This is a genomic window from Pedobacter sp. MC2016-24, from assembly GCF_015223055.1.
In the GTDB taxonomy this organism is placed as follows: Bacteria; Bacteroidota; Bacteroidia; order Sphingobacteriales; family Sphingobacteriaceae; genus Pedobacter.
Genome location: NZ_JADFBX010000003.1, coordinates 173,014 through 288,356, shown reverse-complemented (window position 1 = coordinate 288,356; position 115,343 = coordinate 173,014). Strand labels below are relative to the sequence as shown.

The 115,343-nt window shown below is 38.9% G+C and carries 113 protein-coding genes and 4 pseudogenes (2 of these 117 only partly in view); 35 read left to right on the top strand and 82 right to left on the bottom strand.

Annotated features, from left to right (window positions below):
* Positions 1-682, bottom strand: partial view of a HAMP domain-containing sensor histidine kinase gene (locus IM797_RS09665; protein WP_194126908.1) — the beginning only. 1,241 nt of this gene lie to the left of the window's left edge; the window shows 682 of its 1,923 coding nt (coding positions 1-682); its start codon is at positions 680-682; its stop codon lies off the left edge, out of view.
* 446 nt (positions 683-1,128) lie between these two features.
* On the opposite strand from IM797_RS09665, the gene IM797_RS09660 reads away from it, so the two are divergent.
* The gene (locus tag IM797_RS09660) at positions 1,129-2,670 is read left to right on the top strand and encodes a L,D-transpeptidase family protein (protein ID WP_194126907.1); all 1,542 of its coding nucleotides are present in this window, start codon (positions 1,129-1,131) and stop codon (positions 2,668-2,670) included.
* Here the strand turns inward: IM797_RS09660 and IM797_RS09655 are convergent.
* On the bottom strand, positions 2,667-3,473 hold the full coding sequence (locus tag IM797_RS09655) for a murein L,D-transpeptidase catalytic domain family protein (RefSeq protein ID WP_194126906.1): 807 nt from the start codon (positions 3,471-3,473) through the stop codon (positions 2,667-2,669). The two genes, IM797_RS09660 and IM797_RS09655, sit on opposite strands and share 4 nt — an antisense overlap.
* A 219-nt stretch (positions 3,474-3,692) precedes the next feature.
* Between IM797_RS09655 and IM797_RS09650 the strand changes: the two genes are divergently transcribed.
* From IM797_RS09650 to IM797_RS09640, 3 genes are read left to right on the top strand one after another with little or no spacing between them, the layout of a single operon-like run.
* Complete coding sequence (locus IM797_RS09650) at positions 3,693-5,060, top strand: hypothetical protein (protein WP_194126905.1); 1,368 nt, start codon at positions 3,693-3,695, stop codon at positions 5,058-5,060.
* A gap of 9 nt (positions 5,061-5,069) precedes the next feature.
* Positions 5,070-5,741, top strand: a complete 672-nt coding sequence (locus tag IM797_RS09645) for a hypothetical protein (protein WP_194126904.1) — start codon at positions 5,070-5,072, stop codon at positions 5,739-5,741.
* Positions 5,742-5,788: 47 nt separating this feature from the next.
* Positions 5,789-6,172 carry a hypothetical protein gene (locus IM797_RS09640; RefSeq protein WP_194126903.1) on the top strand — a complete coding sequence of 128 codons (384 nt, stop codon included), beginning with the start codon at positions 5,789-5,791 and terminating at the stop codon, positions 6,170-6,172.
* Positions 6,173-6,241: 69 nt separating this feature from the next.
* Here the strand turns inward: IM797_RS09640 and IM797_RS28595 are convergent, their stop codons facing one another.
* The 12 genes from IM797_RS28595 to IM797_RS09580 all read right to left on the bottom strand — a co-directional run bounded on the left by IM797_RS28595 (position 6,242) and on the right by IM797_RS09580 (position 24,905).
* Positions 6,242-7,417: a thioredoxin family protein gene (locus IM797_RS28595; protein ID WP_194126902.1), complete on the bottom strand. Its 1,176-nt coding sequence runs from the start codon at positions 7,415-7,417 to the stop codon at positions 6,242-6,244.
* Positions 7,418-7,422: 5 nt separating this feature from the next.
* Positions 7,423-8,841: a PKD-like family lipoprotein gene (locus IM797_RS09630; protein ID WP_194126901.1), complete on the bottom strand. Its 1,419-nt coding sequence runs from the start codon at positions 8,839-8,841 to the stop codon at positions 7,423-7,425.
* A 10-nt stretch (positions 8,842-8,851) separates the two neighbouring features.
* Entirely contained in the window at positions 8,852-9,586 is a 735-nt protein-coding gene (locus tag IM797_RS09625) for a DUF4843 domain-containing protein (protein ID WP_194126900.1), read from the bottom strand.
* Positions 9,587-9,599: 13 nt separating this feature from the next.
* Positions 9,600-11,033 carry a RagB/SusD family nutrient uptake outer membrane protein gene (locus IM797_RS09620; RefSeq protein ID WP_194126899.1) on the bottom strand — a complete coding sequence of 478 codons (1,434 nt, stop codon included), beginning with the start codon at positions 11,031-11,033 and terminating at the stop codon, positions 9,600-9,602.
* Positions 11,034-11,053: 20 nt separating this feature from the next.
* Positions 11,054-14,311, bottom strand: a complete 3,258-nt coding sequence (locus IM797_RS09615) for a SusC/RagA family TonB-linked outer membrane protein (protein ID WP_194126898.1) — start codon at positions 14,309-14,311, stop codon at positions 11,054-11,056.
* Between the two features lie 274 nt (positions 14,312-14,585).
* Positions 14,586-15,779 (bottom strand): FecR family protein, encoded by a 1,194-nt coding sequence (locus IM797_RS09610; RefSeq protein WP_194126897.1) that lies wholly within the window; start codon positions 15,777-15,779, stop codon positions 14,586-14,588.
* A gap of 179 nt (positions 15,780-15,958) precedes the next feature.
* On the bottom strand, positions 15,959-17,101 hold the full coding sequence (locus IM797_RS09605) for a TlpA disulfide reductase family protein (protein WP_194126896.1): 1,143 nt from the start codon (positions 17,099-17,101) through the stop codon (positions 15,959-15,961).
* Positions 17,102-17,103: 2 nt separating this feature from the next.
* Positions 17,104-18,564 carry a RagB/SusD family nutrient uptake outer membrane protein gene (locus IM797_RS09600; RefSeq protein WP_194126895.1) on the bottom strand — a complete coding sequence of 487 codons (1,461 nt, stop codon included), beginning with the start codon at positions 18,562-18,564 and terminating at the stop codon, positions 17,104-17,106.
* Between the two features lie 19 nt (positions 18,565-18,583).
* On the bottom strand, positions 18,584-22,219 hold the full coding sequence (locus IM797_RS09595) for a SusC/RagA family TonB-linked outer membrane protein (protein ID WP_194126894.1): 3,636 nt from the start codon (positions 22,217-22,219) through the stop codon (positions 18,584-18,586).
* A gap of 203 nt (positions 22,220-22,422) precedes the next feature.
* Positions 22,423-23,607: a FecR family protein gene (locus IM797_RS09590; RefSeq protein WP_194126893.1), complete on the bottom strand. Its 1,185-nt coding sequence runs from the start codon at positions 23,605-23,607 to the stop codon at positions 22,423-22,425.
* Between the two features lie 105 nt (positions 23,608-23,712).
* Positions 23,713-24,312 (bottom strand): RNA polymerase sigma factor, encoded by a 600-nt coding sequence (locus IM797_RS09585; RefSeq protein ID WP_194126892.1) that lies wholly within the window; start codon positions 24,310-24,312, stop codon positions 23,713-23,715.
* Complete coding sequence (locus IM797_RS09580; RefSeq protein ID WP_194126891.1) at positions 24,312-24,905, bottom strand: RNA polymerase sigma factor; 594 nt, start codon at positions 24,903-24,905, stop codon at positions 24,312-24,314. The genes IM797_RS09585 and IM797_RS09580 overlap by 1 nt, the downstream gene beginning before the upstream one ends.
* A 234-nt stretch (positions 24,906-25,139) precedes the next feature.
* Here IM797_RS09580 and IM797_RS09575 point away from each other — a divergent pair, with 234 nt between their 5' ends.
* Positions 25,140-25,385: a hypothetical protein gene (locus IM797_RS09575; protein WP_194126890.1), complete on the top strand. Its 246-nt coding sequence runs from the start codon at positions 25,140-25,142 to the stop codon at positions 25,383-25,385.
* An 11-nt stretch (positions 25,386-25,396) separates the two neighbouring features.
* Here the strand turns inward: IM797_RS09575 and IM797_RS09570 are convergent, their stop codons facing one another.
* A complete protein-coding gene (locus IM797_RS09570; RefSeq protein ID WP_194126889.1) occupies positions 25,397-26,905 on the bottom strand; it encodes an ATP-binding protein in 1,509 nt (502 codons plus the stop codon).
* 231 nt (positions 26,906-27,136) lie between these two features.
* On the opposite strand from IM797_RS09570, the gene IM797_RS09565 reads away from it, so the two are divergent.
* From IM797_RS09565 to IM797_RS09555, 3 genes are all read left to right on the top strand, one after another.
* Positions 27,137-28,693: a PAS domain-containing sensor histidine kinase gene (locus IM797_RS09565; RefSeq protein WP_194126888.1), complete on the top strand. Its 1,557-nt coding sequence runs from the start codon at positions 27,137-27,139 to the stop codon at positions 28,691-28,693.
* Positions 28,694-28,699: 6 nt separating this feature from the next.
* On the top strand, positions 28,700-29,056 hold the full coding sequence (locus IM797_RS09560; protein ID WP_194126887.1) for a PleD family two-component system response regulator: 357 nt from the start codon (positions 28,700-28,702) through the stop codon (positions 29,054-29,056).
* 80 nt (positions 29,057-29,136) lie between these two features.
* Positions 29,137-29,586, top strand: coding sequence for a heme-binding domain-containing protein (locus IM797_RS09555; RefSeq protein WP_194126886.1), 450 nt, complete (start codon positions 29,137-29,139; stop codon positions 29,584-29,586).
* 94 nt (positions 29,587-29,680) lie between these two features.
* Here the strand turns inward: IM797_RS09555 and IM797_RS09550 are convergent, their stop codons facing one another.
* Positions 29,681-30,673 (bottom strand): AraC family transcriptional regulator, encoded by a 993-nt coding sequence (locus tag IM797_RS09550; protein ID WP_194126885.1) that lies wholly within the window; start codon positions 30,671-30,673, stop codon positions 29,681-29,683.
* 171 nt (positions 30,674-30,844) lie between these two features.
* On the opposite strand from IM797_RS09550, the gene IM797_RS09545 reads away from it, so the two are divergent.
* The gene (locus tag IM797_RS09545) at positions 30,845-31,381 is read left to right on the top strand and encodes a methyltransferase domain-containing protein (protein ID WP_194126884.1); all 537 of its coding nucleotides are present in this window, start codon (positions 30,845-30,847) and stop codon (positions 31,379-31,381) included.
* A gap of 22 nt (positions 31,382-31,403) precedes the next feature.
* Here IM797_RS09545 and IM797_RS09540 read toward each other — a convergent pair whose 3' ends face one another.
* The 6 genes from IM797_RS09540 to IM797_RS09515 form a co-directional block, all read right to left on the bottom strand.
* The gene (locus tag IM797_RS09540; RefSeq protein WP_194126883.1) at positions 31,404-32,294 is read right to left on the bottom strand and encodes an AraC family transcriptional regulator; all 891 of its coding nucleotides are present in this window, start codon (positions 32,292-32,294) and stop codon (positions 31,404-31,406) included.
* Positions 32,295-32,302: 8 nt separating this feature from the next.
* Complete coding sequence (locus IM797_RS09535) at positions 32,303-33,307, bottom strand: aldo/keto reductase (RefSeq protein ID WP_194126882.1); 1,005 nt, start codon at positions 33,305-33,307, stop codon at positions 32,303-32,305.
* 185 nt (positions 33,308-33,492) lie between these two features.
* Complete coding sequence (locus IM797_RS09530; protein ID WP_194126881.1) at positions 33,493-33,936, bottom strand: hypothetical protein; 444 nt, start codon at positions 33,934-33,936, stop codon at positions 33,493-33,495.
* Positions 33,937-33,950: 14 nt separating this feature from the next.
* The gene (locus IM797_RS09525) at positions 33,951-35,432 is read right to left on the bottom strand and encodes a hypothetical protein (RefSeq protein ID WP_194126880.1); all 1,482 of its coding nucleotides are present in this window, start codon (positions 35,430-35,432) and stop codon (positions 33,951-33,953) included.
* Between the two features lie 78 nt (positions 35,433-35,510).
* A complete protein-coding gene (locus IM797_RS09520; RefSeq protein WP_228098782.1) occupies positions 35,511-36,737 on the bottom strand; it encodes an O-antigen ligase family protein in 1,227 nt (408 codons plus the stop codon).
* Entirely contained in the window at positions 36,738-36,971 is a 234-nt protein-coding gene (locus IM797_RS09515; protein ID WP_194126878.1) for a hypothetical protein, read from the bottom strand.
* A gap of 134 nt (positions 36,972-37,105) precedes the next feature.
* On the opposite strand from IM797_RS09515, the gene IM797_RS09510 reads away from it, so the two are divergent.
* Entirely contained in the window at positions 37,106-38,617 is a 1,512-nt protein-coding gene (locus tag IM797_RS09510) for a hypothetical protein (protein ID WP_194126877.1), read from the top strand.
* A complete protein-coding gene (locus IM797_RS09505) occupies positions 38,608-39,705 on the top strand; it encodes a sugar-binding protein (RefSeq protein ID WP_194126876.1) in 1,098 nt (365 codons plus the stop codon). Before IM797_RS09510 ends, IM797_RS09505 begins: the two co-directional genes overlap by 10 nt.
* Positions 39,706-39,804: 99 nt before the next feature.
* Here IM797_RS09505 and IM797_RS09500 read toward each other — a convergent pair whose 3' ends face one another.
* Genes IM797_RS09500 through IM797_RS09490 form a run of 3 tightly spaced genes read right to left on the bottom strand, consistent with a single transcriptional unit; the run spans position 39,805 to position 43,004 of the window.
* On the bottom strand, positions 39,805-40,716 hold the full coding sequence (locus tag IM797_RS09500; protein ID WP_194126875.1) for a sugar phosphate nucleotidyltransferase: 912 nt from the start codon (positions 40,714-40,716) through the stop codon (positions 39,805-39,807).
* 6 nt (positions 40,717-40,722) lie between these two features.
* Positions 40,723-41,580: a dTDP-4-dehydrorhamnose reductase gene (gene rfbD / locus IM797_RS09495; RefSeq protein WP_194126874.1), complete on the bottom strand. Its 858-nt coding sequence runs from the start codon at positions 41,578-41,580 to the stop codon at positions 40,723-40,725.
* Between the two features lie 26 nt (positions 41,581-41,606).
* On the bottom strand, positions 41,607-43,004 hold the full coding sequence (locus IM797_RS09490) for a UDP-glucose 6-dehydrogenase (RefSeq protein WP_194126873.1): 1,398 nt from the start codon (positions 43,002-43,004) through the stop codon (positions 41,607-41,609).
* Between the two features lie 352 nt (positions 43,005-43,356).
* On the opposite strand from IM797_RS09490, the gene gmd reads away from it, so the two are divergent.
* The 4 genes from gmd to IM797_RS09470 are packed head-to-tail and all read left to right on the top strand — an operon-like array spanning position 43,357 to position 47,239.
* Positions 43,357-44,472 (top strand): GDP-mannose 4,6-dehydratase, encoded by a 1,116-nt coding sequence (gmd, locus tag IM797_RS09485; RefSeq protein WP_194126872.1) that lies wholly within the window; start codon positions 43,357-43,359, stop codon positions 44,470-44,472.
* Positions 44,473-44,480: 8 nt separating this feature from the next.
* On the top strand, positions 44,481-45,227 hold the full coding sequence (locus tag IM797_RS09480; RefSeq protein WP_194126871.1) for a WecB/TagA/CpsF family glycosyltransferase: 747 nt from the start codon (positions 44,481-44,483) through the stop codon (positions 45,225-45,227).
* Positions 45,228-46,160 (top strand): GDP-L-fucose synthase, encoded by a 933-nt coding sequence (locus IM797_RS09475; RefSeq protein ID WP_194126870.1) that lies wholly within the window; start codon positions 45,228-45,230, stop codon positions 46,158-46,160.
* Entirely contained in the window at positions 46,160-47,239 is a 1,080-nt protein-coding gene (locus IM797_RS09470) for a mannose-1-phosphate guanylyltransferase (RefSeq protein WP_194126869.1), read from the top strand. The genes IM797_RS09475 and IM797_RS09470 overlap by 1 nt, the downstream gene beginning before the upstream one ends.
* Before the next feature lie 36 nt (positions 47,240-47,275).
* Here IM797_RS09470 and IM797_RS09465 read toward each other — a convergent pair whose 3' ends face one another.
* Positions 47,276-48,370, bottom strand: coding sequence for an acyltransferase (locus IM797_RS09465; protein WP_194126868.1), 1,095 nt, complete (start codon positions 48,368-48,370; stop codon positions 47,276-47,278).
* A gap of 527 nt (positions 48,371-48,897) precedes the next feature.
* Here IM797_RS09465 and IM797_RS09460 point away from each other — a divergent pair.
* Positions 48,898-50,460, top strand: a complete 1,563-nt coding sequence (locus IM797_RS09460) for a capsule assembly Wzi family protein (protein WP_194126867.1) — start codon at positions 48,898-48,900, stop codon at positions 50,458-50,460.
* A 7-nt stretch (positions 50,461-50,467) separates the two neighbouring features.
* On the opposite strand, the gene IM797_RS09455 is transcribed toward IM797_RS09460, so the two are convergent.
* From IM797_RS09455 to IM797_RS09385, 15 genes are all read right to left on the bottom strand, one after another.
* Entirely contained in the window at positions 50,468-51,379 is a 912-nt protein-coding gene (locus tag IM797_RS09455; protein WP_194126866.1) for a sugar transferase, read from the bottom strand.
* A 171-nt stretch (positions 51,380-51,550) separates the two neighbouring features.
* Positions 51,551-52,102, bottom strand: coding sequence for a DapH/DapD/GlmU-related protein (locus IM797_RS09450; RefSeq protein ID WP_194126865.1), 552 nt, complete (start codon positions 52,100-52,102; stop codon positions 51,551-51,553).
* Positions 52,103-52,104: 2 nt separating this feature from the next.
* Complete coding sequence (locus IM797_RS09445) at positions 52,105-53,232, bottom strand: glycosyltransferase (protein ID WP_194126864.1); 1,128 nt, start codon at positions 53,230-53,232, stop codon at positions 52,105-52,107.
* A gap of 2 nt (positions 53,233-53,234) precedes the next feature.
* On the bottom strand, positions 53,235-54,077 hold the full coding sequence (locus IM797_RS09440; protein WP_194126863.1) for a glycosyltransferase family 2 protein: 843 nt from the start codon (positions 54,075-54,077) through the stop codon (positions 53,235-53,237).
* Between the two features lie 139 nt (positions 54,078-54,216).
* Positions 54,217-54,837: an acyltransferase gene (locus IM797_RS28590; RefSeq protein WP_304622288.1), complete on the bottom strand. Its 621-nt coding sequence runs from the start codon at positions 54,835-54,837 to the stop codon at positions 54,217-54,219.
* A 65-nt stretch (positions 54,838-54,902) separates the two neighbouring features.
* A complete protein-coding gene (locus tag IM797_RS09430) occupies positions 54,903-56,135 on the bottom strand; it encodes a hypothetical protein (protein ID WP_194126862.1) in 1,233 nt (410 codons plus the stop codon).
* Positions 56,136-56,170: 35 nt separating this feature from the next.
* Positions 56,171-56,839, bottom strand: a complete 669-nt coding sequence (locus IM797_RS09425) for a CatB-related O-acetyltransferase (protein ID WP_194126861.1) — start codon at positions 56,837-56,839, stop codon at positions 56,171-56,173.
* Positions 56,840-56,853: 14 nt separating this feature from the next.
* Complete coding sequence (locus IM797_RS09420; RefSeq protein WP_194126860.1) at positions 56,854-57,807, bottom strand: hypothetical protein; 954 nt, start codon at positions 57,805-57,807, stop codon at positions 56,854-56,856.
* Positions 57,800-58,807, bottom strand: coding sequence for a hypothetical protein (locus IM797_RS09415; RefSeq protein ID WP_194126859.1), 1,008 nt, complete (start codon positions 58,805-58,807; stop codon positions 57,800-57,802). The genes IM797_RS09420 and IM797_RS09415 overlap by 8 nt, the downstream gene beginning before the upstream one ends.
* Positions 58,808-58,847: 40 nt before the next feature.
* Positions 58,848-59,825 carry a glycosyltransferase family 2 protein gene (locus tag IM797_RS09410; protein ID WP_194126858.1) on the bottom strand — a complete coding sequence of 326 codons (978 nt, stop codon included), beginning with the start codon at positions 59,823-59,825 and terminating at the stop codon, positions 58,848-58,850.
* A gap of 10 nt (positions 59,826-59,835) precedes the next feature.
* A complete protein-coding gene (locus IM797_RS09405; protein WP_194126857.1) occupies positions 59,836-61,389 on the bottom strand; it encodes a hypothetical protein in 1,554 nt (517 codons plus the stop codon).
* A 50-nt stretch (positions 61,390-61,439) separates the two neighbouring features.
* Complete coding sequence (locus tag IM797_RS09400) at positions 61,440-63,842, bottom strand: polysaccharide biosynthesis tyrosine autokinase (protein WP_194126856.1); 2,403 nt, start codon at positions 63,840-63,842, stop codon at positions 61,440-61,442.
* 2 nt (positions 63,843-63,844) lie between these two features.
* Positions 63,845-64,669, bottom strand: a complete 825-nt coding sequence (locus IM797_RS09395) for a polysaccharide biosynthesis/export family protein (RefSeq protein WP_194126855.1) — start codon at positions 64,667-64,669, stop codon at positions 63,845-63,847.
* A 7-nt stretch (positions 64,670-64,676) separates the two neighbouring features.
* Positions 64,677-64,955, bottom strand: a complete 279-nt coding sequence (locus IM797_RS09390; protein WP_194126854.1) for a hypothetical protein — start codon at positions 64,953-64,955, stop codon at positions 64,677-64,679.
* Positions 64,956-65,193: 238 nt separating this feature from the next.
* A complete protein-coding gene (locus IM797_RS09385; RefSeq protein WP_194126853.1) occupies positions 65,194-65,922 on the bottom strand; it encodes a tyrosine-protein phosphatase in 729 nt (242 codons plus the stop codon).
* A 410-nt stretch (positions 65,923-66,332) separates the two neighbouring features.
* On the opposite strand from IM797_RS09385, the gene IM797_RS09380 reads away from it, so the two are divergent.
* The 4 genes from IM797_RS09380 (at position 66,333) to IM797_RS09365 (ending at position 68,972) form a co-directional block, all read left to right on the top strand.
* Complete coding sequence (locus IM797_RS09380; RefSeq protein ID WP_194126852.1) at positions 66,333-66,566, top strand: response regulator transcription factor; 234 nt, start codon at positions 66,333-66,335, stop codon at positions 66,564-66,566.
* Between the two features lie 255 nt (positions 66,567-66,821).
* On the top strand, positions 66,822-67,427 hold the full coding sequence (locus IM797_RS09375; protein ID WP_194126851.1) for a Crp/Fnr family transcriptional regulator: 606 nt from the start codon (positions 66,822-66,824) through the stop codon (positions 67,425-67,427).
* A gap of 634 nt (positions 67,428-68,061) precedes the next feature.
* On the top strand, positions 68,062-68,682 hold the full coding sequence (locus tag IM797_RS09370) for an RNA polymerase sigma factor (protein WP_194126850.1): 621 nt from the start codon (positions 68,062-68,064) through the stop codon (positions 68,680-68,682).
* On the top strand, positions 68,658-68,972 hold the full coding sequence (locus IM797_RS09365) for a hypothetical protein (protein WP_194126849.1): 315 nt from the start codon (positions 68,658-68,660) through the stop codon (positions 68,970-68,972). Before IM797_RS09370 ends, IM797_RS09365 begins: the two co-directional genes overlap by 25 nt.
* A 317-nt stretch (positions 68,973-69,289) precedes the next feature.
* On the opposite strand, the gene IM797_RS09360 is transcribed toward IM797_RS09365, so the two are convergent.
* Complete coding sequence (locus IM797_RS09360) at positions 69,290-69,568, bottom strand: hypothetical protein (RefSeq protein ID WP_194126848.1); 279 nt, start codon at positions 69,566-69,568, stop codon at positions 69,290-69,292.
* On the bottom strand, positions 69,569-69,739 hold the full coding sequence (locus tag IM797_RS09355; protein WP_194126847.1) for an HNH endonuclease signature motif containing protein: 171 nt from the start codon (positions 69,737-69,739) through the stop codon (positions 69,569-69,571). It abuts the gene before it with no gap.
* A 120-nt stretch (positions 69,740-69,859) separates the two neighbouring features.
* On the opposite strand from IM797_RS09355, the gene IM797_RS09350 reads away from it, so the two are divergent.
* Entirely contained in the window at positions 69,860-70,033 is a 174-nt protein-coding gene (locus tag IM797_RS09350) for a hypothetical protein (RefSeq protein ID WP_194126846.1), read from the top strand.
* Between the two features lie 104 nt (positions 70,034-70,137).
* Here the strand turns inward: IM797_RS09350 and IM797_RS09345 are convergent, their stop codons facing one another.
* The 3 genes from IM797_RS09345 to IM797_RS09335 form a co-directional block, all read right to left on the bottom strand.
* Positions 70,138-70,701 carry a hypothetical protein gene (locus tag IM797_RS09345; RefSeq protein ID WP_194126845.1) on the bottom strand — a complete coding sequence of 188 codons (564 nt, stop codon included), beginning with the start codon at positions 70,699-70,701 and terminating at the stop codon, positions 70,138-70,140.
* 78 nt (positions 70,702-70,779) lie between these two features.
* Positions 70,780-71,103 carry a ribonuclease E inhibitor RraB gene (locus IM797_RS09340; RefSeq protein ID WP_194126844.1) on the bottom strand — a complete coding sequence of 108 codons (324 nt, stop codon included), beginning with the start codon at positions 71,101-71,103 and terminating at the stop codon, positions 70,780-70,782.
* A 53-nt stretch (positions 71,104-71,156) separates the two neighbouring features.
* Positions 71,157-71,675, bottom strand: a complete 519-nt coding sequence (locus IM797_RS09335) for a hypothetical protein (protein ID WP_194126843.1) — start codon at positions 71,673-71,675, stop codon at positions 71,157-71,159.
* A gap of 558 nt (positions 71,676-72,233) precedes the next feature.
* On the opposite strand from IM797_RS09335, the gene IM797_RS09330 reads away from it, so the two are divergent.
* Entirely contained in the window at positions 72,234-72,767 is a 534-nt protein-coding gene (locus tag IM797_RS09330) for a Panacea domain-containing protein (protein WP_194126842.1), read from the top strand.
* A gap of 279 nt (positions 72,768-73,046) precedes the next feature.
* On the opposite strand, the gene IM797_RS09325 is transcribed toward IM797_RS09330, so the two are convergent.
* Positions 73,047-73,439 carry a lipocalin family protein gene (locus tag IM797_RS09325; RefSeq protein ID WP_194126841.1) on the bottom strand — a complete coding sequence of 131 codons (393 nt, stop codon included), beginning with the start codon at positions 73,437-73,439 and terminating at the stop codon, positions 73,047-73,049.
* A gap of 318 nt (positions 73,440-73,757) precedes the next feature.
* Between IM797_RS09325 and IM797_RS09320 the strand changes: the two genes are divergently transcribed.
* Together IM797_RS09320 and IM797_RS09315 are read left to right on the top strand one after the other, a co-directional pair.
* Entirely contained in the window at positions 73,758-74,339 is a 582-nt protein-coding gene (locus IM797_RS09320) for a Crp/Fnr family transcriptional regulator (protein WP_194126840.1), read from the top strand.
* A gap of 63 nt (positions 74,340-74,402) precedes the next feature.
* Positions 74,403-74,927: a DinB family protein gene (locus IM797_RS09315; RefSeq protein ID WP_194126839.1), complete on the top strand. Its 525-nt coding sequence runs from the start codon at positions 74,403-74,405 to the stop codon at positions 74,925-74,927.
* 124 nt (positions 74,928-75,051) lie between these two features.
* Here the strand turns inward: IM797_RS09315 and IM797_RS09310 are convergent, their stop codons facing one another.
* The 3 genes from IM797_RS09310 to IM797_RS09300 are packed head-to-tail and all read right to left on the bottom strand — an operon-like array spanning position 75,052 to position 76,272.
* A complete protein-coding gene (locus tag IM797_RS09310) occupies positions 75,052-75,540 on the bottom strand; it encodes a hypothetical protein (protein WP_194126838.1) in 489 nt (162 codons plus the stop codon).
* Positions 75,537-76,046: a hypothetical protein gene (locus IM797_RS09305; RefSeq protein ID WP_194126837.1), complete on the bottom strand. Its 510-nt coding sequence runs from the start codon at positions 76,044-76,046 to the stop codon at positions 75,537-75,539. Before IM797_RS09305 ends, IM797_RS09310 begins: the two co-directional genes overlap by 4 nt.
* Positions 75,997-76,272, bottom strand: coding sequence for an RHS repeat-associated core domain-containing protein (locus tag IM797_RS09300; RefSeq protein ID WP_194127138.1), 276 nt, complete (start codon positions 76,270-76,272; stop codon positions 75,997-75,999). Before IM797_RS09300 ends, IM797_RS09305 begins: the two co-directional genes overlap by 50 nt.
* Before the next feature lie 270 nt (positions 76,273-76,542).
* Here IM797_RS09300 and IM797_RS09295 point away from each other — a divergent pair, with 270 nt between their 5' ends.
* Positions 76,543-76,731, top strand: a complete 189-nt coding sequence (locus IM797_RS09295) for a hypothetical protein (protein WP_194126836.1) — start codon at positions 76,543-76,545, stop codon at positions 76,729-76,731.
* 48 nt (positions 76,732-76,779) lie between these two features.
* On the opposite strand, the gene IM797_RS09290 is transcribed toward IM797_RS09295, so the two are convergent.
* The 17 genes and pseudogenes from IM797_RS09290 to IM797_RS09210 form a co-directional block, all read right to left on the bottom strand.
* Positions 76,780-77,166, bottom strand: a complete 387-nt coding sequence (locus IM797_RS09290) for a hypothetical protein (RefSeq protein WP_194126835.1) — start codon at positions 77,164-77,166, stop codon at positions 76,780-76,782.
* A gap of 22 nt (positions 77,167-77,188) precedes the next feature.
* Positions 77,189-77,464, bottom strand: a complete 276-nt coding sequence (locus IM797_RS28670) for a polymorphic toxin type 24 domain-containing protein (protein ID WP_194126834.1) — start codon at positions 77,462-77,464, stop codon at positions 77,189-77,191.
* Positions 77,465-77,532: 68 nt separating this feature from the next.
* Entirely contained in the window at positions 77,533-77,736 is a 204-nt protein-coding gene (locus IM797_RS09280; protein WP_194126833.1) for a hypothetical protein, read from the bottom strand.
* Between the two features lie 59 nt (positions 77,737-77,795).
* A pseudogene (locus tag IM797_RS28665) lies at positions 77,796-77,939 on the bottom strand (RHS repeat-associated core domain-containing protein); the annotation flags it as partial.
* A gap of 11 nt (positions 77,940-77,950) precedes the next feature.
* Positions 77,951-78,589 (bottom strand): hypothetical protein, encoded by a 639-nt coding sequence (locus tag IM797_RS09270; RefSeq protein WP_194126832.1) that lies wholly within the window; start codon positions 78,587-78,589, stop codon positions 77,951-77,953.
* Entirely contained in the window at positions 78,574-79,680 is a 1,107-nt protein-coding gene (locus IM797_RS09265) for an RHS repeat-associated core domain-containing protein (RefSeq protein WP_228098781.1), read from the bottom strand. The genes IM797_RS09270 and IM797_RS09265 overlap by 16 nt, the downstream gene beginning before the upstream one ends.
* A gap of 374 nt (positions 79,681-80,054) precedes the next feature.
* A complete protein-coding gene (locus tag IM797_RS09260) occupies positions 80,055-80,390 on the bottom strand; it encodes a DUF1493 family protein (protein WP_194126831.1) in 336 nt (111 codons plus the stop codon).
* A 6-nt stretch (positions 80,391-80,396) separates the two neighbouring features.
* The gene (locus tag IM797_RS09255; RefSeq protein ID WP_194126830.1) at positions 80,397-81,068 is read right to left on the bottom strand and encodes a hypothetical protein; all 672 of its coding nucleotides are present in this window, start codon (positions 81,066-81,068) and stop codon (positions 80,397-80,399) included.
* Between the two features lie 81 nt (positions 81,069-81,149).
* Complete coding sequence (locus IM797_RS09250; RefSeq protein ID WP_194126829.1) at positions 81,150-81,509, bottom strand: hypothetical protein; 360 nt, start codon at positions 81,507-81,509, stop codon at positions 81,150-81,152.
* A complete protein-coding gene (locus IM797_RS09245) occupies positions 81,496-82,131 on the bottom strand; it encodes a polymorphic toxin type 44 domain-containing protein (protein WP_194127160.1) in 636 nt (211 codons plus the stop codon). The genes IM797_RS09250 and IM797_RS09245 overlap by 14 nt, the downstream gene beginning before the upstream one ends.
* A pseudogene (locus tag IM797_RS09240) lies at positions 82,123-82,266 on the bottom strand (RHS repeat-associated core domain-containing protein); the annotation flags it as partial. The gene IM797_RS09245 and the pseudogene IM797_RS09240, both read right to left, overlap by 9 nt.
* A gap of 13 nt (positions 82,267-82,279) precedes the next feature.
* The gene (locus IM797_RS09235) at positions 82,280-82,828 is read right to left on the bottom strand and encodes a hypothetical protein (protein ID WP_194126828.1); all 549 of its coding nucleotides are present in this window, start codon (positions 82,826-82,828) and stop codon (positions 82,280-82,282) included.
* A 91-nt stretch (positions 82,829-82,919) separates the two neighbouring features.
* Entirely contained in the window at positions 82,920-83,168 is a 249-nt protein-coding gene (locus IM797_RS09230; protein WP_194126827.1) for a hypothetical protein, read from the bottom strand.
* Positions 83,169-83,319: 151 nt separating this feature from the next.
* Positions 83,320-83,682 carry a hypothetical protein gene (locus tag IM797_RS09225; RefSeq protein WP_194126826.1) on the bottom strand — a complete coding sequence of 121 codons (363 nt, stop codon included), beginning with the start codon at positions 83,680-83,682 and terminating at the stop codon, positions 83,320-83,322.
* A gap of 10 nt (positions 83,683-83,692) precedes the next feature.
* The gene (locus tag IM797_RS09220) at positions 83,693-84,025 is read right to left on the bottom strand and encodes a hypothetical protein (protein WP_194126825.1); all 333 of its coding nucleotides are present in this window, start codon (positions 84,023-84,025) and stop codon (positions 83,693-83,695) included.
* Positions 84,026-84,230: 205 nt separating this feature from the next.
* A complete protein-coding gene (locus IM797_RS09215) occupies positions 84,231-84,698 on the bottom strand; it encodes a hypothetical protein (RefSeq protein WP_194126824.1) in 468 nt (155 codons plus the stop codon).
* Between the two features lie 215 nt (positions 84,699-84,913).
* Positions 84,914-85,039: pseudogene (locus tag IM797_RS09210) on the bottom strand (RHS repeat domain-containing protein); the annotation flags it as partial.
* A 328-nt stretch (positions 85,040-85,367) separates the two neighbouring features.
* On the opposite strand from IM797_RS09210, the gene IM797_RS09205 reads away from it, so the two are divergent.
* Complete coding sequence (locus tag IM797_RS09205) at positions 85,368-85,844, top strand: hypothetical protein (RefSeq protein ID WP_194126823.1); 477 nt, start codon at positions 85,368-85,370, stop codon at positions 85,842-85,844.
* Between the two features lie 453 nt (positions 85,845-86,297).
* Here the strand turns inward: IM797_RS09205 and IM797_RS09200 are convergent, their stop codons facing one another.
* The 5 genes and pseudogenes from IM797_RS09200 to IM797_RS28345 form a co-directional block, all read right to left on the bottom strand.
* The gene (locus IM797_RS09200; RefSeq protein ID WP_194126822.1) at positions 86,298-86,744 is read right to left on the bottom strand and encodes a hypothetical protein; all 447 of its coding nucleotides are present in this window, start codon (positions 86,742-86,744) and stop codon (positions 86,298-86,300) included.
* A complete protein-coding gene (locus IM797_RS09195) occupies positions 86,741-87,364 on the bottom strand; it encodes a hypothetical protein (RefSeq protein WP_194126821.1) in 624 nt (207 codons plus the stop codon). Before IM797_RS09195 ends, IM797_RS09200 begins: the two co-directional genes overlap by 4 nt.
* Positions 87,357-87,904, bottom strand: a pseudogene (locus tag IM797_RS28350) (transposase). Before IM797_RS28350 ends, IM797_RS09195 begins: the two are co-directional and overlap by 8 nt.
* Positions 87,905-88,145: 241 nt before the next feature.
* Positions 88,146-88,511 carry a hypothetical protein gene (locus tag IM797_RS09175; protein WP_194126817.1) on the bottom strand — a complete coding sequence of 122 codons (366 nt, stop codon included), beginning with the start codon at positions 88,509-88,511 and terminating at the stop codon, positions 88,146-88,148.
* An 11-nt stretch (positions 88,512-88,522) separates the two neighbouring features.
* Positions 88,523-89,326 carry an RHS repeat domain-containing protein gene (locus IM797_RS28345; RefSeq protein ID WP_370583077.1) on the bottom strand — a complete coding sequence of 268 codons (804 nt, stop codon included), beginning with the start codon at positions 89,324-89,326 and terminating at the stop codon, positions 88,523-88,525.
* 384 nt (positions 89,327-89,710) lie between these two features.
* Between IM797_RS28345 and IM797_RS09165 the strand changes: the two genes are divergently transcribed.
* A complete protein-coding gene (locus IM797_RS09165; RefSeq protein ID WP_194126816.1) occupies positions 89,711-90,046 on the top strand; it encodes a helix-turn-helix domain-containing protein in 336 nt (111 codons plus the stop codon).
* Positions 90,047-90,097: 51 nt separating this feature from the next.
* On the opposite strand, the gene IM797_RS09160 is transcribed toward IM797_RS09165, so the two are convergent.
* The 5 genes from IM797_RS09160 to IM797_RS09140 all read right to left on the bottom strand — a co-directional run bounded on the left by IM797_RS09160 (position 90,098) and on the right by IM797_RS09140 (position 100,639).
* Positions 90,098-90,808, bottom strand: coding sequence for a hypothetical protein (locus tag IM797_RS09160; RefSeq protein WP_194126815.1), 711 nt, complete (start codon positions 90,806-90,808; stop codon positions 90,098-90,100).
* A gap of 7 nt (positions 90,809-90,815) precedes the next feature.
* Positions 90,816-96,179: a DUF6443 domain-containing protein gene (locus IM797_RS09155; RefSeq protein WP_194126814.1), complete on the bottom strand. Its 5,364-nt coding sequence runs from the start codon at positions 96,177-96,179 to the stop codon at positions 90,816-90,818.
* A gap of 22 nt (positions 96,180-96,201) precedes the next feature.
* Positions 96,202-96,570 (bottom strand): hypothetical protein, encoded by a 369-nt coding sequence (locus tag IM797_RS09150; RefSeq protein WP_194126813.1) that lies wholly within the window; start codon positions 96,568-96,570, stop codon positions 96,202-96,204.
* A 3-nt stretch (positions 96,571-96,573) separates the two neighbouring features.
* Positions 96,574-99,603, bottom strand: a complete 3,030-nt coding sequence (locus IM797_RS09145; RefSeq protein WP_194126812.1) for a hypothetical protein — start codon at positions 99,601-99,603, stop codon at positions 96,574-96,576.
* Between the two features lie 265 nt (positions 99,604-99,868).
* On the bottom strand, positions 99,869-100,639 hold the full coding sequence (locus IM797_RS09140) for a LytTR family DNA-binding domain-containing protein (protein ID WP_194126811.1): 771 nt from the start codon (positions 100,637-100,639) through the stop codon (positions 99,869-99,871).
* Positions 100,640-101,116: 477 nt separating this feature from the next.
* On the opposite strand from IM797_RS09140, the gene IM797_RS09135 reads away from it, so the two are divergent.
* From IM797_RS09135 to IM797_RS09115, 5 genes are all read left to right on the top strand, one after another.
* Complete coding sequence (locus tag IM797_RS09135; RefSeq protein WP_194126810.1) at positions 101,117-101,497, top strand: hypothetical protein; 381 nt, start codon at positions 101,117-101,119, stop codon at positions 101,495-101,497.
* A 97-nt stretch (positions 101,498-101,594) separates the two neighbouring features.
* Positions 101,595-102,236 (top strand): DUF6266 family protein, encoded by a 642-nt coding sequence (locus IM797_RS09130; RefSeq protein ID WP_194126809.1) that lies wholly within the window; start codon positions 101,595-101,597, stop codon positions 102,234-102,236.
* 73 nt (positions 102,237-102,309) lie between these two features.
* Complete coding sequence (locus IM797_RS09125) at positions 102,310-102,678, top strand: hypothetical protein (RefSeq protein WP_194126808.1); 369 nt, start codon at positions 102,310-102,312, stop codon at positions 102,676-102,678.
* Positions 102,597-103,109, top strand: a complete 513-nt coding sequence (locus tag IM797_RS09120; RefSeq protein ID WP_228098780.1) for a peptidoglycan-binding protein — start codon at positions 102,597-102,599, stop codon at positions 103,107-103,109. Before IM797_RS09125 ends, IM797_RS09120 begins: the two co-directional genes overlap by 82 nt.
* Before the next feature lie 26 nt (positions 103,110-103,135).
* The gene (locus tag IM797_RS09115) at positions 103,136-103,777 is read left to right on the top strand and encodes a DUF6266 family protein (protein WP_194126807.1); all 642 of its coding nucleotides are present in this window, start codon (positions 103,136-103,138) and stop codon (positions 103,775-103,777) included.
* A gap of 11 nt (positions 103,778-103,788) precedes the next feature.
* Here IM797_RS09115 and IM797_RS09110 read toward each other — a convergent pair whose 3' ends face one another.
* The gene (locus tag IM797_RS09110; protein ID WP_194126806.1) at positions 103,789-104,253 is read right to left on the bottom strand and encodes an SRPBCC domain-containing protein; all 465 of its coding nucleotides are present in this window, start codon (positions 104,251-104,253) and stop codon (positions 103,789-103,791) included.
* Positions 104,254-104,464: 211 nt separating this feature from the next.
* Here IM797_RS09110 and IM797_RS09105 point away from each other — a divergent pair, with 211 nt between their 5' ends.
* The 3 genes from IM797_RS09105 (at position 104,465) to IM797_RS09095 (ending at position 107,100) form a co-directional block, all read left to right on the top strand.
* Positions 104,465-105,130 (top strand): hypothetical protein, encoded by a 666-nt coding sequence (locus IM797_RS09105; protein WP_194126805.1) that lies wholly within the window; start codon positions 104,465-104,467, stop codon positions 105,128-105,130.
* A 96-nt stretch (positions 105,131-105,226) separates the two neighbouring features.
* Positions 105,227-105,937, top strand: a complete 711-nt coding sequence (locus IM797_RS09100; protein ID WP_194126804.1) for a response regulator transcription factor — start codon at positions 105,227-105,229, stop codon at positions 105,935-105,937.
* Positions 105,938-105,999: 62 nt separating this feature from the next.
* Positions 106,000-107,100: a GAF domain-containing protein gene (locus IM797_RS09095; RefSeq protein ID WP_194126803.1), complete on the top strand. Its 1,101-nt coding sequence runs from the start codon at positions 106,000-106,002 to the stop codon at positions 107,098-107,100.
* Positions 107,101-107,123: 23 nt separating this feature from the next.
* On the opposite strand, the gene IM797_RS09090 is transcribed toward IM797_RS09095, so the two are convergent.
* From IM797_RS09090 to IM797_RS09075, 4 genes are all read right to left on the bottom strand, one after another.
* Positions 107,124-109,286, bottom strand: coding sequence for an alpha-N-acetylglucosaminidase (locus IM797_RS09090; RefSeq protein WP_228098779.1), 2,163 nt, complete (start codon positions 109,284-109,286; stop codon positions 107,124-107,126).
* Positions 109,287-109,439: 153 nt separating this feature from the next.
* Positions 109,440-111,275 (bottom strand): pectinesterase family protein, encoded by a 1,836-nt coding sequence (locus IM797_RS28660; protein ID WP_370583073.1) that lies wholly within the window; start codon positions 111,273-111,275, stop codon positions 109,440-109,442.
* Between the two features lie 60 nt (positions 111,276-111,335).
* Positions 111,336-113,027, bottom strand: a complete 1,692-nt coding sequence (locus IM797_RS09080) for a RagB/SusD family nutrient uptake outer membrane protein (RefSeq protein WP_194126801.1) — start codon at positions 113,025-113,027, stop codon at positions 111,336-111,338.
* Between the two features lie 23 nt (positions 113,028-113,050).
* Positions 113,051-115,343, bottom strand: the 3' portion of a protein-coding gene (locus IM797_RS09075) for a TonB-dependent receptor (RefSeq protein ID WP_194126800.1). 980 nt of this gene lie beyond the right edge of the window; the window shows 2,293 of its 3,273 coding nt (coding positions 981-3,273); its start codon lies off the right edge, out of view; its stop codon occupies positions 113,051-113,053.

Below are 115,343 nucleotides of genomic sequence, written 5' to 3'. Positions count from 1 at the left end.
AGGATAAACCCGCATGGCTGGCCAATTTTATACCTTGTTTATTGTAATATATGGCTTTCTGCAAAGCACCGATGCCCAGGTAAGTTGAAACAATTTCTTTAAGTACTGATAAATAAGCTGCCGACAAGCTATCCTTTTCCAGCGACTGTACTTTTAAATAATGCTGCAAAGCAGCCTGCTGATGATCATTAGCGGCATAGACCTGCGCCATACTCAGTTCATATTTTATAAATCCCTGATGATCTTTTAACTTTTTATACAACTGCAAAGCGTGATTTAAACTCACATTTGCGGCCTCCTCCTGTTTGGCACGTCCTTCAAGTACTCCCAAACGGATATAAGCAGCTGCAGCATTCCGGGTCATGCCTAAACTGTCATACAATACAATCACTTTTTTCTGATATCTGATGGCCTGGGCCGGGTAGCCAATTTTTTCATTGATGATCGAAATTCGCAGCAAGACCTTTGCCTCAGCTTCCGGATATCCCAATGATCTTGACAAAAACAGCGCATCTTTGGCGTAAGATACAGCCTTACCCAGCATGTTTTTTTTCAAACAACTGTCACTCTGTTTAATTAATTTCAAAACTGCCGTAGTATCTTTTGTACTACGCCAACTAACTTCCGCTGCTGCTGCTATGTTGACGTAGAAAAAGGCAAACAGTAAAAATTTCAAATACATAAAGACTAGGATAATATCATTCACAGATTTCCTGGCCTGAAATATACACAAAAGCTTACTGAAAACTAAGGAAATTCATCCTCAATTCTAGGTAAAAAACACTTTTTAAATGTTGATTTAACATTAATTAACAAATGAAGATCAAAGATTTCAATCTTCTATAATCAGGGCATTTTTCATTTCATATCCTATCCATAGCCAGATCAGTAAATATACAAGGGCTGGTAAAAGTAAGAGGCTGTCTAACATCTTCAAAGTTTTGGTTTGCTCGTTTAATTAATTGGTTGATTATGCTAGTTACTAATTTTTCTTCAGTTAAGCGAATGCAAAATTAAACCTGAACAAAATGAATGGATTTTATTGAAAAACAGGCCCTGATGAATATAAAGCATAGTAATGCCAAACAAAATACCCTGAAAGTATATTGTATGTTAAAAAACCTTTAAATGCCTAAGACAAATTTGAAAATTGGAAAAATAGTATTGCTGTCTCTCATTGTTTTCTGTACAGGAATTTTTCAATCCTGTAAAAAAAGCAAATCAGATATCGGCAAAGCGCTCTTTCAGGAGACCAAAAACAAAGTATTCAAAAATATAGCACCTGATGCCTATGCCGAAGTATTCAAGAAAGTACTGGCAAAGGAACAGGCCAAACTGGGCAATCCCAGGTTCATCACTTCATTTTATGAAAAGAACGACAACGATCCTGTTCTTGTCATGCGGTACCTGCCCCAGGCGCAACTCAAATCACTTGCAGCGCGCCTTAGCCAGGCAGGATCACACGGCCTTTCTCCTGAAATGTTTGATGCCAGCCGTTTTAACCAGTTGCTGAGCAAAATCTACGATAAGAAAGCGATCAACACGGTTGAAGATGCTTACCAGACGCTCGCAGAACTGGAAATCACTACCGCCAATGCATTGATTAATTACAGCAATGCACTGCAGTTTGGCGTGATCAGTCCAAGAAAAATCTATGCGCAATATTACACCAAAACCAAACGCCCTGATAGCGCCTCTATCCAGGCCATCATGGAAGTTAAGGCATTAAAGACGTATCTGGATAGCATCCAGCCTAAAAGTGCGCCTTACCTCGCGCTGCAAAAAGCACTGGCTGCGGGCACCGTTGCCCCGGGAATGGACAAAGCAGAAACCGCGAAAGTGATTGAAGTAAACCTGGAGCGTTTGCGCTGGAAAAACAGAAACGACGACAAAAAATTTGTCCTGGTAAACATTCCGGATTACCGGCTGGACGTGATCGAAGATGGCAAATCTGTACTCAACATGAAGGTTTGCGTGGGTGAAGGCAGGAAGCTCAGTGCAGCTGACCAACTCCAGACCTATGACGAGCAAGACCTGAAGAAAGACAGGCCCTTCAACCGGGAAACACCGCAGCTGGGCAGTATGATCCATAGCGTTCAAGTCAACCCGGTATGGAACATCCCGGAAAGCATCGCCACCAATGAAATCAGCAAATATGCCGCTGCCGATAAATACTACCTGGCCAATAACAATATTGATGTTTTTAAGGACGGCAAGCTGGTAGACGACCCCGAAACCATCAACTGGACTGCGGGTAACGCCGGCAAGGTGTATACCTTTAAACAGCGTCCCGGCAATGACAATTCCCTGGGCAAGATCAAATTTCTGTTTGACAATGAAAGTTCAGTCTATCTGCACGACACGCCGGCAAAGGAAATGTTCAAATTGCCAGTCAGAGCAGTAAGCCATGGTTGCGTAAGGGTAGAACAGCCCCTTGAGTTAGCTAAGGCCTTATTCGGCGAGGGTACAAAATTTGAAACCATCAGGAAAGAAATGGCCGAAACCAAAAACCAGGAAGCCAAAAACCTTTCATTGCCCAATAAGACGGCCATATACCTGGTTTATTTTACCTGCTGGGCAGATGAACAGGGCAATTTGCAGTTCAGGAAAGATGTTTACGGACAAGACGTTGTTTTGTATTCCTACCTGCAAAAAGTTAAAGCAGGCTAATCGCGAAAATCAACCATTGGCGCGCTATGATTGGCACTTGCCAGTGTAGCCGCCATATGCTCATCCAGATACTTAGAACTGTAATTCTGTGAAGTTGAGTTGATAAACAAGACTGTCTTCCCTTCAATGGTATTGATCACTTCGTCGGCCAGTTCAGGCGCTACTGCCGGGCAACCCAGGCTACGGCCCAATCTGCCCAGTGCGTTGATGGTACCCTGGTTCACATAAGTTGCACCATGTACCACAATATCGCGCTTTCTTGCGTTAGAATTGAATCCATCATCCATGCCATCCAGGCGTAAGGAACGCCCATGCTGCCCATGATATACCTCTCCCGTCACATAAAAGCCTAAACTACTTTGAAAAGAATCATTGGTATTGCTAAACTTTACCGCTTTATCCTCACCACTACGCTGCCCATGTGCCACCCAGGTATTCAGCAGCAGTGTACTCTTGTTCAAATCCACAATCCATAAGCGTTTCTGTTTACTGCTCATGTCCAGGTCGGCAATAGTGAGTACAGCTTTGTTGCTGTCAATTTTGCCAGAATTGCGCAGGTTATAAAAACCAGTCACCGCTTTTTCAAACACCTGCATGGTCAGGCCACTTTGTGCCAGATGCGCGGTATCATAAATGCGTTTTACATAAGCATCGTATTGCAGGTCATGAACGGAGAGGGAATCTTTAGGCACCCTACCATTTTTAGCTGCAGCCAGATTGGGATCTGCAGAAATAAAGCTAATAAGAGTTAAAGCAAATAAAACAGAAAGGCATACTGCAACATCGAAAACGTACTTCTTCATATGATTTAGTTTAAGCAACAACTATAAAATACTATACTTTTTGAGCTACGAATTTAGATTTTGTTTATCTTTTAATAAACAAACCTATACAAATATAAGATTACCAAAATGATCAATGCACTCTTTTTGAATACATTACTTAAAAATGACTTTGCCGGCTCCAGGATGTGGTACAATAGTTGCCTTCATCAAAAGAATTAACGAAGCGCAGATCAAACCATGGCCAAAGAAATCAAAGCAATCAAATGTCCGCAATGTTCAAGCACTTCAAAGACAGAAATTAAACCCGACGTATACCGCTGCAACAACTGTCAGACTGAATATTACCTGGATAATGACGACCTCACGGTTAATTACAACCACAATTATGCAAATACGCCAAAATCTTCACCTGATCAAAATCCGATCAAAAATACGATCACTGGTATTGCAGTGCTCGTGGCGGCAATTGTAATATTCGTTCTATTCCGTATCATCTTTTCCGATTCTCAATCCAGCACTTCTTCAACAGCTACAGTAAGCGAAGAAAAAAAGGAAGAAGTGATCCCCTACGAGACCAAAAAAATCGGCGAATACGTCTTCAGCCAGGTTAACACTCAGGATCCTATTGTGCTGTATGTTAGCCATCGCGAGTACCGGGACCCCAAAGATCATCAAAAAACAGGGGTATACTTTTTGTTTTATAATGCCTTACAAAAGAAACTTGTAAAAGAAGTCAAACTTGCGGATGAACTCACAAGTAACAATCTAAAATTCAGGACTTTTTCAGATGGCAAGGTGTATTTCATGCTGCAAAATAACCTGTACAGATTAGATCAGGATGGCCTCTCGGTAATCGAAGTGGGAAGCACCTATTTCAAAGCGCAAGCTAAATTTGAGGTGGGCATCGTAAGTGCTGATTTCGATTCCGACAACCGGGGTGATGCCCTCGAAGTATCCACCAACGATGGCAAGAAATTTTATTACTATCCACTCATTCAAAAAGTATATAAAGCAGGTACAGATGACCGGGCAAGAGCCGAATGGGGCTTTAAAAACTTGTTGTCGGTTGCTAAAAAGAAAAAGTACCATACCTTCAGCACCCAAAGTTCAGACTTTCCCGACGAGAAGATCCAGCTGTTAACGGTGAGTTATCTGGATAACGGACCCGGCCCAAAGAAAACACCGGGCAAGATGTCCTGGTATAAAGACTATTTTGCGGCAGGGGGAAACGGGTTTTATACCGATAGAGATCCTTATGTGAAATCCTTGTTTGGCGTTTACGAGGAAGCTGCCTGCCGGATCTATGGCGCTAAAGACCTCACTCCTGGCCGGAATTACTTTTCTCCCAATATCGCCTTTGAAGATGACAGCACCCTCCTGATCGAAATTAAAGGAGATGCCAGCAAAACCGAAAATTATAAGCTGCAAAAGATCAACCATAAAAATGGCCAGGTAGAATGGACAACAGCCCTTCCCGGTTGCTGTTTTCGTGAACGGCTCGTTAAATTTAAGAACGGCTATATTGGATCATTAAGCGACGATAACTACATCATATTTGACCTTAATGGCAAGATAATTGACAAACAAATTCGTTTATCTATTTAAAATACACCTATGTTATTTAACACTGAATTATTAGACCGGTTAGAACGTAATGAAGCTTTAAAAAAAGCCTATGCCGGGCAAGGCAGCTTCGGACAAAACAAACTCATTGCCCTACCCATTGTTATCGCATTTCTGTCCGCATTTATTGCCTATTCGTTGTATGGCATTTCCAAAACAGACCCCAGTTATTCCATTTATGTGCTCATCAGTACTGTGGTTGTCGTAGTTTGTATTGTAGCCGTTGTCATGATGCAGGCCAGAGCTAAAAAAAGCGTATTGGCTAACCTGGATGAGGTTAAAGCCTGCCTGGCTAAAAAAATATACGGCAATGACCAGACACAAGTGTATTACAGTATTTACACCCTGGGCAAAATGCGGCACGACGCAGATTTCCTGGAAAGCATAGCTGACAAAATTTTCAACATTGAAGCTGAGCCAGACAAACAGCTTCAAAATAAAATAAACAAGTTATTTCAAGCTAATCTGGAAGGAATGAATGCCGCACCAGTTCTACTTCCGGTAGAATTCACCTATGGTGAGCAGGTTTACAAAAAAGAATTCACGTTTTCCGCACTTAATCAGCAAATGAAAGAAAACATACAGCAAAATAACGATCAGTTTATTGTTTTGTCCTTTCATAGCGGAAGTGCCATTCTGCTGAGAGATATACCTGAGTTTTAGTGAACATGATAAAATCATACCGTTAAACAAACATCAAATTATTCCATATGAAAAAGACCATTCTAATTTTTGTATTGCTATGTGCTGCTTTTGTTTCAAAAGCAGATCAGCTCCAGGCTTTAACACAAGCGCAAGCAGAAGCCGCGGTTACCTATCTTAAAAAAGAACCTATTGTCATTTTGTGGTGCAGCTGTTGCGATAATGAAACACCTAAAAAAATCACTGTCAGCGAGGTGTTTTACAAAAAAGATAGTGACGGAAAATATTATTCAGTAATCTTAAAAGGTAAGGATGAAAACGGAAAGGACGTGGAAGAATATGTAGACCTTGCCTATGTATTTGTAAAAAAAGGCAAAAAAGCACGCAGCTTAGGTCAGGTATTAAAATTTGACTGCGACCCTTGTACCAAACCATTCGACTGGTCGGTTTAAGTTTACAACCGTATCATATTGCGTTATCAAGCCCTCGTATGCCTTTCAGTATACGAGAGCTTGCTTAGTTTAACGGGACAACTCCACCATGGTAGAAAGCTCCTTAACGGCAGCTTCATCCGGCCACACCAATCCACTTTCCTTAAAGCGTATTTTGCCATTGCCATCAATGATAAATTTTGCCGGAATTCCCTTCACACCAAATGAAGACACTGCAGGATTGGCTTTTGTAACGGGGTCTTTAACATCCATGTATAAGGGCAGATCCAGGTTATGTGTCAGCAAGTAATTCACAGCATCCGATTTAGGATCTTTAACAGTCTCCCAGGTATGTATAAAAAGAAACTTTACATTCGGATCATTCTTGTATTTTTTGACCAGCATTTGCATCGCCGGAAGTGATTTTTTACAAGGTCCGCACCAGGTCGCCCAAAAATCAAGAACAACGATTTTACCCTTAAAATCTGACAGTGACACTGTTTTGCCCTTGATGTCTGTCACTTTAAAATTTGGCGCCTGCTCATCGAGCATTTTGGCAGCTATCGTTGTCTTGTATTTTTCTTCAAACTGATTGGTCAATGCTGCGAGGTATGCATTTGAATCTTTCCCCGGATTCACTTTTGCGTAGGCACTTTTTAATTCGGCCTTATAATTATCATCGGCTAAACCTGCCAGTACTGCTTTTTCCAGCTCTGGAAACGCTTCCTTGTATCCGCCTGTTTTGCTCATCAGGTAGTAATACTCTGCGGTCAGGCGCGCAGGTTTTCTTACAGCCTGCTCATAACATGCTTTGATCGCAGCAAAGGCTTTTTTATAATCTCCCTGCTTATCCATTACCTGACTATACAGATGCAACACGAACTGACGGTCTTCCGGAGCATTTGTTGAATTTGCCAGTTCTTGCTCAATTAAAGTTTCTGCAGCTTTCAAATCGAAGGCCATGATTCCTGTCGCCACCGATCCTACATACATGATCCTTGCAGTTTCTACGATCTTGTTAAAATGGAACAAAGCTTTTGCCGAGTTTTTTGTAACAACAAAATTATCTACAAGTATAGCCCTGTATTGGTCAAAACTATCGCCAGGGTGTGCTTTCACCAGTCTTTCAAGAATCGCTTCTTTTTTTAAAGGATCAATGAAGATCTTCAAAGAATCAAGACTTGCCTTATAGGCAGGTTCTGCCTGCTGACTGTATCCTGAGTATCCTGTAAACAGGATCGCGATGAACATAAGTATTTTTTTCATATCGTCTACAGATTTTTCCTGGCCTCGGCCACTTGTACAATCTCACCAAAGCCGGTAAATTTCTTAGTGTAAGTACCGTTGCTAAATTCTCCCTGAGCATTGATGTCGAAATAATAAACTTCACCCGCGCCACCATTATTCACACCGATCACCAATTGTTTACTGGTCGTTCTTTTCATTTCAATATCTTTAATTACATATCCAGCTGGGAAGGTGTAGATCAATCTTGCCGCTTTAGCGAGCATGTCGTATAAATATACCCTATTGCCAACAGTATAATAAAGTTGTTTTAATATGGAGGAGGTCGCAAAGTTTGTTGCACTACCAATTTCCGGACTATTTACCATTTGTTGATTAACACCAGGAAGGGTACTGCCAAATGCATCATACGTCAAAGACATTAAGTAGCGTCCGTTATTGTCTTCCATGATGAAATACCACTCAATTTCTTCCTCGAATAATGTTGATATGCCACGATCATGCGCAATCATTTTTCTTCCCACATTTGCCATGTCAAACGAGCCCGTTGTTTTAGGTGCATCTTCCAGAATTCTTGAAAATATACCCATTCGCATAAAGCGCATTTTGGCATTATTATAAAAATAGGTAATGTCATAAGTGTTAGGAAACACACCCGGGAACAGGTCATAGTCGCCAGGAATGCGTTGGCTGAAAGGCTTAATATTGTCTGAAGCCGTGCCTGAAATGCCAGCATATAAACTGCCATCCGCAACAATGAACTGGTCAAATTTCGAGGTGTTCAATATAAACACTGGTGCAGTTTTAAACGGAAGTGGCGTAGCCAAATTCGGAAGTATGGAACTTTTATCGCCAAGCTCCAGCCAGTCGTTCATATTAAACCGATACACATTTTGATCGCTGAAGTAATAGAAGAAACCACCTTTTCCAAAATTATATACGGCCAGGGCCTTACCCGGATAGCTTTTATTATTGGCCACTTCCATAGGGTTGTCAAAAATGACATCATCTGTCCGGATTAAAGAAACTTTACCTTTTCCATCCTTATTATTGACAATATACCAACCATCGGGATAGATACCAGTTACGGTAACGGTATAACGCTTCATCGTATAAATACCATTTCTATTACTCGTTATCCTGTAAGTCATTAAATAGGTACCAGGACTTAATGTCACTTTGAGGCGCAAATTTTGAGATGTAGCAATCACAGTTGAATCAATTTTCCAACTGTAGGTAAATGATTCACCCGCAGGCATCGTTTGTACCAATGTTGGTGTAATGATCAGCGAATCCCGTTGAGCTACCGTGAAACTGGTTGTTGCATCTGTAATCTTAACGTCGTTGATTTGCTCATATTGAAACAGTTGATTGTCTTTACGGCAGGCAAATGTTAGCATGATTGCTACAATCATGCTAAGCTTAAAAAAATGTTTTAAATGCATAATATCTAAATTAAGGGAAAGAAATCGGGTTCTTGTTCTCATCTAACAATGGGCCATTTGCGGCTTCATAAACCGCCAGTGCATTTCTTAGCGTTACGGGGAAGTTTAGGTAACCGTCCAACCCGATATTATCGTAAGAGAAATCTGTGATACCCAGCACCTTAACCATGAACTTGTACTTTTCGGCGCTAAATTCCCCAAAACTTGCATCAAGAACATCCCAATAAGCAGGTCTAACATACATACTCGATACATCGATCTTCAGATATCTAAAGTTTTCCTCCGTCTGAATGGTGGTGGTCGCTGGCGTCTGGCCGAGCGTACCTAAAGTAAAGTCCTTGGTTTCTGCCGGCTCCAACACAATTCTATACACATTGCTTGCCATCCCAACAGAGTTGATCAGTACAAGGGGATAGTTAAATGTGGAGACTCCAGCTGGAATGGTCACTTCTTTTAGCTCAAAATCCACGCCTGCCGTTGCCGTTGTTCCTGCAGCTGTTTTCAGTAGTACGATACGTGGCTGATTGGGCAGCTTGCCAGTAAGCCTCAAGGGTATATACATCGTATCCCTTGTTTTCATAGTTTTTTGAAAGGCAAAAGAGTAACTTCTTACTGCTGTGGTATGTAATTGTTGATAGGTGTAAGCAAAAAAACTAACGCCATCTTTTCCTTGATAGGTTTCTACCGCTTCTTTCTTACAAGAAAAAAAGGAGAAGACCATCGTCACATATAATAAGTATTTCATAATACGAGTGTGATTAATTAGCATAATTCGGATTAAATTGAAGTTCAGAATCTGGAATTGGGAGTACATACTGCTCCGGTGCCATGTTAACATTACGGAATTGCATTCTTGAGGCTTTGATGCGTTTATAGTAAAAGAACAATTGTCCTTCCGCATAAAATTCCTTCTGATACTCTTTGGTAATCTCGGCTTTAAGCGTCACTGCGCTGAGCGTATTTGGCAAAGCATTAATTCCGCGGTTTAAGCGAACTGTATTTAAATACCCAACGCCGGCAGCAGGTGTAGACGCCGTTTCGGCCAGGATATAATACATTTCTGAAACACGTATGCCCGGTACGTACTGATCAAGTAAATTGTCGGTAATTGTGGTTGTAGCAGTGGAGGCCTGCCAGAATTTAGAAGGAAACGTGACTCCTGCATCCTGCTCAAGTCGATAAGCAAATCTGAAATCTGAACCGCCACCACTGCTCGTTTCATAAAGTGTAGCAAAATTAGTAGTACTACGTGTAAGCGTTAGGCTGGCAGAACCCCTAAATCTAAAATAAGCTTGTACCGTTGGCAGTATATCCCTAACCCTGATCATGAACACCTGCTCATTAAAATACAAGCGGTCACGTATCGCCAATCCCTGAGCAACAACGCTGGCTTGTGCCTGGGTTACAAAAGGATATTTTCCTGAGTTGACTACTATAGTTGCAGCAGCCGCCGCGCCAGTATTATCGCCGCTATACAACATGATTCTTGCTTCCAGTGCTTTTACACCATAATAATTAAGCTTATTCCGCCTGGTACGCAAATCGCTGGTCACAATCGGATCAACAGTTAAGAGCAAACTCTCCGCTTCCTTGAGGTCGGCCAGGGCAAATTTAACCACATCGGCAGTTGTTGCCGGCGGATTTGCGTTTTGGCTAACGTCTTTTTTGTAAGGGATGGCTTTTAGATTCGCCCCCGCAGTATATTCAGGCCCAAACATCCGTAACAAATCAAAATGTATAAATGCCCTTAAGGCCAAAGCTTCACCACGCAATAATGCATAAGAATCATTTGTTAACACCGAGCGGTCGGTCTCTGTGTGGATAATTATTTTATTGGCTGCGGCAATTGCAGTATAACTGGTAGACCAAATGTCATTCGTATAACCGATGACTTCTGTCGAAGTATAGTTCAAAAGTTGTGTCTGTTGTAGCTTAACTGAAGATCCTAGATCAAGTGTTGCATAATTTTGAGCCAGTGCAGAAACGAAGCCCATGGAAAGGTTATCTCCGTAAAGCTGTTTACTGGAAAGTTGACCATAAATACCTGATAACGCCTGCTGGAAACCGACTTCTGAAGTAAACAATTGCTCTTCCGACAAACTTGTTTTTGGCGTTACATCCAAAAACTTTTTACAACTAAAAGACGTTGCACATATGGCCACAATTCCTATTATTAATGTTGTTCTTTTCATTGTGATATGAATTTTTTGAATTAAAATCTTGTACTCAGACCGAATGTGTACTCTCTGGCAAATGGATTATCTGTACCACGCTCAATGTCAATTGTACTTAAGGTGAGCACATTATTTGTCGTTGCACTAAGGGTCAGGTTCTGCAAGCCTATTTTTTTAATAAATGGTGTTTTAAACTGATAGCTTAAGTTAACTGAAGTGAGCTGAATGTTATTGTCGTTTTGGACAAAACGTGAAGTCAGCTTCGTTGGTGTTGGCGAGCCTGTAATTCTTCTATATGGGCTCACACTTCCGGGGCCCGTCCAACCTAAATCATAAGCCCGCCTATCCACATTATTCTTGGCATCAACAGCTTCTACACGATTTAACAAAGTGCTGTTATACAATTGGGCGCCATAATTATAACTCAGGCTAAAGTTTAAGGCAAAACCTGCATACAAGAAATTTGAATTTATGGCACCAGTCCACTTAGGGAGGGAATCACCAACATAGGTCTTATCGTTTACGTCCCAAACAAAAGTTGGCGTGCCATCAGATTTTAAATACACTTCCTGGCCGGTAACGGGATCGATACCCAGGGATCTCACTGCATAAATAGCCGTTGTTGACCTGCCTTCAATAAATTGGGCATTTTCGGCAGTTTGATTGGTATTATTTGTATTCAGTGCAGCGTTAAAAGCTTTGAGTTTTTCGGAAACTTCTTTTAGCACGGATTTGTTCCTGGCCGCATTCACAGAAACGTTCCACTTTAAACCTTTGCGGGGAACTGATAGTATGGTATAGCCCAAGTCCAGCTGTAAACCCCTATTTTGTATTTTACCTAAATTTTCGGTAAACAAAGGAAAGCCAGTACTCGGTGCCAGTGAAACCGTAGTGAGTGCATTTTGGGTGACCTCATTATAAAACTCGGCGTTGAAAGTCAGACGGTTGTCCAGAAATGCTGAATTGACACCTATGTTTGACTTTATTACTTGCTGCCAGCTCAAACCCGGGTTTCCCAGTCCGCCAGGAAAGGCACCTACTTCGCCAAAATAACCGGTTGTTGTGCCCAGGTTATACCTGAATTGTGCAGCATAAGGATCCTGCACTGAGGTTCCTGTAGAACCATAACTGGCGCGAAGCCTCAACAAGTTGATTTTTTGGCTATCCTTCAGGAATTCTTCATTGTGCATGTTCCATCCTAAACCTGTAGACCAGAAATTACCAAATTTATTATTCACTCCATAAGCTGAAGAACCATCCCTGGTATAGGTAAAATCGCTAAAATACCGGTCGTCGTAGGAATATACGGCACTTCCGGTAACGGCAATGTTGTTTACCGTACTTTCGTTTCCAGTAGGCCTGCTATTCAAATATTGTGCAGCAAACAAAATGTTGTCTAAACGGTCAAATGGAAAGCCCTGCGCAGCTACCGTGTAGGAATCGGCTTTTGCGCTGGCGATCCTCATCGTTGCATTGGCCGTAATATTGTGTTTTCCTATTTCTTTGTTGTAGTTTACTGATCCCGTCCCGTCCATAATAAAGGAACTGGTAGTGTTGATGGAATAGGTACCGCGTGTACTCAGATCAGCAACACCTTCAAACCGACTATCCAGCGCAGAATAGAAATTGTCTATCGTTCCATTGATCTTTGTTATTCCAAAGGCACCACTAAGCCATAGTGATTTATTGGCATCGTAACGAATAGATGTGTTGTTTCTTAAATTAAAGTTCTTGTTTCTGTCATTAATGGTGTTGTAGGTGATGTCCATCAATGGATTCAATTTAATAGAGGTTCCAATACCGAAGCCCATGTCGATGTTTTCCAGGTATTTGTTTACGTTGCCATTTTCATCATAAGGCTTCCAATACGGGTTCAAATCCAGGTACTGACTAAACGCTCCGTAAGGAGAAGCATTGGAGACCACCTGCGTGCCAATGGTCTGGTTTTGGAACGTCAATTTATGCGTTCTATAGCTTAGGGTAAAAGTCCCTGCATAATTTTTTCGGTCTTGCCCTTTCATCACGCCCTGTAACAGGTTGCTGCTAAACGTAAGCCCGAAAGTCAATGACTCGTCACCACCACGTAAGGCAAGATTGGTCCTGTTATTGAACCCCGTTTGAACAGGGATAGATTTCCAGTCGGTATTCACACCGGCTAATACTGCTTTATATCGTTCCGAATTGATTAGATCACCTCTATAGCTGTTGGTGAAGCCCACGCGTCTTTCAAAATCAAGTTTTTCTTCAGAATTGAGCATGTGATAAACAGAAAGGTCCGGGGATGATAATGTAAAGTTGTTGGTTAAGGTAACTTCAACCTTTCCTCTTGGAGGGAGAATGGTCGTAATTACCATAACACCGTTACCACCGCGTGAACCGTACATGGCCGTTGCAGAAGCATCCTTTAATAAAGTCACTGAGGCAATTTGGTTCATGTCCAAATCTACAACCGCCTGTTGCGAGACCTGGAAGCCATCCAGAATAAACAAAGGCGTATTGGGATTTCCTACAAGCTCTGCCCCAAGTGTCGGATAGGAGGTCTGGCCACGCATCGTCACCTGCGGAAGCGCATTAATGTTGCCACCTACCACGTTGTTTGGCGTCATCCTGAAGGAGGGGTCTAGCGCAGCAATACTGGTAAAAAGGTTAACCGGGCTCACCGACTTAAGTTCGGCGCCAGTCATGGTTTTGGCCGCTCCGGTATAGGTGTTCACCTTGCGGTCAACCATCCCCGTAATCACGGTCTCGTTCAATGTAACCTGATCCTCATCCATGTAAATGGTATAATTAGAATTTGGAGAGATGGGCACATCAACAGTCTTATAACCTATAAATCTGAACTCCAGAGATGATGCACCTTTGGATATACTGATGGTAAATTTTCCATTCTTATCTGTCTGAACTGTAGACTTCGTTCCCTTAATCGACACCGTAACGCCGGGGATAGGCTTACGGTCTTTGGCATCACCTACAAAACCGGAAATGACTTCCTGCCTGGTCGTTTCACTGGCCTTGACCACCACAGTCTGGTTACGTATAATAAAATTTAGATTTTGCCTGGCAAAAATCTCGTTAAGCACAGCTGATAACTCAGCATCTTTAACATTGATGTCTACCGGAGACGAATTTTCCAACAAATTGTCCGTATAAAAGAAATTATAACCCGTCTGTCGGTTAAGTTCCTTAAAGACAGCGCGAAGTGAAGCATTCGACTTGGTCAAAGTCACTTTCTGGGCAAGGCTCGACGCACTTACCTGCATAAAGCATGCTATAATAATTACGATGGTTAAGCGCATAGTTAGCAATAGTTTTAGGTACAGCCGTTTAGGCATACCAAATTTCCTTGAATTTTGATACATTAGTAGTCGGTTTGGTTAAGCAGTCTCTTTTGCGTTGGACCGTATAGAGAACTGCGGTTATCACTTTGATTTTTAATTGAAATGTTCCAAACTTTGACCAGGTTCTGATGGCTAATCGGGGCCTGGTTTCGTTTAAACATTTTTAGCTAGTGTAGTTTTCTTTTCATGGGGTTTAGTTCAAGATTAGTATTCTGTTAATTATATTTAGGTATTATTTTGATACATATATAGTTCTTCCCTTTACGTCAAAGTGGGCTTCTCCCGTTGATTCTACAATTTCAAGCACTTTCGTCATGTTATCAAACCTGGATACTTTGCCGCTGAACCGTTGTTTGGTTTTTTCACCGTTGTAAATGACCTCGACATTGTACCAGCGCTCAATCATTTTCATGATGTTCTCAATGTGCTCACTTTCGATTACAAATTCATTGTTTTTCCAGGCAACGGCAAGGTCTGTATCCGTTTCATTGATCTGGATTTTGCCGCCCGATAGCTTAGCTTGTTGACCTGGTCTTAATACTTTGGAACTACCCGCTGTAGACAATTTCACACTCCCTTCCAGCAAGGTGGTTTTTTCGACTTCATCGTCAGCATAACTGCTGATGTTAAAATGTGTTCCTAATACTTCTACCTGCTGATTGTTTGTCTTTACGATAAATGGATGTTGCTTATCCTTAGCTACTTCAAAATAACCTTCGCCAATAAGCTTGACCATACGTTTTCCATTTTCGATCAGGGAGGTCGTATAGGTTAGGCTCGAGGCCGCATTCAGGTAAACTAGTGATCCATCAGGCAAACGTACCTGATAAGTCTCTCCCCTGGCTGTTGACAAGGTATTGGAGGCGTTAGGGTCAGCAACTTTTTCATTTATTTCATACACGAGTCTGCCATCACCGGTTTTAGAGATGATGATCCCGGATTCCCGTCCAATCTCTCCATTCGATGCATTGGCTAAACTAATTTTACGGCCGTTTGCCAAGGTAAGTGTTGCACCAAAATCACCCGGTTTTATCTCCTCTGGAACCACATAGGCAGCAGTCGGGACCTTTTCTGATTTGTAACTGAAAAAGTAAATACCTGTGCATATTACTGCCAGGGCAGCTGCAACAGTGGCGATCCGTAACCAGAGTTTAACCGTTTTATGGGTAGCGGCAGGTACATCTTCCGCTGCAGAATGAATTTGGATAAACAGATCGCGGTCAACTTTTGCCAGCACTTCGGCAATGGCAGCATTGGTTGCGTAACTTTCGTCCTCAATTTCTAAAACATCGATGATGATGGCTTTCAATGCGTCCTGATCTTCATCAAGTTGAAAGTAATTCATCAGACGCTGCGTTTCTTCCAGGGTAGCGGTGTTGTCCAGGTATTTTTTGAAAAGGATATGAAGTTGGTCAGATGGTTTCAAGGTTCAATTTTTACAGCTAATACGGAGCTGGGCAAAAATATCCTTAGTCAGGTAACAAAAAAATAACAATTGATTTCCAAAAATATGGATTATGATTATAAAAAAGAGGCTGATCATGATTTGAAACAGCCTCCTTGCTGGATATTCTAATTGTAACTTAACAGTTCAAATAAGCAGATTCAGTGTAAAATCTCCTTTAACTTCATTCCGAGTAATAATCCACCCAGGTTTTTGGCTATTATTTTTCCCGTGGGGTCTATTAGAAGGTTTTGCGGATAAGATCTGATTTTATAAATATCGCTGACTATATTTTTTTTCCCAGTCATATCTCCAAGTTGTGTCCACAAACCAACTCCATCTTCCCTGATCGCTTGGATCCATTTCTCCCTATTGTCGTCGCACGAGACACTGATGATTGTGAAGTTTTTATCTTTAAACTCCATGTAGGCCTGTTTCATAAACCTACTTTGCGCCCTGCAGGGACCACACCAACTTGCCCAAAAATCGAGGAAGACGTATTTTCCTTTAAATTCCGATAAGCTAACACGTTTTCCTGATGTGTCTGGTTGAGTAAAGTCAACTGATTGACTGCCGGGTAAAAAGTATTCCATTTCCTCAATGTTCTTGGCCAGCTTACGACCTACACTTGTTTTCTTTAATTCGGGATCAAGCTTATCAAAATAGGCTTTAAAAGGCTTGGGCGACATTATAGCAGTGTTGTATTCGGCGACGGCGAACAGCGCTACCGGAGAGTGAGGGTTAGCTGATACATAACTGTCAACCATATTCTTTTCCAACTCGTATAAAGAGTCTAGCTTTTTGCCTACATCGAGAAAAGCTTTTACATCCATTTGCTTCTCAAATGCTTGTGATTGTATATTATAAGGCTTCATCTCATAATGTAACTCTTGTAATGCCTGAAAATACTTAGCATATTCCTCTTGCATTTGGCTCCCTTTTACAATTGCAGTACTTAGATTTTCTCCTGTTGTATTTAACTTATAGCCAACAGGTTCCAATAAAATCCGATATACATTTTTCGGATCGTATAAAGCCACTCCAACTGTAGCTTTGGGTAATTTTATCCGAAGTGTTGCGACCACAGGCTCTGACACCTCACCTGAAAGTTTAAACTTCCCATTTTCGATTTTCGCAGTATCCGTGTTAGGTCTGCCGTTCGCATTAGCATAAGACATCGTCATCATTCCCGTTTTGCAAACTTTTGAAACATCACCGCTGATGGTAAAAGATCCATGATATTTCGATTGTGCTTTTACCTGGCAACAAATTAGCAGAAAAATAGCGATTATATTTACTCTCATAGTTATGGATTATTGATCATTGAAGGGTTTTGTGACATCAATTTCAAAGGCAAACGCAAGGTCATCCTGTCTGGTGTAAGTGTAAAGGTTTCTAAGGGCGTACCACTGATGTCATAAATAACATGGGTATACGTTTTACCAAAAAAAAGTGGATCAACAGATAAGCGTCTGATGTCAAACCAGCGGTAACCAGTCATTGCAAACTCACGTTGACGCTCGTCTATCACAAATCTGATCATCTCGTTGCGATCTGATATGTTCACAACGGCATCCGTTGCCGGCATCCTTTTTTTACGAAGGGTCTCCAGATCCTCCTTAGCTCCTGCCAGATCATTTGTTCTGGCTTTACATTCTGCACGCAATAGAAAATATTCCGGGTACGTTATGCCATAAGAAGGAACCGTATTATAGCCATATCTCCTTACCATGTTCAGCGGAAAAGTAACGTTAGTTGAGGCAGGGTTTGCCTTTGCCGTAAATAATTTTTTCCGTTGGTCATTCGCACCGTACAGATTGTAAGCTTCCCGGGTTAAAAGCAATACATTTGAGGTGGGCATGAAACTGGAACTGAAGTTTCTTGCCAGCATGCCTTCGTTACTCTGAAAAGGGAGCGGGCCATTGGTATAGGAATTCACCGTAGGTGAATATCCCCAGCTACCACCCACGACCAGCGTTTGATTATAGTCATAGATTTCTGTGGTTACATTTGTTGGTAGTAGGGTTGCAGCCAGATTCAACTGTTCAAGCGCCTCTGCGTACCTACCCATAAAAAGATAAACCTTGCCCAGTAGGATAATAGCTGATGATTTGTTCATCCGCTGTCTCAATGCATAATTAGAATTCCGTGGAAGATCCGGAATATTTTCGGTAAGGTCTTTTATGATGAAATCATAAACAGCCTGCACGCTGACCCTGGTAAACGAGGTTGCAGCTGCGTCTGCTTCTGTAACAATAGGAAAACCTGGGTCAGACGCTGATGTAGCTGGATTGTACGGTTTTCCATAGTAGTTGATGAGCATAAAATAACTCCAGGCTCTGGTGGCAAGCGCCTCTGCCTGTAACGCTCTTTTTTCTGATTCTGATCCCTCAGTAGAACCCATTACTTCGTTCGCAATTTTGTTGAGTAAGTATACATGTCCCGTTAAGCGGACAAATTCAACTGGATCTTCAGTGTCAAGATAGATGTCCTTTTCCCAACGAAAGGCGTTCTGAATTCTAACGGCTGCCGGACTCAGATAAGTAGATACTCCCGCCACTTCGTCACTCAAGGTGATCTGTATATCAGAGGAACCTGTGGCAAGCAGCGCTGTATTGTAAAATAGATTGTTATAGTCGTTCGTTGTTTTAGCAATAACTCTCCCGATGGGGTCAACCTCCAGGAAATTCTTTTTGCAAGATGTCAGTACGATGCACGATGTCAGTACTATGCAGAATAGTATGATGATGAAATTTTTCTTTAACATTTTTTCTTTCTTTAAATGATTAGAAATCTACATGGACGCCAACGGAAAATGTTTGCTGATTGGCTACTTGTCCTCTTATACCCAATAGTGCATTCTGAAATTCCGGATCAATATTGAATTTATTTGCTTTCCATAGCATGATATTACCAGTTTGAAGCCTTAGTGTTATACCTTCCGTTTTAATGCGGCGCAATAACATTTGCGGGAGTTTATAAGCAAGCGTAACATCCCGCAATTTAATATAGGATGCACTGATTACATTGGTATTGGCGTACAGATAATAGTTCACAAAACGCCTGCTTCCGCTCATGGTGGCATTGCTCACCCAGCCAGGGATATCCGTGAAAGCTTCATCGTTAGGCTTCTGCCAGCGTGACGCAAAATCTGAATGGATATTCGCGCCTGTCAGCGATGTGCCATCTGAATATAGGCGGTTAAGGGTATAGGTTCGGTTTACGTCGCGTCTCATCACATGTCCTAAGTTGTAGATCATGTTAGCAGAAAGTGAAAGTGATTTATACCTGAAAGTGTTGGAAAAACCGCCGCTCCATTTGGGTTGGTAGGTGCCCATGAAAACCATATCTTCCGGTTTGGCGATGTTCAGCGCTTTAGTCACCGTGTTGTCTGCCAACCGTATTTGCGGATCACCCATATTGTCTAGTCCGGCGTAATTGTAGGCAAAAAGAGCATAGGCTGCATAACCCTGATAAAAGCCTCCGTAAGCATTGTTGTTGATTACCGAATTACCTGTCGTTGCCGTGAGGGCGGTGGAGAGGCGATTTACTTTATTTGAATTATAAGCAATGTTCCATAAGGTGTGCCAGCTGAAATCCCTGCTGATGACATTTGCGGTAGTCAGGCTCAGTTCAAAACCTTTGTTGGTGAGATCACCCAGGTTACCCACAATTGTGGTTACTCCTGTAAAGCCGTTGCTTGGAAGATTGCCGAGCAGGTTCTCCGTCTTTTTATGATAGAAATCCAGGGAGCCGCTGATCCTATTGTTCAATACCGTAAAATCCATTCCCAGGTTGATTACTTTAGTTGACTCCCAGGTAAGGCTTCTATTGGCATAGCTTGAAATGATATAAGCTGTTGATCCGGGAAAGATTGCTGACCCTGCCCCGGCAAAAATAATATCTTTAGAAGCTGCTGTTCCGGGTGTTGGTGCATTCCCTGTAATTCCATAAGTTGCCCTTAGGTTCAATCGTTCGAGCCAGTTGAGGTTTTCCATAAAACGCTCCCTTGAAAGTGACCAGCTGGCGCCGACGCTCCATACCGGCTTGTTCTGGGCCGATTTTTCTATGCCGAAAAGGTTGGACTCATCCTGACGCCAGCTGCCATTGACGGTATACTTCTCACGAAAAGTATAGGCAGCATTTGCGTAAAATGACCGGAAACGTGTTTCCACCTGTGTAAAGCTAAAGTCATTGGTGTTATAAGTACTTCTGGAAGAGTTGAGCAGCATAATGGTGTTCACCACACCTTTGGCTAAAGTATCGTAATCCAACGACTGAGATGTACCAAGTTGCGGATTGAAACCCCTTTGTGTAATTGATGTGTTTCTTGCCAGCGCCTTTTGCATTTCGGTACCTGCTATAGCAGAGAATTGGTGCTCTGAATCTTTCCAGTTTTTATTATAAGCCAGTTGATGACGAATAGTCCAGTTCTCCTGCATATTGTTCCCGGTTGTATATCGTCCTCCTTTTTGCGGCATGAAATAACGAATATTGTTATTGGCCACACTCCCTGTCGCAAAACTCACCACTTCATTTCTGGAATCATATGCTTCCTGACCTCTATAGTTACGGCTGTTGTCACCGCCTTTCACCAGGCCGTAAGTACCTTCCAGTTTTAAGCCTGCTAACAGGTTGAGCGAAACACCACCAGTAAGCCTTGTCAGCAGGTTGTCGGTAAGCGTATAGCCATATCCTGCTTCGTCTAAAGGACTATAGTCTAAACTTATACCGCTTCTGGTTTCGTATACTTTTCTTAGGGAATCTGTCCTGAACAACCAGGGCATGTGAATGTTATTGCCTTGGGCATCGCGAATTAACTGATACGGTAAAAAAGTATAATTGGCGTTTGGTAAGGGTGTTGCCTTACTTCTTGTATTGGTGATGTCGGTGATCAGGTACATGCTTAAAAAACGCGACGGACGGTAATCCTGACGGGCATTGATTTTGAATGTATTGATGTAAGATCCTGGTTTGCTATCCTGGGTTCCTGTGTAAGCAAACGAGCCGTAGATGCTGTATTTTTCCCCTCCGCCCCGTACAGAAAGTGTATGGTTGGTTAACAGCTGATTTTGATAGAAAAGATCTCTGATTTGGTTATGGTTGCTGATCCCTGCAAGACTATCCATTTTTGCATCCTTAACTGGAGTGGAAATCAGGTTGCGCTTCCAGTCAAATAAAATTTGTTCGTGAGGAGGCACACCTGGATTTCCGCTAAAGGCAGGATTGCTTACGGTCTGCCAGCTGGTAAGTGAGGGATCAAATATATCTTTGGCAGCCTGTATGAATTGCTGGCTGTTGAGTAAGGGCATGTTGTCCAGATCGGGTTTGCCCAGGAAATTGATGAAACCATCGTATTCAATTTTTAATTTCCCGGAACGGCCACCCTGTTTTGTAGTGATTACGATCACTCCGTTTGCAGCCCTGGAACCCCAGATGGATGCCGCAGTAGCATCTTTCAGCACAGTGATATCAGCTACATCATTCGGGTTTACAGATTCGATATTACTGATGGCAATGCCGTCTACCACAATAAGTGGTGAACGCTCAGTGCCGCCATAAACCCCACTCGTACCCCCGCTTAGTACTCCGATAGAAGTTAATCCTCGGATTTGAATTTTATCTGTGTTTGCATTATTTATAGTCAGTCCCGGAATTAATCCATCCAAGCGCTGTATGATGTTCATTGTCCCGGTCCGGTTATTCAATATTTCCATGTCAGGTTTTGCGAAAGATCCTGCACTTCTCTCTTTCGGTAAGGTCTGGTAACCTGTAGAAAAAACCTGCACTTCCGCAAGCTTATCGCTCGTTCCGCTGAGTTTAATCAGTTGATAGGGTAGGTTTTCTTTAGCAATGAAGCTGGCCGTGATAAATCCGACAAATGAAACTTCGATCCTGTCTCCGGAGTTGGCGCTGATGGTAAAACTCCCATTTTCTGTGGTAACAACCGTCTTTTTCTGTGTAACGTTCCTTACACTTGCATTGGGTAGCGCCTTGCCTGTACTGTCCGTTACTTTGCCCGAAATCGTCAGATCAAATGCAAGGTTATCGTTTCCGTTTGCCACCTTCTCTCTGATCACAACCATTTTATCTTCAATAGAAAATTCCAGTGATAGTTTGCTCAGGCAGGAAGTAAGTACAGTTTGTAAAGGCTCGTGATCTGCAAATATGCTGACAGCCTGCTTTTTGGTGATGATGTCGCGGTTATAGAGGAAATCATAGCCGGTCTGCCTGTGGATCTCCCGAAATATTTTTTCGAGCGGAACGCGCTGTTGCTTTAACGTCACGTTTTGAGCTAAGCCAGCTGCGCTAACCTGTATCAGTGCCGCAAAAATAAGAATGGTGGTCAGGCGCATAATAAGCCATAGTTTAGGGATCAGGCGGTCTTGCCTGTCCGGTTTCATGAGATAAAATTCGTACATTTGTTTTGTTTGGTTTAGCAGCTTCCCTGTGGTTCGAAGCTCAAGGTTGCTGCGTTTTTGTTGATTTTATGAACTAATGCCAGACTTGGTTATCAGGGGTGTTTCCGCACCCCTGATCTATTTTATACCTTTAGCTTTTCTGTCGTAAAGATCTTTTCATGCTTTGTTGTTTAAGTTTCGTAATCTGTTAATTGCCAATATTTTTATTTACTTACAAATACCTTTCGTCCTTCTATCTTGAAGTGCACTTCACCGGTTTTTGCAATCATTTTCAAGACCGTGGAGATGTTTCTTGACCGGGAGGAGAACCCGCCCAGCTGCAGATTAATGGGCGCTGATGCCTCATAGACCACCTCAATGTTGTACCAGCGCGCAATCTTTCGCATCACGGTACGGAAATCATCGCCGCTGAATATAAATTCTTCATGCTTCCAGGCAACGGTCTCTTCAACATCTGCTCTTTTAACCTGGATCCCGGCAACACTGAGTATAGATTGCTCGCCCGGTTTAAGTACTTTTTGATCGTGATTTAAACCGGCAACCAGCACACTTCCCGAAATCAATGTGGTAATCGTCGCCGGCTCGTCTGCATAGGAATTTACATTGAAGTGTGTTCCTAACACTTTCACTTCCTGCAGGGCGGTCTTGACAATAAAGGGGCGGGAAGGATCTCTGAAGACCTGAAAGAAAGCTTCACCGGATAAGGTAACCTTCCGGGGTGATGCCGCATCAAATGCTGCCGGGTATTTCAGTGACGAAGCTGCATTTAGCCATATTTCTGTGCCATCTGGTAAAAGCACCTGGCAAGTCTGCCCTTTGGCCGTTTCTAAAGTGTTCACACTGTTGAAGGCCTTACTTTTATTGCTGATCTGATAAACAAGCTGACCGCTGGCTGTTTTAGTAATGTTGACCCCATGTTCTTCTGCCAGTAAGCCATTTTTGGCATCAGACAACCTAATTTTTTGGCCATTGGCCAGGGTTAGCGTGGCTTCGGTCTTGCCCGGACCAATGTCATCATGTATATTTTTCGCCTGCTGTCCGCTTCTTTGTTGAAAAAGATAGCCACCTATAGCCAAACAGAAAACGATCGATGCTGCGATACTGATTCTTTGCAGAAAAAGGCGTTTCTTATGCCGGTTATTTTTAAGTTCCAAAATGGAAGCTTCAGTTTTAATGCGGTCAAATACCATGTTCCACCGGTTGGTATCATCCTCGTGATCCATATTGGCAGACTGGAATTTTTGTAATAAAGAAGCTTTAATTTGTTCGTCGAAATTTCCGTCCCCGATCAACCTGAACAATTGTTTCACTTCTTCGGCTGATGCCCTACCTGAAGCATGCTTCTCAAATAATTCTTTAATAAAATTGGAACCGCTATTCATCATCATGGTATGGTTATGCCCGGTTATCAACCAGTCTATACAGATGAGACGATCACCAGGCAATAGTGGACTATTGAAAAAGTATTTTTTTTTAAAATAAATCTGATCTGCTTACCTAAATGAGAGGATCAATGCAGCTGCAACAAACGTTTCTCCATATTTTTCAGCAAAAACACGGATAAATTTAAGTGCAGTAACCAATTGATTTTTTACCGTATTACGGGAAATATTTAACCTCTCAGCAATCTGTTCATGCGTCAGACCTTCTTTTCTACTGAGATTGAAGATCAGCCTTCGCTTTTCGGGTAATGCCGCAATTGCCTGTTCAATGATCGCTGTACTTTCCTTAAAGGCCACCTGCTCTTCTGTATTATAGACCAACTCCGTTGAGCTGTAAGCTACCTTATCCATTAACCTGGCGTTATTTGCAATTTTTTTAAGATAGTCAAGGGTTTTGTTTGTCGCAATTTGAAATAAGTAGGCAGTCGGGTGGCTAACATGCTGTAAAAGAAGTCTGTTTACCCAAAGTTGAACAAAGATTTCCTGAATAATCTCTTCAGTTAAATCACGCGAGTGCACCATTTTCTCAATAAAAGGCGCCAGACGTTTGACATAGCTGTGGTAAATCTTTTCAAATGCAGACTCGTCACCACTGGCCAGCGCCGCAAAGACCGCCTTTTCATCGATCATTTGATGTCCAGGGGCTGCCATTATTTCAACAAAACACTTAAAACCAAGGAAACAGTCAATGCAGCCGAATCCTTAAAATATGCCCGGAGAAACCTATTGGCCTGCAGCATATGGCTACTGATGGTTTTGGCATTGATTCCCATAATCTCCTCCACTTCCTTGTAAGATTTACCCTCCAGTTTGCAGAGTGTAAATACCATTTTACGCTGTGGTGGCATGAGGTCGATGGCCTGCTGTAACTTTTGAGCTTCCTCTTTACCCAGCAGATCTTCTTCAATGTGCAAGTACAATTCCGAACTGGAGGCTACCACTTTAGCCAATAAACGTTTGTCTTTCGCTACTTTCCGATAATAATCATGGACCAGGTTTTCTGCGATGCGAAAAAGATAGGATTTAAAAGATTTTTCAGGATCAATTTGTGTTCGCGCTTCCCATATTTTGAAAAAGAGCTCTTGCAGGGTTTCTTTGACCAGGTCTTCAGATTTGAGCAGCTTAAATAAGTTTCCGGCGATGCGCAGCTTATAGTTGTTGTAAAGTATTTCAAATGCACGCTCGTCCCCGTTCTTCAATTGAAGCAATAAAACCTGCTCATCAGCTTGATTAACGTTGACCATTCGTTCTAAAAATATACGTTTACTGAAAGACAAGGTATAAATAATCTTTCATGAAAACTGACCTTCTGATATATTTACGAAGAATCAAGCCCAATATTAAGTATTTTTTTTATTATTGTTAAATAATCGTCTCTTGCAAAGAACATGTTTCCCAAGCATATGCGTATTATCAAATGTTTTGGCTTTTAATTGCCGAACAATAAAATTTATCATAAAACCAGTGAATTAACGCATATGAAAAAAAACACTAAAGTTCCCGTTATGCCTACCTTGCCTAAACACTTTACCGATAGCATGGAAAAGGTAGCAAATCAAGTACACGGAAGGTCGATTAGTGACAAATTTGCCAAAGAGTGGAACATTAGCGAGGAGCAATCAAGCGCCTTGTTACAATATCTTTTTGATACAGGAGCCATTACCATGAAATGGTTACCAGAAAAAGGCCAACTTTGTTTCCTTAAAAATGAGCTCCCAAATTAATCAAACGCAAATCAATCCACAACAGGCAGTCTAAAGTGAAAATCACATCCAATATCATCACTGTCTTCCAGCCAGATCTCGCCCTGATGACGCCTGATGATTTCGGAACATAAAAACAAGCCAATGCCAAAGCCAGACGAATTCTTCACCTGCGTATTCTCAATCTGGCTAAACCGCTCAAATATCTTATGCCTGTCTTTCTCGGCTATTCCACATCCCTCATCCATTACACTGACTTCCACAAAACCCGGCTTTTGAAAACAGCTCACCGTAATGGATTTGCCAGCAGGCGTAAACTTAATGGCGTTCGCAACCAGATTGGTCAGTAAAACGCCTATTTTGACCCGGTCTGCCTTCACCCTAAGCTGTGCACAACCCTGCTGAATGAACTGATGCCTTGGTGCAGTTACCCTAACTTCATCCAGGTACTCAGTTACCAGTTCACCCAGATCAAAATCCGTCAAATCCAAATCAAACTTACCAGCTTCCAAACGCGATATGTTGACAAAACTATTGATCATCCGGGTCATTTTTCTGATTTGTGAAAGCGCCAGAGCCATCATTTCTCGCAGACTACCATCCCCTTTCAGCTCTGGCCGCCTGCTCATCAGTTGCACCAGCCCATTAAGCGAAGTAAGTGGTGTTTTAAGTTCATGGCTGGCCATAGCAATAAACTCATTTTTACGGATCAGTTCCATTTTTTGCCCGGTAATGTTCATCAGCGTTCCCTTCAGCATCGTGGCATGTCCTTTAGCGGTGGTCACCCGTCCCGTTAAACGGACCCAACGATCCTGATCCGAATTTAAAGGCCGGATCGGGTATTCCAGTTCAAACATTTCCCCAGCATCTTTAACCTGGCTGAAGGCCTGGTCTACAGACGCCCGGTAATCCTCCCTAACCAGATCAAGCGCAGCACTTAGCGAAACCTGATCTTCAGCCAAACCATAAATTTCTGCACCTCTTTTTGAAAAGCTCAAGTTACCGCGTTCAGCTGAAAATTCCCAGGTACCCAGCTTAGCAGTTTCAATGGCCATCAGGCATTCCTCATTACTGGAGGCCAGTGCATGATTGGAATCTTTTAACTGCTGGGTTGTATCCTGCAGCAATTGCTTGGCAGAAACCTTATGGCTAACGTCTTGTGCGGTAACCAGAATCCCGGCAATCTCCCCATTTTGCGCACGGATGGCCTGATAAGTATAATCTATAAATATCGAATACGAATGACCAGCCCCGTCATTCAAGGTTAGTAAAATCTCTTCATTCTTATAGCTAAGCCCAGTCTCAAACACGTGTTTTAACTGCGCCAGAAAAGAAGGATCGGTTTCTGGGAAAGCGGTAGTTAATGGCAAACCAATCGTTGCAACAGACCGGTCACGTTTCCAGAATTCAAACATGGCATCATTGGCGAAACTAATGACAGACAGATCGCCTTTCAATACAGCAATTGGTATGGGCAACAGGTTAAGTACCTGTTCGTTTTCGGCATATGACAGCGTAACGCTGTCATTAACATTCGGCATAAGCTTTCAAATTAAATAAGCAATAACTGGCAATTCAATTAGGTATAAGGCCAACACCTTCAAATCAATATAGTTTCAAAAAAAAGAAAAAAGCTATTTACAGGTCTTAAACAAAAAAATCCAGTGCCCTACACCTTTCCGTACTTAAAAAATAGTGCGTAACACAAACCAAAATCTCCATGCAGTAAACAAAATCGAGATTCCGGTCGTTTATAATAAAATAATTTTTAAATGCCTTTGAATTTAAATCATATCATACCCGAGTCGCTCATCCTGGTCAAGGTACTGGAAGCGGCCAATACAGGAATTGTCATCACAGATAACCTGTTACCAGACAATCCCATCATTTATTGTAATCCGGCGTTTGAACAAATTTCAGGCTATACAAGAGCAGAAATCATTGGACACAATTGTCGTTTCCTGCAGGATCAGGATCGAAATCAGCAGGCGCGCTTTACGATAAAGGAAGCACTTTTATCAGGTGAAAGCTGTGTGGTAGAAATCCGCAATTACAACAAACAAGGTAACTTGTTTTACAATGAGTTATACATTTCTCCTGTAAAAGACAATGCTGGAAAAATTACGCACTTCATTGGGATCCAGAATGACGTCAGCGCCAGGAAGAAAGCAGAGCAGGCTCTGGAAATGAACTATAAGGAGGTCGAGCAGAAAGTAGAGGAAAGGACCTATATGCTCAAACAAAGTGAAGAGTATTTGTCCAGTATTGTTGAAACGATTCGGGAAAGCTTGCTTGTGATGGACAAAAATTACCACATCCTGAGCGCCAACTCTCATTTTCTCCATACTTTTAAAGTTTCACTGAACGAGACAAAGGGAAAACTATTGTATGATCTGGGAAATGGACAATGGAACATACCAGAGCTCAAAACCATGATGGAAGAGATTCTGCCAAGCAACAATCCTGTTTTAAATTATGAGGTGGAACATGAGTTTCCACACATTGGCCGGAAACTCATGTTGCTCAATGCGCACCGGGTAGAGCTGGAAGGACAATTTAAAGACCGGATTCTGCTGGCCATAGAAGACATTACAGAGAGAAAAGCGATTGAACAGCGAAAAGATGATTTCCTCTCTATTGCCAGCCATGAACTCAAAACACCGCTAACCACCGTCATTGGCTACATGCAGATGATTAAGCGGATGATGCCGGAAAATGCGTCCGAAAAATTCAAAACAACGGTAAACAAAACCAGTACGTATGTAGACCGTCTAAACCAGCTACTCTCCGAATTGCTGGATGTCGCCAGGATCCAGACCGGAAACATTGAACTGCACAATGAACCGTTCGATTTCGACAAAATGGTAGCCGATGCGGTAGAAGGTTTGCAAACTGCGAGTCCAGGTTACCAGATCACCATTCAAGGCAATACGGGAGTGATATTTAACGGCGACGAGTCGCATCTGATCCAGGTATTGACCAACCTGATCAGTAATGCCATCAAATATTCTCCAGAGGCCACGCAAGTTGAAATTCACATATCCATGGTGAGTAACTTCATTAAAGTCTCTGTAAAAGACTATGGAATGGGCATTAAGGAAGATGAGCTAAAAAAAATCTTTCAGCGCTTTTACCGTGTTGGTGAGATCCAGAAAAGCTACCCGGGAATGGGCATTGGTTTGTACATCTGCGACCAGATCATCAAAAACCATGGTGGTACCCTATGGGCAGAAAGTAAACCTGGATCCGGATCCGTATTTAGTTTTACACTGCCTTTGGACAGGATCGTAAATCAAGTGAAAAGTTATGGAGATAATCAGCAGCAATAGGAAATAATGGATAAGAAAATAATGATTTGTGATGATGACCAGGGTATCCTGGAGATGGTAGAAATGATTATGGAAGAATATGGTTATGATGTATATACAGAAGCCAATAGCATGCAACTGTTAAAAACAATGGGACGGGAAAAGCCAGATCTGCTATTGCTGGATATCTGGATGCCCGTGCTTTCCGGCGACCAGGTGTTGAAAAACCTTAGGGCGGATTCCGAATTTAACGCCATACCGGTCATTATGTATTCAGCCAGTACAGAAGGAGCTGCAATCGCAAAAAAATCAGGTGCAGATGATTACCTGTCCAAACCTTTTGATATTGACATCCTGATTGAGAAAATAAGGAAATTGATATGAGCGATCATTGAAGTATAACGCAGCTTCAAAGAGTCTTCAGAATTTAAGTGCATATTTATAAAAATCCTAACAAATAAAATATGATCAGAAAAGCACTCCTCATTCTCGCGATAATAATCCTGTTGATTCAAATGTTCAGGCCAGAGCAAAACATTTCTGCCTCAGCCCCGGCGAATGCAATTGAGGCACATTACCCGGTTTCGAAACGGATAGGGGCATTGCTCAGAAGTAGCTGTTACGATTGCCACTCCAACAATACTGTTTATCCCTGGTACAGCAAAGTTCAGCCCTTTGCATGGTGGCTAAGAAGCCACATTACTGAAGGTAAGCGGGAATTAAACTTTGATGAATTCAACAGTTATGACAATAAAAAGAAAAAGCATAAACTTGATGAAGTAGTTGAAATGATTGAAAAAAATGAGATGCCATTAAGTTCCTATACTTTGATTCATAAAAAGGCGGTACTCTCCAGTCAGGAAAAAAACGAAATCATTGCCTGGGCAAAAGAACTTAAGAATGCAATCCATTAATTGTAATTTGATCTGGCCACAAGTCTGGCAATGAATTAATAAGCTTTTTATACGAAACATTGTATAGCTATTTCAGGACTAGACACCCCCTTCCTCAACTCTTCAACCTGCCTGGCGAGACTGCAAATTTCTTTCTGAAAGCATTACTGAAATGTGGCACAGAAGAATAGCCGAGCATGTAGGCTACTGATTTGATAGATTTGCCTTCCAAAAGCATCTCCCTGGCATAATTTAACCTATAATCACTCAAGTAACCGAATATACTGTTATCAAATAATCCTTTAAAGCCCTGTTTGAGTTTAAACTCATTCAGACCGCATAATTTAGCAAGTTCGTTAACAGTTGGTGGTTGGTCAATATGCTCAATTAAGTAGTCCCTGGCGTAATACAGGCGATCCCGTTCATAAGTGGCATGTAATGTTTCCGGCTTATTTTTGGCATTTGCCTGCTCAAAAGCCTCGGCCTGAAGCACAAGCAACTCCACACATTTGGATTCGATGAATATCCTTTTTAACCCTTCAGCATAGTTACAATTCAGTATGTCGTTGATGCAATTCTGCATCGCCCATGTAATCGGAAGATTGTATTCCGATATCTGTGCATATTGCCCACGATCGGCATAATCAGCCAAGATCTGTAAACTTCTGGTCGAATTTTCCGAGAGCTGCAGAAACTTTTCCTTCGCAAAATGCACTTCAAAAAAGCGGTAACTTTGCTTAGTATCATATTCGCCGGTCCCATCCAGCTCGGGCATATAAATGATATTCTGCTGATTGCGGCCAAAACTGTATTGTTGCCTGTTTACCCGGTTAAATATGGTTCCGCTCCCCGACAAGGTAAAGCGTAGTTTGATCATATCCGGTACATCATAAGTTGGCTGAAAATACATCTGTTCCTGCTTGAACAGGATATCTCCATAAACAATGTAAATATCAGGGATATTGATCTGTACCAGCTCCGCATCACTGAAAGAAAAATTGTAGGTCTCCTTCCGCTCTGTTACCAAGCCACCCTGAACTGGAACACTATCAAACCTGCCTCCAACTTTTTTCCAGGCCCCGTAATTCTTCCCAACATTGATTCCCATAATGGCAATTATCATCAAAAAATCTGAAATAGACCAATGTGGTTATCCACAATTTCATTTTTTGTAAAAGAAAATCCCTTTTGTGTAAAAGCGTATGATGGCTAATTGTCAATTTTGACCGGATTACGGATAACCGCAGGCAATTATTAACTCACCTAAGCAGCGCTGAATATGTTAACACAAGAAACACTACGCCCCGCTCTCCTTATCAAGCCCACTATCGTTTCTAAATTATTAGACGAATTACCCTTACAAAATGATATGCATGTATTGGAAATCAGCCCGACCAATACTGAGCATCTTCCATATATCTTTCAAAAAGCAGAAAACATCCACTATTTCGCAGCCCAGGATCCTGAAACTGAACCGGCGGGAATCTTCTCGGATTATACAGCAGATTTTTTTGATTGTTGCTACATGGTCAATCACATTTATTTCTGGTCAGATCCCCTGCCCTATTTCTCAGAAATCTACCGCGTGTTAAAACCCGGGGGAACCATGAACCTGGCCTTTATTGAAAAAAGATTTGGGGGCCACCTACCCTGGACACAACTCTCCTTTACCTTTTACGACATCGATGAAGTACAGTCGTTTTTTAAACGATCAGGTTTTTTAAATATCACCCTCAAGGAGATGACCGAAACCACAACAGATCAACATGGGAAGGAGATCAACCGACCTTTTATCTTAATTTCCGGGCAGAAATAGCCTGAACTAATTCAGGATCTATTTAGCTATTGAAAGCCTGACGAAACTCCAGCGGCGATAAGTTCGTCTTCTTTTTGAAAAGCGTACTAAAGGATTGCGCGTGCTCAAAACCCAGGGCATAGGCAATCTCGCTGACCGACAGACTGGTGGTGGAAAGTTTTTCCTTGGCTTTCGCGATCAGTTTTTCGTGAATATGCTGCTGTGTGTTCTGCCCGGTATGAACCCTAAGCAGGTCACTCAGGTAGTTCGGCGACAGGTTCATCTGCGCAGCAATAAATTGTACCGTGAGCAGCCCCTGTATATCGCTGTTAAAGTAGTCATCAATCAACTGCTCAAACCTGGTCAGCAGTGCCGAATTGTTATTCTTGCGGGTCAAAAACTGCCGCTCATAAAAACGGTTGGAGTACTTTAGCAGGCTCTCTATCTGTGTCAGAATGATCTCCTGGGTATACTTATCAATGTGCTGGCACTCCTTATCAATTTTATGCAGGATCGTGATCAGGTCATCTTCTTCCCCGGCCGACAGGTGCAGCGCTTCGTTAACCGCATAATCGAAAAAACCGTAGTGATGGATGCTGTTCGCCAGATTATGCTGTAACAGGAAGTCCGGGTGAAAGATCAGGAGGTAACCGGATCCGCATTCCATATTTTGCAGATCCAGTTGTTGCACCTGGTTAGGTGCGGTAAAACTCAATACTCCTTTATCGTAGTCATAATGCTGCTGTCCGTACCTGATCTTGCCTTTGGCTTCGCGTTTAAGCGCCACGCAATAAAAGCGGTTCACGAAACCTTTCCAGATCTCGTCTTCCAAAAAAACACTTTCCGCCAGATTGATCACACTCACCAGCGGGTGCCGAGGTTCTGTTAAGGACAGCAAACGGTGAAATTCCGAGATGGAGTTAATGGCGTTCATATACAAAATTAATCAATTAAGCCCATACTAAACTCATCATAAGGCGCGCCGGTATCTGTACCTAAAGGCACAATGCTTTCCAGTTGTGATAGATCCGCCTCAGTCAATACAATATCTGTTGCTGCAATGTTTTGCTCCAGGTACTTCCGGCGTTTCGTTCCCGGAATCGGCAGGATGCCTTTGCTCATGATCCAGGCCAAAGCCAGTTGCGAAGAAGTAACTTGCTTTGCTTCAGCCATTTTTTCGATGGCTTTCACCAATTCAATATTCTTGTCAAACTGCAAGCCCTGGAAACGTGGGATTGCCCTGCGGAAATCATGCTCAGGCAGGTCATCGATGCTTTTGATTTGTCCAGATAAGAATCCACGGCCCAGTGGTGAGTAAGCGACAAAACCAATACCCAAATCCTTTAAAGTTGCCAGTACGCCACGTTCTTCCACCCTCCGCTCAAACAAAGAGTACTCGCTTTGTACGGTAGTGATTGGGTGCACAGCATGTGCCCGCTTAACCGTATCAGACGAAACTTCCGACAGACCGATATAACCCACCTTACCTTCTTTAACCAGCTCGGCCATGGCCTCAACAGTTTCCTCGATCGGCGTATTTTTATCCAGGCGGTGCAGGTAATACAGATCAATGTAATCCGTATTCAGGTTTTTGAGCGAACGCTCTAAAGATTTCTTTACATAAGCTTTCTTACCATTGATGGCCCAGGTTACCTTATTGTCATCATCGATCTCCCAGCCAAACTTGCTCGCTAAAATATACTGATCACGTTTACCACTAATCGCTTTAGCAATCAACTGCTCATTCTTCAGCGGTCCGTACAGATCGGCAGTATCTAAAAAGTTGCCGCCCAACTCCAGCGAACGCTGGATCGTTGCGATGGCTTCCTGCTCATCCGCAGGACCATACATATGCGCCTTTTCAAAGCCCGTCATGCCCATACAGCCCAGGCCGATCACAGGCAAAACCAAACCCTGGCTGCCCAATGCTATTTGTTTTATTTCCATGATCCAAAGGTCGGCAAGCCAAATCATGTGCATGTATGCAAAGCCCTGAAGCTTGTAAGCAAATCAAGGAATGTTTTTTTAACGTCTATAAAAGTTTCGACTTATCAGCACCGTCATATTGGATGAATACCCAACATCGATATTTGAGATGAGGCCGCAATTATTGATTCTGCGGCCTCTAATCATTACTTACAAAGTATAAAGAAAATTTTAAGCTTCCCTTTATTCATTGTCACAAATGAGCTAATTTTATTATTCTTCACATATAAATTAACCACAGTTTTCTTTCCATTTTTAACAGCATAAACATACTCATACTCTGTTGAATCTATTAAAATCACCTTTTCAGCCTCTGGAAACTCACTGTACTTCAAAATCTTAAATTTCTCTACTTGCAGATTTGCCAGATCCTTTCTCAGCAATTCCACCTGCGAAACTACCAACTTATAATATTCCGAATCATGGTTCTTTTCTGTCAAACATAAATAATTAGAAATGATATCATCTGTTTTGACCTTCGGATCAGAAACGGATTTAATAAAGGCATTAATTAACCCTGTATCGTCATAAGCCTTTGCACCTAACGAGGCGAAGAAAAAAATGAACACCAATAGACTGTATTTTATCATAATTTCTGATTTAACTAGTTACCACAATTTCCTGTATTTCCAACAGCAGTTCCAGACGTTTTCTTAATTGTCATGTTTGTACTGCTCTCCAAACCTCTAATACTCTGTCCCAAATTTCCGGGATTAGATCCTCCGCCGCCCGGCCAGGTTCCATCTACATCAGGTAAGTGCACTCCAATAGTATTAGCAAAACCTAGTCCAAAATCCGTACAATTATAATTATCAAGATCATAACCCTGTGAATAGTTTTTGCTGAAAGTCAGCGCCGCAGCTAATTTTGCAGGGGGAACGACAACAGTTACCTTAACGTCGTAAAGATGACCACCATCATTATGGATTTCACTTCCCGCAGTTTGACCATAGAATGGATTTATCGATTTATTGGGATAGAATCCAAACACACGTGTTATAACTTGACTACCTATAGTCTGTTCTATGGAAACAAAGGTATGTCCTACATCTGGGTCATTAATCGTTCCACTCCAAGTTTTTGAAGTATTTGCCTCAGGTTGATCAACATATATATTAATCGTAGCTGGAAGAGTGGCATTAAAACATTCCAAGTATTTCACCATATCTTTAACTACACTACTAACATGTGGTTCGAGCAATAAGATATTATTAGGCCATGTATTGCCTGTTTGATCAACAGGTGGGGTTGATCCACCACAATTTCCAGATGGGCAAGGATTAACTGGTGGTGTTACCGTTCCAGTACATTCAGACCAGCATGACGTTGCAACAAGAGTCCATTCACCACAATGCTCATTTTGCGTATGTTCTGGATCTGAATACCAACAGTTCTGAACATAATCCCAGCTACAAATGGTCTCGCAAGTTTCCGAAGTTCTGGCACTTTTAGCCGAGTTAATGGTTTTATAGTCGAACTTCTGAACTGATCTACCATTAACAATCTTAAGTAAATAAAGGTCAGTCCCATCCCAACTCATATATTTTAAGTATCCATTAAAATTTCTGTCAAGTTTATTTAAATGGTTATTACTTATATCATTATTGTTTTTTTGTAAATATTCAAAACTAGGGATAAACCTTATGATCCGCTGGTCTACTTTTCCGGTATTCTTATCCTTGTATATGATTAATCTATCGAAACTACCATCCAATACTTTCTGAGCGTCTTCCGCTGAGAGGTTTTCCCTATTGAAAAAAGAAGAAGGACGTTGGTTATAATATAAAGGGATTTCAACAAAAGTAAATTCATATGTCTCTGACTGATATAAGTCTTTGAATTTTAATAATTTCTTATTTGCTTTAGCTGATTTAGCATTAGCTGTTACCAGGTTCTGCGTAGGTTTTAATGCCTTTTTGTAATAGATTTTAGCTAAGTTACTATCCATAGGTACATCTGGATTTGTAAATTGTTCTTCACCAAACTGGAAGAAGTCAATTGCTGTATCTTTTCTACAAGCATAAAATAAAATTGAAATACCCAATGGTATAAAAAAAAGCAAAATAAATCGTAGTCTGTTTTTCATTTTTATAAGAGTGTTTTTGATTTAGTTCTCAGTATTGAGAATTGTAAAAGTAACGACTAAGAGTGCAGCCAAAATGCACTATTGGTTTATGGCGTTCATTTTCTCAGAAACACTTTTTAAAATGATTTCTACCCGCTGAGATGGAACTTTGACAGGCAAATTTAGAATTTCAACACCAGTTTTAAGAGCTGCCGAATTTTGATTAGTTAGTATATAGAAATTAAAAAGTGCATACCTACTGCCAAACCTATTCGGAACCATGTCAATTGCCAGCTTATAATATTTTTCTGACCGAATTAAATCACGCAACTGACAATAGCAATCACCAATGGTTTTTAACAATTCACTATTAGGGGCAATTAATGCTGCCTGCTCTAACATCTTAAGAGCCTTTAAGTGTTGTCCACTTCGTAATAAAACTCTTCCATAAAATTCAAGATAGAAGGAATCCGTTTTGTATGTGGGATAAATATCTTGCAGCATAGTTAAGGATTTGTTTAGAAAACCAGAACTGTAAAGTTCATGAGCCTCTTTATTTTTTTGATAATGGCTGTAATGAAAAACTTGATAATTAAAAGCAAAACAAATGATACCACACTGCAAAATAATATATACTGTACTGAGAAAGCCAACAGGATAACCAGATCTTAGATGGGCTTTGAGTACTAAGAAAATGCCCAAAAGAAAAACGGATTGATACACAGGCTTTTCAAATATGTGATTAAAAGCTGCTGCAGTCATGATGATTATAATCGCCGCAAGCGACAACATATACAATAATCCTACATTTGACTCTAGTATTTTCCTCAATCCAATACGGATTAGATAAAAAGACATCAACAGAACTATTGAAATGGACAACAGGCCATAATCTATTAAAAACTGATAGTAATCGTTAAATGCATAATGGGTATTATCCGCCAATAATAACTCTTTTTGAGTATAACCGACCGAGCTAAAATATTTAGCCTGATGGATTAAGTAAGTGCTTTTAAACATTCCAGAACCATGGCCAATCAAAAGTTTATCGTTTAGCATGTCAACAGAAACTTTATAAATGAGCAATCTTCCGGATGATGAATCGGATTTGAAGAAACAAATTAAAATAACGCCTAACACAAATAGCGAAGCAAATAGCATTAACCGCAGCCTTGATGTGATTTTTTGCAAGTAGCAAAAACTCAGTATCAGTACAACTGAACAGCCTAAAGTAAAAGACCTACTTTCAGTTATCATGGATATGACTAAGCACAGTGATATAATGCCGTAGAAAGAATAAATCTGTATTCTTTTAGATGTAGACAACTATGATTCTTTCTGAAATTTGAAATTAAACGTACCAGCCTCCTCGTAATAATAAGTTTTTTTATACTGGTCATAAGCTATTTTTGCACCCAGTTCCCGTAAAATATCGAGATAACTAAAAACTGATCGTTTGCAAACCGCCATTTTTTTCGCCAGGCGTTCAGGTGATCCGGTTGCTTTTGTTCGAATTAACTGGTTAAGATAATCCAATTTACTGATTGAATTGTTTGACATAGGGAGAGACGTTAAACGCCAAATATAATAAATGTCATTTTGATATTTATTATATTATCAAAACAATAACAATTTCAATCAATTTAGTTACATTCGTCCTTCTATTAATACCATTAACGCCCCTCAAACCAATTATGCTTAGAATAGCACTGGGAATAATTTCCATTTTTTTTTATTCCTGTCAACATCCTGTTCATGAAAACAACAAAGAATTCAAAAAGGTCATCGACTATTACCAAAAAAATGGTGAGACGGAGAAACTAAAAGCCGCAAAATTTCTTATAGAAAATATTTCAGTTCAGTATCATTATACTGGGAAGGGCATATTGGCATATAGGAAACTTTTTTTGGTTATGGACTCCAGCATGAAAGCTGACTTAAAAAATGATTACTGGAAGAAGTGGGATTCAATACAACTTCACAGCACAATCCCTGATTTTCTAACCGTTGAAAAAAAAGAGGATAAAATCTCCATCTCAGCTGCTTATTTAATAAAAAACATTGATCAGGCATTTATCGCATGGAAAAAACCATGGGCAGCTAAGTTAACTTTTGACGAGTTTTGCAATTACCTCCTCCCCTACAAGGCTCATAACGAAGCTCCTGAGAATTGGCGGGATGTAATGATAAAGGAGTATAAGTGGCTTCCCGATTCGATGAGAACATCAAATGATTTACAGCTCGCATGCAGACTGGTAAATTCAGACCTGATGAAAAAATTCTATATAAACGCCCGGTTCAGATGTGATTGGGATCTAAACCTATCTGATTTATTAACTTTAAAAACAGGGACATGCGAGGATGCTACACAATATACGCTATATGCTATGAGAGCCATGGGAATACCGGTAGCTATGGATTTTACCCCGCTCTGGGGGAATAAAAATGGTGGACATGGTTGGAACGCACTGATCAAGAATCAGAGGACCTTACACTTTGTCGGCACAGAGACGCATCCGGGCATGGACAAGGTTCAATTTACCAGATCATATTGGATGAAAAGGAAACTTGCAAAAGTATTTAGAAGAACGTTTAAAATACAAGCAAATAATATTACGGATATTGCTAAAGGACAGACTATTCCTAATCATTTAGACAACGTAAACTTATTGGACGTAACTGATCAATATGTGCCAGTAAGTCCAGTTCATCTCCAAGACAATCAAAAGTCCCATTTTGACAATAATAACATAGTATATCTGTGTGTATTTAATAACCTCAAATGGCAGGCAATACATTGGACAGAAACGAATGGAAACGGAGCTGACTTCAAGAAAATGGGGAGAGATGTTATTTATCTTCCTGCAACATTTGACGAGGAGGGTTACCATCCGGTTTCCAGTCCATTTTATCTAAGTCCAAACGGAGAAAAAATAATAGTTGCACCAAATTTAAATCGTAGAACCTCCATTAGAATTTTAAGTAAGTATCCAGAAGACAAAAGTAATGACATCACAATTGGATCTGATTATGAGTTATTTTACTGGAACAACAAATGGATTTCATTAGGCAAAAAAAAAGCTGTTGCAAACTTTATCGAATTTAGCAAGGTACCTGAAGGATCCCTTCTGTGGATTAGAAAACAGGGTGGTGGATTTCAAGAACGAATATTTACAGTACAAAACGGAAAGCAAACATGGTGGTAAATCAAATTAGGTTCTGTGTTTTGATCGCATCAATATATTTATTCTCTAGCTGCCAACATCATGATAGGGAAAGCTTCATTAGCAATCAATTTTCCGATAAACAACCAATTGCAGAAATCATAAATATGCCTGTTCATTCTGATCTTGAAAAACATTTTACTATTGATAAAAAAACCAAGATTCACATTTATGCAGTTGGTGAACTCGTATATAACCTGGCAAACTCATCACGTAAATATTATTTGAAAGGTGACGATCTTGAACTAAGCTTCACTTCCCCTCCTACCAGTTCAAATGTTATAAATTTTAAGCTCTCTTGGAATGATGGAATTGATGATAAAGGCAGCGTGTATTTTAAAAAGGACGGCTTAGAATTTTGGGGCAAGCAATTTGCAGACGATAGAAATAGCGTTTACAACATCGAGATAAGGATACCATGGGTATCGCTGGGAGTTAAATCACCTCAGGATTTGGGCTTTGATATTGCCATCGGAGACAATGATGATGATTATAAACAAGAAGGAAAAATTGCCTGGAGTAAAAAAGCAGATCATGCTAGTAATTTTTCCTCAATGGGGCGTATAACTTTAAGTGGAAATAAAAATAAAGGCAAGGAATTAACCTCAATGAAGTATACTCCAATAATGGATGGATTAGAAGACAAGTTATGGGCTAATTGTCCCAGTTCCATTATTAATCATGTGATTATGGGCATTATTAGAGATCAAAGGGATCTTTCAGCAAATGTAAGGTCATGTTGGGACAGCAACTATTTGTATTTTTATTTTAAGATTCAAGATTCAAATAGAAAACCACTCAGGAAGGATAAAGCTGATGAGTTACAGACTTTTTCAGATTATGGATGGATTGAGGATAAATCTGGAAATGTAATGTGGGAAATGCATGTAAACAATTCAACACACGCTGGAGGCGCACAAAAAAACCAGAAAATCGATACCTTATTTGAATTAGGTCCCGGAAAATATAAATTGAGATATGTATCTGACGAATCGCATTCCTACAAAGATTGGGATGATACTCAACCTACTACTTCTTTTTATGGAATAAAGATATTCAAGCAGCAGTAAAACTAAAGGTATAGATTAAAGATTGAGAAGACTCGCAAAAGAACAACCGGTATCCTGAGATGGAAACCGGTTGATTATTAAGAAGACAGCATAAGAAAATCAACTCCACAAATTAGCCGGATAAACTCCTTCATCCACTAATTTTTGCAATTCGGCTTTAACAATAGCAGCGTCCTCTTTAAAAGTAACCCCGAACCATTTGGCTGTTGTAGGAATCATTTTTAATTCTGCTTTGCCTGCATTGATACAGATATCGGCCACTTCAGGGATCAGAAATTCCGCTTTTAGCTGCGTATCTAGATTCTCATCCAGGAATTTACCGTACTCTCCTTCAGACCAGTTCACAAACTCAGGCGTAAAACAGAAAAAATTCATACTTACCTTGGTATCCAGCGGCAAGGTTCTTTCCTCACCATCTTCCTCAAGCACGGCCAATCCATCTTTCTTAAAAATAGATTTACGTTCAATGATACCTGTAATGTTTCCAGCTTCATTTACACTGATCTCCCCCCTGGTTACAGAGCCATTGTCACTCAAGGTATTTTTCAACTCGTAACCAAGGCTTGCATATTTACCATCCTGCACCGCTGTGCTTAAAAATTCGTAAGCCAGCTGAAATGCTTCATAACCATAAAAATCATCTGCATTGATTACTGCAAATGGGCCATCTAAAACATCCTTTGTGCAAAGCAGCGCATGTTGTGTACCAAAAGGCTTTGTCCGCTCATTTGGGATTTTCCTACCGCCGCTAAATTTATCCAATGACTGATATACATAATCCAATTCTACCTTACCTGCAAGCTTCGGCTCAATGGCGGCTTTAAAGGCGGCTGCAAATTCTTCACGAATGATGAAAATGACTTTACCAAATCCAGCCTTGATGGCATCATAAATGGAATACTCCATAATCGTTTCGCCAGAAGGGCCAAATGACTCTGTTTGTTTGTTGCCACCATATCGGCTAGCCATTCCGGCTGCTAAAATGACAAGTGAAGGTTTTAATTCAGACATTGTACGCTAATTTTTAGATAATTGTTTTATGCAGTTAACCAGGCTATCTCTCCAGTATGGAATTTCAATGCCAAATGTATTTTTGATTTTGGTCTTATCCATTACAGAAAACTTCGGACGTCTGGCCCTGGTAGGATAAGCCGAAGTTGGAATTGGATTTACTTTTACTTCTGTATTGCTGATTTCAAAAATTGCCTTGGCAAAATCAAACCAGGAAATTGAACCTTCATTGCTAAAATGATATACACCATAATCTTTTTGCTCAGAAATGATGATATCTAAAATCGCAGCGGCTAAGTCAATGGCATAGGTAGGTGAACCAATCTGATCGGCAATAATGCTCAGCTCATCTCTTTCCGCACCTAATTTCAACATGGTCTTTACAAAGTTATTGGCATATTCCGAATACAGCCAGCTGGTTCGTAAAATGTAATGCTCAGGAAGTTGATTGATGATGTCAATTTCTCCCTCCAGCTTAGTCAAGCCGTAAATGCTGATCGGCTCGGCAACATCATCTTCTTTAAGCAATTCCACAACGTTACCTTCAAATATAAAATCTGTAGATACATGGATTAATGTTGCGCCAAATTCCTTACAAACCTGCGCTACATTTAAAGCACCCTGTTTATTGATCAACCGACACAAATCCACATCATCTTCGGCTTTATCAACCGCGGTATATGCCGCACAATTGATTACATGTGTTGGCTGCAGCTCTGCAAACAAAGTTTTTAGTTTTTCTACGTCCAGGATATTTCCTGCTGTTTCATCCGGGAACTCCAGGTTAGTGATGTTTCTTTTTTCTGCAACAGCCTTAAGGCATTGCCCTAATTGTCCTGAAGCACCAAGTACTAATGTTTTCAAATTTTCTATAATAATGATAAATCTACTTATTTAACACCAATAGAGGTTACTTTAAATCCAATTGATCTAAGCTTTTCTGCATCCAGTATATTTCGTCCATCAAATATTTTAGCAGGCTTCAACATATTATCATATATGCGCTGCCAATCATAATCCTTAAATTCATCCCACTCTGTTAAAATTGAAATCGCGTGCGCGTTTTCACAAGCACGATAAGGGTCCTCAAATATCTTAACTTGTTCCTTATTTTCTTCAGGCTTACGTGTATTCAGATAATCCAGATCCTCATAAATTTGATGTTCCTTAACCTTAGGATCATAAACCCTTATCTTAGCCTGTTCATTTAACAACTCATCAGCCACATAAATCGCGGCAGATTCACGTGTGTCGTTAGTGTCTTTTTTAAATGCCCATCCTAAAAATGTAATTTTCTTACCTGAAACCGTATTATACAAATCCTTCACTATATTGTGAGCGAAACGCTTCTTTTGATGATCATTCATAATAATAACTCGCTCCCAATAATCTGCCACTTCTTGTAGCCCAAAAGATCTCGATATATAAACCAAGTTTAAAATATCCTTTTGAAAACACGACCCACCGAAACCAACTGAAGCTTTTAAAAATTTTGATCCAATTCTACTATCGGTTCCGATCGCTTTTGCGACTTCATTGATATCTGCTTCCGTTTTTTCGCACAATTCGGAGATTGAATTAATAGAAGAAATCCTCTGGGCGAGAAAAGCATTAGCCACTAGTTTTGACAGCTCGGAAGACCAAACATTGGTGGTAAGAATTCTGTCTTTGGGAATCCAATGTGCATAAATATCAACTAATGCCTGAATAGCTTCCTTACCCTCAACAGTTTGGTCACCGCCGATTAAAACTCTATCTGGACTTAAAAGATCAGGAACTGCAGTTCCTTCAGCAAGAAACTCAGGATTGGATAAAACTTGAAAATTAACTCCATTGCCAGTATTAGCTAATATATCTCTTATAGCTTCCGCTGTACGAACAGGCAGAGTCGATTTTTCAACAATAATTTTATCAGTAGTAGATACTCTGGCAATTTGTCTAGCACAAAGCTCTATCCATTTTAAATCTGCCCCCATTCCCTTACCAGCACCGTAAGTTTTTGTTGGTGTATTTACAGATATAAAAATCATTTCAGCTTCGTCAATAGCCTTTTCGACTTCCGTAGAAAAAAATAAATTTCTTCCTCTAGCTTCAGCAACAACCTCGCTTAACCCTGGCTCATAAACAGGGATATTGTCAATATTTTCATCATTCCAGGCAGATATCCTTGCCTCACTCAGATCGACTACGGTAACTTTAATTTCTGGACATTGCTTTGCAATAACCGACATAGTCGGCCCACCGACATAACCTGCACCAATGCAGCAAATATTTGTAATTTTCTTCATTTCAAATTTATTTTAAGATTTCATAAGAAAAGAATCTTTAAACAGCAATTCAAACCAGCTAATTTTACAGATTTAATTGAGTTCACCAGAAAAACTCCAACAAACAGACTATGCAAATATAAATATTTAACCAGAAATAGATATCTTTATAGCAAAATAATAAAAATGACTGACAACTGTTAACAAAAGATAAAATCTACATTAAGATTAAGATGAAAATTACTTAAAAAGGAATATTTGTTACGCTTCAAGTACCCAAAAATAGGTATATTAACAATTCAAACAGCGACTTTAACTAAAAAAACATAGATTCGCGCACATTCGCAACATTTAAACACTATATTTTAATTCCATGATCAAGAAAGCACTAATCACAGGCATAACAGGACAAGACGGATCTTACTTAGCAGATTTTCTACTTAAAAAAGGATACGAAGTTCATGGCATCAAACGCCGAAGTTCTTTATTCAATACCGATCGTATTGACCATCTTTATCAAGATCCACATGAACGCGATGTTCGTTTCATATTGCATTATGGTGATTTAAGCGATTCAACGAATTTAATTCGCATTATACAGCAAGTACAGCCAGATGAAATTTATAATTTGGGTGCCATGAGCCATGTGCAGGTAAGCTTTGAAACCCCAGAATACACAGCTAATGCAGACGGAATTGGTACACTCAGAATCTTGGAAGCCATACGAATCCTTGGATTAGTAGAAAAAACGAAAGTGTATCAAGCCTCTACTTCAGAATTATATGGATTAGTTCAAGCTGTGCCTCAATCTGAAACTACGCCATTTTATCCAAGATCTCCTTATGCAGTTGCTAAAATGTATGCCTATTGGATTACGGTAAATTATCGCGAGGCTTATGGTATGTTTGCTTGCAACGGAATATTGTTTAATCACGAAAGTCCGTTACGAGGAGAAACCTTTGTAACCCGTAAAATCACAAGAGGAACAGCTAAGATTGCATTAGGTATGCAGGATAAATTATACCTTGGAAATCTTGATGCCCGTAGAGATTGGGGACACGCTAAAGATTATGTAGAAGCCATGTGGTTAATCTTACAACAGGATAAACCAGAAGATTTTGTAATTGCCACAGGGGTAACAACCACTGTGCGTGATTTCATTAAGATGGCTTTTTCTGAAGTTGGTATTGAACTCGAATTTAAAGGTGAAGGCGCTGAGGAAATAGGTTTTGTTGTAGCTTGCAGTAATCCGGATTACCAGGTTAAAATTGGTAAGGAAGTTATTGCCGTAGACAAAAGATACTTCCGCCCTACGGAAGTAGACCTTTTGATCGGGGATCCTACTAAATGTAAAGAAAAACTAAATTGGGTACCAAAATATGACTTATCAGCATTAGTTAATGACATGATGAATTCTGATGTTAAACACTTCCAGAAAGAAAGAATGTTGAAAGAGGCTGGTTATATTGTTAAAAATCAATTCGAATAAGCATTTCTATGCTTCCCAAAAAAAAAATATTATCTATTGATATATCAAATGGCACTTACAGCGAATTTGTAAGTGCCATCATTAATTTGGCAAAAACAAAAACTTCATCTTACGTTTGCGTAGCCAATGTACATATGCTTATTGAGGCACATCAGTCTAAATCATTTCAGCAAATAGTTAACAATGCCGATTTGGTAACCCCAGACGGAATGCCATTAGCCAAAAGCTTTAAACTACTACATAATCAACACCAAGACAGAGTAGACGGCATGAGTTTGTTACCAGCCCTACTTTCTCAATCAGATAAGGAAAATCTTTCTGTCTATTTTTATGGAGGAGCACAAAACATGCTTGATTCCACCTTTGATTATTTAAAAACTAATTATAGCAGCTTAGATATTGCGGGCATGTACTCACCACCTTTTCGTTCCTTAACAACAGAGGAGTCAAAAGAAATAATCAATAAAATCAAAGAGTCAGGAGCCAATATCGTTTTTGTTGTACTGGGTTGTCCGAAACAGGAAAAATGGATGAATGAAATGAAAGGAAAGATCCCTGCTTTGATGATTGGTATTGGCGGTGCGCTACCTGTTTTAGTCGGCATGCAAAAACGCGCTCCAAATTGGATGCAAAAAAACAGTCTGGAATGGTTATTTCGGTTAATTCAAGAACCAAAAAGACTTTTCAAAAGATACTTTAAAACTAACACCTTGTTCCTATATCTTATTATAAAGGAAAAGCTTAAAAAAAAATAAATGGAAAAAGCTTCAAAAATATACGTTGCAGGCCACAATGGAATGGTTGGCTCTGCTATAGTCAGAAAACTAAAAAACGAAGGTTTCGAAAATATCATTACACGTTCTTCAAAAGAATTAGATCTGCGAAATCAACTAGAAGTGGCAGATTTCTTTATAACTGAAAAACCGGAGTACGTGTTTCTTGCTGCGGCAAAAGTTGGAGGTATATTGGCGAATAACATTTACAGGGCAGATTTTTTATTTGAAAATCTAATGATTCAAAACAATGTGATTCATTCTGCTTACGTAAATAATGTTAACAAACTGATGTTTCTGGGCTCATCTTGCATCTATCCTAAATTGGCTCCACAACCTTTAAAAGAAGATTACTTGTTGACAGGGGAGCTAGAGCCCACAAACGAACCGTATGCTATTGCAAAGATCGCAGGCATCAAGATGTGTGACGCCTACCGATCACAATATGGATGCAATTACATTTCTGTAATGCCGACGAATCTTTACGGACCCAATGATAATTATGACCTGAACAATTCTCATGTTTTACCAGCATTGATCCGTAAAGTTATTACTGCAAAGAACAATGGTGACGCAACAGTCACCATCTGGGGCACAGGAACACCAAAAAGAGAATTTCTATATGTAGATGACTTAGCCGAAGCCTGCTTCTATCTAATGCAGAATTATAATGAATCCGGATTGGTTAATATTGGAGTAGGAGAAGATGTGTCAATTCTCGAACTTGCTCAACTAGTAGTTAAGATTGTGGGATTTAAAGGCAAAATCGTAACTGATACTACTAAGCCAGACGGAACACCAAGAAAATTAATGGATGTAAGTAAACTCAATGCCCAAGGGTGGAAAGCTAAAGTTTCATTGGCAGAGGGAATTACCAAGGTATATCAACAAGTAAAAGATTTAAACTGGAATTAATGAATACAAACAACTATGTTCTTATAATGGCTGGCGGAGTTGGTAGCCGTTTCTGGCCAAAAAGTCGCAATAACTTTCCTAAACAATTTCTCGATATCTTAGGCGTAGGGAAATCCTTACTCCAATTGACTTACGAACGTTTCCTAAAGCTTTGCCCTAAAGAAAACATATTTATTGTGACAAATAGTCAATATGAAGAAATCATATTGAATCAACTAAAAGGAGTCACTACAGCACAATTGATCTGTGAGCCCACTAGAAACAATACTGCACCATGCATTGCATATGCATCATTTAAACTCAGAGCTTTAAACAAAAACGCAAGCATTATCGTTGCTCCCTCGGACCATTTCATACTCTATGAAGATATATTTATTGACAAAATAAAACAAGCGCTAAATTATACCGAACATAATCAAGCACTGGTAACCTTAGGAATTTCTCCGACCAGACCGGACACCGGTTACGGTTATATCAAGTATGAATCCCATCAAAATAATGGTGTACACAAAGTAGTCCAATTTAAAGAAAAACCATCTTTAGAACAAGCTAAACAGTTTTTAACAGAAGGCAATTATGTTTGGAATGCCGGCATTTTTATCTGGAAGGTTGGATCAATCATCAATGCATTACAAAAATATGCCACAGAAATTCATCTGTTGTTTGAAAAGGGTAATTTGCTTTACAATACTGATGCCGAGCGCGGCTTTATAGATGAACACTATCCGGCATCTCCAAATATTTCTATAGATTACGCAGTCATGGAACAGGCTGACAATGTTTACACAATACCTGCAGATTTCGGCTGGTCTGATTTGGGCACTTGGGCCTCGCTTTATGAAACTGCTCCTAAAGATGAAAACAACAATGTAATTTCAGCCCAGCATATCAATGTTGCTGAAACAACAAATAGCATAATACAGATTAGCAATAATAAATTAGCTGTCATAAGAGGATTAAACAACTTTATCATTGTGGATGAAGGGAATGCACTATTGATCTATCCAAAGGCTGAAGAACAAGCCATTAAACAAGTCGTGAGTCAAATGACAAATCAGCTTGGTAAAGAATTTATTTAATACGACTTGATGCTAGGCGATTAACCTAGCATCAAGTTAAATTATAATTCCCTCCTTATTATTTTTATTAGTTATTGCTATAACCTTTTTTCCTAGATTCTGACTTGGAACTTCTACGATTCGATATATTAAACCGGAAATACCCGTTGTAACAAACAATATAAGAAGAAACTTAAGGGCGAAATATGCTACTAGATATTTTTGGTTTGTCAATGGAAATCTATCAAAAAAACCAAAATATTCCACACCTTCAACTATCAAAAAGTGAGCCATATACATGCTATAACTGATTTTCCCAAAATACTTAACAACTCGATTCACAACAAGCTTAAAATTTCGCTTTGACAGTGCCATTGCTACTACTCCGAATGCAAAAGTTTGGAAATAAATAAAAAGAAATCCTGAATTAAATACCGTTCCAATTATTAATAACAGTGCAAACACCATAACATAAATTGGCTTGATAGAGCGATCCTGCTTAAAAATAACATAGTAGAAACAAATACCTATTCCGAAGACAGGTATAGATCTTGGAAAAATATATGGAATAAACTGTTGCCAAGTAACCGAGTTAACATCAAAATTGAACCTTGATAATAGAATTTGAAAAAAAATTGAAATACATAGACCTATGATAGTAAATAATACTGCATCGTTCAGAGATTTAATCTTTACGAATAACATAGGCACAAATAAGTAGAAAATCATTTCACAAGAAATTGACCACCCTCCAGGTACAAGTCCATTAACAGTCCAATATGGCGACAAAGTATTTACAAAAAAAACATTACTTAAAATACTACTGATATTGAGAGTTCCTTGATAAAAAGCATAAATGGAATAGAATAAAATTCCTAAATAATATAATGGGGCTATTCTAAAAAACCTTCGGATGAAAAAGTGTAATATAGGTTTGCTATCATTGTTAAAACGTCGTTCACAAGATAAAAATAATGTAAATGCACTGACAATAAAAAAAAGTTGCACTCCCCTAGGACCAAACGCAATCATGGAATTTAAAACTTCAGGATATTCTTTAGGAAACATTTGGCCTGTATGTGCAAAAATAACTAATAGGATTGCATATCCTCTTAACGCATCTACATAATCTAATTTATTAGTTTTTATCATTTTACTAGTCATTTCAGTGAAAAACATTATATTATAACAAGTAGTTTATCTCACTCGAATTTGCAATTCGAGTGAGATAAACTATATAGACGGTAAAGATAACAGTCCATTCCCAAGGCATTAATTACCCAATTTAAATCATAAAATCATAATCCTTTTAATTGCTAATTGCAAAACACCCCCTGCTTGATTAATATAATTTAATCTATTTTAAATATAGGTTTAATATTTTCAAAGCTACTCCATCTACGTTAATATTTTATTACAATCCAACACTTTCCATATACATTATTAAAAAACTAACTAGTTGTTGGATAATTGAGTTCAAAAATTAAGATTATTATGAAACTTTTTATTTCTTTGACTAAATATTCTACCCTATATTTCAATTTTGCAATTGTAAATTCACAACTGTAACCAAAGATCGAATATTCAGTGATATTATAAAATTGGCCCAGAAGAACTAAACAAAAGCTACATTCTGAATACTTTTACCTAAATTCGTAAGATAGGTTTAATAAAAAAAAATGCATCTAAAAATTAATGGCAAATTCTTAAATAAAAGACTTTTATTATTTTTTATTATGAATTTAGTTGTTGTAAAAGCAGCCTTTTCTCAAAAAGACGTTATTCACTCTCAAATCGAGACACAGGTTATTGGTACCACAGACAAAACTGTTCCATTTTGGTTGCGTTCAAACACTTACGGGTCTTTACCAAGCCGCGGACTATCAACTAGTTTTATCGGTCGGTTAAAAAAAGACTTCGATATGTTGCCGATTTCTACCCACAAGCAACAAAAAATGTTTGATTTTGGTTATGGGCTTGAAGCAAGAGCAAACATTGGTTATAGAACAAACTTAAATATAATCCAAGCATATGCAAAATTGCGATTAAGTATATTTCAACTTACGATTGGAAGAACAACCGACGTAATGGGGTTCAACGGTGATACCACGCTTAGTTCAGGGAATTTTTCCGTTTCTGGCAATGCACTAGGCATCCCAAAAATTGACATTTCAATCCCAGAATTTTATAGGTTGCCCCTTTTGGAAGGTTTATTTTCAGTAAAAGGAAATTTCGTACATGGTTGGTCCGGTAAAACTAGAGTTCTTAAATTAATTAAGGACGAAAATGGAAAAGAAAGCTATAATGTTGATGATTATTTTGCTGATACATATTTACATCAAAAATCACTGTATGTTAGATTTGGCAAACAAGATTGGAAACTTAACTTAATTGGAGGATTTAATCATCAAGTTCAATGGGATGACCAAAAAGTGGCATTCGGCGATGATTTCAAACTTTCTTCATTACAAACATTTTTTTATGTTGTGACTGGCAAGGCTTATGGTGGAGAAAAGGTAGCAAGATCAAAAATTGGAAATCAATTAGGATCGATAGATTTAGGTGCAGAATTCAATTACAATAATAATTTAAAATTCACTTTATATAGACAAAATATATATGATGTGGGCGCACTTTCAAAACTTGCAAATATTAGAGACGGGTTGAACGGAATTACTATCGAAAATAAAAATTTTTATTTGCAAAACAGAGGATTGAGCTGGAAAAAAATATTAATCGAATATTTTTATACAAAAGATCAGGCGGGATATCCCTGGTCTATTCCAACTGCTTCAGGCGACGAGGATTATTACAATAACTACTATTATAGAATTGGCTGGAGTTATAAAAGATTGGGATTAGGAAACCCTTTCATCACACCTGCGACTAACGCGAGAGAAGGACAAGCTCATGATCCATTTGACTATTTCATTAATAATCGCGTTATCGCATGGCATATAGGTTTTTTAGGAGCATTCAACGCTTGGGATCTAAAACTCAAATTAAGTTATTCTGATAATTATGGAACTTTTGGTACAAGTCCATATGGAAAATCAACAGGAGGAAAATACTCTAATCCTGTTGATTTATTTAAAACTGTCGGACAATTTTCAATGCTTTACGAGACTGGCAGATCATTTCATAGTAATCTTTATGGAGGAGCAACCCTTGCATTCGATAAGGGTAGCCTTCTTAATAATTCCGTTGGAATTATAATAAAAGTCAGGAAGAGTTTTAACTAATTTAGGATCACTTTAGGATTTTGAGAAAAGTCGTTTCAATTCTAGAGATCAGCCTGGAAATCACACCCATTTTATTAGCAAACCTTTTTTGATAAAATAGATCAATATCAATTGTCTGGGGAAGTTTAAAACTCGACTTGTTTTCTGTATCCATGTTAGGTAAATACCTTTTATTAGATCCATTGGTGTGAGTCGCAAATTCATCAAATCCATTATTAAAAACCTTTGAGTTCACTGGGTAGACAGTAAGCCCACCAATTTTAAATTGGTGATAAAACCATCTTATTGCCCAAGAATCTAATTTTCCAGTCATTTGTTCATGCAACATCTTATTAAGATCCGAACCACCTCTAGAAAAAGATCTTTTAGCAAAAAAATCTCTCTTAAATCTGTCATAATCCTTAACTTTCCAGTCAACTTCAACCCATCTATTCTTCCACGTAGCCCATCCCCAAGACCACCCACGACTTAAAAAATAGGCATCATCATCGTTATATGATGATTGGCCCAAATCAAATGAATATCCAGAAATTGAAAACACCTTATTCTCTATTCCATAAGTATGTAAACAAAGATTCATATATGAAAGAAAATTCGGTGTGGTCCCTAAATCATCCTCTAGGACTATCACACTGTCAAATTTTTCAAAAACATAATTTACGCCAGTGATAATTGATGTCGCAAGACCTTTGTTTTCAAGAGACTCTACGATCTCAACTCTTTTAAATCCTTTAACAGAATGTATATATTTCCTTACTTCCTCAACAACAAATTTGTCTTTGACTGTCTTAGCAGCATCTGAAAATATAAACAACTCACTTTCAATAGCTAAAGTATTCAATTTAAGTGCTTCAACAGTCATTTTTAACGTATCCAGTCTCTTATACGTAAAAAGTAAAATAGGGGCAACTGTCATCATGACATAGAAATTAGATGGAATAATTATAAGATTTTCACTAAAATTAACTTAAACAAGAAAGAATCCGCAACAAAAAGTTGTTATACACAAATATATAAAAATATAGTTGCCTTTTTGTAAAAATGATTAAAAAAGAAGGGCGGGTTATTGTTTACTAATAAATAAATTAATTTACTTGAAAAAAATAAGCTTTGACTTATGAGCTTCTAAGTCTTCTTTTGATTCAAATCTATCTCTAATTTTCTTTGCAGGATTCCCTCCATAAATAGAGTAACTGTCGACATCTTTAGTCACCACAGAGCCTGCGGCGATAATCGCTCCCTCACCTATTGTTACTCCTTGCATGACCGTAGATCCATATCCAATCCACACATCATCCCTTATTGTAGTGACTAGATCTAATCCTTTCCAATTATAATTCTCATCGCGAATCGACATTGCAACGCGAATTGGAATTCCAATTTGTTGAAAGTGGTGATCATACTTACCAACAATTCCAACTTTATTACCTAAAATAACATAATCACCAATGACACAATCCGTTTCAATCAATGAATCTCGTCCTATGTAGAATTTATTTCCAATTACAATTTTATGTTTTGCCCAAATCCTAACTCTTGCACCAGCATGAAATTCATCTCCGATCTGGTAATTCCTCCATTTTACACGGGATAAATATAAATTTCTGATTATTTTAACATAGACAATTATTCTGTTTAACATTTTTAACGGTTTAGTTCTTTATATAAATTGTCAAAATAATCTTCAAATGACACCAACATATTAGACGGCTTAATATCTTTTAAAAAACCAGTTATTGAAGAAATTTTATCAATTTCCTGATTCAGAAGGTTTTCCAGAAGCGCCTTATCATAGGGATCGAAGTTATAACCATTTTCGCCTGTTTTTATTAATGAAGATGCACCCGCAAGTTTTGAACAAAGAACTATCGATCCAGCTAGGAGTGCTTCATTTATTACCGCTCCGAAAGGCTCGTAATGACTTGGTAATACAAATATCTGCGCTAAATTATACCACGAAAGCAATTCCTGACCTTCCATCCTGCCAGGAAAAAATATTTTCTTATCCATCCCATAGTGATTTGATAATAACTTAAGCTGTTCTTTTTGGTCTCCATCACCAATCATGACTAATCTGACATCTTCTTTTTTATGCGCAATATTATAAAAAACATCTATTAATCGATCTAAACCTTTGACCTTTACTAACCGTCCTACATAAAACACGCATTTTTTTCCAATTAAATTAAATTCTTCAATTAATTTATTGGTCTTTGAAAGCGAGTCTATCAGATTATCTCTAAATGTTTTCTCTTTTGTTATTATTGGAAAGACAATTCTCTTTTTACCAGCGCCAAATTTCTGAATATACCAATCTGCGACATCTTGATTAACAAGAATTAGTCCATCTAATTTATTTACCAAAAAATCCCTAAATAATCTTCTCATTCCAACGCAAGTCTTTGCAATTTCCAAGCTATCGTCGCATATGGAAAATAATTGAAAGTCCATCCCATATATTTTCTTAATTAGATAAAGCGAAGTGGTTGTTTGACTATATTCATAAGAAAATACTATCTCGGGTTTTACTCGCCTTATAATAGAAACAAAACCCCACCTTAATGCTCTTGAGCCAACGTCGACTCCTATATTAAGATATTTTGGAGTAAAATTTAAAAGCTTTTTCAACCTACCTTGATCAAATTTCTGATCAAGGTGATTCTCATAGATAAAGAATACTTCCAAATCAAAAGCATCATTTAAACTATTCCAAAAATCAACCCGATAAGGGGCTAATGATTGATGAAATATTAAAATTTTTTTCCTAACCATCGCTAGATTGATTTTCGTTTATTATATATGGAAGGGATGAATGCTCGTAAATGTATAGTAAAAAAATGAAATATTGCGGAAATTGTTCCATTATGCCTTTGATCAAATATGAAGAATTGAAAAGGATTTGTATCGCAAGAAGATTGATGAAGAAGTTTAAATCTTTTGAGCATTTTTTCGTTTGGAGAACACCATTTTGGAAAGCTATCATGTTTTTCACACATCCCAATAAAGTGAGGCGTAATTACTAATCTAGTGCCACTTTGAACTGCTCTAAGCCCATAATCAAAATCGCCCAACGCATGATGAAAAATCTGATCAAGTGACCCTATCTTGTTATAAACTTCAAATGGAATTAAAACACAATTTCCATTAAAATAATCGCAATCCTGTGTCTCTCCATTTGGCGACAATAATTTTCCATTTCTGAATCCTCCATATGTAGACACCATTCCATTTTCTGAGCAAATACTGCCACAAACAATCGTAAGCGGATTATGGGATCGATAGGTATCGTAGAGTATTTCAATAGAATTCTCAAACAAATAGGTATCATCATTTAACCAAATAAAAAAATCAAATTTGCCCTTTTTTAATGCTTCTGACCATGCCAAATACATTCCCCTGTTCCAATACAAATTCCCGTCACCTTGAACAACTTGTACCTCAGGGTGATATTCTTTAACGGCCTTACCCGTACCATCAGTGCTACCATCATCGACCAAAAAAACCTGGATCGCCAAAGTGGAAGGAATCTTCGAATTAAATAAATGAGACAAGCATTCTAATGTCTTATTTTTACGATTGTGGCAAGTCAGAATAATTGCAACATTTTTCATCTTCATTAGAATAATGATTTATAAATTTTAAACAACTTCACACCATTATTTCTCTTAAAATGAAATACAACGTTACGATCCGTCAATTTATCATAAAGAGCTATTGAATGATTAATAGCATTATTTGGAAAGCATGTTTTCATTACTAAGATAATTTTTTTATAAATTTCGCTGGATTTCCACCCCAAACTTCATTTGGTGGGACGCTTTTTGTAACTACAGAGCACGCGCCAATAATACTATTTTCTCCGATAGTAACTCCTTTCAAAATTGTTGAATGTGCGCCGATAAATGCGTTATTATTTATCACGACAGGAAGTCTCTTTGTAAACTTTTTATCCAATAAAGGATCAATCCTATTTGCTTTATCTAATGAGTGAAAATCAGTATCATAGATACAAACACCGCCCCCAAGTTTCACATTATCACCGATAGAAATGTGTAAATGTGCGATAATAGCTGCTGAACTGATTCCCAAATTAGTTCCGATTTCCAAAACGGCATGATTATCTACGAAAAAAACACAAGCCTGAGGCCTTCCAATAGGATTTCCCAATAAATAGTTGTTCATTTTCAGGTCGCTGCCAATAGAACATTTGCCACCTCTAGCAATCATAACATACGGTATGCCTTTTGTCTCAAAATTTTGAAACTTCACCCCATTAAATAAAAATAAGAACCAAGTAAAACAATAATTCGCCTTGAATCTAAAAATATTATAAACCAAACGGACTGCTTTATAAAATAGAGTTAAAAAATTTCTCATATATCTTATATTAGATAAATCACTAATGAAACTACTATCTGTACTTCAAATATAAAACCAGATTTTTAGTTATTTCTCTTGAAAGTTAAAAATGATTTTATTTCTCTGTCATTCATTGACCTAAACTTCGAAGTACAAACCAATCCAATTATAATCCATAAAAAAAAGAAATTTAAGTCAAACTGGGTAAATTCCTCCAAAAAAAACAATAACCAACGTGTCGCTATCAAAATACCCAACATTTTACTTAACCAATTATTAGATTTATAGATTGCATAGTACGAACTTAAAAACAACATTATTCCATATAGTATAACACCTACAACTCCAGAATATAATAATGTATTTAGAAATCCAACTTCAGAACCTGCTCTCATGTTCCCTGTTATGCCTTCTGTAAAATAATCCGAACGATATTTTCCTGTTGCACCTTTGCCAATGAGCCAATCGCTGTTTTCCTTAACCGCATTGAAAACTTCGACATATAGAAATGTTCGAGTATCAGCTGCTAAATTTGATTCTTCAAATGTTTTTGTTTTCACAGAGTATCCTTCATTTTTAGCTAAATCTTCAAACAAATTATACTGACTAGTAATAGCTAAAGTCAATAATATGATAGGCAACGCGAAAATTACAATTTGTAAAAATTTAAACCAAAATACACTAATTATTCTCCTAAGATAAAAAGTTCCAAAAAGTAATATTGCTAAAGATATCTTAAGAATGTTAGTCCTAAAATCCAATATCATTAGAAATGATAATGCTGCCACACCCAATACAAGTATTTGTTGTTTCTTAGTTAGATAGGGAACAAATATGATAAAAAATGTAACTGGAATCATTATTCTTGAATATAGTTCTTCATTCGTCGCAAATGTGAGTGGTAGTAAAAGAAATCCGTAGAGAAATAAATATCTTAGTGTATAGTAAAATACAACTCTAATGTAACCAAGATTTTTTCCTACTAAGAAAGCCAGGGGAATTAACATAAATAGTGATGAACTCAATAGTAAAAACTTCCAATCCCAATAGCCAGATGATTTAAAAGCTCCGTGTATTATCGTGACGATATTCCATCCTAAGAATAGTTTAAAGGATAGATATATAGAATTTGGCAATCCTAGCGCCCATTTAGTCCTTCTTGCAACATTAATTAAAAGAAAAAGAGAAATATATTTTGTAAATAATAGAATTGGGGTAAAATAAGCATCGCCAAATCCGCTCAACGCAATGTAGAAAAGCGTATCAGAAATGATAAAACATATTAGGATAAAGATCAGAATTTTTTTATAACCCATTTAGTTTATAATCTGTATGTTAAACATATCTACCATTAAGTTTTAAACTTCTCGTTAAAGTCTTTAATTTCATCTAAACTCTGTAGCCACCAATTAGATTCAATAAGCTTGTCTATTACATTTTGTTCGAATCGATACTTCAATATTTTTGCAGGCACACCAGCAACAATTGAATAGGGCGGCACATCTTTGGTAACCACGGAATTCGCAGCAATTATAGCACCTTGGCCAATTTTAACACCGTCCAGAACTGTCGCTCTTGCTCCAATCCAAACATCATGGCCTATAGCAATATTAGAATATTCATTAAATCCAACGTCTCTTTCTAGAATATGGATATTAAAAGGCGTTTTTCTGCGGTAAAAAATTGGTGATGTAGATATTAGATCAGTCGGATGGGTACCTAATCCAATAAATACATCATTAGCAATTGAGCAAAATCTTCCAATCGAACTGTTTTGAATAGTACAGTTGTAACCGATGTAGGTGAAGGAATCAATATTCACATTATTTATTATACAATTATGATAGATGTGAACGTTCTCGGAAATTTTACAATTCGGATTAATACTAGTATTAGCTCCTACTATTACATCTCTAAATCTAATCGTGTTATGTATATCTCTAGCACCAACCTTCCCCAACTGTATCAACTTTAAAAAAAAGCCTGGAATTAGCAATAATATTCTAGTTAAAATATTCATCTTTCTTAAGCTTTTTACCAATAACAGGCATCTTCCACTGCTGATGCATTTTTAGGTCTTTCATTTTCACCTGGCCGAACCCAATACTCGTTAAATAAATTAGCGTATGGCCATACAATAAATCGTTCCCATCTTTTACCTTTAATCCCAAATAACAACTGTGTTGCACCAGCCATGTGTATAGCCTTCTTCCCAATCCGCTTGACATGAGCAGCAAGAGGAAAACCATATGCACCACAACCAATGATACAAATATCAAAATCTGCATTATCAATTTGGACTTTCATTGAATCAAGAGCCTCAAACCAGTCAACAAAACCAGTGTCCTCCCCAGCAACGCTTTGAACTGCTTTTATGGTTGTTAACTGGAAATCAGGCAATAAGTCGTTTTCAAATAAAAACTTTCTCTTTTTATATTGCATTTCTATTGTCTCTGCAAAAGGATGAACAACAAGTACCTTTTTCCCTTCAAGCGCTCTCGTCCATGGATTGGAGGTAAAGAAAGGCTCTAAATCTTCCAAAACTATTTTTTTTGCATTTATAAGATGTGATTCGAAATAAGCCTCTTGGTTTAACCAAGAGCCCAAAACATCTACCTGAGAAATATCATTTATCATTAGTCTACAAAAGTCTTCAACTTTTGAACTTTCAGCCGGAAAAAAACCACTCCATTTTTGTAATTGCCTAATCGTCTCTGGACTCCACCACCACATTAAAGATTTACCTGTAATAAAATCTTTCCAATTTCTATTATTTTGTTTGATCCCCATATAATTGACTAAACTGAGCATTTCCGTCGATCCAAATCTTGCAATCATACAGGGCTGGTCACTCATTAATATTTTAAAAATCAAATCATTTGAATACTCCTTATTCGAAAACATATTCCAGTTCCTTCCAGATAAAACTACTTTATTGCTATAAAGCGAATGAATTTTACGCAGAGCCTTTAATATATACTTATTCATAGTTTAAGAGTTTATTGGTATCAAAATTAGCGTTATCGTCTACAAGAATCCAATCGTCTGTTTTTGGGTAGTTATGCCAAAATCTTTCCGGGCAGATTTTAATTCCGTTATTTAGCAGTGCGGGTTTGTAAGAGAAAGAACTTTTACTAGTAATCAAGAGATCCGCATAAACCATATGCAAGAAAGATTCTTGAACATCCATATCTAAACAAAAATGGATATTATTAAATTTGCTAAACTCAGGAAAGTCATGGATTTCCCCTTGAGAAAATAGGTAAATAGCGATTGGCTTCTCAACTCGCAGATTTTCTACAACTTTATTGAGAACCTTTTCAAAGTAACTATTATCCTGCCACCTCATCAACAAATTATGACTTTGATTTTGCTGGCCAATAACAATATCTCCACGACGAACGTGAATAGCAATATTAAAAAAATTATTAGAATACTTTAAGTTTTCGTTTGTCCTGCATTTTGCATTAAAGAATTTGCGTTTCAGTTCTCCGATATTTCCATATTGATCTTTATAAAATTGATCTTGTTCTAATATAAAAACAACCTTTCTAGAACTATAAGATTGAATAATCTTTCTAATCAATTCTAAACTATGAAAATTATTTTCGTCGAACATAGGCAATCTAACAGTTTGAAAATCTCTATTATTAATTAAGTCATCAACAAGAACCTCATCCTGACCTAGTCCCAAAAAATATTCCCATTTTTTTGATTGAAACGGGACATGAGCAAAATTTAGATTAAATAACTTCGCAAACCAATACCCAGCAATCCAATTAGCTAGTTGATGCCCTATGCCAGCACTTCGATTTGGCACACCAGCTAAGAAATTAATTTCAAATGATGATTTTGAATTACCCCCAAAAATAAAATAATGCCAATACGCCCAATAAAACTTGGGGTAAAAAGATTTAGACTTTGTCCTATCAACAAGGGTTTTCCTAATACGAGCTCTAATTTTTTTTAAAACCTCAAAATATCTCATGCTATAATTACCGATATGTCTTATTAAATTTAAAATCTAGCTACTTGTTACCAACAACAGGAAAGCCTCTTATTCTCCATCTAACCTTAGTTAAAAGAATAAAAAATGTAGCAATTGACTTAAACCGAGCGTCCCTGTAAAGTTGCAACTCAAAATTTGAAAATAGACCTTTAATACGAGAATCCAACCCATTCATTATAAGCTCAATAGAACTATAATTATTATCTCTTAAGTAGGTAATGATTTCATGCCTTAATTCATATTTAAGAAAAATTTTATAAGTAGGATTACGGCAATCTAGTTTTAACCAATTCTCCGTTACGAAATTATAACGATCAACAACATGATTCAAATTAGAGTTAATAGAAATGCTAGTTGCCTGACCCAAAACACCTCCAACATAGATACTCAAAGGTAAACCGCAATATATTACAGTCGTAATCAAGGCTAGCGAAAAAAACAAAGCAAAATCTTCATTTCGTTTCATACCAACAGGAAAGCCTCCGGTTTTCCAAAATTCAGATTTGAGAACGACTGTAGCACTTGTATGAAGGAAAACATGAGGATTTTGAAAAAAGTCAATCGGTCCAATACTACCTTGAAGATTCGAAGCAATCCGTAAACTCTCTGTTCCATCTCCATTTTTCACTATTCCCGCGGAACAGAACATACCGCCGTTCGGAAAAGATTCGATTGCCGAATACATTTCAGTCAGATAATTGGGCATCCATTCATCATCAGCATCTAGAAAAGCAATATAACGGCTTATAGAACGCTTAACACCAAAATTTCTCGCAGCACTAACACCTTGATTTTCCTGACTTATAACCTTTATACGCTGATCACGAAAAACTGAATAAATTAAATCTACACCATCATCTGTTGAACCATCATCAACCAAAACAACTTCAAAGTCGGTGAATTTTTGCGCAAGGACCGTATTTAAAGTGTTTTCGATAGTATGAGCTTTGTTGTAAAGTGGAATTACTATCGAGAAAAAAGGCTTATTATCTTTCATAGCAATTATATCAATCTTTTTTTAAAAATTTAGACTTATTGATTAACTTTTGAAAAATCCCTTTGATAATTGCTCTAAGATTTTCCCGCTCCAAATTAGAAAACCCGATGAACCATACACATACAATAAAAGAAACACTACTTAAAATTAAAACAATTAACAGTCTCAAAATACCGTCTTGCATGAAAAACAAAGGTACTGAGGCAATTGCTAACACCATAAAGAATGACGATATACATCGTAATAGAACATTTCCAACAAAATGAGATATCGATAGTCCGAGATTCTTATTTGAAAAATATAAAATCAAGGCAGACGCCATTATTGAATACACAATAAAAACAATGTACAAGGCATAGGGAGGAAATCCAAACTTAAAAAGCCCATATGAAATTACGAGTGGAAAAAAACACAAGATGGAGGCAAAAATCTGATATCTCCTTATATTCCCTTCCGCTGAAATCGATGAAGCTAATGTTACAAAAAGTTGTTCTATTAAATTACGAATAAGTAATAGCCTACAAAAAATTACGACATATTGAGGTACATTCTTTAACCAAAATTTAAATATATAAGGCATTTCAATTAAAACCGGGACAAAAAATAACATTAATAGAAAGAAGGAAACCTTCCCACCCATAATAGATACTTTCAGCATCAACTTTCTGTTACCAGCCCCCTCGCTTTTATCTATTAATGGATTTAATGCTTTTAGCATCGTACCCGCAAAAACACTTAGTTGACCGCTGACTTGACCCGCTACTCCTTGAGCGGCATTAACTATTGGCCCAAAAAAAATATTTAAAACTATTCCTTGGCCATAATTAGAAATCATACTGCTTGAAGAACCTAAAAAAGACCATCCCGCAAATCCAGTCATTTCCTTAAACACTGCACGATCAAAATATTTTTTTAAATTAAGCTCACATTCAGGGTATTTATTTTTGCAATAAATTCGCCTAATAAGTAAAAGAACAACAGATAATACGGCAATTAACAGGCCATAAGAAACCAATCTATCGAATTCGGTATAGCATATATAAATAGCAATAAAAAGTTTACAGACTGCCTCTAATATTCCTAACAGAGCAAATAACAACATATTTTCATGAGCATTTATTACAGCATCATATGGAACAGAAACGATTGAAAATAGTGTACTAACAATCATAAACTGAAAAATGAGTTTAGCCACACCCATTCTAGCTTCCGGAATATTTAAAACACCATTAAAAAGAAAATATCCTGCAATTTCAAGCACCAATAGAACAAAAAAACCGATTATAATATGAAGAATAATGCTTACATTAAATATACTTTTCGTTTTGAGGAAATCCCCAGCACCTTCAGCATAAGACATAAATCTCTGCGTAGCTGAAGCCATTGCTGTGTTCAAAAACGTAAGCATAGATATTGCGCCGGCTACCAAATTAAATATTCCAAAGTCATTAACACCTAGGCCATTTAAGATTAACCTAGTTGTATATAAAGAAATAAAAATTGTAATTGCCATACGGGCATATAATATGCCCGTATTTTTCACAACTCTGGTGGCAGAATTCATATATTTTTATTGACTAATAGCACATTAAACATTTAAAGAAAATTCGCCTGCTATGACTTCTTAAAATTCCACCATTTTTTTTCCGGCTCATCTAGTCCATAACTTCCATAACCATAGCCATAACCATAGCCACCATAGCCATATCCATAATAACTTCCAGAGTTACTGCTTATATCATTTACAACAATTGCAACCTTTCGTAGCTTTTCTGTAGCATGTAAGTCATTCACAATCGACAGTTGAGATTTAAAAGTAAATGCCTGCCTAGTAATATATAATGTTAAATCAACAAAGTTTTCAATTAGTAAGGCATCGGAAACTAAGCCAACTGGTGCACTATCGATTATTACATAATCAAATTTTTCTTTCAGAAAGTCTATTAAAGTTTTTAACTTTTCATTTAGAAGTAACTCAGCTGGATTTGGGGGAATTGGACCTGATGATATCAATGAAACATTTTTATGTATCGTCGTGGGTGTAATTATATCCTCTATACTAAGTTTCCCAGTTGCAACATAATTAGAAAATCCGCTTTTGTTAACCATTCCAATATTTGTAGTAAGTTTTGGTTTACGCAAGTCCAACTCCATAAGTACAACAGTTTTGTTCCCGATCGCCAATGCATTTGCAAGATTCAATGAAATGAAAGACTTACCCTCGCCACTCATACTACTTGTAATCATTATAACATTTGGTTGATCGGCTTTAAGTAAGAACTGCAGGTTAGTTCTTAAGCCTCTAAATTGTTCGGAAATAATCGATCGGGACTTACTATCGATTACTAAACTACTATTATCCGCATTATGACTAATTTCACCAACCACTGGAATTGAAGTCCCGGACGTTAAATCTTGCTTTGTCTGAATTCTAGTATTCAACATCTCCTTAAGGCTTAAATATCCCAAAGGCAAAACTAGGCCGATCAACATACCTACCAGATATACCATTCCTTTTTTTGGCGAAAACGGAGCATGTGCACTTTTAGCAGAATCAATTATTTGAGAACTGCTGAATGTTGATGTTCGACTAATAGCAGTTTCCTCACGTTTCTCGAGTAAGAAGATATACAATTGTTGTCTTAAGTTTTGTTGCCTAGTATAGTCTAAAAACTCTCTCTCTTGCTTCGGCACCTTTTTTATCTCCGACGTTATACTATTATTATTTTTTACAAGTTGAGTTTTTGCCTGTATTAAGTTATTCCTGTATGAATTAAAGCTTTTTACCAAATTTTTCCTAACAGTTTCAATTTGCTCATCAAGATTACGAACAATTGGGTTTTCTTCCGTATAAGCCAACATCGCCTTATCCCTTTGTATCAACAATTCGTTGTAAAGTCCGACATAAGTTGTAAACACTGGGTCTTGGACGTTTAAAGAACTTGGGATAATCCGCTTATTAGCAGGATTGTTTACATAGGCTGAAATACTTTGAAGCACATTTAATTGAAGTTCTGCCTCATTTAATTTCTTATAATAATCTGATGCATTAGTCACAAGTGCCTGAGACTGGGCTGTTATATCAGCCAACTGGTTTGATTCCTTAAATGTCTCTATTTGAGTTTCAATGCCTTTAAGATCGGCTGTAACACCGGCAAGCTGACCATCAATAAAATGCAAAGTACTATCTGCAATGCGTTTTTTATCTTCGAGATTATCCCTTAGATATAGATCCATCAAAGTTTGTAAAATTTGCTCACCTTTACTCGGTACCGAATAATCAAAAGAAACTGAAATAACAGTGCTCTGTTTACTCGTTATCACAGCGTTAAAACTTTTTATTAGAGATTCGGCTCTGGAATCAATAGACTGAATATTTAAGCTATACACAAAATCACCTTCGATCATTTTATATCCAGGCTTAAAAGTAAACAATAATGTATATTGAGGCAATTTGACTAGTTTTCCATATGGAATTACCATATCAATTCCTTGATCACTACTCTTTAAATGAAGAGAACGACTTGTTATGTTGTCAATTTGGTAACTTTTAGGTTGAATTGTATCTGTTTGAGAAACAATTTGAACGGTATAAGGAACTAATGCATCTTCAACTTCCGTTGAACGCAACTTACCTTTCATACCATGAATAATGTTTAAATTCAGTTTTCTAACAACCTTTGTCATTAGAGTCCTAGATTTCAGAATCTCAATTTCGTTTTCGGCTGAACTCGATCCTCCAAGTAGAGATCCAAGATCCATATCAGCAATCAGCCCTTTACTTCCTGAAGGACCACTTTTTTCATCCTTTACCAAAATTTTTCCGTCAATGTGGTACGCTGTATCAGCAAATTTTGCATATATAACAGCAAGGAAGGTACATAAAGTAACACCAATCAAAAATAAAAACCAATTGGCTAATATTTTATCGATGTAAGATTTCAAGGTTTGACCATTATCTTTTTCTTCTTCATCTAAAAAAGGATCAATTTGCTTCGTTGTGTAATTCGTAGACATATTTAAAAGCGGCTTACAAGGACTACAATAAAACTTAATAAGGCAGAGGCGATAGATATATTTCGTATTTGAGTACCGTCACTATTACTAATTTTAGCCTTATTTGGCTCCACATATATTTGATCATTTTGTTGTAAATAAAAATATGGAGATTGCATAGCGCTAGCTTTATTCAAATTAAAACGAACTGCAATCGTTTTACCATCTTCTCGCTGCCGTAGAAGTAATATATTATCGCGTTTCCCGTAAATTGTAAGATCGCCTGCATAACCAATTGCATCGAGAATACTTACTTTCTCATTCAAGACGGTATATGATCCAGGTCTTTGAACTTCGCCTAGAACAGTGACTTTAAAATTTGCAAACCGAACTATTACTGAAGGATCTTTGTAATATCTATTTGCATTTTGAGAAATTAGAACTCTGGCTTGCTGGGTAGTTAAGTTACCTACCATAACATCCCCTAAAACGGGAATAGTAACATATCCTCTTCTATCGACTAAATAACCATAAGTGACACCCTGGTTGGTAATAATACCTCCTGTACTGGGATTACTACTGCTACTTAAAGGAGAAGAAGTAGTTCCTTGGGCATTTAAGGTGTTAATCGTATTACCTGCAGACGGATCCACCGTTTGTATTGCTATATATAATATATCGTCTGATTGAATCTTCGGCTCAATATAACTAGCAGTATTCAAGGTCGTCGATACAGAATCAGGTATGTCTTGAAAGTACTTATAATTTTTAATGCTCCCACACGAAGTTAAGATTGCGACTAATAAAGAAAATGATAAAAGGTAAAATAGGGACAAAGGCTTTGGCATAAAAAAACTATTTATATTTTTGTTTAGATGAATTTTTGAAATAGTCAAAGAGAATAAAGGCAAACCCTATCAGTACCACTAAAAATGGCCACATGGTTAATAAATCCCTCCATTTAGACAAATCGAAAAATGCCCCCACCTCAGGTTTATAATCAAAACTGTACATTACACTCCCCAATCCTACAAGAATAAGAAATGCTCCAAGAATGAGTGAACGATATTTTTGTGCATAACCACCAACGCTGCGCTTCTTCGTTCTTCTCCTACGTCTTGATGTATCAGTCATTATTTATTTTTATATTTCTATTTTATCATAATACTCTCCTTATAGGACAGAGATTAACTAACTCTTAGCATCAAATGCAAAACCTATGTAAAGAGATTTCAAATATAGGACATTCATAATAAATTTAACCTATTTGAACTTATGAGTAGTGTGTTTTTTTGAATAAGTGTAAATATATAAATTTTGGACAAAAATAGTTTAGTTGTAACACAATGCCTATACCTCTAATTAGGTATTTCTACTTAAACAATTCCAGATTTTTGAATTCATATCCTCCTATGCTTTTATGCAATAAACCTGAACGCGTATAATCAGTCAGTACCTCTAGATGCTTATCATGATGTAAATCCGTAGCAGACAAATCATAAAAACCCTTCTTTAGCAAATATTCGGCTGCCATCTTTACTTCTTTACCATAGTATCCTGTTACAGCTAATAAATTTAACTGAAAAAGCACCTTCATATCCTTAAACCTGTGGTAACGCTTTTCATTTTTATGATAAAAATTATACCGTTCAGGATGAGCAAGGATTACGGTAAAACCTTCAATTTGCAAATCAAAGATCACTTGTTCAATCTGAGGGCTTTCTGACAGATAAGACATTTCAATTAAAATATGCTTATTCGGCATACACATTAATGCTTCATCGATCTTAAAAGTCTCGTCTATCATATACTCGGCTGCAGCGGCAATTTGAATATCCACCCCCTCTTTTTTTAACGCAGCAGTCGTGAGAGAAAGAGCTCCATCGATACTTTCAGGAGTATTGGGATACAATTCAGTAAATATATGCGGCGTACATATAAATTTATGAAACCCCAATTCAGATAACCCTTTAATGAGTGAAACTGACGTACCTACATCAACAGCACCATCATCTATACCGGGTAACAAGTGAGAGTGCATATCTACGCCTAACCATTCCACATGATCTACATGTGTTTTTTTCTTGAAAAATGAAAACATTTCCTTTAAATAATATACGTAAGTAATTAATCCCTGTTTTCGTAGCGTAGATGAGAAAACACTAATTGATAACAAAACTATAAAAAAAACTGAATAATCATAATTTTGTTACATTAACATTCTATTATTTTTTAAGAAAAATTTAAGGTTTTTGTCAGGTTTCTCCATTAAAAAGCTTCAAAATTGTTAAACGAGCATAAATTAGTTACATCTTCAACCAAAAAAGCAAAAAAATGATTTCATATACAGCATGTAAATTAACTTATCATTGATTTACTATGATTTTTATTGCCTTCCGAGCTAAAAAACGTATTTGTCCACCATTTGTCCACCCATGAAATACCCTTTTATAAATAGATTCGGCCACCTTTGAAGCTCAAACCTACAATTAGCCGATTCTATTTACTTACATGATGAACATCGAGAACACCGATCAGATAAAAGAGGAACAGAAACTATTTTCAAAAAGAGAAGTCGAAATCTTACAATTGATGGCCGAAGGTTGCACGAGTAAAATGATTGCTGAAAAACTTTTTATAAGCGAGCACACTGTCATTGCGCATAGAAAAAACATGCAGCAAAAGACAGGTCTCAGCAACGCCATAGCCTTGGTTTATTTCGCTGCTAAAAACGATATTATTTAAGCAGATTAGCCGGCGACACACTACAAATCTTATTTATGGTCTACCATGTTCGGAGATTCTTCGGACATTCCTCTGTTATGGCCCTTAAAAAGCACTTTTCTCCGAAGAAGCTCAGAAGGAGGTCGGAAGGAGCCCAGAATATGCTCACTCAATTTTTTCTCAAAATAAACTGACTTGTAACATTTTGACAGCCAGTACATCCCAAATCAAAGTAGATAAGCAGTTTATCTATAATCACCTATTTAAATTAACACAATGCCAGAGAAAAAATTAACGAACATGCTGACCAGGCATCACCAGGTTAGCAATGCACTGGGGCTGCACTTACAAGACAAAAGCACACTCCGAAAGCAGATCCTCAAGAAACATGAAATGCTGTTTAGACCTTTCGGCAAAACCGATGAGGCACATTACATCTACACAGGTATGTGCAAGATATATTGGAGAAATGAAGATAATGAGGAAATGATATTCGGTTTTTTTGGCGAAGATGAGATTGCCCTCTTACCGGAAGAATTCATTCTGGAAATCCAAAACCAGGATATGTATATGGAAGCGGTGATGGACACGGTGGTTTACACCATTACCAAAACACAAATGAATGAGATTTATCAGCAATATCCAGAAGCAGCAGTGTTAACAGATATCATTGTAAATAACATTTTTCGCAAACGTAAGCGGCAACTATGGATATTACTACTACCTGAAGGTTGCAGGTATGAGTGGTTTTGCAGCTGGTTTCCAGAGTTACGGATGCTTCTTGTGGATAAGGATATTGCTTCCTTTTTAGGTGTGAGTAAATCTACCTTACTTAGAAGCAAGAAAGATCTGCTGTTTAAAGAATTAAAAGGTAAGAAATAACGCTTTCCACCAGGATATCAATGCCTTATAAAGCAAAGATATCCTGGTGGCTCAAGCTTACAAAAAAAGACTCCATATTTTTAAAAAGTATTCAACATCAGTATATTTAGGAGAATTGGTATCCATAAGATCCTATGAATCATATAAATTTTATATGCGTTAAGTTGGTTTAGAAATATTCTATTCTATATATTTACATAGCAATCAATCAATAGCTATATGATTTAGATAAAAAACGAACAACATAAATATACTTCTTAAACAATGAGGTATTAATTCAAGAGTCTCTCCTGCAAAATTCTGACAAACTAGGAAAGGGACAATAGATTGATGCCCATAACGAATAATGTTGTACTTTTGAAGGTGCACTATGGCGTTATGGGCTCTATTGTAATTCCATTTCCAAGGCCGTCAGAAGCCCTGCAGGGTGGTATTTAGAGCCCGCTATAGTGCATCTTTCTTTTATATAGCGTTTTCCAGATCCGCTTTAGACTCATATCAAATTGAAATCAACAACAATTTATATGAATACTAAAAAAACAATCCACATTCAACTTAAGCAGCTAAAGTTTTTAAGCTTGCTCAGCGCCTTCAAAGTCACCAGAACCAGCAACCGTCATTTCATTTCAAGAAGATGAATGCGTACCGGGAATTATCAGAAAAGCAACTCATTTACCTGCTCCAGAAAAAGGATCTGGTTGGTTTTAAGCACCTGTATACACATTATTATACGGGCCTGTTTAACATTACAAAAGCAATTCTAAAAGATCAGGAGCTGGCGGAAGACGTACTTCAACTGACCTTTACAAAAATATGGTGCTCGGCAGCACAGTATACGCCGCAAAGAGGGCGACTGTTTACCTGGATGCTGAATATTGCGAGAAACAACGCGCTGGATGTGTTGCGTAGCAAGAGCTACAAAAATTCCTTACAAAACCTGCAGATTGACGGGAATCCGGATATGTATTTGAATATAATTGAGGCGCAATCCCAGTTGGTGCTTTCGGTAGACGGTATAGACCTGTGGTCAATTGTCCGGAAGTTAAACGTAAAAGATTATGAGGTGCTGGAACTGGCCTATCGAAATGGGCTGACTCATAAAGAAATTGCCTCCCTACTGGAAATGCCTATGGGAACCGTAAAAACGAAACTCAGAAATGCTTTGATCGCTGTCAGAAAGTCGTTTGAGAAAGATATCAAGATATACCACAACATAGAAAACAATAAAATATGTACAATCAATACCAGGCCATAGGAAGGCTGATCATCAATTTAAGAAATGGTCGCTTTTTGGAAAATGAAGATGCGTTCATTGCTGAATTAGAGGAAGAATTCAAGGGCATTACCCTGCAACTGGGCTATTACTGGCTGGAAAAATTAGATGGTTGGGAATACAACATCAATTTTCACCGCGCAGAAGCTGAACGCCTCAGAGACCTGGTGCCATACGAGGGCGGCCCGTCAACTGCACAAGCCCGGGTGTTTATACACGAGCAACTGACAGAGCAAATGCGCAGATTGGATATTTTAAACGGAATAAATTAAACAGTCAGTAACACAACAAGACATTTCTGGATTTGCTACAAATACAGCCTAATCCAAAGTCTGATACATTAAATTGTACAATAACGATCTGATTAAGAAAATTATTTGATGATTTTCTTAATCAGATATCGTACTTTAAAGGATAAAATCTTTCCTATCTACTAAAGTTTTTGATTGACCAACAGAGAACCGTCTGTTAAATACACAAATGAAACATCCTTATCTCGAAACTCATTTTTTGTACTTCTGAATTGCTGCATTGCATCCAGACAAGGAGTATACCATGCACCTTTAGAACTTTTTCACCTTAAATAATTTTAGTTTACCGACACAATTTGCCACTTTTCATTTTTGGTGCCTCTCATAGCTTCAAGCCCCAAAGGCAATCCAGCTAATTCTACTACTGTCAGATCTATACTTAACACCTCTCTAAGAGAAATAACCACATAATCTTCATCTTTTAAGTCTTTTTGTTCTCCATTAAACTGCCAGCTTCCATCTTCAAAATGGTAGACATACAATATTGGATAATTTCCCTCTACTACATACTTGGTTGTTAAAACAGCTGTATCTAAGCTTTCATTGAATTTTTTCATCTAATGATCTCTTTTACCTAAATTTTCTCTTTTTGACAAGACTTGCATATTTTTATAACTATTAGAACCTCCTTTTGAGCGCGCTTCAACATGATCAACTTCAGCTGCATTCATATTAGCCTTTTCTCCTTTTTTGATAACCTTAGGAGCGTCTAATACCTTTCCACTCATATCACTTTAAAGAACGCCCCCATTTGCATCTTTATTAGCTCCTAATATTCGAGTTCGCTGAGCACTTGTTGTTTTCAACCCCTCCCCAACTGTCATAAGTTCCTTTTGTAATGGAACTTTATGAACGTCTGCTACAAGCTGAACGGGAAAAGAACGAACTCCTTAAAGGCAGTAAGTAGCCCCCTGCAGCAGAAACCGAGTTGCGAAGGTTTCCTTTCTCCTTCGCTCCTAAGCGAAGGCAAGCAGGTTTTTGGGCACCCAAAAACACAACTTGCAGGTATAAAAACAAAGTAGGTTAACCGTATATGCAACTAAGCGTATATACAGCCTATCAGATAAACAGCAAAGCCTGGTTTCATTGAACCAGGCTTTGCTGTTTATCATTCGCCCCTACAGGACTACAATTGCCAAGAAAAACTACTTAAGTAATTGACAAATAGATTATAATTTCTTGGTGCTATATTATAAAGTAGAAAAGTAACCCCTTTCTTTTTAACGACCAATTGTTTGTATTTAGCATTGAGAGGTATTCTCTTAATATCAAACTTGCTTTTTGTAAGAGTTAACTTTGATTGGATAATCTGATCTATCTCGTCAACCTTAGGAGTATACGATAACTCATTTTCAGCTACCGATGTACTGTCTTCCAAATCAACCACAACCATAACAGACTGATTATTATTGTAATAAAAAACAAAATGAGTTGACCCGACCACTTCGTAGTATTTTAGATCTTTAGGTAGTGCTATTTTAAATGACCTTGGATATATCTTCTCCTTGTCTCTAGTTAATGGTATACTTGTTTTATAAGAGAATACATTACTATCAGGATAGATTGTGAGGTACCCCACGGTCTTAGGTAGCTTATCTTCTTTTGCTACAGCATCAATATATCTATTGCACGCAGCACTAACACTTGCCAATACCAGGATTATATAAATGAAAGGATTTTTAAGCAGCATATTATTTGTTTATCTGTGGGTACCCGAAACACAACTTGCAGATATAAAAGCAAACCCCTTGGGGCAACTCATTAAGGATTACAGTTTTTCAACATCCCATCCATCATATAATTTAACATCACAATAACCTGCCAATTCATTAAATGCAATATTTCTTTTATGTAACTTCTCAGGAGTTAAAATATCAATTTTACTAACTTTTAGGGTCCATTCATTTCCATCATTCTTTTCAAAATTTTCAACCTTATAATCGTGTTGTTCCATTTCCCCATATAACTTTTCTAAGTGCTTTTTTTTGTCATCTATAAAATAAAAACTCCATTTTAACGAACTTTTTGTATCAAATCCATCCTCACTCATTTTTATAAAAATACCTTTTAATTGCTTTAAGTCAGCTTGCATATTGATTAAAAATTATTTCCTTTAAGCCATATAGATCCTTTTTCAACTTCATATTAGTTTTTTCGTTCAAATAGGCACGATATTCCTCTTGTATCATCCCAATCCATCATGTCATGATCCTCATAATACGACGCAATTACCCTTATATCATGTAACCGTGGCTTCTTTTTGAACCCAAGCATTTTAAGGTAATCCCAATATTGCTTCTCATCGCTAAACCCTTCCTCAATTTTGCGAGATGGCGAAACGACCCACCAGGATTCCTTTATCTCAACGCCCATCATCAACGTACTACCAGTATGCACTAAAATAAACCCGTTAAAAACAGTCGCTTTCCTGATATGACTAAGCATTGAATCTCCACCTTTCAATGCCTTTAAATTCATTACCCACCCGTTCTCTTCGTTGACTATCACTCCCTCATATGGCTTTATAAAAGGTATTCGAGCAGAATCCCATTCCCCATGTTCAGTATAAAATCCGTCCACCTTATGCTTACTATTTTCGCTACATGCCGACAATGATGCGATCAACAAAGACAATCTAAAGACTTTAAAAAGTTGTGTTATCATTTTGTTATTGTTTCGTTCCATCTTACTTCAACCTTCATGTCTTCATTTCCATGAAACACATTAACCCAGATTGGTTCTAAAACACCACTAATTACATTATACACGGGTTCTCGTCCCCCCTGTTGCCGTATATCAAAGATATCATTATTACTATAATTTATATTGGCGAAGATGAGATTGCCCTCTTACCGGAGCTCAGATTTTCAAGTTCGAAAATCGCGACCCCCCCCATCTAGCAACAGGATAGGGGTTTTATTTCCATATCAAGGAAACAATTCTACCTTTTAATTCAGTTGCCGTTAATATAGTATAAGATAAACGAATATCAATTGTTTATCTTATTGAAATTTTGCATATTCTTATAGACAACTGGCTCGGTGTTTGTAAGTGATATAATGTGAATAATTAACCTTTCGAGAAGACACTTAATAGAGGGGGAATTACAATTTTATCGATAGCTTTATGCAGGCAGTAAACAATAAAACTAATATTTTTAGTAATTTGCTTGTTTGGTTAATTGTTTTTTAGTATATTTGTAATTATTTTTGATAACAATATATGATTTCATATCAATTCGATAAAGAAAAGGCTATAAATGCATTACTGTTTATTTCACAAAATATATGTGATGATAATGGCTATGCAGATAAATACGCTACTTTAAAGATCTTATATTTTACCGAGAAGAAACATCTTGCCAATTATGGCAGGCTAATTACAGATGATAAATTTGCAGCACTTAAGTTTGGTCCGGTTCCATCGAGTAGCTATGATATTCTTGACTACAACGTAGATAATTTCACCCAGATCAACCGGAGTGTGGTTAAGCCAATTGGTCAACTTAACCTGAAAAAGCTTTCTAAAAGTGATGTGAACTGTCTAACCGAAGCTATTCAGGAAAATAAAGGTCTAGGATTTACTGCATTGAAGCGCAAGTCACACGACGAGGCTTATCATAAGGCATTTGACAACAGTTTTCAATGGATGTCGCTTGAGGATATTGCAACGCAAGAGGGTGTTGACGAAAATATCCTTGGATATATCAAGGAGCATTATGAAATGCAAAACTTTGCTAAATGTCTTCAGGCCTAGGAAATCTTTTTCCCGAAGGGTTTTTTCCCTTTTTTACAAAATGGTATCTGTTTCAGACTGAGCTTGCTGTAAAGTGTCGGAATGGCGAGGGTGATCAGCTCTGAAGCCTGTTTTATGTTCAAGAAGTCCTGGTCAGGGAGAGTGTTGGTTATTCTAATTGAACTTTCGCAAATCTCTTAATCGGCACTTTGACCAAAAGAAAAAAAGTGTAGGCATAGGAATTCCAAAGAAAAAAGTAATTTTTTCATCATTGAAAAGCGTTTTAAGTGAAAGATTTAATTATTTAAGTTTTTTAAAAACATAATAGCAGCCCTCATCACAAACGAAAGGGATCTGAGTTAGCAGCAAAGTTTCTGAGTTTTCGAAACTAAATTTATATTGGAAGTTTTTATCTGCTGCACTGCAAGGAACGCTCACATTAAGCTTGTTATTTTCGACTGAATAGGTACCCTCGCAATGAAATGTAATATCTGTAAAATTACCATTTGTTTTGAACACAATAGTCTTTCCATTGTCATAGGTGGTAACCTTACCAGCAACTGGAGCACCGATTTCCACCAGCTTGATCAACTGCCACTTTCCGGCAAGTGTGGGTTCCTGAACGATGTCTTCTTTTTGGCCACATGCTGTTAGAGAGACTATAAGACATAGCAGAATGATTAGATTTTTCATGAGCGTATAATTTTAAGTTGTTTTTTTAATTAAAGCAAAACTTATGATCTATAATTGGTTGAGTTGCTTTACCAGAAATCGTGTAATAAAAAACTAACATTTGACTTGATTCGACCCTAGTGGCAGCATTAACGTATTTTTGCGCAATAGGAAACAAGAATTATATTTGGCAATTAGTTATCAACGATAATTACGTTATTAGAAGATATGAAAAATTATAACCTAGTGCAACCTGTTCGCTTATCTTTAATGCCTATATTTAGTAATCCAGGAAATTGAAATTCAACCGGAAAGATGTTTGAAGTAAAATATTAGCATGTGAACGAGATCAAAGAACATATTCGTTCGACTTTTAAAATAAGTGAGGAAGAAGCGAATATTTTTCTTTCTGAGTTCTCAAAAGTTGAATTGAACAAAAATGATGTTTTCGCCGAAAAAGGAAAAATCTGCCACGAGATTGGCCTAATTAAAAAAGGCTTAATGAAGTGTGTATATCATAAAAACGGAAATGAGGTGGTTTTTGAATTTGCCTACGAGAATAGTTTTATTGCTGATTATTTTAGTTTCGTAACTAAAATCTCTTCTGCAAAAGAAATTCGATGCTTGGAAGATACTACTCTTTATGTAATCAACAGGCAACGGTTAGAAAAACTGGCAGGAGCATATCCATTTATACAAGGCATAAGTAGAAAAATGAATGAGAATCTGTTTTTAAGAACTCACAATAGGTTAACGTCTTTTCTATTACAAACTCCCTTAGAACGATATCAAAGTCTAATAATAGAACGACAGGATCTGGCTCAGCGTATTCCTCAATATCTTATTGCTTCTTATCTTAATGTAAAGCCGGAAACTGTCAGTAGGATAAGAAAAAGAATTGCGTCACAAGGGATTTATTGATCATAATCAATGACTTGTCGTTTTTAACATATTAGCTTTGTTGCCGGATATACGAAACATTACATGAATCAGGTAGAAATTTTACTAGAGCAAACCAAGGGTGCTTATGATTGGACTAATCAATTACTTAATTCTATTCCTCACAAGACTTGGGATACTACTCCTGCCATAATTGAAAGCAACGTTAGCTGGCAAGTTGGTCATCTGATCGTGAGTTTATATTATCATTCTATAATGGTAATTGCCGGTCATAACATGTATATTCTTGGGAAGATACCTTTAAAAGAATATGATATACTTTTCACGGCTGGAGAACCAGACAAAGTAGTTGGAAAGATAAATCCAAAGGTACTTCAAGAACAATTGAATTTAATGGAGCTAAAATCACTTGAAATAATTCAATCTCTATCTAAGAATGATCTTGAAGACAAACTGGTACCAACGCCGATCTCCCATCCAATTGCAAAAACTAAATTTGAAGCGCTTGACTGGAACATAAAACATACAATGTGGCACTGTGGCCAATTGGGTTTATTAAAACGAGTTGTTCACGAACGATATGATTTCGGATTGAATAAGGTCAAATAAGTGTTTTACATACCCTGAATTAGTGTCGAAAGCAAAAAACCTCTGCATTAATATTGATGCAGATTTAGTTGCAAAACCAAAATACGCTGACTCTTTATTAAGTTTTAACTTAAAATAACCCGTCTTAATCTAAAGCGTCCCAATCCATCATGTCATGATCCTCATAATACGACGCAATTACCCTTATATCATGTAACCGTGGCTTCTTTTTGAACCCAAGCGTTTTAAGGTAATCCCAATATTGCTTCTCATCGCTAAACCCTTCCTCAATTTTGCGAGATGGCGAAACGACCCACCAGGATTCTTTTATCTCAACGCCCATCATCAACGTACTACCAGTATATGCTAGAATAAAGCCATTCTCAACAGCAGCTTTCTTTATATTAAAAAATGAGGATGTTCCTCCATCTAATGCTTCCAAACTCATGCCCCACCCGTGCTTTTCATCAACTATCAAAGCTTCATATGGTTTAATAAACGGTATTCGGGCAGAATCCCATTCCCCATGTTCAGTATAAAATTCATCGACCTCACGCTTACTATTTTGACTACATGCCAACAATGACCCAAGCAGCAAAAACAATCCAAAGACTTTAAAAAGTTGTGTTATCATTTTGTTATTGTTTCGTTCCATCTTACTTCGACCTTCATGTCTTCATTTCCGTGAAAGAAATTAACCCATATTGGCTCTAAAACGCCATTAATCACATTATATGCAGTTCCTCGTCCCCCCTGCTGCTTTATATCAAAAGTATCATCAATGCTGTAATTTATAGTAGTTGTACCATTCGATTCAACAAAATCAGCATTTATATAAGCTCCTCGAATCGAAAGCCTCAATTCAATATCACCTTCAAGTGAAAAAAATTTGTCACCACCAAGCTTAAATACGTCAAGACGTTTTTTAAGCAAAGGATTCATCTTATATTGAGCAATTATCTTCTTACGCCACGCTTGGAACGCTGGATCTTTCTTCACTCGATTTATTAAATCTCCTTTAACAACTGATGCCTGAGTGTTTCGACGGGTTGCATTATATGCCAGATCGATAAAGTTACCAGCCGAATATTTATCCTTTCTGATCTGTCCAATCAGTAAACATTTTAAGCGTGTTATCAAGCTTCGGAAATAAAGGTGACATAACAGCAAGTGCTTTAGATCCATTTATCACCACTTCTTTCAAATAGTGTATTGCATTTAAGGAATCAAGCCCAAATTTATCTAGATACAGTATTGGATTATTAACACAATAAGTGTAGGGTGATATGTTTGACCTTAAATCTGCTATTGGATCCACCACATTCCACCTCCCAATTACCGGGTCATAGAATCTTGCGCAACTTATTTAAAGTTAACCGGATTCGCTGGCAGCTAGTTTTCAGCTTTATAAAGAACGTTCCTTTAGCCTAAAGTTAGTTTTTTGTTTGGGTTTTACAAAGGCCGTTGGTGCGTTGATTTTTCGGCTTTACTGGTAGGAAGATCATCTGTAACAGCAAACATAGCCTCCCCGAACCTCTATTCTCATTGGTGCATTACAAGGAGCCCTGATGGAGCAAGTTTATGTTTTTGCTATACAAAAACTACTTTTACTACTCCCGTTGGTTGCTTTGGGGGGTTGGACATAACCACTGATTTCCTGATGATGGGTAGCCAGGATGAAATGGTTTCCGCCCAGTTTGCCGATAAGGAACTCTTAAAACAGTTTAGGGAAGTGGAGCTCTTAAGCCATGAGGACAAGCACCTGGTCAAGACCTTCATTGACGCTTTTATCACAAAAAAACATAATCAGCAACTCGCTAAATAATAAAAGCCAGGCGTATGACCTGGCTTTTATTATTTACAATACTTGACGTTAGGAAGTCACAAAGAAAACAGTTCTCGCAAAAAGCTCTATGGTATATCCACTATAAAATTCTATGTAGTAATAATTTCTAGAATCATCAGTCACTTCACGTAGGACATTGCTGTCTTCATATCTACCACGATATATGCTGTCGATAGTTGTTATATCTTTATTAACATCTGTCAAATTCAAGAACATATAGTTCACTGTAACACCTTTAAAAGTCAGTTTCACTTCTTTATCAGAGGATTTAAGTGATAATGTAAGTTCATGATCTTTCGAGAAGAGAATTGAATAGCAATCATAATCATTATGAAGATCAAAATGTACATCGTCAATATCTATTTCCAATAGGCTCTTAAATAATTCAGTTGTAACGATTTCTATTTCTCTCATTGCTGTTTTTCCAAAAATTTCCTTATTGCTCTATTTCTTGCTGAGTTACAGGCTGAGCATGTTTAGTTTCCCTAGTAATACTTTTTTGCACACCATTTACCATATTCTTAATATAGACTTGGGAATATGGCATTGGGACACCTCCATGGCTTTTACCAGCCAAATTATATCTAATCTGCTTATCCACAGTACGAATAGTAACAGAGTTTTTCCCTCCATTAAGATCTTTTGATATATTTAAAGCTTGCTTCTCTAATGAAACACCTTCTTTAATTGCCTGTACTCCTTCACTTACCACTTTACCTTCCTGTCACGTTTTGGCAAATAGCGTACCAGTTGCGCCTTTGGCAAGAGAACCACTGAAAGCTAAAGCATTTGCACCATCACCCAAATGACCAAGGCATCGTTTAAACCACCTTCACTAGGAACTTGAGCCATACCATATCCCATCGTACCACCCTCACTGTCCACGGATTGCCATTTCATTCCGGGAGCAGCTTTATTGATCCCTAAAGCATCCCCGGCAGCAGCTACAAGTGTTCTGATACCATGTACCCCAGCTCTAATCACCCCCTATAGCCATTCCGGTTTGCCACCCCGATTAGATCATCATCGTCACCAGGACCATCTGGCCACATCCCATCAGGATCTGTAAACTTTATTGGATTGTTGAATGCATATGTATATGGTGACCACCTTCTACCCTTCTCCGCCAACGGATCCACCACATTCCACCTCCCAATCACCAGATCATAGAACCTTGCGCCATAATCTAACGCCCTTATTAATCGTTACTTGTATCGTATGTAGCCAGGATCTTATTAAGGTAATCTTTAGCAAGATCCTTATTGACTAACGGATACGGCGTATAGGACTTATTCTTAGGGTCATACGCCACCAATTCCGACGATTTGAGAATTAATAAATGTGTAGGTCTTGTATCAATCAATTTCCCTTTTAAAAACAACCACGTTGTCTGTGCCTTCTTATCAACAATTAATGAGTCTATCTCCGAGCCTTTAGTTTCTGAATACTTATTGTGTATTTCGTAGCTATAGTGAATTGAATACTGACCAATACGATAAGGATTTGATCTATTAGTTTTGAACCATGGCAAAAACATCTCAAGATCACTTTGTCCGACAAAATATGTGACCTGTAGTGTGTCATTTTTTATTGATGTTACTAGGAAAATACCCATCGGGGTTATGATTGAGTTTTGCAATTGACTCCCCTTTTTATCAAAAAGTTGAACTGAAGGAGCGCCTTCGCCGCTCGTACGTCTTATGCGGATGATATCTTTGTCGACTGGACACACCTGATAAAATACATTAGGACCTTCTAACTCGTTAAAATTCGGATTTCCACACCCTACAACAAATAAACATAACAATAGAAATAACATATTTATTTTAGATCCCATATTTTTTTACGATTTAATATCATGCCTTGAGATGTGGTTACATTCTCGTATCCTAAACGTTGGAAAAAGTTTGAGCCCGGGTCTTCTCCAAATGCCGGCGCGCCTCTTTTCCGAGCTTCATTCTGCCAATGGGAACTTCTGAAAACTATACCTAATTTACTATTACCCGACAAATTAAATCCTCCAGCGGTTAGCATAAAATCCATTTTAGATTGCCCAGTAATAGCAGCAGCACGACCTGCGGCAAAATTACCAACATCTCTGGCTGATACATATATGCCCTCTGAGATCTGAGATCCGGCATACAGGCCACCACCATTTTGAGTTTTATAATCATATATATCATTACCACCACCATTGATCGCATAATGCATCCTACCTAAATAATTGCCAAGATTATCCGCTGCACCTTCAATAGCTTTGCTGAAGCGATCAAGCCAACCGGTAGCTTGAGATGACCCAAAATCTATCTTCCCAGCAGCTTTTCCACTTCCATCAAATTCAGTAAAAGAATCCCACATTAAGGTTTCCCCCATTTTTTCACCGCCTCGTGAAGTACTTGTCTGTGGTAACTGATCTATATCTGCCGTTGTCTTCGCATCCTCATGTTTATAAACTCCCAAATCTCCATCATTATAAACAGCAAGTACATTACCAAATGTATCTGTATGGGTTGACGTTCCTTTCATCCCAGTAGGGTCAATAAATCTCAACGGATTATTGAAGACATAAGCATAGGGACTAGTCTTTCTATCAGTTTCTGAAAGCGGATCAATCACATTCCACCTTCCAATCGCTGGATCATATAACCTTGCGCCGTAATCAAGCTGTCCCAGCTCTTCTTGCAACTCCTTGCCGTTATAAAGATATTTATTTGCAAGCCATTTTCCAAAGGCATAATAGTCGTCACTTCGCAACGAAGTAAGCGCACGTGTCGTTGGATGTCGATTAAATGTGTAACGAACGTTACCAAAATGAAACCTGATCAACCAACTCGATGAGGAAGACCGCAATGAAGTGTTTAAAATCTTTGACACCATGCTCAACAAAAAGAAGTTCAAAGATGTTTTTAACATTCCAAGATCGAGCAAAGCGAAACAGTAAAAGAAGAAACACTTGGCAAGGTTACAACGGCTTTAGGCGTTATACCCCAGGCCATCAAAAGCTTTAGCGAAGATGCCATTATCAACTACTTCCATGATCAGAGTTATTTCAACCACCAGTGCACCTTTAACCCGCTGGATAAGGTAATGGAACTTTATGAACGTCTGTTACAAGCCGAAAGGGAAAAGAACGAACTCTTAAAAGGCAGTAAGTAGCCCTCTGCAGCAGAAACCGAGTTGCGACGGTTTCTTTTCTCCTTCGCTCCTAAGCGAAGGCAAGTAGGTTTTTGGGTACCCAAAAACACAACTTGAAGATTACAAAACAACAATAGGCTGCATAAACACATATGCAGCCTATCATTCTAAGAATTTATCACCTCTTCATCTAATCTTCCTGCTAAAATAGCCTTATAAAGATGCCCAACAGTTAGTGCTTTTTTCGAGGCTTTTTTTTCTTTCTTAAAGATTCCTATTAAAGAATTCAAAACATTAAGACCTTCTCCATTAAAATAGTCTGCCGCCATGAAATTAGATATATTTACATTATAATATTTTCCATAAGCAATAATAAACTCAACTGCATCATCGCCATAGACACCTAGATCATCTTCTAATCTTGTCTCCATATTTATATCAATATCATTTACAAAGGTCTTCTCTTTTACAAACTGAAAAAGATCCGGTTTTTCTATATTCATAACTATCTATTTTACATACATCCAACCTGTTTCAGGGTTTGAACGCAAGTTATAATAATCTCCAGCTCCCATACTAAAAGCCTTAAACCCTGCTCCAATCGCCTCTCTATTATCCCATGCATCTTTAGCCATTATTGCCCCTCCAACATAAGGCACCAAACGGCCTAGAAACCTACCTAATACAGCAGTACCAGCTTTTTTTGCTAATTTTTTACTGACTACACCTATTAGCTTTCTTTCACCTTGTTTAAGAGCAGGAATATTTTGGGGAAAGACTTTAGATAAAGTCCAGGACGCTACTGAAGAACCACTTTTTGATCCAAGTGCTCCAACAGGCTTTAAATAATCGATCTTCTGTCCTAATAAAAATAAACTTGGCCCCCAAGGATTAATGCCTTTGTCACCGGTAATTGTAACTTCTTTCAATTGATTTGCTTTAGTTGTATCAAGTCCCAAAGGATCAATATAGCTAAGAGGATTATTCAATACATAAGCATAAGGACTTGAATTATAATGAACCGCTGAATTCCCTGCCGTTATCATATTACGCGGCCCCAAGAAACTGAAATATCTACTCGCATTTGCTCTACCTTCAGCTGCATCCACATCATATCCCTCATTCGAAGCTTCCTGAGCATAAGCATCATCGTACGCACTCCAACATTCGTCCTCTTGCAACGGGTCTGGAACATTCCACCTTCCAATCACCGGATCATAGAACCTTGCCCCGTAATCAAATTGCGTTTGTAACTATCATTATCAATCAAGTTTTAGGTAAACAGTATCTTGGATCTTATCATTCAAATGCTTATTCTTCAAAATCAATCGTAACATATTACCTTTAATATTATAAGAGACAACTGTATCATATCTTTCATAGTTATAGATTACAGACTCTGTCTCACCCTCAATTTTTTTCACCTGAATAAAATCTTGACTTGTCGCATTTGAAGGCACAAAAGATACTCTGAGTCTATAATCCCTATGAGGAACAGCAATTTCAGTTAACTGAGAGTTTGATTCATTAAACAAGCTAAATGTAGAAACTTCATAAACAACGAATAAAAATATCACAACAGCAACAACTGACAAGATTACAATTCCTTTATTTTCTTTCATAATATTTAAATCCAGCTTTAATCCATTTTTGATCTCTTGGATCGTCACCATAAGGTGGAAACATTACAATGATTGTCGTTGGAGTACCACTACCACCTACAATTACTCTTCTTTGCTGCTTTTGCCATTCAGGCTTCGAAGTTCCTGCAGCCATCTGTGCTGCGCCAGCTTGTTCCAGCATAAATTCCTCTGTAAATGTGTGATTCGCTTTACCTACTACACCAAAATGATGATTCCCGATATCCTGAGCTTCCATAATATTTGCTTCAAACTTAAATGAAGTCTTTCCATCGTTACCTAATCCAAAGATACTTTCCTTATCATTCTTTAAATCCCAATCACCTCTACCTCGAACTTTTTCTCTAAACTGTAATATGTTTAAATCTGCAGATTCTCGAGCATTTTTATCTACCAAATTTTTATAAATCTCATTAACATCAATTGTACCACCAAGCTCTCCAATCTTTTTACCACCAGCAGCAGTATTAGTTTTAGAATCATAATCCTTCTTATAATCTTTAGATGAATTAGCTCCTTGATGAACATAAACTCCATTGTCACCATCTTCATAATTTCCAAGAACTTTTCCAAACTCATCAATATGCACCGATTCGGGGCCCATCCCATCCGGATCAGTAAACCTAATCGGATTATTGAAAGAATAATTATAAGGACTATGCCTTCTCATCTGCTCCGCAAGAGGATCAACCACGTTCCATCTCCCAATCACCGGGTCATAGAACCTTGCGCCATAATCTAACACCTTTATCCTAAAGGCTATCTAATTCATTCTCATTTAACTTCTTAATTAAATAATTAGTTCTTAATAAAACGCTACCAGCCGAATTTTGAATTATAACGACACCAAACTTAGGATCAAAATAATAAGCAAGTTTATGGGATTGAAAAATCTTAATAGGTTTGAAAAACAACTTGTGTAAAATTTTACCTTGAATGGTAATCTGTTTATCGAACACAACTTCGTAAGCACCGTCCCTTAAATAAACTACACCTCCCTTTCTTCTATAAGAATCATAAAATAATTTCCATTTTTTATTATTCTTATAGTACCATTTTTGATTGACAATTCTATACGAAATGGATTTATTATTATCAAACGTGAATAATCTAGTTTCTTTAAATTGAGAGTCATTCATATAAGTTCTTACTGTTGAGAAATTTTGCAACTTACCAAAAGCAGGACTAGTTTCGTTCTTTGCTGAAACATCACTAGTCTCATAATAATATCTTACAACTTTTTGGGCTAAACAACATTTGAATATAACTGTAAAAACACATAATAATTTGAATATTTTCATTACTTCCTCCTATATATTAACTTTGATAATTCCGAATCATATTTATCCTTTTCTTGCCTATAAGTACTTTTATTCATTTCCATACGATCGTTTATATACTTTTGAAGTCTTTGGAATCTTGTTGTCCTGAAAAAGACAATGTAGTAATATCTTTATCACTTAAACCAAGACCGTTGTCCTTGTTATATTCCTGTAAAATATTAACCAAATCACCTTCAAGTGAAAAAAATTTGTCACCACCAAGCTTAAATAAGTCAAGACGTTTTTTAAGCAAAGGATTCATCTTATATTGAGCAATTATCTTCTTACGCCACGCTTGGAACGCTGGATCTTTCTTCACTCGATTTAATAAATCTCCTTTAACAACTGATGCCTGAGTGTTTCGACGGGTTGCATTATATGCCAGATCGATAAAGTTCCCAGCCGGATATTTATCCTTGTGTTACACTCCCATTTAGGACATATTCGGTGCTTAATTTCCATACTCCAGCTCAGTAAATATATCCCTCTATATTTTCAGACAAAACAAAATCACCATCATTTTCTGAGACTTCATTCATAGAATTTACTTCTGGATCAAAACTTAGATAATAAAGCCCATTAGATCTTAAAAATTTATATTCCTCGACGTTATAAAATAAATAATCCGAATTATGATAAAACGAATACTCTCTGATACCTGAAAAGATCAATTTTAAAAATTCATTTTCATTATATAATATCCGTAAATCGATCTCTAATAACAAATTAGAATCTTTTAAAAAGATATTAATCCTATCAACTTTTGAACTTAAAATACTAACCTCAGTACTTAAAGCTTCAAATAAAATTTCATTTCGTCCAATATTTATCATCAATTAGGTATTAAATTTCTCTTTTTTCTTGTCTCTTCTTATCGTTTTCAAGTTCATCAGGCTTAGGCTTCCTACCACCTTGTTTTTCTCTTGCATCAGGATTATTCGGATTAGGTTTAGGTTTATAATCATGCATATGATCATCTCTCTCATTTACAGGCGTATGTCTTTTATTGTATTCTTTTGCAACCTCTTCATTAGGACCGTACACTTTAGTTGTTGTTCCAGAATCATTTGTCTGAGTAGTAATTGGCTCATGAATGATGTTAATCAGTATAATAGAGATCGTAATTATTCTGTTCAGGATTGTTAAAACTGAAAATACAGAAAATAAACCTAACACAAATAATGAGGGTAAAAGAAGAAAGAATCGTTTGCCAGATAAAGGCAGTAACAGTCCCCGAAATTGGGGTGCTCTGCCATCTTATCCACCACATTCCACCTTCCAATCACCGGATCATAAAACCTTGCACCATAATCTAACAGTGTTTCAACCAATATGATCTAAACCTTCGCCCTATCTGCTTGATACTTCTTTTTTTGTTAAATTAACTGACACTCTCAAAGAGTTTTTTTCGTAAAAGGCACCTAGCCCGACTGTATTCCTTTGTCCAATCATCAAAGTTGTTTTTTGCATGTTTTCTTTTACTAAAATTCAGTAAATTAATCAAAATAACTGAATCTAGTTCGGCATTTTGATACCCTATATACTGACGATTATATTGTCGTAATTTCTTTTTTAGCTTCCGTGGTTCATACATACCAAACATATTAATGTATTTTACATCAGATGCATTACTTAGTAAAAATGACTCTGCCTTCTTCACATCTGCAAGAGATGGAGTAAAGTGCTTTTTCGCCTCTTTTATATCAATAGGGAGCTTGTAATCAAATGGAAATATAACTCCTTCTCCTACATACCAATTCTTCAAACAGAAAGGAGTGTTAGTCTGACCAGATGCTTTTAGGCCAACGAGTGTTATTAGTCCGATAAAAATGAATCTTATAATTCTCATTTTGTTGCTTTTTTACTGCTCTATAATAATAAGGAAATATTCCTATCCCCAATTTCTCAGAATAATTCGGGCTATGCCTTGTAAGGGCAGAAGAACTCGACCGATGCCAGTTCTGTTGTCTATTCCATTAGCTTCATCAAGAGTAATATGACCATCGTAGTTATGTCGATCCTTTAAATGATTATAGTTATAAGAAAATCTGGCCTTGCAGCTCTGCCATCTGGATCTATCATGATTATAGGGTTATTATTACCATAAACGCAAGGTGAAAACCTTCTGCTCTTCTCCGCCAACGGATCAATCACATTCCACCTCCCAATTACCGGGTCATAGAATCTTGCGCAACTTATTTACTGTTAACCGGATTCGCTGGCAGCTAGTTTTCAGCTTTATAAAGAACGTTCCTTTAGCCTAAAGTTAGTTTTTTGTTTGGGTTTTACAAAGGCCGTTGGTGCGTTGATTTTTCGGCTTTACTGGTAGGAAGATCATCTGTAACAGCAAAGATAGCCTCCCCGAAGCTCTATTCTCATTGGTGCATTACAAGGAGCCCTGATGGAGCAAGTTTATGTTTTTGCTATACAAAAACTACTTTTACTACTCCCGTTGGTTGCTTTGGGGGGGTGGACACAACAGCCCTAAAATATGCTAACAGAAAATTGAAGATTAATTATGGAAGAGCGTAAAAATATAAAAGCGAAAAATTATGACTTGACATTTTCAAAAGATGAGGAGCAATGGATTGAAAGGGTGGAGAATTTTGGAATATATGAGAGTATTGAATTTACAGTTGACCTTGAACGACAAAGTTTTACAGAAGATAATTGGCTGACTTTATCAGGACTTATTGACTTTCTTGAAATTAACCTAGCAACTTTTGTTGAAAAAAGTATTGAACCATTGACTTCGTTTGCAGTAAAATCAGGATACTTTAACGAAGAACAACTACAATATATCAACTTTGGATTTTTGAATTGGGTTCAAATTGTGGACAATACATTTTCGGCAAATGATTATAATTGGAATTTTGAACTTGAATTTAGCATAAACAACATTGAAAATACCATTGAAAACATTGATGCTTACGGACGTTGGACAATCACGTTTTCAGGAAAAGCTGTGAGTGGAATCAGAAGAATAACTTGGTAGATAAAATGTAAGCTAACACTACGGTAGGGCCTGCAGCAAAGTTCGATGTGGCTCTATCGCAGCACGCTAAACTTTCTTCGTAAGCATTCCATAGCAATTCTGCAATTACAGATTCCTCTTCCAGATATTAGATATAGGTTAGATAAAACTCTTTTCCTGTGGATATAAAAATTGCACCTTCCAGTAAGTATGTAAGTAAGTGCCGATTCTCTAATTCGTCCTTTCCTGATTGAACATTATATTATATCAATGGACTGCTTTACTATGTGGTAAAGTCGGACTCCATGCGGAGACATAAAAAATCTAAAGTTCGACTTCAATATGTTTGCGGGTACCAAGGCGGAATTAGCAGGTTTTTGGCTACCCAAAAACACAACTTGGGGATTACAAAACAAACCAATAGGCCGCATAACAGATATGCAGCCCTCAGCTAATTAGCAAATACGAGTTTTATCATTTATAAATTAAACAATAAAGTACATTTTTTTTACTGCCTAAAGTATAAAATATTTTTTTTTCCTGCCTATCGATATATTTGACATCAAAGCTTTTTGTATTTAATCTAATACTATGCTCATCAATAATGCTTGCCTTTAGGCTTTTACTAAAGCCATGATCATATAAAAAGTCTTTCAACTTGCTAAATTCTGCCTTTGAAAACTCCAAATAGCCTTCTGACTTTCTTATTGCAACCCTAGTAATCATTCCATTCTCATCAAAAAATTCCTTAGTCTTTACTAAAAATCTGTGATTCTTGAATTCAAAAGTGCTATCATTTTCTGAAATGTAATAACCTGGTTCGATCAATATAGCAGACATCCTTTCTACTACTTTAATTTGATCATCAAAACAGCATAAAAATGTTAAACCGAAAATAAATACTAAAAAATTCTTAATCATGGTGATACTGTTCTACTTCCTGGGACTTTATTTCTTGGATCAACTACGACCTGAATTAGTCCTGGATTTGTTTGACTTTTATTAGCTTGTCCAACAACGCTATTTATAAATGAATTCGTTGCTGCATTAGATGGATTTTTTGGAGAATTACCCGAATTAACTATCCCAAAGCAAGCTTCCGATCCTGCTAGGGTTGGTTTTCCACCAGCACTTGTGTAATTACCACCGACGTGAAACATTACTCCATCTGCTGTATTTCCAGTCTTTGAATAACCCGCGGCTTTAGCAGCTGGTCTTGGAGAAGATGGCAAATCAGTACTTCCACTCTGTGTAGTCAAATACATAGCTTCAGCAGCACCTTTAGGATATCCACCTTCTTTTTGATGTCCCTCATAGACATTAGAACTTCCTTTTGCAGGTTCGAACGCTATATTAGAGGCTGTACGTGGACCATCTCCATTTCCATTCGCTGTGTAAGCAGACGCGTAATTATCCCGTGTGACCGTAAAGGCATCTCTTGTTGCCCCAAACTCCATGCGAAAACTCGCATCCTCAGTATCAGTTACTACAACTTTATATACGTTCACTGTAGTAGTTGCATAATCAGATGGATTACTCACCAGAATTTAGCGCCCTCATTTTCCGAACTGTAAAGACCCAGTACATCTTTTTGCATTCGATATCCACGCCCATAATATTATAGATCGCACGGTTTTCCACCGATCCGTTTACCCTCACCTTGAAAAACATGCAGTCTAAAAACACGAAAGGATAACTACCTCCAATGGCCTGTTGCGCCATTCTTGTACTGCCGGCAATACATTATCGGTGATGCATGAGATCTCAGCAGCAGAGATATCCATAGCATATATCTCCTAAATGTAATCACGCATCGCACGCGTGCTCATGCCCACGGCATACATCGAAAGAATATTCCCTTCCAGCTCTTCGGTAATGATCAGCTGGCGTTTGGGTACAACCTTAGGCTCAAAAGTGCCACGTTGGTCACGACCGGTCTCCAGCTCGAACTCTCCGGAGCTTAAACTGCGAACAGTCTTCTTACTTTTGCCATTCTTACGATTGGGCTGATCAGCCAGTTTGCTCTCAGAAATATGGTGCTCCAGCTCGCCGCTAAGCATTGACTCCAGAAAGTGTTTCATCATTGGTGCAAGAACTCCATCCGTGCCTGTCATTTTTTTGCCGGCATATAAGCCTGCTATAGCTTCTTTTTTGAAGCTTTCGAAATCAAAGTCTTCTTGTGTTGCAGTATCTTATGTCGATAGTTTAAAGTTACAATATTGACACAGTTTATGAAACACCCTCTCTGAACTTCTATTTTAAGGTGGATGCGTTATAACACACACAAAAGTGTCCCATGTGTGGGACTTTTACTGTTCTTCCTTACTTATTGTTCAAATAGTTAAGATATTCTTCTTCTATCATCCCGTTATTTACAAAACGATCTATTACAGCCCCATATTTATTTAAGGAGAACTCGACAGCTTCATCTAGTGTATAAAAAGTATCTAGCAACCCGTAAGGCTCATCTGGATCCACCACTGTAAAATCAGAGATATCAAGATTATCGACACTCCCCTGATCATAACACTCTATGTATAAAACATTATATTCTTCCTTTTCTGAGTATATACGCACCCACTTAAGAATTGTTTCACCATCACTCTCATAATGCCCTAACCACTGCTCTACTGCTTTACCGAGACTGAGTTTAGCCCTTAGTTGTTCTTTTGTTAGATAATTATTCATTTGCATATTATTTAATTGCCCATTTCCCTACCCCTCATATACCAGTGCATCTGTGCATCTCGCATCCTCATTTCGGGCGTTACTCCTTGTTTTGATTTATTAAGATGGGGTACATAACTTTGATGTACTGGCTTAACCTCATGTATTGCAGAGCCCGGCATCATATCTGCATGATGAAGCTCTAAAGGCATTGCTCGCCCTGACTTAGCAGTATTTCTTGGAGCAAAATTCAAGGGCCCCTTACCATCAGCAGCTCTCGCGAGATCACCTGTTGTCCATGGCCCCTGAAATCTCATCGGCTCCTCGTTTGGACCAAATCCAGTTCCAGCAGGCACGTCCTGCGTATATTTTACAGTAGTAGTAGTAGTAGTAGTAGTAGTAGTAGTAGTAGTAGGGATATCATCCACTACACTTGCCGTTCCTCTTACACTAGCCGGAATTTTTAAGTTCCCTGGGTTACTCTGCTGAAAGCTTAAATTTGACGCTGCAATTGATTGTGCATAGTACTCACCCTTTGTCAAATCCTTATTATAAACATCAGCAGGGGTAACTCCTCTTTGTCCATAACTTTGTTGATAGGACAACCCTAACTTCTGGCTCTGGTCTGCAGGAGAATTCAACCAGCTTTTGATTGAGTTCCATAAACCTTCACCTGGCCAAGGCCACATCCCATCTGGATCCACAAATCTGATCGGGTTATTGAACGCATACGTATATGGAGACCATCTTCTTCCCTTCTCTGCTAAAGGATCCATTACGTTCCATCTTCCAATCACCGGATCATAAAAACGTTCACCATAATCTAACGCCCTTATGCAACTTTTTTACAGTTCACCGGATTCGCTGGCAGCGACTTTTTAGCTTTATAAAGAACGTTCCTTTACCGTAAAGTTAGTTTTTTGTTCGGGTTTTACAAGAGGGGTAATTTCGTTCTTCGGAGAGTTTCTGCTACTGGTAAGGTTGATCATATGTTACAGCAAAGATAGCCTCAGAAGGAAAAGCAGTAAAGTGGACGATCCAAAATTACTGACCCCCTTTGGCCAATTTAAAGATTTAACGTAAGAACCTGATTTCAAACAGCAAAAGAGATCAATCTAAATTTGGCGGGAAGGGGTCAGTTGGATGGGATTTGTCCAATTAACTTTTGTTCTCTACATTTGGACTATTCAACTGGATTAAGCATCCTTTTGTGCATTATTATGAACATAGGAGATAAGATAGCGGCATTGCGCAAGGCAAAAAAGATATCACAGGCAGAACTGGCAAGGGAAGCGGGAGTGTCCCGTGAGATCATCGGACGCTATGAGCGCAACGAGGTTTCCCCATCGGTAGACGTGGCAAAGAAGATTGCCGATGCACTGGAGGTATCGCTTGATTATCTGGCTGGCGACAGCGACAAGGCCAGCTTTGATAAACAGACCCTGAAACTTATTGACGAAATAGAGGAACTCGAACCATCAATCAAGGATAAACTACTTTTCCTGGCAAACGCAATCATCCGTGATGCAAAAACAGGCAAGGCGTATTCGCACTAAAACAACAAAGCCCTCAAATCGAGGGCTTTGTTGTTTATTCGTTACAGGGTCTTAGTTCGCATTATTCTGGAGCACTATGAACTTATCATTCAACTCGTACTTAAGCAAAAGCGATCTCTTGCCTAATTGCTGGTTAGTTTTAATATCATTTATTGTCAAAAGATATTGCCCCATTTCTTTTCCATTAACAATTCTTAAGTAGGCTATATCTCCATTTTTATTATAGTCAACAAGACTGTTTATGTTTCCGAAACGACTTACAAACTCTTGGCAAGACTTGGCTTTCCGAGAGTTTTCTAGCTCAAGAAGCGCAAAATAGGATACCTGTACTCCAGAACCCGATGCGGATTGACCTTTTCCAATAATGCACAGATAATTCCTGCCATAGCTATAAAGCCAATATGCGGACAATGAAGAAGGATCCATTTTATTCTTCAGATTAAAAGTCTGTTTGCCAAAAACAAACACATCTTTTTTATCCTCCGCATAACTCACATACTTGAGGGAGGGCATACTTTCCTTCGATACCAATTTTGATACGTATTTGCCTGTAGCCTCGTTTGTCTCTATAGACACAAACTCGCCCTGTATCTTTTTATGCTTAATAACTTGTCCAAAATCCAGTTCAGCGTAAACATCATCGATACTCCTTACCGATTGAGGCTTGATGCTGTTCTTTTTATTGTACACGGGCTCCTGTGCATTAATGCAGGAAGAGAGAAAAAAAAGAGCTGTGAATATTGGATATATATATAGTTTCATAGAATAGTTAATAACGTCTTTCTCCAGAAGCCTTGATAAATGAACTGGTCTTTTTCATAAATGTTGTTCCTCCCTGTGAGCCTGTAGTTTCCCATTTATAAGAGTACGTGCCCCTAACCTTAGTATTTGCTCCATTTTTATCTTTGTAATACTCTGTAATGGGAGCTCCCTTAACCATTTTACTTCCCAATCCTTGCATATCGTGATCGGGGTTGGTGAACAATAACCCGCCAGTAGCCCTTTTTTCAGCCTTAGACCCTATATCTGAACCAGCCCAGTGGGTTGCCCCGTTTGAGATATCAGGACCTCCCATTACCGCATTGATCGCCCCGCTTATAGCTGTTTGCATAAAGGTACCATTTCTTCCTTCGCTACTCGATTCATTAAACGCTGTTGTCCTTGCGTTTCCGTCTGTAGCAGCAAAGGCAAAGCCTTTTATTGTAGAAGAAATCGTTGCATTATCTCCTCTAGCCTCCTTGTTATTCATTATGGCACTCGCAATACCAAATACTTCTGCTTTAACATTTGATGTGCCGGATTCTCCATACGAAGTTGATGCTAAAAGCAACAGCTCGCTATTGGTCTGACTTAACTTAACAGCATTTTTAAAGGTTCCATCAGATTTTTTAGAATCAGCAATATAAGCTAAATTGTCATTTTTATTATCTGTTCCTAAGTATTCACCATTGGTTTTATAATAATCTCCAAACATCCCATCAGGATCGATAAAAGAAATAGGATTATTAAACACATAAGTATAAGGACTGGTCTTCCTGTCCATCTCCGCCATCGGATCAACCACGTTCCACCGCCCTATAACCGGGTCATAAAATCTTGCGCCGTAATCGAGCTGTCCCAGCTCTTCTTGCAACTCCTTGCCGTTATAAAGATATTTATTTTTTTCACCAAAAACATATTGTCCGTTTTCTTTTATTTTTCCAAACGGATAATAATCCTGTTGCTGTATCTTTCTAATCCCTCCAGAAATATCAAAACTATATCTCGCGTTGCCCAGATGATCACTTAAAGTATATTCATAATTGTAATCCGTACCACTGCGGCGGGCTAGACCAACTTCAGTCTGGACAAAATCGATACTTCCATCAGGCTTATAATGAATACCATTTATATAATCAACAGCTCCACTAACGCTGCTTGTCTTGCGTAGTTTCCTGCCGCTGGCATCGTAAAGGTATGAGAGGTTCGATGAAAGCAATGTCACCGTTGAAGGCAGATTCAGATCATTGTAATCAATCGTAGCCTGGGTTCTACCGTCATAAGTAGCATTTCCATTTTCATTATACATATAATTACCTGTCAGGTTAGCTACCCCATCAAGCCTGTTACCCGTATACGAATAAACATTTGCACCGGCACCGTCCCTGTTGAGGCTTTTGATGTTGCCCATCACATCGTAAGTCAAAACCTCAGTCATCCCGGCACCTGTACCCTGCGCTAATCTGTTCAGTTTATCATAGCCGTAAGTGAAGGTATTTGGATAAACATTACCCGCACCCCATCCCTGGTTCGCAATATTTCCATTGTACTGAGCAGTTGTCCCATCCTGATAAAGCAGTTTGAAACTGAATTCGGCAGATTCACTTTTAGCCAGCCAACCGCGTTCGTTGTAATAAATCTGGCTATTTTGCAAACCGTTGTGCAAAGCTTTTTGGCTGAGCTGTCCGATTTCATTGTACCCTTCAGCAGAAAGCGTGATCAGAGGATTGGAAGTTACTGAATTCAGTCCAGTTTTCTGTTCCGTACTTACCTTACGCCCCATATGATCGTACTGGTACCTATTGTACACATATAAAGCTTCCGTATTGCTACTGTAATGTCTGCGGGTACTTTCTTTCAGCTCGCCTGTAAAACTGTACACATTACTGATCTCATCATAATTGTACTGATCAGCGATATTGTTTTTATAATGTTGGCCTTTGCTTTGGATTACCTGGCCTTCAGCATCATAATAGTTTACAGTGAGCAACATGCTGCCTGTACCCAATACCGTCACACTGCTAGCGGTCAATAATCCTTTTGTACGCGGAGGCTGCATCTGCCCCAAGCCAGGGTCGGGCTGTCCAAACACATTGCCCGGAAAATCATAGTCATCATAATAATTCAGACTGTGGTAATAGCTGATGCTTTGCGGAAACACATTATTGGTATAACCCACACCTGAGCCAGATTTTTCTTCCCACCACTTATATCCGGGATTATTCAAGATTAAATTGTCAACATCTGTCTGAATTTCCGGCCGGAGCCTGCTGTCAGTATACAAACCGGTAAGGATCACCCGGCCAAATGCGTCATATTTAGTCAGCAACCACTTCCCTTCTGTTCTTTGCTTCCAGTCCTGGCTTAGTATCACCTGGTCAAGCGAGTTGTAAACCATAAATTCCCAGTCTTTCCCCGGTACTTTCTTTTCTGTTACTCTGTTTCTGCCATCATAGTGATAACCGTACATGAAGTTTTTAAACTCTGCATCATTTTCAATGAAAGTATTTACAGCTCCCACCAGGCGGTCAGTGCCTTCGTTTACCGCAGGTGGCAACACATAGCGCAGGTTCCCAAAATCATCGTAAACATAATACGTAGACAGGCTTTTGCCATCGCTTTCCCAAACCCTTTTCAGCACCACCTTCCCCTGAAGATCTTTGTATTCATCCATAGTCCCGGCTTTGCCATCGGCAGCAGTCCAGTTTTCATCTTTTACCGTAGTCTTATATAAAGTATTCGCGTTATAATAACCCGCCGTAGCACCTGAAGCAGTAACCGCCCATGATTTAACCTCGTTAGCCAGGTTTGTACCGTACTCAGTCTTTAACGTATGTCCCGTATTATTTGCCGCAATCTGCCATGCCGAACCTGACGCGCCCTGTTCCAGTACCCGGTTTAATGGCGATGCCTCAAACCGGGTTTCTGAAAACGGTGTAGTGAAAGCCTGCGCCTGCCCTGCAGGTTGCCCTGCATAATAAGTAATCACCTGGGCCAGTGCATCGGCTTTATACGCACCATTAGCAGTAGCAGCTGCATAGGGTAGATATTTAAACCGCTCCCGGCCAAACTCATCATAGGCGATAGGTACCACCACATCTTTATCTGCATTGCCACTGCCTTTAACCTGTACCGTTTGCAAAGGCCTGCCCAAACCATCTATATATTGTATACTAGTCTGCACCAGGTTAGGATTACAACTGCCCGCTACCACAGCTGCAGCTGTAGTCATACCCCCTTCTCTGGGAACATAACTAATTACATAATTCTGATCCTGACTGGGTGTCAAACAAATACCACCTGCTGTTACCGCAAAACTTAAAGTTGTACTGTTACTTCCAAACCCATTATAAGCCGTAACCGTATAAGTAGTTAGCGGAGCAGCAGCCGTAGGCGTACCGCTGATCGTCCCGTCATTGTTGTTAAAAACCAGTCCCGCAGGTAAAGCCGGACTGATCGTATAAGCCTTCAGGATCGTCATTTTTCTGATCCTGTTGGTATTGTCTTCAGCAATGTAAATGTTCTCATCATTGTCAATACTCAGGCCATAAGGCGAGCTCAAACGCACCACCGAACCCGTGCCATTCACCACGCCCGCAGTAGTGGTACCCGCAAAAGTAGAAACCACCCCAGCAGGCGTAATCTTACGGATCATATTGTTGGTCTGGTCATTGATGTAAATGTTACCCGACTTATCCAGCACCATACTGTTCACATGCCTGAACTGCGCACCCGAACCCGTACCATCCTGATACCCCGCAACACCATTACCCGCAAAAGTACTGACCATCCCTGAGGGCGTAATTTTACGCACCTGGAAATTGTAACGGTCGGCCACAAACAAGTTCCCGGCAGCGTCAAACACCACACCCATCGGATTATTAAAAGTAGCAGAAAGCGCAGGCCCATTCGTCGATCCCTGGGCACCAGTACCCGCAAAAGTACTCACCACGCCCGAAGGCGTGATTTTTCGGATCTTATGCATCGTATAATCCGCTACAAACAAATTCCCCGAAGCATCAAAAGTCAGCCCGATCGGGTTGTTGAAGCTCGCTGCAGTACCTACCCCATCAGCCGAACCGGCCGCACCACTACCCGCAAAGGTAGTAACCACACCCGCCGGGGTAATCTTACGGATCCTATGGTTGTTCTGGTCACTTACAAAAAGATTGCCCGAGGCATCTATCGCAAAACCTGCGGGCCGCATAAAAGCAGCAGCCGTCCCCGTACCATCAGCAAAACCCGCATATCCTCTTCCTGCAAAAGTAGTTACCTGTCCGGCAGGCGTAATTTTACGGATGCTGTGGTTACCCGCATCAGCCACATACACATTACCCGCAGCATCAACGGCTGTATTGATCACATAATCAAACGTAGCAGCAGCACCAAAGCCATCAGAAAAACCAGGATTACCACTCCCCGCAAGGGTGATGGTACTTTGCCCGCCAGAACTCACTGCCCCTCCAGTGTTCACCGGGCTTAAATTAACCGCAGCACCAACTGAAAAACTGGGCGGACTGGAATACGTAATCACCGGCAGACCAGAACTGCCACCCATACTCACCTGGATACTGGTAGTAATATTCCCGGCATAACTGCTATATCCCTCCGAAACGACATAATAAGTCCCGGCGGATAAGGTAGTATGAATATAAGCCGGCGTACCTGGACAAGGACCAGCATTGCTGTCATCATTCTGATTGATTTCAGTACCATAAGCATCCAGCAAATGCATATACGTGTCAATGCTACTCCCGCAGTGCATCAGGGTCACATCAGCCGTACCATTTAGGGTGAACTTGTAATAAATATCATTGCTTGAATGTCCGATATTGTTGCCTAAACAAGGATCGGCGTTACTCCGGGTATCGCTAAAGGTTCCGCTACTGCTAAAAGCTCCGGCCGGAATTGCATAAGTCATTCCGGAGCCTGCTGAGGGCGTACCACTTCCCGAAAAATTAAAACTGATTTGCAGGTTCCCGCTATAGGAGGCATAACCTTCAGCCGCCACAATGTAAGTTCCTGGTCCTAAAGTGGTGTAAATTGAAGAGGTGGCACCACCGCAACCATGATCATCATCGGAATTGATTTCAGTATAGCTACTCGAAAACAAACGAAGATAGGTGTCAAAATCACTGCCACAGGTAGAAATCTCTACACTGGTAGTACTGGTCAGCGTAAAGCTGTACCAGACATCAGGACTGGCATACCCATAACTGTCCATCGAGTTAGGGGTATACTGGTAATCTGTATATGTACTACCAGAGCAAGAATTTGTTGATATTAAAAAGGGATTATACATCGAACTCTGGGCAAATACAGCGGTATAACCAAGACACAGTATGGCTAAAAGTGTGAACAGTGATTTCATCATCAGTCTTTTTTATGGGTGAGCGTTATGGTTTTTTCTCTACAGGGGAAGGGGTAAGTTCTGTTGTAGGGATGATCCTGGCTTGTTGGGCCGGGTTCAGCAGTTGCTTCAAACGTTGGTTTTTTCCGGCTATGGCTGCTTCGATCCGGGCTCGCCTGGCTGTTTCATTTAAACTGGTATCGGCAATGATGGCTTTCAAGGCTTGTTTGTAATTGTCCTGAACCTGGGCTACTTGTTCAGCTTTAGCGGAATCGACCTGCAAAGTCTTTCGGTAAAAGTTTCGCTGTTGCTGCTTTTGCCGCAGTTGCTCCGTTGGTTTTTGTTGTGCAAAACTGCTGGTATACATCACTGTTATTCCAAATAACAGTAGTGAAAAATATTGGAATTTCCTCATGGTTTAATTGGTTTTATAGTGGTAATCGTAGCTTTTAATGACATGACCATTTTGATCTTTGATAGTCTTTAGTCGTTGAAAATTATCATATTCATAATATGTCGTCATGCCCTTCGCATCCGTCTGACTGGTCATGCCTACAAGCGGCACATAAGTGTATGTACTTACCGCGGCCGTCGGTAGCTGCTGGCGCAAAGCATTTATCACCACCATATTGGGAGAGACAGTTCCGAAAACCCCGTTCTGCAGATCTGTGATTCCAGACTGGCTTAAAACGGAAAGCACCTGAGCATAAGTAGCGTTTTTAATTTCCGCAATCATATATCGGTCATTATAGCCCCAGAGGTAAATACCATGCTGTCCGCTTTTAGTGACAAATTCGACTGGATTTCCATTGGCGGAATAACGTAGCACCTCATGCTCAAGACTATAAACGCCACCTGTAGCACCGGTTTCTAGCTTTGACAATTGCGAAGGCATTAATACGGTTGATGTGCCGTAAGGAAATTCTGCATAGTCCATTTTAACACCAGAAACTTTTTTATCATCTACAAAAGTCTCTGTCTTGAGAACCGGGGCCAAAATGTTCCTTCCCACCATTTTTTCTATAATAGTTGGCGTTGTGCCAGATGTAGATAGCTCAGGATAAGTCATTTTTGTTTCTGTAAGCACATTCCGACTGTCATAGGTACGCTTGTAATTCAACTGGTTATTGGAATTATACATGTAAGATTCAGTTGAGTTAATGCTGGCATTTCCTTCATAGTTGGTGATGGATTTAGCCTGAAGCACACTATGGCCGATGTTGTCTGCCCGACTGGTAAACCATTCGGAAACAGTTGTTCCGGCGGGATAAAATTCCGTTTTATAGGTATTCACAAACATATGATTGTTTACAGAAGCGTAAGAAGCCATCCAATCATTAGTTTCTTTTCTTTTGATTATAAAATCGCTACCTGTATACAGGAAGTCCCGCTTTTCTTTTAACACGTTATAACGGCACTTGTAAGGGTCGTAATAAAGGGTATTACCGTAATATTGTGGTTTTTCGAAAAAGGAAGTATCATTGTAACGGTAGTCGTAAGCATCATATTCATATACCGTTTTACCTGTTAAAGTCGGAGCGACCCACTGAGAATTTTCAACATCTCCATCATAAACTGTAACTTCAGGATATACGACAGGCACTCGCCCATCTAGCACCCTCCTGAAGTTTGCAGCCGATATAGAGCAATCCCATCCAAATATATTATTTAGAATATAAGGAAAAGGATTTACAAACGACTCATGCTGCCCGGCAGGACTTAAGCCTACCAGCATGTTTTGTATCGTTGTTGGGATCTGATAAGAACTGAAAGTTGAGTAGGATAGGATGTTTGGATCTACAGTTGCCTCTCCTAAACCTGTATGGGAGTTGGTAGAGGGATCATGTAGCCGGCCATAACGGAAACTTTTCACATCGGACACTATATTTTCAGCCTTATAATTAGTAATCTTCTTGATCCTAAAGCCCCCTGCAGACATTTCCCTCCAATTATTTTTATCGTAGATATAGCTCCCATCATAATCAGTAGCAGTCAAGCATCGGTTGTTTTCAAATGTAAATTCCGTGTAGCCCCCCGTAGGGTATATTATTTTTTCAAGGATACCATGACTGGAAGCATCCGAAGGTAAACGGGAGTCCACGTAAGCGTTCGACGACAACCGTAGATTATAATAGGGGGAAAGATCCCGTTGGTTTTTTGGAACCTCTGTGGCTTCAATAGCGATAGGATTTATGTTGTTTTCAGGTCGATCTTCAATCAACACATTCAAACGGCCTACTCCATACTGACCACCAGTACTATTCAGATATCCCCAATGGTCAGTACCACTGAAACTGTAATAGCTACCACCATAATTGAAACGATATATTTCAGTACTGTCGTTTAACTGAAGATCAACGGTCTTAATGCGGTCAAGTTGCGCTATCGTATTGCCAGTTACTGAACCGGGAATATAAGCACTACGTTTATTGACGCCAAAACTGATGTTGCGGCTTAGGGTACCATTGTCCATAACCTGGATACCCTTAACGTAATTTTTTGCTGAAGGACTACCATTCTCGTAGCTTAAATTAACAATTGTATTTCCGTAAGATATCGATGAAAGCAATTTCATCTTGTAGCTAATGTTATCATAAATGGCTTCTTTATGTCCTTCATATTGATTTACTCCTCCTGCCGAAGTATAAGGTATCCAAACACGTTTGATGATTACATTGGCTTCGCCAAAATTAGCTGCGGTGGATTCAATGACGGTCCCGTATTCAAAAGTGATAGGCGCACCAGGAGCAGCAGGCAAATCAATGCGGCTAAGCTGCCAGGAGATAAAAGATTGCGGAAAAGCACTTGTTCCCAGATACGGCGTATCTCCCCCCTCAAAAGTGTACTTTACTCCATTCTCATCCGTAATAACAAAAGATTCAATTTGATATGAGCTGTAATTCGCATCTATCTTTAGCTTTCGCCCGTTGGATACAATATATTGCAAAATCCCACTGAACTGATTTCGGTCTAATATCAGATCGAAGCCGGAACCATCGGGCAAGCTCACATTGAACGCATCGTGTTCCCAATTGTAATTAGTCAGCAGACCGTCTTTATACGTATCATAACTCTGATACAAGAGATTTGATTCCAGTTTAAAATCATTCTGTTCATCCGGCAATGCTTTGATCGTTCTGGAAACGCAACTGTTTATAGAAAGCCCCCATCCATGCCCATACACATCATAATTGTAGCCCGGTTTCACTGGCTGGGGGTAATAACTCAGCGCAACTGGGAGCTTGTATCCATAATGGTCAATTGTGTAGAGTGGAATCGAAATGTTTGGAATGCCGGTATAATAATTAATTCCAAATTCTCCATGCTGCATAATAGAGACCGCCTGTGGAGAAGTAGGGATGGGCGGAGCAAGCGACTGCATATTCTGACCGTTAACCGAGGCTATGATGCCCATCCACAGAATTGTAAAAAATAGTCTTTTAATCATTTTTCATAATTTTTAAAATCAGGCAAAACATTGACATTCATAACTGGTATAAGTTTATACGGGGAGAAATCGCTTCGTCACAGATATAACTCAGCGTGTTTTGGAAAATTACAACTCATAAACATCTGCAGGAAATTATTTTGACGAACGCTATATTTCCCTTGATGAACACATGGAATCACTTGACTATCAAAAAATATGTCATTTCAAAAATCTATGGACTTTCGATATCAGAGCACTAAAAAAATGTCAATAATACAATTATTTAAATAGCCAATAAAAAAGCTAACAACAAACTGAGCTTGTATGCATTAAGGATCTTTTTATTTTTCTTTTCTAAAAATGCTTTTTTAAAAGCATTACCAATATTAATCTTCCACTTTTGATTATCATTTAGACAAACAACATTACCCTCGATAGAAGTAATTTTACTATCATTAATGATGTATGACTTATGTACCCGGATGAATAAATTTCTGGGCAAGTTCTCTTCCATTTCTTTCAGTGTGTTATAACTTAGATAAGTCCGACCATTTTCAACATATAAATTAACATAGTTCTGCATGGCTTCAACAAAAACAAGATCAGAATACTTGATCAGAATTTCTTTCATCCCTTTCGAATCAACCTTCACAAAAAACGCATCTTGAATTGATTCGACCCGATGTTTTTCAGAAATAGCATATGGCCTCCTGCCTATACTACTAAACTTCTCAATGCTTTTAACAAATCTGATGTAAGAAACCGGAGTAACCAGATAATCAAATGCCTGAAATTCAAATGCATCAAATGCATCATCCATTCGATCAGAAACGATGATGACACAGGAAATTTGCCGCATCAGGTTAAACTCTTCTTGATGTTGTTTAAAAAGGTCAACCCCGATAAAAACAATATCTGGCCGATGGATCCGCATACCATTTAAGCCTTCGGCAAATGAACCTGTGATTCCTTTTAATGATAGAGACACTTTTTGAATGTAAATTGCCAGTTCTGCTACTATAGCAGGATTTCCAACAACAAAACAACTAATCATTTCATTTATAAATAATCAAAGTCAACGGTTTTTGATTTTTTCCATAAGCCATTGAGCGCATAAAAATTATCCAATAATAACAAAGAGAAGGGCAGCCAGCGTGCCCTTCTCTTTTCTCCGAAAAAAAATTATATTAAAATTTCTGAGAAAAAATCCCAGTTAACAACCAAATAAAGGCACTTTTAATGCTGTACTGAGAAAAAGAGCACAGCTTATTAAATAATTACCGGGGCAAAAAATCGACATACAGATTCCGAATGGTGATGCTGTCCCTACATTCTATGCCAAATAATGTCAATACGCTCATTACAATGAAAAGACTTACAGTTGGCGAGCCTATTTGATAAAGCAAAGATATTCTGGTGGTTCATTTGACACCCGTTAAAGGTGTCAAATGACACAATATTTTGCTTTTTTTGAAGTCTTTAGAATCTGTTGATCCTACTTAACTTTAGGTATACCATAAAATGAAAAAATATGAACAGATTATCACTTGAGCTTTACTTTAACCAGCAGAACCTTGGTAAGCTGGTATTAAAAACCGCCGGACAACTGTTGAGGTTGGACAGGCTGGAAAATGCCTTGCCTTTTGTGGCCAGTATGCACCAATTGATTAAGGCTATTGACGCCGGAGCACGTAAAGAGAGTTGCTTCGAACTTAGAGATCAAAGCGGGAAAGAATGGGTATTGGAATGCAGATTAATTAGTGGACTGGTTGATTTACAGCTCTGGTTTGAAGAATTGGATTGGAGTGGACACCTGGAAGGCTTGTTTAACTGGCGCGGCTCAAAAGATGACTTTACAGGGGCTGTACAAGGTTTGCTTGCTAGAATGCCCAGGTATAGATTTATTTGGTAATATTAAGATATCCGGTTTTCCCGGGGCTGATGCTATCGTTGCTAACCGCAGCTAAAAAAGGTTTGCAAACGTCTTATAAACCCATAAATAGTAAAACATGGGAAAGTATAAAAAAGGAATCCTCGGTCCATTTAGAGGTAAAGTGGGCAACGTTGTAGGTGCCATTTGGCGCGGGATTCAGTATCTAAAAAGCTTACCGGATGTAAGCGGGGCAAACCCAACACCGGCACAGCTGAACATCAGGGCTAAATTAACGTTGATTACCGGTTTTCTGAGAAATCTGAAAGCAGACATCGATGTGGGGTATCAACAGTTTAAAAAAGGCATCACGCCAATGAATGCCGCAGTATCCTATCACCTGAAGTATGCGGTGAAAGGTGTCAATGCTGCAAATTACACGATCGATTACGACAAGGTAATGGTAAGTGTAGGCAAATTGCCGGCAGTTGAAGATTACGAACTGGTAGTAGATGCACCAGGAAAAATCAAGTACACCTGGACGCATACCCTGGAGGCCGATGATCCATCGCTGACAGACCGGTTGAGGCTGGTGGTGTACAATCCGGCCAAAGACAAGTGGGTGATGTTGAAAAATGCAGCGGCAAGATCAGCAAAAACTTATACCTTAAATGTTCCAGCTCTTTTTGGCGGAGATGATGTGTATACCTGGATGTATTTTGTCAGTCTAGATGGCAAACAGGTATCGGACAGCATTTCGGTACAGATTACTTTACTTTAATTAAAACAGGCTGTATCACCGACTACGGATTGATGATACAGCCTGTGATTTATTGGACTAAAAAAAGAAAACGATGAAAACGTTAAATTTTAAAATGCCGAAGTTTCCGGCAAAAGAAATGGAATTGGGCTTAGTTGGTATCATGATGCTATTTGCATGGTTTGTCCTCCCTAAAATGATGCATAGCGGGGATGTTACCACAGGGTATATTGACCAGAGCATCTGGCTGCTGATTTTGTTGAGCCTGATTAGCTTTTTACTGACAGTGGGTTTGTGCTGGTGGGTGCTGCAACGGTTTTGGCTGAATACAGGCTTACCAGGATTAAATAGTATGGTTTTAAACTTTCGGGATTTAGAGTTATGGCAACAGTTAGGGTTTTATTTTGCTTGCTTTGCGGTATTGCTATTGGCGGCAGTCGGCCTGATGGCAGGAATGATGTAAGGACGAGCGTGCTGCAGATCGCTACAGCAGAACTTGGCGTAAGGGAAGTTGGAAATAATGGCGGCCCCAGGGTTAGAACCTATTTAGCTTATGCCGGGATTAAAACACCAGCGCCCTGGTGTGCCGCATTTCTCAGCTATTGTTTTGGCAGGGCGGGCTGCACGGAACCAAAAACGGCCTGGAGCCCGGCCATGTTTCCAGCGGTACGGCTGACATCAGACCCCAAACCTGCCGATGTATTTGGGATTTATTTCGAGAATTTACAAAGAATTGGGCATGTGGGCCTGGTAGAAAGGCTACAAGGGAAATTCATTTTTAGTATTGAAGGAAATACTTCGGCAGATGGAAGCAGAGAAGGTACCGGGGTATTCAGGCGGTTGAGGCATACCCGCACGATAAGTAAATATGCGGATTGGATTACGGTTAAATAAGAATTGTTTAAGTAATATTTAAAATTATGGCAAGGTATAAAAATGGAATAAACGGGCCCTTTTCTGGCAAAGTTGGAAATGTGGTTGGCGCAAGTTGCAGGGGTATTGATTACATCAGGGCTTTGCCCGAAATTTCGTCAAAGCCTCCTTCCGACAAGCAATTGATTCAGCGGTATAAATTCAGTCTGATTACTGGCTGGTTGAGCCCGCTGAAAAAGCTCATCAATATTGGTTATCAGGGTTTGGCCGGAGAGCAGACCCCAATGAATCTCGCGGTAAGTTACCACATGAAGGAAACGGTGATTGGCGCAGTCGCTGATGCGAAAATTGATTTCAGGAAAGCGATATTTAGCCGGGGTGATTTGCTGATATCCTGGATACGGCAACTATTGACCTTTGCAAATGGCGTGTTGCAGATTGATTGGGACAATGGCCCTGAATCGACTTTCTGCAATCCTGATGATGAGGCCAGCTTTATCTTTTACAATGAAAAGAAGGGAAAGTTTGTTGTGTTTGAGCATGCTGCCCTGCGGAGAGATAAAACCGTGATGTTACAAATGCCCAAGACTTTTGCCGGTGATCGGGTACATGGATGGATGCAGTTTGCGGATAGGAATCAGGTTGCGGTAAGTACCTCAGTATATTTAGGAGAATTGGTATGCATGTGATCATACGAATGCTATAAATTGCGATTAGCATTCTTAAACATCAAAGCCCTATCAAAATCGATTAGAAACTGAGTCCAGGCCATTTCTGCATTTGCTACAAATTCAGCCCAATCCAAAGGTAATTCATGAGCCAGTAACAAGAGCGCGCCCTCAGGTTTATCTTCGATACGGATAGATAATTTGCTGGGAGGCAATTCTACCAAATTAACCTGCCAGGTAAGTACCAGTTTATTTGGTTTTCTAAGCTGAAGATATTCACCAGTGTGATTTCGGTCAATTCCGTTTAATTTGGCAGCATAGGCAAAATAGCCCCCTACCACAGGATCTGATTGACAGCTGATCAGCTGAAGACTAGGATTTGATCCGAAAAAAGCCGCGTACATAATTTCTACGTCTAACCAGCCTAAAAAAACCTGTTCTGCACCTACACAAAATTGATGTGCTGCGGTTGCCTGTAAAGTGAGCTTATAATCCATGTCAATTGCCAATAAGTGATGAATCACCGGATTACTCCGGTTTACGCTACTACATTAAAGTTACACAATAACGATCTGATTAAGAAAATTATTTAATAATTTTCTTAATCAGTTTATTACAATTTAAACTGGTATAGGCTTAAGCAAAATCCCTGTTACAACACTTAAATTAGCGTACAGGCATTATTATATTGTAGCAAAAAATAAAGTCTTGGATCAACACATAGATTACGAACGGATTATTGAATGCATGCCAATTCCAGCGGCTATTTTCGATGCCCAGGGATGCAAGTTGATCGCAGCAAATGATGCAATCCTGCTGGCATGGCACCGGACACCTGAGGTAATGGGTGTAGAATTGCTTGATTTTATGCCTGAACTGGCTACTCAACCCTATCCAAGAATTCTCAATCATGTGATCAAATCAGGCCGGATATGGGTGGAAAAAAATGCAATGGTCAACATCATCAGATCAGGCAAAGAAGAATACATTTCGACCGATTACAGTTATCAGCCAATATTTGGATCTACAGGAAAAACGACAGCAGTTTTACTTTTAGGCGATGCCTCCAATAAATTGTCTGACAACTTATTTGAAGGTGCCAACCAGAAAGCCCTGATGAACACTATTCAGTATAGTGAAGCGGGAATATGTATTTACCGGGGCCCAGATTTTGAGATAGAGGCAATTAACGAACCCATGTTGAAACTTTGGAACGGTAAACCTAAATGGCAGATCAAGGTGTTAAACCATGTATACTTTAACGCCATGCCTTACACATGTAACGAACATGGCATAGTTTACGACTATATGCCGCTTATTCCTGACATGAGAGGTCCGACTGGGGTTTATGTTGTTGCAAAACAACTTAGATGAATCCATAGCACGCGTTCTCATCACAATTATTTGATTATGTGCACATAATATTATATTTTAGTAGATACAATCACTTACACTTAAAGGTTGAATCCATTGAAAAAGTATTCAAGTGCTGAACAAGATGTAGTGCTCTCTGCCCAACTCTATGCGATAGAAAGGGAATCGAAGTTTGACCTGCTCACTTTAAAGGAGCTTGGAGATTTACTTCCTGGAGTAATATTGGTCAATGATTTAAATAATTTTCAGAACATTTACATGAGCAAGGCTGGCTGCGATTACCTGCAAACCAGTCCTGAAGAACTCTTTACCCTGGGACCAGCATATTTTTCGGCTAAATACTTTCGCGAAGATGAAATGAAATGGATAGCAGAAGGATTTATGAGCATGCTGGACACGGGAGATCAATCGCTGGTTTGTAGTTTTAACCAGAATGTAAGGCCTAATGCCAATGCAGATTGGAAAAAATTCCATTTAAGTGGTAAGATACTTGATCAAAACCTTGCGCACTGCATTTATATGGCCCAGGAAGTGTCAAAAGCCGGAACTGCCATCCATCAGATTGCGAAAGTGCTCAATGTAAAGACCCCGGAGCCGGTTGCATTTCAAAAGTTCTCCTCACTGACCAAAAGGGAAAAAGAGATTTTTCAATTTATAGCCAAGGGATTTACCAATACCCAGATCGCTGATTCCCTGTTTATTTCTTTAGCGACCGTACTGACGCACCGCAAGAAAATTTATGGAAAGCTGGGTCTGAATAAATTGTCAGATGTGATCCGGTATGCAGATATTTTTGGCTTGTTGTAAAACCGACCAACTAAAAATCTGGCAACATAATTGTATTAAACCTAGTGGATTAACTGGTAATTATGCACAATAAAGAATTAGAACGTTTAATGGCGGTTGACCGATTTCTTAAACTGAAGATCAGTAAGGAATCGGAACTAAAAGAAATTGCCAGTTTCGCCGCAGAAATTTGTCAGACACCGATTGCACTAATTACCCTCATAGATTTTGATACGCAATACATTAAGATCGGCTACGGTACAGCGCTAAAAAAAAACTCTCGTGCTGACGCCTTTTGCAACCACACCATTCAGCAAGAAGATGTCCTGGTAGTTTCTGACACTGGAAATGATCCCAGATTTGTCAATAATCCTTTAAGAAAGGGTGATTTTAACATTCAATTTTATGCTGGAGCGCCTTTAAAGTCAAGTGACGGTGTTAACCTGGGTAGTCTTTGTGTGATAGACCATGAGCCCAAAACCCTGACTGACCTCCAAACAAAAATGCTTGAGGTGCTGGCCAGGCAGGTGATACATATTCTGGAATTTGATTATAGCCTTGGCATCTTGAAAAACCAATACCTGGAGGCTAAAAAGAACGAGATCAAGCTGAGGTCACTTTTTGAGAGTTCTAAGTCCTGTCAATTGTTGGTCGATACGGAATTTAACATTCTATATTTCAACAAATCACTTGCGGATTTCATGCGGATTAACCACAATCAGGAAATCCAGATAGAGAGACCAATTGCCGAATTTATTGCTCCGGAATATCTGGAGCACTTTATGGGCAATTTTAAGCAGGCACTTGAAGGTAAAACCATCATGCTTGAGCATGAACTAAATCACGGGGATGAACGGATCTGGTGGCAGTTTAATTACAATCCGGCATATGATAGTGAAGGTAAGATCATTGGTGTTTCTTATCATGCAACAGATATCTCGGAATTAAAAGAAGCTCAAAAACAGACGCTAGACCGGGACCGCGCACTGGATCATATTGCCCTGGTACAGTCGCATGAAATTCGCAGGCCAGTATCGTCAATCATGGGAATTACTGATCTTTTGAAAGTCAATGAAACGACAAAAGAACTGGAAGAGATCAGCATGCTTAACCTCGCTGTGAACGAACTTGATAACTTTATCCGGCAAATTGTGAATGAAGCCAGCAATCAAATATCGAACTGATACCGTCATCAGCCAAAAAATCACTAATCGGCATTAATTGTTTCCCAGTATTGGTCAAAAAGTGCTTTGGACTTGATAATGCTATTGCCTTTTGGTAAAATGGGGTAATCTTTTCTCGAATTTACCCATTGCCACTCCCACTGCTTTATTTGATGATTAAACTCAACCGGCGTTAAATTTTTATTGCCTTGCATCTCTAAAGTTAAATTCGAGAAAAATTGGCGCCACCGCGGTTTATAGAAATCGACCAGTAATCCACTCCATTGTCTACAGGCATATTCATTAAGCGGGCAGTTTTTGTCTCCCCACAGGGTAATCAAATTTTTAGCATTGATTTCGTAAAGTGCTTTTTCTGAAGATGTAACACCGCAATTTCGTGCATCCCTGATCCAGGTGCCCAATAAGAAATCTTCCCTGGTGGCCAAAAGGGCATCCATATCATCGATTAATTGTAAAAAGCGGTTACTATATTTATTAAAGCCGGTAATGTCTTTTTTATGGTAGGCATGAACGGTCATTTTTTGAAGGTAACTGGCATAGTTAGCCAGTACTTGCCGGGTAACATCTACCAGATCATAGCCATAGCCGTCACTACCATTTAAATCAGGGGCGGCCTTAATCAATTCCTCCCAGGCAGGTAATAGCTCCTTAGGTTTATAATTCAACTTCGTATTAGCCCATCGCGTACTGCTATCTAAAGTTGGCCTGGCCTGAATAATTGATTCGGCGCCATCCCTTATGTATTTATCTGGCGGCACCGTATATACAGTCTTTCGCAAGATGTTCCAGGCTTTTAGCGCATGTAAGTTTGTTCCTCCATAACGATTCCGTACATATTCCGGGAGCCACTGATCAAGTTGGATGGGTTCATTGCGCCAAATATTTGCGGTTAAGAGCTCATACAAAACCGGATTTTGTGCAATACCTTCCATGGTAAGGCCAATACCGATCATTTTTCCGCTGGCAGGATCCTTTAATGCCTTCGCCGGCCCCTGAGCCGCAGCTTCCATACGTCCAAAAAGGTTGGTATTACCACCAAAATTATTCAGCATGTTCCAAATCCAGGGTTTACCGTAAAACGCTTTTGTACGTTTCCAAACGGGTTCTATCTCAGTAGCAAGATCGAGTATGATCATTTTATCATTGGGAACTGCGTTGAGTAAAGCTTCTACTTGTGGCTCGCGCCAGAATTTACGGTCGCTGTAGAAAAGCCAGCCCTGCATCACCCAAACGGCATTGTGATCGGCTTGGTACATCCCGTCATAAATTCGCGCACTCAACTGACCAAGATAATCAGGCTTATCCGATGGCGGCTCATTTTCATTGAAAGTATCAGCAGAATAGTAATGATCCGTTCCCATCAACTCGGTTTGCTTTTCCAGGAATATTTTTCCGAGCCGGGCAAACATGGGGTCTTCAGCGTCAAGGATATAGGTATCACTGAAACCATTGTGCCAATTGGTACTTTTGAGCTTAGCGTTAGGAAATCTGTTTTTAAATGATGCCGGAACATGACCTGTGAACGCGGGCAATACTGTTTTCATGCCCAGGGCACGTTCTCGCTGCACAATCTTTTTCTGCAAAGCCATTTGCCTCTTCATCCATTGCAAGGGCATTGGCCCGCCCCATGCATCTATATTTCCCATCCAAAACCAGGCTGAATATGCAGGGCCGGTAAAAAACCCCTTCAATTCGTCGTCGGTAAATCCTAAATCTTTATAGATCAAATACCAGGTATACTCTTCGCCAGTTATGGCTAGAGGCATATTTATACCATGCAAGGCCATCCAATCTATCTCCGTTTCCCACCTTGACCAATCCCACCAACTCATGCTATAGTTGAAAGTGCAGTAATTAAGGTAGTAACGAAGTTTATAATTGGTAGACCGAACTATTTTTTCAGGAATCTGGGGTAACTTTTTGGGTAATTTCAAGTTCGAACCATTCCATGTAACCTGGCAATGCGCATATTCTGTAAGATAATAGTATAGGGCAGAGGCAACAGACACACCATTATTTCCACGAAGCAGAATTTTACCTTTTACGCTTTCCAGCTCGAAATAATCCTGGCCATCGGCCTTATTCACAAGCGCTACGCTAAACAGATCAGCATGTTCAGGCAATATCCGTCTGATCAGTTGATTTGATTCATCCAAAGGCGTTTGGGCCTGAACCGGAGTTGCCATTATAGTTGGCAAAAGAAGTAATAAGGTAAGATTCCAGCAATGCTTTAACATGCTTCGAATCAAAAGAATTTAATTTAGATGGTTTGTTCATTTCTTTGTCGTTTTGTCTCAAATTACCCGTGCTGCACCTAATATTGGCGCCTGCAGTACCAGTTATTTATATATCTTTTTCAAAAAACCATCAATGTAGCGCAGGGTTGGCTCAAACCAGGGCTCGAACAAACAAAACGTATGCGGTGCATTTTCAAAAGTGTGTACCTCTGAATAAATACCATGCTTGTTAAGCACAGCCCGAAAATCGTCCCGGCCGGCATGCATCCATTCCACAGCACTATTTAAAAACAAAATGGGCGGGGTCTTTTCCCCAACGTGTGTCAGCGGGGAAGCATCCTTCCACAATGCCGGGTTTTCTTTCTTACCATAGCCAAACCAATTTGTAGCAGCTGAAATGGATTTACGATCATCGCCTTCGGCGCTGTCGGGATGTACAAAAGAAAGTGTTCCGTCGATGTCTACAATTGCCTGGACCTTATCCGGACTGGTTACTCCAACAAAGGCAGCAAGCGCTCCGCCAGCAGAAAACCCAAGAATGGTAACCTTAGACGTATCCAGATTAAATTGCTTGTAGTTCAAACGCATCCAGCGGATTGCCGATTTCAGATCATCAACTGCTGCCGGATACAAGGCCTCGGTAGACAACCGGTATTCAACCGTAAAACAAGCGTAGCCAAGAGCCGCAAGGCGCTGGGCGAGTGGGATATGTTGTTCGCGATTGCCACTTCTCCATCCACCACCATGAACAATTAGAACCGCAGGATGAAAGTTATCTTTTTTAGACTTGGGATAAAAGGCATCGAGATGTAATGCCCTGTCTCCTAAAGTACAATATACCTGGTTTCTTTTTTCCAATACATGAGGCGATTTAAATTCATTTACCACCTTGAGGTCTGGAATGGTATTGACCAGGTAACGATAAGCACTGGCCGTAGAAAATGAGGTATCTCTGACACCTGTTAAGCCAGTCCGGTTTTGTACCGGTGCTGCTGGATTCCAGCCTCTGAATATATTGTCAAGTGTATACTCCCCTGCTTGCTGCTGCGTCAACTGGTGCGACCATTTTACCCTGTTAGCAGTTGAGGCACCCGCACCGCTATTTTGATACTCAGCATAATAAGCGGTGTTTCGGTTACTTTCTTTTCCCCATTGGTCCCAGCCCTCTGGCTTGATCATATTTCCAAGCATACAACCGATGAATACGGATTTTGCGTAGGGACGCCATGGCCTGCCAAGGTAAAAACTGCCTTCAGGCGCATCGCCTTCAATTTTACAATTGAAAAATACATAACCAAATTTAATTGAATCTGGTGAGGAGGAAGCCGTAATGAAGCCCCCACCTTTTTTACAGAAAATTGTACAACCATCAAAAACTGCGGTTGAAGCACCAAAAATAAAATCTACAGTTCCTTCGATATAGCAATTTTTAAAATACTGACGACTACCGGGACCAAAAGTGTACAGTGTATCCTGGAAACCAAGCATCCGGCAATTGATGAAACTCAGCTTATCACCGGCCAGCCAAAGGGCGACTGCCTGACCTACAGGGCCTGCCGTATTGGCGAAGGTGATGTTTTCTGCACTAAACTCATCCCCGTATACATAAAAACTGGCCGATCCGGATGTGCCCATTTCCTCACCAAATGAATTTTTTCTGGATGCAAAATCATCAAAGGTCAAAATGGTTCTTTCTACACTCTCCCCTAACAGCTTAATCATTTTCTTAGAACCTGAAAGATTTAATTTCTCCTTATATGTTCCATTCTTTATCCGGATGACGGTACGCACCTTTCTAAAATCAGGCACGGCATTGATTGCTTCCTGTACCGTCTTGTAATCGCCGCTGCCATCCTTGGCCACAACTATGCTTTGATCTTGCGCCGAGGCGACAAAACCGATGGAGGTCAAAAACCACAACACACAAATTTTCAACATGATTTAAAATCTACATTAAATAAAAATTGCGGGACCTTGCGGTCCCGCTTAAAGTTAAAATCAACGGTATCCTGGATTTTGTGTAAATGTATCTTTGTTGGTCACCGCATCCAGTTGCGACTGGGGAATTGGCCGCAACAGGTGATAGGCTTGTACATTTGCAGCACCATCAGGATCATATTTCTTAACATACTCAACCAGTTTATTGGTCCGTTTCAAATCAAACCACCTGATTTGCTCACCAACCAATTCGCGCGCGCGCTCATCTAAAATGAAGTCGATATTCATATTGGCCGCCGTAACCGTCATTGCAGCTTCCTTACCAGGCACAGCTCTTTTGGTACGCAACATATTCATATAATTCAGCCCTTCAGTTAAATTACCTCCCGGCTGAATGCCAGCCTCTGCTACAATTAAGTACATTTCGGAGATCCGCATCACAAAAGCATCCCTTTTACTGCGCCATACAAAAAGGCCAGAACGTGTGGGATCATTAAATTTGTGCATTTCTATAAAATTACGATTATCCTTTAAAGATTGATCGGCATTGTACAAATCATTGATATCCAAAATTTCAAACTTTTTAGCCCGTGCCTGTTTATAAGCGGCAGGAAGTGATTTATGGCTCCAGTAAATGGCAGTATCGCCAACTTTCATATCGGTATACTTTGTGGTCTTCCCGCCGTTGCAATACCATACCTCTTTAAAAGTACCACGATAACGCTGATCAATCGTTTCATCATACAAGCTTAACAGGTGTTTGGAAGCTGCATAACGCTGGAATCCAATATCGTCTGCAATATTGATATCTACCCCTTCATGGAAATCATAACGTGGCGTAAAGTTGGTATGCAATTGATGACCACCCTCGGGAAGAAAGGCAGCAGCCTCTTGTGTATATCCGTTCAAAGAAGGAATATCCTGATTAATCAAATCATCTGCAGTATAATTCACAAACCAGATCACTTCAGAATTTGTAGATCCGTTGCTATTTGCCATGTCCCATAAGGAGGCATAATTGTCAAACAACTTGAAATTATAACTACTGATCACCTTTTTAGCCAATGTGGCTGCCTCTGCATATTTGCCACGGGTTAGTAACATCCGGGCTTTAAACCCTTCAGCAGCAGGCTTGGTTACCCGACCACCAGCCGGCACAAGCTGCCCATCCAGATTGGCAATGGCAATGTCAAGATCGCTAAAAATCAGCTCATAAAATTTCTCAACAGGTGTTCGGTTTGCCGTTAAAATAACTCCCTTTGATTCTTCTGTGCTCAAATGAACGCCACCCCAGGTTTCTACAATGATCCAATAGTACAATGCCCTTAAAAAATGTACCTCCCCCAAACGCTGCTTTTTCAGCTCCGCAGATAAAGGTGAGGCATCCATCCTTGCGATCGCTGTATTACAGTTGTTTACAGCTGCATAAAATTGCTCCCAATACAATTTCAGACAAGCATCCTGACTATTGAAATTAACGGGATCGTAAGTTGCATATTGCGGGTGATGACAATCTCCTCCCTTTAAAAAAAGATCTGTCCCCAACTCGGTTAATGACGTTCCGCCTTCTTTGCCAAACCAAAACCGACTGGGTGTATAACATGCATTTACCAAACTCTCCAGACCTGTAGCAGTAGCGTAGAAAGGGTCTGCGGTAATGCCACTTTTATTATTTTCTTCTAAAAAGCTTTTTTTGCAACTGGCTAAGCCCGACAAGGTGAGGATTAGCAATAAGCTATATATATATTTCATGGTCAACATTTTAATACGTGTAACTATAAACTTAGATTTAAACCAAAAACCACTTGTTTGGTAATCGGGAAAGATAGTGCTCCCCCACGTTCAGGATCATAAGAACCGATATGGCTAAATGTGAAGAAATTCTTCATGGTTCCATAAAAACGGATTTTGCTAATTCCGATCCTGCCGGCAAAGGCAGCAGGTAAAGTATAGCCCAGGGTGATGTCTCTTATTTTAAGAAATGATCCGTTAGCGTAGTATAAAGTTGACATAAAAGCACTGTTGGAGGTTTTGTCCTTATCCGGTCGTGGATGATCATTGGTTGGATTGTCAGGCGTCCAGTAATCTACAGCGGGCCCATTTTCCAAACCGTTGATTTTATAATTGCCACTGGCTTCATTTAAAATGGTTTGCCCTACCCGTCCATATAAAAACACGGTCAGGTCAAGATGTTGATATTCCCATGTATTGTTCACACCGAAGGTATATTTTGGTCTGGCGCTACCCACAATAATCCGGTCATCGGCAGTAATTTTCTGATCGTTGTTTACATCAAGCACTTTGATGTCGCCGGGCTTCTGGCCATAAATAGCCGCAGCAGCTTCCTCGTTTGATTGCCAGATACCAACTTTCTTAAAATCATAATAAACCTGGGTTGCCTGGCCAACAAACCAGCTGTTGGCTAAATCGCGGTCTACCCCACCAGCCAGTTCAACAATCTTCTCCTGGTTACGCGAATAGGTAAAGTCTGTAGACCATTTTAAGCCCGTACTTTTAGCCGGTGCCAGGTTGATGGAGCTGATGCTGATTTCCAGTCCCCTGTTTTGGGTTTTACCCACGTTTTGGAGGGTACTTGAAAAGCCGGATGTAGCTGGTAAAATACGCTGTAAAAGCAAATCACTGGTTTTGCTCTGATACAGTTCAACAGATCCGGTAATCCGGTCATTGAACAAACCAAAGTCAAGTCCGAGATTGGCTGTTGCTGTTTTTTCCCATTTCAAATCCGGATTTGTAATGTCTTTTGGATAATAACCATAAGCGGCAGTCTCATCAAAAGCAAATATGCTGCGGCCTAAACTTCCAAGCGTTGCATACGGCAATACCGAGCTGTTGCCCGAAATACCATAACTTCCACGCAATTTCAAATTGCTTAGCTGCTTAAAGTTCTTCAGAAAGTTTTCTTCTTTTAATCTCCAGCCCAGGGCTACGGAAGGAAAATAAGCCCATTTGTGTCCCGCAGCCAATACGGAAGAACCATCTCCCCTTAAAGTTGCCGTGATGAGGTATTTGTTGTCAAATTTATAGTTAACGCGACCAAAATAAGAAGCTAGATTACTTTCTACCAGGCTGCTGCCAATCAGTACAGAGCTTGAATTGGAGCCCAAATTGTTAAAGGTATTTTGTGCACTTACCTGGTCGTTCCCGGATGCTGTTAAGGTTTCCAAAGAATTGATGATGTAACTATTGCCCAGTAAGAAGTTGAAATCATGCTTTCCCAGGTTCTTATTGTAAGTAAGTGTATTTTCCCAGGTATAGTTATTGGTTGCATTGGTGGTTACACCGGAGGTAGACAGGTTGCCATTTTGCTGCAGGGTGTATTTGTCCATAAAATACCCACGTCGGTCATTACTTATATCCAGGCCATAGGTAGACCGGAAGGTCAATCCTTTCAAAATTTCCCAGTTGATGTAAGAAGTAACAAACAAACGCTTGCCCTTACGATTGTCAACATAGGCGCCAGGAACCTCATCCGCCAACGGACTTAAAGCGAACGACTGGCCTAAAACCGGATAAAGCACAATGTTGCCATCCGCATCATAAGGCGATCCAAATGGATAGATCTTATTGGCCTGGTTTAATGGGTCTGAACGCTGATTGTTATTTTTGAAAGTATAAATACCGTTTACCCCAATTTTAACATTTTCAAAAAGCTGATAATTTAAACCCAGAGACCCGTTGTAACGGTTTAAATCATCATTTTTAAATAAGCCATGCTCCCGGTAATTTCCAAATGACATGTTAAACGTACTTTTCTCAGTGCCCCCGCTAATGCCGAGTTCATTGTTCAGCAACCAGCCGTCTTTGATCAGGGTTTGTTGCCAATCTGTAAAGGTACGGTTCTTAATCGCATCCAGTTCACCGGGGTTAAAAATGAGGTTGTCATCGGTGATGCCAGCGGTTTTAAAAGCTTCGCGTTTAAAAGCAGCAAACTGATCTCCGGTTTGAATTTTAGCCAGTCCAGCCGGACTTTGAGGTCCATAAAATGAACTTAATGTGATCATCGGTTTACCAGACTTGCCTCTTTTAGTCGTGATCAGAATCACGCCA

Coding starts and splice junctions, on each gene's coding strand:
- IM797_RS09660 (WP_194126907.1), top strand. CDS start 1,129: ATGCCTAAGACAAATTTGAAAATTGGAAAAATAGTATTGCTGTCTCTC.
- IM797_RS09655 (WP_194126906.1), bottom strand. CDS start 3,473: ATGAAGAAGTACGTTTTCGATGTTGCAGTATGCCTTTCTGTTTTATTT.
- IM797_RS09650 (WP_194126905.1), top strand. CDS start 3,693: ATGGCCAAAGAAATCAAAGCAATCAAATGTCCGCAATGTTCAAGCACT.
- IM797_RS09645 (WP_194126904.1), top strand. CDS start 5,070: ATGTTATTTAACACTGAATTATTAGACCGGTTAGAACGTAATGAAGCT.
- IM797_RS09640 (WP_194126903.1), top strand. CDS start 5,789: ATGAAAAAGACCATTCTAATTTTTGTATTGCTATGTGCTGCTTTTGTT.
- IM797_RS28595 (WP_194126902.1), bottom strand. CDS start 7,417: ATGAAAAAAATACTTATGTTCATCGCGATCCTGTTTACAGGATACTCA.
- IM797_RS09630 (WP_194126901.1), bottom strand. CDS start 8,841: ATGCATTTAAAACATTTTTTTAAGCTTAGCATGATTGTAGCAATCATG.
- IM797_RS09625 (WP_194126900.1), bottom strand. CDS start 9,586: ATGAAATACTTATTATATGTGACGATGGTCTTCTCCTTTTTTTCTTGT.
- IM797_RS09620 (WP_194126899.1), bottom strand. CDS start 11,033: ATGAAAAGAACAACATTAATAATAGGAATTGTGGCCATATGTGCAACG.
- IM797_RS09615 (WP_194126898.1), bottom strand. CDS start 14,311: ATGCGCTTAACCATCGTAATTATTATAGCATGCTTTATGCAGGTAAGT.
- IM797_RS09605 (WP_194126896.1), bottom strand. CDS start 17,101: ATGAGAGTAAATATAATCGCTATTTTTCTGCTAATTTGTTGCCAGGTA.
- IM797_RS09600 (WP_194126895.1), bottom strand. CDS start 18,564: ATGTTAAAGAAAAATTTCATCATCATACTATTCTGCATAGTACTGACA.
- IM797_RS09595 (WP_194126894.1), bottom strand. CDS start 22,219: ATGTACGAATTTTATCTCATGAAACCGGACAGGCAAGACCGCCTGATC.
- IM797_RS09590 (WP_194126893.1), bottom strand. CDS start 23,607: ATGATGATGAATAGCGGTTCCAATTTTATTAAAGAATTATTTGAGAAG.
- IM797_RS09585 (WP_194126892.1), bottom strand. CDS start 24,312: ATGGCAGCCCCTGGACATCAAATGATCGATGAAAAGGCGGTCTTTGCG.
- IM797_RS09580 (WP_194126891.1), bottom strand. CDS start 24,905: ATGGTCAACGTTAATCAAGCTGATGAGCAGGTTTTATTGCTTCAATTG.
- IM797_RS09575 (WP_194126890.1), top strand. CDS start 25,140: ATGAAAAAAAACACTAAAGTTCCCGTTATGCCTACCTTGCCTAAACAC.
- IM797_RS09570 (WP_194126889.1), bottom strand. CDS start 26,905: ATGCCGAATGTTAATGACAGCGTTACGCTGTCATATGCCGAAAACGAA.
- IM797_RS09565 (WP_194126888.1), top strand. CDS start 27,137: ATGCCTTTGAATTTAAATCATATCATACCCGAGTCGCTCATCCTGGTC.
- IM797_RS09560 (WP_194126887.1), top strand. CDS start 28,700: ATGGATAAGAAAATAATGATTTGTGATGATGACCAGGGTATCCTGGAG.
- IM797_RS09555 (WP_194126886.1), top strand. CDS start 29,137: ATGATCAGAAAAGCACTCCTCATTCTCGCGATAATAATCCTGTTGATT.
- IM797_RS09550 (WP_194126885.1), bottom strand. CDS start 30,673: ATGGGAATCAATGTTGGGAAGAATTACGGGGCCTGGAAAAAAGTTGGA.
- IM797_RS09545 (WP_194126884.1), top strand. CDS start 30,845: ATGTTAACACAAGAAACACTACGCCCCGCTCTCCTTATCAAGCCCACT.
- IM797_RS09540 (WP_194126883.1), bottom strand. CDS start 32,294: ATGAACGCCATTAACTCCATCTCGGAATTTCACCGTTTGCTGTCCTTA.
- IM797_RS09535 (WP_194126882.1), bottom strand. CDS start 33,307: ATGGAAATAAAACAAATAGCATTGGGCAGCCAGGGTTTGGTTTTGCCT.
- IM797_RS09530 (WP_194126881.1), bottom strand. CDS start 33,936: ATGATAAAATACAGTCTATTGGTGTTCATTTTTTTCTTCGCCTCGTTA.
- IM797_RS09525 (WP_194126880.1), bottom strand. CDS start 35,432: ATGAAAAACAGACTACGATTTATTTTGCTTTTTTTTATACCATTGGGT.
- IM797_RS09515 (WP_194126878.1), bottom strand. CDS start 36,971: ATGTCAAACAATTCAATCAGTAAATTGGATTATCTTAACCAGTTAATT.
- IM797_RS09510 (WP_194126877.1), top strand. CDS start 37,106: ATGCTTAGAATAGCACTGGGAATAATTTCCATTTTTTTTTATTCCTGT.
- IM797_RS09505 (WP_194126876.1), top strand. CDS start 38,608: ATGGTGGTAAATCAAATTAGGTTCTGTGTTTTGATCGCATCAATATAT.
- IM797_RS09500 (WP_194126875.1), bottom strand. CDS start 40,716: ATGTCTGAATTAAAACCTTCACTTGTCATTTTAGCAGCCGGAATGGCT.
- IM797_RS09490 (WP_194126873.1), bottom strand. CDS start 43,004: ATGAAGAAAATTACAAATATTTGCTGCATTGGTGCAGGTTATGTCGGT.
- gmd (WP_194126872.1), top strand. CDS start 43,357: ATGATCAAGAAAGCACTAATCACAGGCATAACAGGACAAGACGGATCT.
- IM797_RS09480 (WP_194126871.1), top strand. CDS start 44,481: ATGCTTCCCAAAAAAAAAATATTATCTATTGATATATCAAATGGCACT.
- IM797_RS09475 (WP_194126870.1), top strand. CDS start 45,228: ATGGAAAAAGCTTCAAAAATATACGTTGCAGGCCACAATGGAATGGTT.
- IM797_RS09470 (WP_194126869.1), top strand. CDS start 46,160: ATGAATACAAACAACTATGTTCTTATAATGGCTGGCGGAGTTGGTAGC.
- IM797_RS09465 (WP_194126868.1), bottom strand. CDS start 48,370: ATGATAAAAACTAATAAATTAGATTATGTAGATGCGTTAAGAGGATAT.
- IM797_RS09460 (WP_194126867.1), top strand. CDS start 48,898: ATGCATCTAAAAATTAATGGCAAATTCTTAAATAAAAGACTTTTATTA.
- IM797_RS09455 (WP_194126866.1), bottom strand. CDS start 51,379: ATGATGACAGTTGCCCCTATTTTACTTTTTACGTATAAGAGACTGGAT.
- IM797_RS09450 (WP_194126865.1), bottom strand. CDS start 52,102: ATGTTAAACAGAATAATTGTCTATGTTAAAATAATCAGAAATTTATAT.
- IM797_RS09445 (WP_194126864.1), bottom strand. CDS start 53,232: ATGGTTAGGAAAAAAATTTTAATATTTCATCAATCATTAGCCCCTTAT.
- IM797_RS09440 (WP_194126863.1), bottom strand. CDS start 54,077: ATGAAGATGAAAAATGTTGCAATTATTCTGACTTGCCACAATCGTAAA.
- IM797_RS28590 (WP_304622288.1), bottom strand. CDS start 54,837: ATGAGAAATTTTTTAACTCTATTTTATAAAGCAGTCCGTTTGGTTTAT.
- IM797_RS09430 (WP_194126862.1), bottom strand. CDS start 56,135: ATGGGTTATAAAAAAATTCTGATCTTTATCCTAATATGTTTTATCATT.
- IM797_RS09425 (WP_194126861.1), bottom strand. CDS start 56,839: ATGAATATTTTAACTAGAATATTATTGCTAATTCCAGGCTTTTTTTTA.
- IM797_RS09420 (WP_194126860.1), bottom strand. CDS start 57,807: ATGAATAAGTATATATTAAAGGCTCTGCGTAAAATTCATTCGCTTTAT.
- IM797_RS09415 (WP_194126859.1), bottom strand. CDS start 58,807: ATGAGATATTTTGAGGTTTTAAAAAAAATTAGAGCTCGTATTAGGAAA.
- IM797_RS09410 (WP_194126858.1), bottom strand. CDS start 59,825: ATGAAAGATAATAAGCCTTTTTTCTCGATAGTAATTCCACTTTACAAC.
- IM797_RS09405 (WP_194126857.1), bottom strand. CDS start 61,389: ATGAATTCTGCCACCAGAGTTGTGAAAAATACGGGCATATTATATGCC.
- IM797_RS09400 (WP_194126856.1), bottom strand. CDS start 63,842: ATGTCTACGAATTACACAACGAAGCAAATTGATCCTTTTTTAGATGAA.
- IM797_RS09395 (WP_194126855.1), bottom strand. CDS start 64,669: ATGCCAAAGCCTTTGTCCCTATTTTACCTTTTATCATTTTCTTTATTA.
- IM797_RS09390 (WP_194126854.1), bottom strand. CDS start 64,955: ATGACTGATACATCAAGACGTAGGAGAAGAACGAAGAAGCGCAGCGTT.
- IM797_RS09385 (WP_194126853.1), bottom strand. CDS start 65,922: ATGTTTTCATTTTTCAAGAAAAAAACACATGTAGATCATGTGGAATGG.
- IM797_RS09380 (WP_194126852.1), top strand. CDS start 66,333: ATGATGAACATCGAGAACACCGATCAGATAAAAGAGGAACAGAAACTA.
- IM797_RS09375 (WP_194126851.1), top strand. CDS start 66,822: ATGCCAGAGAAAAAATTAACGAACATGCTGACCAGGCATCACCAGGTT.
- IM797_RS09370 (WP_194126850.1), top strand. CDS start 68,062: ATGAATGCGTACCGGGAATTATCAGAAAAGCAACTCATTTACCTGCTC.
- IM797_RS09365 (WP_194126849.1), top strand. CDS start 68,658: ATGTACAATCAATACCAGGCCATAGGAAGGCTGATCATCAATTTAAGA.
- IM797_RS09360 (WP_194126848.1), bottom strand. CDS start 69,568: ATGAAAAAATTCAATGAAAGCTTAGATACAGCTGTTTTAACAACCAAG.
- IM797_RS09355 (WP_194126847.1), bottom strand. CDS start 69,739: ATGAGTGGAAAGGTATTAGACGCTCCTAAGGTTATCAAAAAAGGAGAA.
- IM797_RS09350 (WP_194126846.1), top strand. CDS start 69,860: ATGAACGTCTGCTACAAGCTGAACGGGAAAAGAACGAACTCCTTAAAG.
- IM797_RS09345 (WP_194126845.1), bottom strand. CDS start 70,701: ATGCTGCTTAAAAATCCTTTCATTTATATAATCCTGGTATTGGCAAGT.
- IM797_RS09340 (WP_194126844.1), bottom strand. CDS start 71,103: ATGCAAGCTGACTTAAAGCAATTAAAAGGTATTTTTATAAAAATGAGT.
- IM797_RS09335 (WP_194126843.1), bottom strand. CDS start 71,675: ATGATAACACAACTTTTTAAAGTCTTTAGATTGTCTTTGTTGATCGCA.
- IM797_RS09330 (WP_194126842.1), top strand. CDS start 72,234: ATGATTTCATATCAATTCGATAAAGAAAAGGCTATAAATGCATTACTG.
- IM797_RS09325 (WP_194126841.1), bottom strand. CDS start 73,439: ATGAAAAATCTAATCATTCTGCTATGTCTTATAGTCTCTCTAACAGCA.
- IM797_RS09315 (WP_194126839.1), top strand. CDS start 74,403: ATGAATCAGGTAGAAATTTTACTAGAGCAAACCAAGGGTGCTTATGAT.
- IM797_RS09310 (WP_194126838.1), bottom strand. CDS start 75,540: ATGATAACACAACTTTTTAAAGTCTTTGGATTGTTTTTGCTGCTTGGG.
- IM797_RS09290 (WP_194126835.1), bottom strand. CDS start 77,166: ATGAGAGAAATAGAAATCGTTACAACTGAATTATTTAAGAGCCTATTG.
- IM797_RS09270 (WP_194126832.1), bottom strand. CDS start 78,589: ATGGGATCTAAAATAAATATGTTATTTCTATTGTTATGTTTATTTGTT.
- IM797_RS09260 (WP_194126831.1), bottom strand. CDS start 80,390: ATGAATATAGAAAAACCGGATCTTTTTCAGTTTGTAAAAGAGAAGACC.
- IM797_RS09250 (WP_194126829.1), bottom strand. CDS start 81,509: ATGAAAGAAAATAAAGGAATTGTAATCTTGTCAGTTGTTGCTGTTGTG.
- IM797_RS09245 (WP_194127160.1), bottom strand. CDS start 82,131: ATGGGCCCCGAATCGGTGCATATTGATGAGTTTGGAAAAGTTCTTGGA.
- IM797_RS09235 (WP_194126828.1), bottom strand. CDS start 82,828: ATGAAAATATTCAAATTATTATGTGTTTTTACAGTTATATTCAAATGT.
- IM797_RS09225 (WP_194126826.1), bottom strand. CDS start 83,682: ATGATAAATATTGGACGAAATGAAATTTTATTTGAAGCTTTAAGTACT.
- IM797_RS09215 (WP_194126824.1), bottom strand. CDS start 84,698: ATGAGAATTATAAGATTCATTTTTATCGGACTAATAACACTCGTTGGC.
- IM797_RS09205 (WP_194126823.1), top strand. CDS start 85,368: ATGGAAGAGCGTAAAAATATAAAAGCGAAAAATTATGACTTGACATTT.
- IM797_RS09200 (WP_194126822.1), bottom strand. CDS start 86,744: ATGATTAAGAATTTTTTAGTATTTATTTTCGGTTTAACATTTTTATGC.
- IM797_RS09175 (WP_194126817.1), bottom strand. CDS start 88,511: ATGAATAATTATCTAACAAAAGAACAACTAAGGGCTAAACTCAGTCTC.
- IM797_RS09165 (WP_194126816.1), top strand. CDS start 89,711: ATGAACATAGGAGATAAGATAGCGGCATTGCGCAAGGCAAAAAAGATA.
- IM797_RS09160 (WP_194126815.1), bottom strand. CDS start 90,808: ATGAAACTATATATATATCCAATATTCACAGCTCTTTTTTTTCTCTCT.
- IM797_RS09155 (WP_194126814.1), bottom strand. CDS start 96,179: ATGATGAAATCACTGTTCACACTTTTAGCCATACTGTGTCTTGGTTAT.
- IM797_RS09150 (WP_194126813.1), bottom strand. CDS start 96,570: ATGAGGAAATTCCAATATTTTTCACTACTGTTATTTGGAATAACAGTG.
- IM797_RS09145 (WP_194126812.1), bottom strand. CDS start 99,603: ATGATTAAAAGACTATTTTTTACAATTCTGTGGATGGGCATCATAGCC.
- IM797_RS09140 (WP_194126811.1), bottom strand. CDS start 100,639: ATGATTAGTTGTTTTGTTGTTGGAAATCCTGCTATAGTAGCAGAACTG.
- IM797_RS09135 (WP_194126810.1), top strand. CDS start 101,117: ATGAACAGATTATCACTTGAGCTTTACTTTAACCAGCAGAACCTTGGT.
- IM797_RS09130 (WP_194126809.1), top strand. CDS start 101,595: ATGGGAAAGTATAAAAAAGGAATCCTCGGTCCATTTAGAGGTAAAGTG.
- IM797_RS09125 (WP_194126808.1), top strand. CDS start 102,310: ATGAAAACGTTAAATTTTAAAATGCCGAAGTTTCCGGCAAAAGAAATG.
- IM797_RS09120 (WP_228098780.1), top strand. CDS start 102,597: ATGGCAACAGTTAGGGTTTTATTTTGCTTGCTTTGCGGTATTGCTATT.
- IM797_RS09115 (WP_194126807.1), top strand. CDS start 103,136: ATGGCAAGGTATAAAAATGGAATAAACGGGCCCTTTTCTGGCAAAGTT.
- IM797_RS09110 (WP_194126806.1), bottom strand. CDS start 104,253: ATGGATTATAAGCTCACTTTACAGGCAACCGCAGCACATCAATTTTGT.
- IM797_RS09095 (WP_194126803.1), top strand. CDS start 106,000: ATGCACAATAAAGAATTAGAACGTTTAATGGCGGTTGACCGATTTCTT.
- IM797_RS09090 (WP_228098779.1), bottom strand. CDS start 109,286: ATGGCAACTCCGGTTCAGGCCCAAACGCCTTTGGATGAATCAAATCAA.
- IM797_RS28660 (WP_370583073.1), bottom strand. CDS start 111,275: ATGTTGAAAATTTGTGTGTTGTGGTTTTTGACCTCCATCGGTTTTGTC.
- IM797_RS09080 (WP_194126801.1), bottom strand. CDS start 113,027: ATGAAATATATATATAGCTTATTGCTAATCCTCACCTTGTCGGGCTTA.